Genomic DNA, 115,343 nt, shown 5'->3' with positions numbered 1-115,343 from the left:
AGCTGGAAGTGGCCACTGAGCAAGTGCACAAACTCAAAGAAGGCGTGATGCAAATCAGTGAAGTTACCACAGTGATCAGCGGCATTTCTGAACAAACTAATTTACTTGCGCTAAATGCAGCGATTGAAGCCGCACGTGCTGGAGAACAAGGTAGAGGATTCGCAGTGGTCGCCGACGAGGTCAGAAATTTAGCTAGCCGTACTCATCATTCCACTGACCAAATCCAAACCACCATTAACCGCTTACAGCAACTGGCCGTTAGTACATCAAACGCGATGCAAAAAAGCCAAGATCTCGCTTATAACAGTGTGGAGCGGGCAGAAAATGCAGGCAGCGATCTTTCCTTGATCGTCAGTCATATTCAGCATGTGAGTGATAAAGCAATTCAAATCGCCACTGCGGCAGAAGAACAAAGTGCAGTGGCCGAAGAAATGAACCGTAACGTCAGTGGCATTAACGATTCAGCATTGGAGATGTCACAATCGGCAAACTATTTGGCAGAAGAGAGTGAAACCTTGGCCGCTCTTTCACGCCAATTAGACGAAAGAATGAAAAGCTTTAAACTCTAAGGTGTGATTTTACAAAAATAGGCCTCACCCACTGTATGGTGAGGCCTATTGTCATCAGTTTACCGACCATTGAGATAATGAACGTTTAAAGTCTTCATAGCCAAATTCATTCAGTTTCTGAAGCTCTCCTGTACTGCGTTGACAATACACGGAAGGCATTTTAAGGCCATTAAACCAATTCAATTTCACCATGGTATAGCCCGCGCTATCCATGATATGCAACCGCTGACCAATCGATAATGGCTGTTCAAATGAAGCCACGCAAAATTGATCACCCGCTAAGCAAGAACACGAGCCAATGACATACTCATGTTCACCGTTCGCACTCGCTTCTAAGATAGCCGCTGGCTCTTTGTAAATCAGTGTGTCTAAACGATGCGCTTCAGTTGCCGAATCAACAATCGCTGTTTTCATGCCATTTTCAACGATATCGACGACAGTCACCACTAAATCAGCCGTTTTCGTGATGATCGCCTCACCCGGTTCAAGATAAAGCTGAACCTGATGCTTTTCTGAAAAGGCCTTAAGCGCTAATGCTAATTTTTCTAGCGGATAACCAGGCCAAGTGAAGAACACACCACCGCCTAGGCTGACCCAATCTAACTTATCCAGATATTGGCCAAAACGCTCAGAGATCGAATCTAATAACGCAATGAACGCATCAGCATCTTTGTTCTCACAGTTCATATGGAACATCACGCCATTGATAGTATCGAACACTGAGTTATCAATATGGTCTGTTTGAACACCTAAACGAGAAAACTGACGTGCGGGATTGGCAAGATCTTGCCCAGCGTAACTCACGCCGGGGTTTAAACGTAAACCCAATGACGCCTTGCCTTCAACTAAATGACGGTAAGCGGCCAACTGGGATTGCGAATTAAAAATCATTTTGTCGCAAATATCGGCCACTTCTTTAACATCAGCTTCACTGTAGCCAACGCTATAGGCGTGTGTTTCACCACCAAACGTTTCGTAACCTAATTTTACTTCAAATGGGCCACTGCTGGTGGTGCCATCTAGGTAAGGTTTGATGATGTCAAACACTCCCCAAGTAGAGAAGCATTTTAAAGCCAAGACGAGTTTGACGCCCGACATCTCTTTGAGCTGCTTCGCGATTTCTAGGTTCGCGATCAACTGTGATTCATCAATCATAAAATAGGGCGTTTGGAGTTCGCTTTTTTGCATCTATTTATCACTCTCAAATTGAAGAAAGCCGACACATCTGCATCGGCTTAACTATCGAAAACTCTTATTTTAGAATTTTAATCTCTGGTTGCCCGATATCGAGCTCTTGAACATGCCAATCCAAACCTAATTTCGGCATCGTTTCTAAAAACAGATCAGGGTCAAGCTGCTCTAAGTTAAACACGCCCGCTTGTGCCCAATGCCCTTGGAAATACTGCAATGCCGCAGTAATGGCAGGAACGCCCGTGGTGTAAGCGATGGCTTGGTGCTCTACATCATGGTATGCCACTTCATGGTCTGCATTATTGTAGATAAAGACACTGCGCTGTTTACCATCCTTCCAACCTTGCACCCAAGTACCAATACAAGTCAGGCCTTTGTAGCCAGGAGCCAAAGAGGTTGGGTCTGGCAGCATCGCTTTAAGCACTTGAAGTGGTTGAACCACAGTACCATCTTGCAGCGTCAATGGGTTTGGACTCAATAAACCAATATCACGCATGCAATTGAAATAGTTGAGATAACGATCACCAAAACCCATCCAAAATTCAATACGTTTGGCCGGAATAAACTCTTTCATCGAACGCACTTCATCGTGCGACATGGAGTACACCTTGTGCTGGCCGCACTGAGGAAAATCAAATTCTAGCATTCGTGAATGGCAAGGAACACGCTGCCACTGCCCTTCTTCCCAATAGAAAGAGTCGCCTTGAATCTCTAACATATTGGTTTCTGGATCAAAGTTAGTCGCAAATTTTTTGCCGTGATCGCCTGCATTAATGTCCATCACATCAATACTGTCGATTTCGTCAAAGAGGTGCTTCACCGCATACGCGGCAAACACGCTAACCACGCCCGGATCAAAACCAGCACCGAGAATAGCGGTAATGTCTGCTTGCTTAAATTTTTCACGAAATGCCCATTGAGGATCATACGCTTCAGGCACTTGTTGACCTTCAGAGCAAAGGTCAACAGCAACCGATGTATCTAGATAGGAAACCTTGGCTTGATAACATGCTTCCATGATTGGCACGTTTACCCAAGGAGGGCCAGCGTTGATCACAAGATCAGGCTGGATTTCTTTAATTAATGCAACTAACGAGGCTACGTCATCCGCCTTGACGGTGCGTGCCTCAAGTTTTTTAGTTGGATCTTTAAGGTTATTTTTTCCTTTGATCGATTCAATGATCTTCTCGCACTTTTCAAGAGTACGAGAAGCAAGAACAATATCACCGAGTATGTCGTTGTTTTGGGCCGCCTTATGTGCGACAACCCAGCCAACGCCTCCCGCGCCAATTTGTAAAATAGACATGGTTGTTTGTATTCCTTTATACCTTGGCTAGCTCAGAGGCTAGTACTTCAATCTTATTAAGTAATGCTTTGAAATCTGACAGTTGTAAGCATGGGTTTAAAATGGTGAATTTAAGCGCTGTTTTGCCATCCACAATCGTCTCGCCCAACACCGCGACACCACGTGTCAATGCTTCTAAACGCAACGCTTTGTTCAACTCGTCAAAATCTACCGCTTGTTTATCCACGGAACGGAATAACACGGTGGAGAGAGCAGGCTCAGCCAAGAGTTCAAAAGCATCGTGATGCTGAACTAAATCTGCCACTTGTAGTGTTTGTTCTAGCAGATGATCGTACATCTCACCCAAAGCCTTAGGGCCTACGTTTTGCATTGTCATAAACACTTTCAATGCATCAAAACGCTTGGTCGTAGAAATAGATTTATCCACCAAGTTTGGCAGTTCATCATGTTCACGGTTAAGGTAATCCGCATGATGCAGTAGATACTTGAAGTGACTTTTATCTTTGAGCAACACCGCGCCACAACTGATCGTTTGGAAGAACAATTTATGGAAGTCGACGCTGACCGAGTGCGCACGCTCAACACCGTGCAAACGTGCTTTATGGCTACTTAGAACCAATGCACCGCCGTATGCTCCATCCACATGCATCCATAGATCATGTTGCTGTGCTACATCCGCGATCGTCGACAGATCATCAATCGCACCGTGATCCGTTGTGCCTGCTGTTCCAACAATAGCAAAAGGAATAAGACCTTCCGCTTTCGCTTGTGCAACAACCGCTTCCAGTTTGGTGACATCCATTGTGCCGTTTGGATTCGCATCAACCGCCAAAATGGCTTTCTCGCCCAACCCCATCCAAGAGGCTGATTTTTGCACGGTGAAATGCGACTTTTTCGAGCACACAATACGCAGCTTATCGGCATACTCAGGTAAGCCCAGCTTTTGAATAGAATGACCACTTAATTTATCGGCAATCCAGTCACGAGCTAACATTAAGCCCATTTGGTTACTTTGCGTGCCACCACTGGTGAAAATACCATCCGACTGAGCGCCGAGTTCGTATTTTTCACACATCCAATCAATCACTTTCTGCTCAACATAGGTAGCAGAAGACGATTGATCCCATGAGTCCATAGACTGGTTTAATGCACCAATCATCGCTTCAGCCACTACTGATGGCATCAAGGGTGGCGTGTGCAGGTGAGCAATACAATCTGGGTGTTGAACGATAATGGAATTTTTGGCTACCAGATCTGCCATTTCAGAGATCACATCCTTCAATGGCGCATTTTTGTTATCCAAATCTACTGCGTAAATCGCTTCTTCAAGCTGCTTTGGATCCAAACCTGAATAAGGCGCTTTGGCTTGTTCAAAGACAGCTTTCATCACAGAAGTGGCATGGTTCATCACAGCGGCAAATTCATTGCTACCCATTTCACCGGTTTGGATAAAATGCTTCTTCCACGCTTGATTTTCTGGCTCTGGATCTTTCTCGCCGCCACCTGCAGCTAAAATCGCCGTTTCAAGAGTGCGCAGGGCAAAATCGATCTGCTCGAATGAGATGATAATCGGTGGTAAGAAACGAATAACGGATCCTTCACGGCCACCTTTTTCAACCATCAACCCACGCTCAAGTGCTGCGCGTTGGATAGCGAGTGTTAATTGACCATCGGCCATTGGCTCGCCAAATTTGTTCATTTCACCGTTTGGTTTACGAATTTCAAGGCCAAGCATCAAACCTTTGCCACGAACTTCCGCAATACAATTCACGCGGCGTTGAATCGCTTCAAGGCCTTGGCGTAGGTACTGACCCGCGACATTAGCGTGTTCAACGAGGTTATCACGTAAAATAATTTCTAACGCTTTCGCACCAGAAACCATGGCCAATTGGTTACCACGGAACGTGCCTGTGTGCTCACCCGGTTTCCAAGTATCGATCTCTTTCTTGAACACAAGAATAGACATTGGTAGACCACCACCAATGGCTTTAGATAGGCAAAGAATATCAGGACAAATGCCAGACTCTTCAAATGCAAAGCGGTAACCCGATTTACCTACACCACATTGAATTTCATCGAAAACTAATAAAATACCGTGTTCATCGCAGATACGGCGTAGCTCACGCAGCCAGAATGCTGGAGCGGGAATAACGCCACCCTCACCTTGAACAGGTTCAACAATAATGGCCGCTGGTTTCATGATGCCTGCTTCGTCATCGTTCAGCAGACGTTCGATGTAGCGAATGCTCGCTTTGGCACCTTCATCTCCCCCTAAACCAAACGGGCAGCGCAAGTTGTATGGGAATGGCATAAAATGCACATCCGACATTAATCCTGTGCGACGAGCTTTGGTATTCAGGTTGCCCATCATGCCCATCGTTCCGTTGGTCATACCGTGGTAAGCACCGCGAAACGCAAACATGGTGTTACGACCCGTTGTCTGCTTCACCAGCTTGATAGCCGCTTCAACAGCATCCGCACCAGAAGGTCCACAAAATTGAATCGCGGAATTTTTTGCAAACTCTTCAGGCAAAAATGCTTTTACTTGCTTGATGAATTTGTCTTTAGCGTGCGTTGTCATATCCAATGTCTGATATGGCAGACCTGAATCTAACTGCTCTTTCAGTGCTTGGTTGATCTCTGGATGGTTATACCCAAGCGCCAACGTTCCCGCGCCCGCTAAGCAGTCGAGGAAAATTTGTCCGCGCGTATCTTCTACTAACGCACCATAAGCTTGCTTGATGGCAATCGGTAGACGGCGTGGGTATGAACGAACTTCAGATTCATGCTCAATTTGATCGAGTAGAATTTGGTCCGGTGTGAGATCATAAATACCTTCAACAACAGGTACCTGAGATGAAAAAATGTTTGCGATAGTGTTATCGACTTCAAAGGCTGTGCTCATTTCCCTTCCCCTTGAATGTGAAAATTTCCGCCTATTTCCTTGGTTTGGTTTGAATATAAGGAAATATGACATAGCAATAAGCTCCGTATTAGCCAAAAGGCAAAAACGGAAATTGGTTCATCGTCTTCGATGAAAGATTACTAAATCAGAGAATCAAGGTTCGGTGATAGAACTGTCTTCAAGCACAGGGCATAGAGGAAGTACAAAGCTGATTAACGTCAGTGTGTTAAGTGATGATGAGTTCAATGTTGGGTTTCCCATTCACATGCAGCTCCCGCTGCAAGAGTATCCCGTCTATCAACAAAAGGACTTGCTGATACCTACCCTACGTAATGTCACAATCAGCCTGAATGGTCATTACGCGTGTCCCCCAGAAGCTACTGTCCGAGATTGGTGCGAAAAATATCAAAAAATAATTACGCTGGCAATAATTTTCAATAAATCGATAAAAACTTAAATTTTCTATTGATTAAGAATATTGATAAATCAAATGGTTAGTTTATAAAATGAATCAGCCCTCGTATTACGGAGGGCTGATTATTCTTATGCGTTTTTTGGCAAAGATAAACGAAGCAATATATAGCCTACAATCGCGGCAGTGGTTGAGCCCATTAATATACCGAGCCGTGCAAACGTATCAAATTCAGCATTGGTCGGTCCAAAAGCCAATGACGAGATAAAAATCGACATTGTAAAGCCAATACCACATAGCACTGACACGGCAAAAATATGCTTGAAATTGATCCCTTCAGGCAATTTAGCGACACCGAGTTTCACCGCAGCCCAACTGAAGGTAAAAATACCCAATGGCTTACCAATAAATAGGCCAAGAGCCACGCCCAAAGGCAACATTGACGTGAGGCTAGATACGGAGATCCCTTCCAGTGAAATCCCGGCATTGGCAAATGCGAACAATGGCAGAATACCAAAAGCGACATACGGGTGTAGCGCATGCTCAAGATGCTTTAGCGGAGAATATTCGCCTTTATCACCTTTCAGCGGAATAGCAAAACCAATCACTACACCAGCCAAGGTTGCATGAACACCAGATTTAAGCACGGCAAACCATAAAATCGCACCGACAATTAAGTAAAGGCTGATTTTGGTAACATGCTTGTTGTTTAGTATAAAAAGCACACCAGTCATTAAGAAACCGACGGTTAACGCAATGGTAGAAAGATCACCGCTATAAAATAGCGCAATAATGACCACAACCCCTAAGTCATCAATAATCGCAAGCGCCAGCAAGAACACTTTTAAGCTGATCGGAACACGTTTACCCAATAGCGCCATAATACCTAGCGCAAACGCAATATCAGTGGCCGCTGGGATCGCCCAACCTTGAATCGCTTGTGCATCACCAGCCGTAAACAGCACGTAAATTAATGCTGGAGCAAGCATGCCGCCGACGGCTGCAATGGCTGGGAAAATAGCCGTTTCTTTGGATTTAAGAGCACCTTCCAACAATTCACGTTTGACTTCTAAACCAATCAACAAAAAGAATACGGCCATTAAGCCATCATTGATCCAATGCGACACTGACATTCCAAACACGTAGGAATGTAAAAAAGATTGGTACACATCATTTAGCGGTGAGTTAGCAATCATCATTGCAATTGCAGCAGCAATAACCAGCAAAATACCACCTGCTGATTCCATCTTGAAAAAGTCGCGAATCACATCACTCATGATATCGTCCTTATAGTTATGCATGTTAATAAATCATTAACAAATGAATATGACAGAGTTTATACAGTAGCTGATAGAAGTAAAAATCGCTTGTTCAGATATTAAGAATCGGAATTTCCGAGTCAAGCATAACAATACAACGTATATTCCTTGGTTTTCACTATTTTCCCATTGCTAATTAGTTTTCATACATAACAATTTTACAACAAAATAAAAAAAGATCACAAAAACACAAAAGGTCAAGAACAACTTGACCTTTAGATTCCGTAAATATTTGAACTTAGTTGCTCGTTAGCTGCATGAAACCCGTCACCTTATGACTACCATCGGTGATAATTGGGCCTTCCCAATAAGGGATCAGAAAGGGTGACCACAGATCGCGATTCACCGCTTTCGTCACCAGATGAATATTATATTTAGGGATGTTTACCACCCATTGTAACGGGATGTCACGCTCATTCTCCGACGCGGCAGAAACGACAGGAACTAAATCAATTTCATCAGCAGATAGTGCGATCGTGGTGCCCGAATCTTTCACAATTGCCCCAAACAAATAGGGCTCTTGCTGAAAATAACGATGGCGATTAACCAATAAGGTTGTTTTGCTATCGAGTTTAACGAACAACTTATCCCATCCCTGTTTAGCGTTAGGCAGTAGATTATTACCCCACTCCTTGCTCAGCCATGCATTACCTGTGACTTGAATGGGTTGAGAGTTAACACCTAAGTTGAGCACACCTTTGACCTGCAAAAACGGTGCTTGGAGACTATATGAGGCTAAAGAGAGTGAATCATGCTTTTTTTGGTATCCCTGCTGACCAGGTAATACAAATGGCCCGGAAAGGTTATTTTTTAATGAGAGTGAAAACGTGTCCGTCGCTACGTCTAATACTCCAGGAAATGGAGTCGTCCCCGGTGCGCGCCAGTTCCAATTATCAATCCACATTTTAAACGGCTTTAATTCTAAGCCGGCTTGACCAATTCCGCCCCGCGCAATCCGCTGTTCACGCCAGACTTCATTCTTTGAAGAGATCACCACATAAGCAAGATAAAGCTGAGGACTAAGCCATCCATTGGCATCTCGAGCTTCATTAGCGAGACGAAAATAACTCCACTGGATCCCATATTGCTGCCCATGTTCATCACTGACATTCGCAAAGTAATGCCACCACTCATGTTCAAAACCTTGATGAAAATTGAAATCTTGAGGAAGTCGTACCGGGCGATTAGGAAGCACGAGCTCGAACGGGTGCTCTTTCGATATTGATGATGTATCCATTTGCTTAGAAGCTGTTTCAGAAACAGCATATTCTGAAATCGTTTGCTGCGTCTGCCAATACTGGTGCCACGAATAGAGACCGAACAATACAGCAATCAACAAAGAGCAAAAAAGTACGAGGTATCGTTTCATCATTTATAACGCGTCTCTAAATGAGCTAATCGGTGGCCTTCTGACCAAACGAATAACCGGGATTGCGCCTGCGCACATCAAGGTCACCATCGCCCATGCTGCCGTTTTCAAATACTCCCCGGGGATCAACTGCAGTTGGATTGTCCAACCAAAGGATTGTTTAATCACGATGTCCACCACAAGACGAGCGAGTGCAAGCCCTAACGGCATTGCAATCACGAGCGCTATCGCCCCAAAAACACATAATTGCAAGCTGCCAATCACCACCAGCTCTTTACCAGAAACACCCAAACAACGCAGTAGCGAAACATGTCGCTGGCGGGAAACCTCTCCGGCTAACGTAGCAAAGAAAATACCACACACGGCAATCAACAAAGTAATACGCCCGAGCGTATCGGCGATGGCAAAGGTTCGGTCAAACACCCGCATCGCTTGAGTGTGGATGTGATTGTTATCAAAAATCCGCTCAGGGCCCAACCTAAATACCGATTCTAGTCGCTTCTTTAATCCTTGGTCATTCACACCTTCGTGCAAAACCACTCCTAGCGCCACATTTCCCGTACTGGCAAACGCAAATAACCAATTTTGGTGTGACAATAAGACCTGGTGGTAAGGGTTACCATAATCGTAATACACCCCCACGACTTGCCACTTTTGGCCCAAAGGCTCAGAAAGGTCAATAAAATCACCAGGCTTAATGCCTAATTTAAGCGCCATGGATTCACTGATCATCAAACTCTTTGAATGGTGTAAATCATACCAATAGTTAGGAACAGCGAGTTTAACCGTCAACGAGTCTAACTCACCATCGGAGATACCTGTGCTGACCACTTGCAATGCACCTTTGTCAGTGGCTAAATCTTTTTCCCAACGCCACCAAACATCATTGACCTCAGGCTGCGCTTTCAACCAACTGCTCATTCTTGATGCTGAACTGTTGGTAGGATAGACATAAATATCGGCCGCTAAACGTTGGTTTAACCATTTTTCAGTAGTATCGCGAAAGCTACCGACCATGGTTTCAATGCCAATATTCGCCGCCATAGCAATCATAAATGCCATAGTTGCGACACCGCGATAGCTCATACTGGCGGCTGCATCGGCAAAGAACCAACGCGCTTTTACCCAAGCGAGTGAGTAGGAAAAACTGTTGAACAGCGTCCAAATAAGATAAGGCGTAAACAGCGCAACACTGAGTAACATCAACGCAATAATTGCAAAACCAGAAAGTTGCGTTTGTGGAACTTGATACACGGCAATCGCCGCGACAGTCAATGCGCAAGCAACAAGGGCTTGCAGGCGAAATTCTGTGCCAGCAAATCGAAGCAAAGAGAGACGAGCCGAAAGACGAATAGGCTGCGATTTTAGCAACCGGACGAGGGGCCAAGCGCACGCCGCAAATGCACCAATCAACGCCATGGCTAAACTGTAACTACTCCACTGCCAATTCCAGCTAATCGATAAACCGACATTAGCATCATACAAGTCACCCAAACTGGCTGAAACCGCTGGAATAAGTTGATTGGCCAATAATAACCCCAATCCGTTACCGCATATCCAGCTAAGCAGGACCATGCCAAACAACTCAATCACCAATGCTTGGGTAAGCTGCCAGCCAGAAACGCCCGCTTGCCGTAATAACCCGACTAAAGGTTGACGCTGGATTAAAGATAAAGACATGGCTTGGTAGAATATGAATAGCCCGACCAAAAATGCCAACATACCCATTGCATTGAGATTGAGATGAAAAGCACGCGTGAGTGATTCCAGCTCAGTGCGAGAACTACGGACTAGCGTCAAACCATTAGGTAAATTATCTTTTAGTCTTTTCAGTTTCTCTGGCGGCATATCACCACAAGCAATAACAGATAAGCCCGAACTTTTCTTGAGCATACGCACCAAGGATAGATCCGCAATAACGCGTGTGCCGTTGATGAGATCTTGTTGATCGATCTGAATAGGACCTAACTTTGATTCATCATCAAGCACGATAAAATCACCCGTTTGCCAACCTTGGAGACGAGCGAGATCAACACTCACCAAAATAGGATACGGCGGATTCATCAATGATAATGTCGAAAATTCTGACAACGCTAGACCACTATCAGTTGGTAACATGGCGATAGGGTCAAGCCCAATCAATGAAATATCCGCGCCATTTTTTGTCGTCAAGCGATAGTTTTCAAAAGGAGCACACTGCGAAAATCCATCACGGCGCAACTGAATATAGAAACCTTGGGGGATTTTATTGGCAATATGCTTGGAGCGAATACGATAAGGTAATGGATTAGAAAACAGCTTTTCGCCATGTTCATAACTTTGACGAGCATGCTGGTTGATGGCCGTCACTCCCACCAATAATGAAACGCCAAGCGTTAAACCCAGCCATACTAGAATGATTTGTAAAGGATAACGCCGATAATGACCAAGTAGCGCCTTAACTACGGGCCATAACATGCAACAACCCTCCTTGTAAACGTACGCGACCATCCATATGCTGCGCGACTTTTTCACTGTGCGTCACCAATAATAACGTGCAATCCAGCTGGCGAGTTAAGGTCGTCAATAAACGCATCACCGCCTCGGCATTACGCTCATCAAGACTACCGGTTGGTTCATCTGCTAATAAAATCTTAGGCTCCATGTACAAGGAGCGCGCGATCGCAGCACGCTGCTGCTGCCCACCAGAAACCTCTTCAGGGTATCGGCCTAGCAACGGCATTAAATCAAGCGAAGAAAGAATTTGACGCAGTAAACCTTGGTCTTCCGGCATTCCTTTCAACTGACGACAAAAGCGAATATTATCCGCGAGATTGAGGGTGGGAAGAAGATTAAACTGCTGAAAGATATGACCAATGTTATTTCGGCGATAAGCGGTACGCTTATTTTCTGACGTGTCATGCATGGCAAAACTTGGAAACCAAATTTCGCCAGAATCGACAATATCTAATCCGGCAATAAGGTTGAGTAATGTACTCTTACCCGAACCACTTTCACCCATCAATGCGATTTGGTCGCCTCGGTTTAATGTTAACTCTGCCCCCTGTAGCACGGGATGAAATTCATCGCCATCTAGATAGCCTTTACACAGGTTGGTCAGCTGTAACATCAAATCGCTCGCAATCGACTAAAATTGGATTGTGAATCTACACTAATTCTCCTGCAGTAGAAAGCATTTTGGATACCGGATCACATTATGTGCATCAAATTGCACCACCTAACTGCGTTGTGTCTAATTTTCAATCAAATTTCGCATCCACTTCTTGCTTTTCATTCGATAAAGAGAACCGCCCCATTTAATCAACTCTTCAACGAGAAACAATAAATAGATGGCTTCAGGCTTAGCCCCAAGCACAATCGCACAAAATGCGGCTAACGGAATACCGATCAGCCACTGCGCGACTAAATCTTGATAAAGACAAAACTTTACGTCACCGCCAGCTCGCAACACGCCAACAATCACCGTCATTGGAATGGAACGTAAAATGATGCCAAGGCTCAGTATCACGATAAACTCTTCAGATAAAGCACGGGTTTCATCCGTCAAGGCGGTGAAAGAGTTCAGGATAGGGATCTGCACCACATACAAAGCGGCAGCGACAACCACGCCCACAAGAAGGCTGATGATAGTTAGGCCCAAGGCTTGATAATAAACGGCATCGTACTGCTTAGCGCCAAGTTGGTTACCGACTAAAACCGCAGCCGCATTCGACATCCCAATCAGTAAACTCAATGAAATTGATTCTACTGGCGTCATCACCGATAACGCAGCTAAGCCTTGCACACCACTCTGCCCCATGATGGCATGATAGACAAATAAACCGCCTGCCCATGCTAGGAAATTAAAGGTAGTTGGCAACGAAAGCTTCAAAAAACGAGAAATGGTAGGCCATTCAATGATGGCTCGAATATCGTCAATTCCAAACGCTAACAGATGTTTCTTGGCATAGAGGTAACCGTATAAACACGCGACTTCAATAAAACCACTGAGCACGGTAGTAATCGCCGCACCTTCGATTCCCATCGCGGGAAAACCCAATTTGCCGAAAATCAGCACCCAGTTTAAAAACACGTTTGAAACAATACCAATACCGCTAAAAAACGTACTGAGCCCCGGTTTATGCATCGCTCGCAGCCCTACCGCCATGCTACTGACGCAAGCTACAGCAAACATACTGAGTGAGGTAATAATCAAATATTGGCTACCTAGCGCATTAACGGTCTCGGAATCCGTGGTTAGTGCCATGATTTGACTTGGAAACAGTAAAAATAGTGCCACCGTCATGACAGCAAATAGGTTAGCGACTAACCACGTAAGTGCCGTACTTTCTCGAACGCCCTGTTTGTTTCCTGCGCCCCAATACTGAGCTGTTAAAAGTGCGCCTCCGGTTGTCACGCCCACTAGCATGATGGTGGTGACAAAAGTTGCTCTAGCGGCAACGCCTACCGCAGCAATTTCTGCCTCACCTAATTGCCCTAGCATCAAAACATCCACTAGACCACGGCTAGAAAACATAATACTTTGCAAGGTGATCGGCAGAGCGATAGCCATTAAGCGACGGAAAAAATCGCCTCTTGTATGTAACACGATTTGCGAAAAAACAGACAACCGATCACCTCAAATTCAACACATTGATAGCACAGGAAAAATGAAGTCGCTATTATACGGCTGTGAGCATAATCTAACCATCTTATTTGAAGGGACCGTCATGAAAAAAGTGTTAGTACTCGGCGCATCAGGCTATGTCGGCTCACAATTGTTACCTTTGCTATTAGCGCAAGGTTTTCAAGTAACGGCCGCAGCTAGGCACATTGACTACTTAACCTCACGTGCCATATCTCATCCCAACCTTACCTTGCGTTATTTAGACCTTACCGATAAAGAGGCGACACTTGCGCTTATCCCACAATTTGAACTGGTTTATTTTTTAGTGCACGGTATGGCGCAAGGACATGATTTCGTCGACTATGAATTGTCGTTGGCGGAAAACGTTAAACAAGCCCTTGAGGTTAGCCAGGTCAAACACCTGATCTACTTAAGTGCGATTCAGCCACAAACCGGAAACTCAGAGCACCTCAAAGCACGGAAAATGACAGGCGATCTACTTAGGAAAAGTCCCGTCCCAGTCACCGAATTAAGAGCTGGTGTCATTCTTGGACCGGGATCAGCCGCATTTGAAATCATGCGTGATTTTGTTTACAACTTACCGATGCTCATCACTCCCAAATGGGTTGATTCCAAAGCAAATCCGATAGCGCTGGAAAACCTCAATCATTATCTACTTGAATTAGCCAAGGAACAGCCCGTTGCCCACCAATTGTTTGAAGTCGGTGGGCCTGACACCCTCTCCTACCGAGAACAATTTGCCATTATTTGTCAGGCAACGCAGAAACCTTTTCGGTTATGGTCTACCCCACTATTAACCCCAAAAATGGCGTCTTACTGGCTAGGTCTTGTCACCTCCGTCCCCTCTAATATTGGCAGAGCACTGCTTGCCGGTTTAGATCATGATTACATTGCCGACTCACAAGCCATTGAAGCACGCTATCCTCAAAGACTGATCTCGTATCGTGACGTTGTCACCAAAATAATCGAGCATGAAGGGGAATTTACACGCTCGCAGGTGTGGGGATTTGATCCAAGTGCCCTACAGCGTTGGCAACCCGGTTTTGGCTACTATCCTAAACAGGCAGGAGCAACGATTCAGACCAGCGCTTCTGCTGAGGCTTTATGGGATGTTATCCGAACCATAGGCAGCCGCCAAGAAGGCTATTTTTTTGCCAATGCACTATGGCGTACACGCGAATGGCTCGATCTTTTATTCGGTGGTGGCAAACCTGTGCGCCGCTCCCCTTGTGGCCCGGAACTGCAAGTTGGCGATTTTATTGATTCGTGGAAAGTGATCCGCTGCCAACCTCAACAGTTTTTGTCTCTTCTTTTTGGGATGAAAGGCCCAGGATTAGGGCGATTGGAATTTACCATTAAAGATCTAGGCGAAACGCGAGAACTCAATGTGACCGCATGGTGGCACCCCAAAGGATTCTTAGGGTTACTTTACTGGTTCGCGATGATGCCTGCCCACCTTTTTATTTTTAATGGCATGGTCAAAGCCATCGTCAAAAAGGCACAAAAAAAGAGCTAGCGAAATCGCTAGCTCTGCAACTTATTGGGTTTCAATTTCATACTAATCAATAGGAAAGCCTAATGGAATTTCAGCCAATTGCACGCCATGGTTGCTTGGGTATATCAAATACTCACCATGATATTTCACATTCGACTTATAATCGGTACGTTTATGCACCATAAAGCCAGCACTGCTGGCCTTTTCGACGAAATCAGCATGATGGCCCCGTACAAACCAGTTCATCGGCTTCACGAGCAGTTCACCATCAAAGCATGATTCACACTGATTTGCGCACAAAGCCAATGAGTTTTGCCCATCGGTAAAAAGCTGTAATTTGCCTTCATTCACCAATGGATCACATGTTGTCACTTCCCAGTGAGCCGCTTCCATGAATTCCAAAAACGCGTCAATTTTCTTATCGGTAATGATGTTATCCGCGTCTTGCGCAAAAAACTGACCGTAAAATGCTGAGATGCGTTTGAAGATAAACAGTAATTCAGATTGGTTGCCTTTCGAACGTCCAGCTTTCTGCCAACGATTTAAATCATCCACTACACAGCGATGGAATCGTTGTGCTTTCAATGCCTTACTCACCCAATGCACCAAAAAGTGATTATTAGCTAAAGGCGCATTCACCAGCTTATTCGCTTGGTGTTCTGCTGTTAACTCTTGCAGCGCTGTATTCACTACACGTTGAATTTCGAGGTAATACTCTGACATTACGCCTTTCTTCCTAATGTCCAATAAAAAAGAGATGAAAGTACCGAGCACGCCGTCATGACCACAATCATCGGCCACTCAACATCACTAGGCATCATCGCGACAATCGCCGCAACCACTGAGCCTGTGCCAAAACGCAACGTTCCAGCCAGTGAAGAAGCGGTGCCCGCCATTTTCGGATAACCACTTAACAATAATCCCATTGAATTACTGCCTATCGTTGACAATGTACCAATAAAAAGCACCACAAAAGGCACAATACCCCATAAACCAAGGTTGAGTAACCACGCGATAAATAACCCGATACCTGCGCACAACTGAATCAACAAACCAAAGCGTAGCATGGCGTGGGAACCGACTCGTTTCACCATTCGACCATTCAAGCTGGTCATGATAATCATCGCGACGATATTGAGGCCAAACAGGTAACCAAATTGATCAGGATCGACTCCATAAATATCAATATAGACAAAAGAGCCTGCGGTCAAAAAGGCAAACATACCAGCGAACGAGAAAGCACCAGAAAAAACAAGCCCCATCGCGACTGGGTTACGGCTTAACTGCACATAGTTGCGAATGGTATTTCGAAAGCGCAGCGGTTGACGATTTTCTGCACTGAGTGTTTCTGGAATTTTCCAAACCACGAGAGCAATCACCACCGCGGCAAAAATAGCCAACACCCAAAATATCGAACGCCAACCAAACCAAATGGCCAAGTGTCCGCCAATCATCGGCGCAGCTAACGGGGCAACGGTCATCACTAAGGTGACAAAAGACATGGCGCGAGCAAAATCTTCGCGATCAAACATATCACGCACCACCGCTTGAATAACCACAGCCGCCGCTGCTCCAGCAAAACCTTGCGCAGCGCGAACATACGTTAACGCTTCAATACCTTGCGTAGTCGCACTCACAGTGGCAGCAATACCAAACAGTAATACGCCGATCAGCAGCACTGGGCGACGGCCATAACTGTCGGCCAGCGGGCCATGCAATAGTTGGCCTATCGCAAAACCAGCGGTATAAGCAGTCAGCGTCATTTGTACCGCTCCAGCACTCACACCGAGATCTTTAGCAATCGCTGGCATAGCTGGCAGATACATATCAATCGCCAGCGGCGTTAATGCGCCAATCGCACCTAATACTAAGAAGAGTAAAAAACTAATGTGCGGCGTATTATTCGCTGTAACAGGTTGAGATGAAGTCATAGTTCTCCAGATAAATAAGGAATGAAGTTGCAGTAAAGCTAGGCCTTTCAAGCCCCAATAGAAGCCACTTCTTGGTCAGTCAAATAACGGTATTCACCGGGCTCTAGTGCCTCATCTAGCACAATATGACCAATGCGCTCACGGTGAAGGCCAACCACTTTATTGCCTAAAGCAGCAAACATGCGTTTAACTTGATGGTATTTGCCTTCATGAATGGTCAGTAAACATTCATTCTCACCGACGACTTCCAATTGCGCAGGCAAGGTTGGCTCACGCTCATTACGCAGTTCAATACCCGTTAAGAATTGTTCGACATAATTCGCTTCAATAGGGTCTGCAAGCCAGACACGGTAGGTTTTGTCGCATTTGTGTTTTGGCGAGGTAATGCGATGAGACCATTGACCGTCATCGGTGATCAGAACCAAACCTGTGGTATCGACATCCAAACGTCCTGCAAAATGCAAGTCTTGAACATTCACTTCATCGAGCAAAATAAATGCCGTATGATTGAAGCCGTCTTCATGTGAGCAAACGTAGCCAGCGGGTTTGTGTAACATGATATAGCGCGGGCCATGCAAGATTAACTCACGACCTTGCCACTCCACCTCACACTCCTGCGTCACCTGCAATGAACCACTTTTTTGCGTCTTACCATTTACTGTGACATCACCACTTTTGATGATCTTGGTGGCTTCTTTACGTGTCGCACCTAACGCATCACACAAAAATTTATCTAACCGCATGATTACCTCATCTAAATCAAGTCAGGTATTATACGCAGCTAAAATGAAATAGTTGATCTATTTCACTGTTTTTATCCAGCGTTCAACAAGAGACAACGCGAGTTATGTACACACTTCGCCCTTATCAATCGGACTCGGTCAAAGCCGTGATCCACTATTTTCGTCATCACACTACGCCCGCCGTAATTGTACTACCGACGGGTGCAGGAAAAAGCTTGATCATTGCTGAGCTGGCAAGGCTTGCCAAAGGACGAGTCTTAGTACTAGCGCACGTGAAAGAACTGGTAGAGCAAAACCATGCCAAATACGAGGGCTACGGTTTGCAAGGCGCGGTATTTGCGGCAGGTTTAGGACGAAAAGAGACCGATCAACAGGTCGTCTTTGCTTCGGTACAATCCGTGGTGCGCAACCTCGATGCTTTTAAAAATCAATTTTCATTACTGGTGATTGATGAATGCCACCGCGTACCGGATGAGAAAAGTAGTAGCTATCAAAAGGTGATCACCCATTTAAGCGAGCTCAACCCGGGGATTAAAGTGTTGGGGTTAACCGCTACGCCTTATCGTTTAGGCATGGGCTGGATTTATCAATACCATACTCGCGGCCAAGTGCGCAGTGAGGAGCCTCGCTTCTTCCGTGACTGTATTTTTGAGCTACCGATCCGTTATCTGCTCGATGAAGCTTTTTTAACGCCAGCGCGAATGGTTGATGCCCCCGTGCTCAGTTACGATTTTTCGCAGCTAAAACCCGCCAATACCGGGCGCTACAAAGAAGCCGAACTCGACATGGTGATTGAGCAATCGAAACGTGCCACACCACAGATTGTTCAACAAATCATCCAACTAGCACAGCAAAAACAGGGAGTAATGATCTTTGCAGCCACCGTTCGCCACGCTCAAGAAATTGTGCAATTACTGCCCAACAACGAAACTGCCATCGTCATTGGTGACACGCCGACCCCTGAACGCGACACCATCATCAAGCAGTTTAAACAGCGCCAAATCAAATTCTTAGTTAACGTGTCGGTATTAACCACAGGTTTTGATGCTCCGCATGTTGACCTGATTGCGATTTTACGCCCCACCGAGTCCATCAGTTTATATCAGCAAATTGTCGGACGTGGGCTACGCTTATCCGCAGGAAAAACCGAATGTTTGGTATTGGATTATGCGGGCAATAACTATGATCTTTATCAACCAGAAGTCGGTGAGCCAAAGCCCGATCCCAACAGTGAAATTATTACCATTCCCTGTCCGGCCTGCGGTTTTAATAACAACTTTTGGGGTAAACTCGATGCCGCTGGTTTTTTGCTTGAACACTATGGTCGACGTTGCCAAGGCTATTTTACAGACGAAGAAAGTGGCGAACGAGAACACTGTGGTTACCGTTTTAGAGCAAAATATTGCGGTGAGTGCGGGGCTGACAACGATATCGCCGCACGTATCTGCCATGAATGTGACGCAACACTGGTTGACCCTGATAAAAAGCTCAAAGAAGCACTCAACCTCAAAGATGCATTGGTTTTTGAATGTATCGAAATGGATTTGAATGTACATAAAGATGCAAGTGGAAAAGCGCAACTGCGTGTTACCTATCGTGGTGAGAACGATGCGCAAGTCCACGAATTTTGGCCACTAACCACCAAGAAACAGAAACAGGTGTTCCACGACCAATTTGTGCGACCACACCTAGCCGATAAGCATCGCCCTTTTGATCAATCTTCACCAAGCAAAGTGGTGGCTCATCAACACCGTTTTCGTCCACCACAATTTGTCATTGCGCGAAAAGTGGGACGATTTTGGAAAATGCGCGATAAGATCTTTGAAGATGAGCTACAAAACCGATGATTCACTTTCTATTCATGTAAGGTCATTTATACTCTGTTCATCTTATTACAGGGGGGCGCAACATGTTGTTCAAAAAGGGTAAAGCTTTCGCACGCTTACTGCTGCTCTCATCATTATCCTTACCCACTTTAGCTGCAAGCAGTGATGTACACGATTGGGTTCAAGACACTTATAAGCCAGGAACCAAGGTAGAGATTGATGAGGATCAAGACGAGGTCTACGCGGCAGTTCAAAAAGGTTTAATTCATCCATTGTCTGAGCTTTATGCCACGATAGATAAAGAACTCAATGGCCGAGTTATCAAAGTAGAGTTAGATGAAGATGATGGTGAATGGGTCTACGAATTAAAACTGATGCATGACAACCGAGTTATCCGCGTAGAATATAATGCAAGCACATTAGAACTAATGGCTATTCGTGGCAGGAACCTACGCGACATCATCAAAAAATAGAGAATAACAATGAAAATATTGGTAGTCGAAGACGATCCTCGTCTTGGGGAACAAATTGTAGAAGCGCTTGAACAGACCGGCTGGGTGCCTGAATTATCACAAGATGGCATTGATGCACTCTATCGCGCCACATCAGAAGAGTGGGATGTGATTGTGCTCGACCTCGGTTTACCCAAGCTCGATGGGCTCACCGTATTGAAAGGCATTCGAGATGAAAACATTAATACGCCCATTGTGATCCTCAGTGCAAGAGACGGTTTGACTCAACGAGTCGAGGGCTTAAATGCAGGAGCGGATGATTACCTCACCAAACCATTTGAGATGGTGGAATTAACCGCTCGTATCCGCGCACAACTGCGCCGAGCATCAGGTAACGCTTCCCCTGTGATGCAAATCGGTGACTTAAGCCTTGATACTCGAACCTCTAAAGTGATGTGGCAAGGTCAAGCGGTGAGCTTGACGGCACTGGAATACAAAGTGGTTGCCTACTTCATGCACAATGCCGACAAAGTCATTTCACGGACTGAACTGGTGGAACACATCTACAAACAAGATTTCGATAGAGACTCCAACACCATCGAAGTGTTTATTGGCCGCATCCGTAAAAAAATCAATAACAACATTATCAAAACCGTGAGAGGACTGGGATACCAGCTTAATGCAAAATAAAACCTCGGCCTTAAAGCGCCTCAGTTTAAAAAGTCGTTTACTGCTCGCGGCAACGTTTTGGTTAGGTACCATGATTTTAGCGGCGGGAATTGGCATTCCCACACTGATCAAAGACTACCTAGTCAATGATGTGCAAAGTCAGCTACGCTTAGCGATGGATGAAATCACGGCGAACTTGGAAGCGACACCGCAAGGGAATCTAGTGCTGTCGTCGCGCCTTTCCGACCCTCGTTTTAGCCAACCCTACAGCGGCCTTTATTGGACGGCCTCAAGCCATGATCAATCGCTTCGTTCTCGCTCATTGTGGGATAAGCGCCTTACCAGCGAAAAACATGGCTTGAAAAGCATCGTCAAAGGCGCAAGAGATGAAAAACTGATCGTCATTGAACAAATCATCTACTTACCAGACTTCCCTTCTCCTATCACCATTACCATCGGTCTTGATGAAGCGCCATTACAAGACACTTTAAACAGCGTAATTAGCCAATTGTGGATGATACTAGGTCTGCTCTTCAGTGGTGTATTGGTGCTGATTGGCTTGCAAGTCAGTTGGTCATTACGGCCGTTAGGGAAAATGCAAAAAGAGCTGGCCGCATTGCGCAAAGGTCAACAAGCCAGTCTCAGTGACGAGTACCCAAAAGAAGTCTTTCCGTTAGTCAATGATTTGAATGCACTGTTATTCCACTATCAAGAATTGCTTGAACGTGCACGTAATCATGCAGGCAATCTCTCTCACGCTTTAAAAACGCCGATTTCTGTACTGCGCAATGAGATCGATCATCTTGATTTCGCACAACAGCAGAAACTCAGAACACCGATTGAACAGTTACAAAAGCAGATTGACTACCATCTAGGGCGCGCGCGCATGGCTGGCTCAATGAATATTCTTGCGGTAAAAGCCAATCCAAGCGAACGGGTAGATGCTATTTCTATGGCATTTGACAAAATTTACGCACAGCGTGAAATCACGTTAGTTAATGAGTTGGATTCTGATCTAGAGGTTGCCGTTGACCCAACCGATCTCGACGAGATGCTCGGCAACCTACTGGAAAATAGCTACAAATGGGCAGCTTCTTTGGTTCGAGTTCACGCAAAAAATCGAGAAGAAGGTTGGGTAGAAATCCACATCGAAGACGATGGCCCAGGTATTGCTGAGCAAGATCTGGCTAAAGCGGTACAGCGTGGCGTGCGCTTAGACGAAACAACCTCTGGATCTGGGCTTGGGTTGAATATTGTCAGTGAAATGGCGCACAGTTATCGCGGTACGCTAACCCTATCGACTAGCACCATGGGGGGGTTAAAAGCGGTGCTGACTTTTCGTTCGGTTTAATGGACGAAATCGAACTCGACATTAAGCAATAAAGACTGTCACGGTCCTTCGTAACACTGCAATAAATCGATGCTGCAAGGGATTTTCTATTGCCCCATCTTAGATAGAGTGCTAGTATCCGCGCTCGTTTTGTTAGTAATCATTAATTCACTATCAAAGCTATACCACATCAGCAAGGTCGCATTGCAGATGTGAAGTTTATTTTTACTAATTTGAGTGTAAAAACTATGAAATTCGAAGCAGTAGTACGTACTGAACTAGGTAAAGGTGCGAGCCGCCGCCTACGTCACGCGGGCCAATTCCCAGCAGTTGTTTACGGTGGTGAAGCAGCGCCAGTTGCTATCGCACTGGATCATTCTGACGTGATCAACCAAATGGACAAACCAGAATTCTACGAAGCAATTACTCTAGTAATTGATGGCGCAGAAGTAAAAGTTAAGCCACAAGACGTTCAACGTCACGTGTTCAAGCCAAAAGTTGAGCACATGGACTTCATCCGCATCTAATTTCCTACCAAGGAATTAGTTGGATAAAATCCAACCTTTTGCATAAAGACTATCGGCCTTACCATCCGAGAAATCTAAAAATTCGAAACCCCGATAGCTACCAACTATCGGGGTTTCACCGTTTTATAAGACCGTGTTATAACGGAAAGTCATTCAAACAAGAACATGGCTATTATGATCATCACGATTTCCCTCCCCTCATTGATTCATCGGCTTGGTGGAGAAAATGCGAAAAAAGCCAAAATGCTGGCGAGAGAATATCAGTGCGACCTGAAACGAATACGACGTTCCAGAAATTGGCAAATCAGTGGTGAGATAACGCAACTTGAATTATTGGCAAATCGGCTCAGAGAGCTTGATTCACTGGCCATGCAATTTTTAATAACGAGACTCAAAGACAAACTGGCAGAATATCAGGAACAGCTTGAACCCAAATCAGCCAAGTTGGTAAGGCTTGTTAAACAAAACCCATCAATCACTCTCGCCGAACTTATGCACATCACACACTGCACAATCGCAGAAGCACGCACCGCTCGTTTCAACGCAGACAGTTTTTGATTTAAGCAGAACGTAAAGACGAGAAGTAAGACGGGTATCTTTGGCGAATATAACGCTGTTCTTCAACCATGTGCTTAAAAGCAGGACCATTGGATAGTTGAACCACGACTTCATCTTGTTGAAAGCGCAGTACTTGACCTGCAATTTTGACTGTATTATTGCTGCGTAGCTGCACCGTACCAGACATCGATAGACCACAATATAAGGTAGTCACTCTCGGCATTGAAATACGAATGCCTTGCTCTGATATTTCACAGACATGGAATAGCTGATCATCAATTTTTACGGTAGGTCTTGCCCGCTTTGGATACTTTAAGCGGTAATATTGCCGTTTCTGTACAAAATCTGCATTGTCCATGGCGTCTATGCATCCTTTATCAAGGTTAATTACTTCTGCGTCATCATGATGCTACGCAAGTGTTGAGAGTCTACCATTTATTATCGGCTTCTGAAGTAAAAACATAATAGAAAGATAGGCAACCGCTATGAATCACCAATTCATCTCATTTGTGAACTCAAATACAATTGGTCAATAATGTAGGAAATTTATCACTGATCACGATAAACGTGAGATAAATCACTCTAAATCCTATATAGTGCACGGCTAAAATTAAGAACTGTAGGCTGTCTGCTTAAGGAACCCGTTAAATGTCATTTTCATCTCAAGGTTTTGCACCTGAACTTGTTAAAGCGCTTACTGAATGCGGCTATGAAAAACTTACCCCCATTCAGCGACAAGCCATTCCCGAGGCTCGTAAAGGGCATGATATTTTTGCAACGGCGCAAACTGGCACAGGCAAAACCGCAGCATTCGCACTGCCCGTTATTCAACATCTGTTAGATAGCGGCAAGCAACCTTCGCCTAAAACAGCGCGAGGCTTAATTTTGGCACCCACGCGTGAATTAGTGGCACAAATTGCCCAGAACATTAAAGACTACGTCAAGTACACCAAACTCAGTGTCGCTGCTGTTTACGGTGGAAATAAAATGTCTTCTCAAGTTCGTCAGCTTGAAATGGGTGTGGACATTTTGGTCGCGACCCCTGGCCGATTAGAAGAACATTTAAGTGAAGGTAATGTTTCACTCGCCAACCTTGAGTTTTTGGTTTTCGACGAAGCAGATCGAATTTTAGATATGGGATTCATCAATCCCGTGCGTAAAATCATGCTGGAAGTGGAAACCTCACCACAAATCATGATGTTCTCGGCCACTACATCCACTCAGCTTAACCAACTGGCGGGCGATATTTTACGCAAACCCAAGCGCATTAATGCCGATCGTGCCAATACCACGGCCGCAACAGTGGCGCATGTGGTTTACCCTGTCGATCAAGAGCGTAAAACGGAACTGCTGTCTGAACTGATTGGCCGCAAAAATTGGCAACAAGTCTTAGTGTTTGTGAACTATAAAGAGACGGCTAATGAAGTGGTGAAAGAGCTGAAACTGGATGGCATCAAGGCCGTGCTATGTCATGGCGATAAAGCACAAAGTGCACGTCGACGCGCTCTTGAAGAATTTAAAGAAGGCAAAGTGCGTGTCATGGTTGCGACCGATGTGGCTGCACGTGGTTTAGATATCGTCGACCTGCCACACGTGGTTAACTATGACATGCCATTTCTCGCCGAAGATTATGTACACCGCATAGGTCGTACTGGTCGTGCTGGCAAACAGGGACATGCTGTCTCATTTGTCAGCCGCGAAGAAGAGTTGACTGTTGTTCAGGTTGAAAACCTTATCCAGCAACGCATCCGCCGTGTTGAGCAGCCAGGTTATGAACCTAAACAGCGTGATGCCTACATTGAAAAACTTCACACAAAAGCGGCGTACAAAGATCGCCAAGGCCGTCGTAACAACCCAAATGACGAAAAGCCGGATCAAGCCTCAGCAGAACGTCGTTTGAACATGATGAATCGACTAAAAAATCGTAAGAAGTAAGCCATCACAACGAAAGAGCTGCAGCAATGCGGCTTTTTTCATCTCTGTGCATCCTATCTATGCTTCATCATCCCAAACGGTCATCTTTATTGGTTTCAATCCGTAAGTAGCACTGTCGTCAATTGCACAGCAAAGTGAAATAGTGAAGATTGTAATTAATGTGTATGCTAGAGCTCTTGTCTCTCAACACGGATTGATTAATGAGCAGTACTTTACTTCTGGCATTTATACCAACATTCTTTTTTGTTTCGATTACTCCAGGTATGTGCATGACATTGGCACTGAGTCTTGGGATGAGTATTGGTTATCGCCGAACTTTATGGATGATGATGGGAGAGATCGTCGGTGTGGCGTTCGTTTCCATCGCAGCCGTTTTGGGGATGGCTTCGATTATGCTCAATTACCCTTGGCTCTTTACCGGATTCAAAACCATCGGTGCCATCTACCTTGGCTATATAGGCATTCAGATGTGGCGCTCAAAAGGCAAGCTTGCCCTCAGTAGCGACTCACAAGTCACTCCCCATAACAAAGACTGGGATCTTGTCATGCAAGGTTTTGTGACCGCGATTGCTAACCCTAAAGGCTGGGCGTTTATGATCTCCCTACTTCCGCCTTTTATTAATAGTGAAGCACCACTTGCACCTCAACTATTACTGCTGGTGTCCATTATTATGGTCTCAGAATTTGTCTGTATGACACTTTACGCAACAGGTGGCAAGGGGTTAAAACGAGCTCTAGGGCATTCAAAAAATGTGCGTCTAATGAACCGAATTTCCGGCTCGTTGATGATAGGCGTTGGATTCTGGTTATTGATGAGTTAGTCGTTAAAGTAGTAGGCTCTGACTTTTGGTCAGAGCCTTAACCGTTAATTTAAAACTTTAGCTAATCTAAAACATTAGCATTCAATGCCTTGAGCAATACAATCTCTCGATTGATACGCTGTTTTTCAGCATCAGAAGCTTGGCTACTTTGCAAAATACGCGCATTGATCGCCTCTTCAGCCGCGGCCTTATTGGTAAAGAGCAGTGCTTTAACATTGATCGAGGCGATATTGCTATAACGCCCATCATCACTACTTGGTACATCAATTTGGCCACTATTAATTAGAGCTTTCACGATGGCACGTTCCGATTCATACCCTTGCAAACCTTCCAGCTTCCAACGTTGCATTAGTTTCCCTTCGTAGCGGCCTTGCTTCTCTTGGGTGAGATAGCGGATCGTTAGGTTTCTAATAGTTCCTTCCTCTTCGCCATATTCCGCTTCCGAGTCAAAAATAATCGGGAATGACCGCCCTTCAAGGCTACCCCCTTTCTGCGTCAAATGCCCCATTCGGTAACTATTCATACCCAACCGAATATCACTAGTATCATCAATCGGTTGTCCACCAGCAAAACGCAGATCTTTAATTCGCTTACCCGCAGGTTGAGTAAGATCAATGGTGTAAGTGACACCCGAAAAAAAATCATTGGTTGAGTATTTCGATGCGCGCCGCTTTGGATCAAAGCTATAAGTCACATCGCCTAGCGAGACGGAATTGAAATACCCAGCGGCCCACTCCATGTAGGTGCGCAGCTCTTTGCCGGTCATTTGGTAAACCGTAATTTCACCACCAGCATATTGATAGTTAAACGCGATATCTTTTGCTTTGATGGGGCCAGTATCAAGTTGAGCTTGGTCATTATCAATTTGCAGTGCGATCACGTTTGCTTTTGGCGCGTAGAAAAAACTGGCTTCCTGAAACAGCGCACTGATGCCGGTATCTTGAATATGCACTTGAGGGATACCGCGTATTTCATCATCAGGAACCAAGTCGACTCCGTCAAGTATCGCAATTTCGCGATTGGCATTTTCTCGTAAGCGTTGATGATAAGGTGCGTATAGCGTTTCCATTTTCGAATCAGAATCAACACCTTTCATAGGGTAGGTGAAGCTGTCTTTATGAACGAGCGTGTATTTGCCATCCTTTTCTTCAAATTGGAAATCGATTCGAGATAAAACGCGTCCATATTTGTCAGGCTCGGTAATGATGACACCGTTTACCGTCGCTTTATCAATTTTAGTGTGCATGTGGCCAGCAACAATGGCATCGATTTCTGGGTTAGCATTGGCAATATCAGATACGCCCGTATCTTTGATGTCGTTTTCGTTATCCAGCCCCATGTGCGCAACCAAAACGATCGCATCGACATCATTTTTTATCTGCCCAATCACTTTTTTTACTTCAAGTGTTGGGTTAGTGAAGCTCATGCCTTCAAGGCGATTAGTGCCTTCAGCAAACACTTGTGTCATCGGAGTATCCATTCCAATAATACCGATCTTGACGCCATTTTTTTCAATAATTGTTGCGGCGGGTAAGAATGGATTGCCATCGGGCCTCTGAATATTCCCGGCTAACGCTCGGCCTTTAAATTGTGTCAGGGAGCGATTTAATACCGATAAACCAAAATCAAACTCATGGTTACCCAGCACCCAAACATCGTAGTTCATCTCATTAAAACCGAGCATCATAGGGTCTACGGCTTCATGCTTAAACGTTTCAACAAAGTTTCCCTGAATCGTATCTCCCGCATCCACTAAAATAACGTTTTTATCTTGCTCTCGTATCTGTTTAACCTTGGTGGCGATTTGACTTAGGCTCCCCTGCATATTCAGTTTGTCAGCAGCATAATCCCATGGCATAAAATGCCCGTGAATATCGGAAGTACCAAGAATGGTAACCTGATGAATATCGCCATCAGCAGCGAAAGAAGAAGCGGCAATAGAAGCAAGTATTGCGCTAGTAACAATTTTTAGTTTCATAACATACTCATACGTATAAACAGGCTTTCATTAAAACAGAGTGGATATTATTGATTTTATAAATATGTTTATGTGATGGGGCCGCTCATTTGGTTGCAACACTAAAAAGCAATCACAAAATTTCGAGATCGATCTCTCTTTAAATAGATTCTATGGCTTAAAGAGCTTTAATCGAGCCAAATCAGGCGGTTAATTTTTAATCATAAAATTGAGCGAATTTTAAGCAGATCTTTGATTGACGCTGTACTGGATCGCTTCTATTTTTTCTATTGGTTACCACAACAATGGAGGTTATAGAAATGAAACGCGCAAGTTCCACTTATCGATTACAACTGATAAAAGATGTTGTAACGCGGCACCAACGTACGGATCCAATGGCGAACTATATTCAACAGCTTCTGACAGAAAAACCCAACATGGAACAACCCGATGTGAATAAACGTTTTCACGGTAATCATTTTGATGAACATGCTGGTGGTTGGGTCAGTGATTTTTGGGGAATGAAGTAATTGATTAAAACAGATCGCGCTGCGGGTTCGTTTCTGGCTCGGAATCTGCTTTGTTTTGCGCTTGTTGTTTCTGTTTTTTCCGCTTATAGCGCTGTTGGCATAATTTTATGACATGCAGTTGCTGCGCAGCAGTCATTGAGAGCCAGTTAAAACGCTCTTCCCTTTTACGCATACAGCCTTGGCAATAACCTTTGTCATCAACTGAACATACACCGATACAAGGGCTCAGCACTTTAAAAAATTCGAGTTGCTCCATGGTTACTCAATTATTTTTCCAATTTAATGTCCGCCACATAAGAGTAACGTGTGTCACTTCCTGATTGCAAACTGTGACGCATATAAAACAATCACCTTATACTGACAAAAACAGTACTCAATTTTATATACTGTGCGCGTTTTCCAAATTCTGGGGTCTAATACGATGAAGTTTAGTTCAAAAAAATGGCTAGCCGCAATTTCTCTACCTGTATTGGTGAGTGCCTGTGCAAGTAATGGTGATGTAGAAAGCATCACCGCTCAAGATTTGCAGCATCACAATTGGCAACTAGTGCAAATTGATGGCAAGGACGTGGTCAATAATGACAAACAAAAAGCACCGCGATTAGAAATCGGCGAAAAGATGATGGCTAGCGGTAACGCAGGTTGCAATAACTTTTTTGGGCAAGCTGAGCTAAAAGACAACCAATTCCGCATCGAAAAAATGGGCATGACCATGATGATGTGTATCGGTGATGTCATGGATACCGAGCAGGCGTTTTCTCAAACATTGTCAGATTGGAGCGAGATCAACCTGACTAAAGATAGCCTAACGCTTAAAAATGAGGTTCACACGCTCACCTTTACTTTACGTGATTGGGTAAATTAATTTCAGTCATTCTTCTCATGGCAGTCTTTTCCATCAGGCTGCCATTTCCGTAGACCACCTCACACATCATTCACCTATCTGCGACTTCTGCTTTTTCTTACCAATTCAGATCTTTTGTTTTTTTTCGTTCATAATGAATGAACATGGAAATATCTCCGGTCTATTCACTAAGTCACTGAATAAAGCGATCTTTAAGGATAATTATGAAAAAGCTCATCACCTTACTCTGCACGTGTGCCTTCGCATTTTCCGCGTCAGCGCAAACTTGGCAACAAACCACAGATGCAGCTAAAGGACAAACCGTTTACTTTCACGCGTGGGGAGGCAGCCAAGAGATTAATGAGTACATCCGCTGGGCAGGCAACGAGCTTCAAGATCGCTACGGTATCGAGTTAAAACAGGTGAAAGTGACCGATATTGCCGAGACAACAACACGGCTTATTGCAGAAAAGGCGGCCGCTAAAAATAATAATGGCAGTGTCGATCTAGTATGGATTAATGGTGAAAACTTTAAGTCCATGAAAAATAATGGTTTACTGTATGATCCATTTACGGAGCGTTTACCTAACTGGCAATATGTTGATTCCTCACTGCCGATCGATCAAGATTTTTCAGAGCCGACTCTTGGCCTTGAAGCGCCTTGGGGTGTAGGACAACTGGTGTTTATTTACGATCAGGAAAAGCTCAATAACCCACCCCGTTCATTTTCAGAAATGTTGAGCTACGCAAAGGCGTTTCCGAATCGTGTTAGTTACCCTCGTCCTCCAGAGTTTCATGGCACCAGTTTCCTTAAAGCCTTATTGATTGAACTAACAGAGAACGATGTTGCACTGTCTAAGCCTGTGGATGAACAAAATTTTGCCATAGTGACAGCACCTCTTTGGCGCTATCTTGATGAATTTCATCCTGTGGCCTGGCGTCAAGGCAAGCAGTTTCCCAGCGGCTCTGCTCAAATGCTGCAATTACTTGATGATGGTCAGCTTGATCTTTCCATCAACTTTAACCCCAATGCTGTTTTTTCCGCTCAAGCAAATGGAACGCTAGCGGCCTCTACCCGCTCCTACGCGTTTGAAACAGGGGCTCTTTCTAACATTCATTTTCTCGCCATTCCTTGGAATGCGAGCGCCAAAGAAGGCGCATTGGTTGCGATCAATTTCTTACTCAGTCCGGAAGCACAATCTCGTAAAGGTGATCTTTCCATTTGGGGAGATCCATCGGTATTACAAAATGAGTTCTTAAGTGGCAGCGCCAAGAAAACTCAGCTGTTTAAATCAATCGCCGAGCCACATCCAAGCTGGCAAACGGCGCTTGAAGCCGAATGGCAACAACGCTACGGCCACTAAAGAGACTGAGATAAAGCCCGATGTTTAGAGCAAGCTATTTGCTGATTATTGTCATCTGTATTGCCCCAGTTGTTCCCGGCCTACTTGGGGTCATACTCTCCTCATTGGGCTATATTCCTCCCGTTGGCTTGCACCACTTTTCTCTAGATGGCTACATCGCCATCTTACAATGGTCGGGAGTCGGGCAATCTCTACTACTTAGCATAGGTTCTGCGTTAATCAGTACCTATCTCGCCGCGGCGATCTGCTTTGTGATATTGCAATCATTGTGGCACAGCCGTCACTGGTCAAAAGTAGAGAACGCTTTATCACCGTTACTGGCTATGCCTCACGTCGCTTTTGCCATTGGTTTTGCTTTTTTATTCTCACCAAGCGGCATGACGGATCGCCTTTTGTATCATCTGTTTGGAACCTCATTCATGGGAGATGGCGCTTCACTTTTAGTACGCAACCCTTACGCAGTCGGATTAACCTTAGCGTTAGCACTTAAAGAAGTTCCTTTTTTACTGCTGATGAGCATCCCCATTTTGCAGCAATTAAACATTGATAAACTGCAACAAGCAGCAGCTTCGCTGGGTTATTCTCAACCCCAACTATGGCTAAAAGTGATCTTCCCACAGTGGTTAAATAAACTGCGGTTTGCCCTCTTTGCCGTGATTGCCTACGGCGTATCCGTTGTCGATTTGGCACTCATTTTAGGCCCCAATAATCCACCAACGTTTGCAGTATTGGTATGGCAGTGGTTTAGTGACCCTAACTTAGCCTTAATTCCTCGCGCCGCCGCTGGCGCCGTTCTGTTGTTTATACTTGCCAGCGCCATGTTATTGATCGTTCTCTTCATCGAAAAGTGTTCCACGCAACACTACAAACGCTGGCAATACTCAGGCCGCTATGCGCTTTCCTTGCCAGGAAAATCACTGTTTTTATTCATCATTACCTTATCTCTGCTGATGTTGCCTTTAATGGTGATCTGGAGTTTTGCACAACGTTGGCGCTTTCCAGATTTATGGCCCAGCCAGTTCAGTACCCGTTTTTGGGACAACGAATGGTTGAATATCGCACCAACCATTTATCAAAGCGTACAATTAGCGCTATTCAGCACTGTGATTGCGCTGGTGTTATCTCTACTCGCTCATGAGTATAAGCTCAAATATCAGCGACATTTACCCAGTTATTTGATCGCCTTGCCAATGCTCATTCCTCAGCTTTCACTGTTATTTGGCATGCAGATCGCCACACTCTTTTTAGCCAGCGATCAGTATTGGCTTTGGGTTACATGGTCACATGTATTTTTCGCCTTTCCTTTTGTCTATCTTGCTTTGGATGGCCCGTGGAAAAGCTACAATCAAAACCTGACTAAAGCAGCGTTAAGTTTAAGAAAAACGCCGTGGCAAGTATTTTGGCAAATTAAAACGCCGCAACTCTTACCAGCCATCGTTTACGCGGCAGCGGTTGGAATGAGTGTGAGCTTAGCGCAATATTTGCCGACTTTGATGCTCGGCGCAGGAAGGATCGCTACTATTACTACCGAAGCCGTTGCACTCTCGAGTGGCTTTGACCGCAGAGTCACCGCCATCTATGCCATTTGGCAAGCCCTACTGCCTTTAATTTTTTTCACCTTGGCGATTGTGATCAGCCGCCTGCAAACTCATCGCCGTACCATGAACCCTATCGTTAAAAAAACTGCCCGTAAGGAAGCCATTACTCATGACGTTCTGCCTCGAAAACCTCGCCATCCATAAACAAAATGGTGAAGCTCTCTTATCGGATTTAAATATCACCATCTCCCCTGGTGAAATTGTTAGCTTAATGGGGCCGAGCGGCTGCGGAAAATCAACGCTACTTAATGTAATTGCGGGTCATTTGGGGAGGGATTTTAGCTTCCAAGGCAGAGTCATACTGGACGATGTCGACATCACTTTGCGGCCTGCACATCAGCGGCAAGTCGGTATTTTATTTCAAGATGATCTGCTCTTCCCACATCTAACGGTTTGGCAAAATTTGGCTTTTGCCTTACCCAACTCGGTAAAAGGCCATGAACGGCAGTCTCAAGCAGAAAAAGCATTACAGAAAATTTCTCTCGAACATCTTGCCAATGCTTACCCAGAACAGATATCTGGGGGGCAGCGAGCACGTATTAGCTTGGCTCGCATGCTACTGGCTCAACCTAAACTGGCACTATTGGATGAACCATTTAGTAAGTTAGATAAAGCACTGCGGATCCAATTTAGGGATTGGGTCTTCAATCAACTGGTCGCCGAAGGCATTCCGACCTTGATGGTCACGCACGATAAAGACGATGTTCCGCCTAACAGCCGCATTTTAACCTGCTCATGGGAGAGCGCACATGCTTGATCGATTTAGTGTCAAAATCATTCGTTGGCCACTAGAGAAAACAGCTCAAGAGCTTCATCGCTTAGGCATTACAGCGAACCAAACGACACTCTGGGGTTTTGCTTTAGGTTGCTGTGCACTTCCTGCACTTGCTTTCTCGCAGTACACGCTGGCATTAATTTTCATCATACTAAACCGGATAGCAGATGGCCTTGATGGTGCGTTGGCAAGAATTCAAGGGGTCAGCGATGCGGGAGGATTTCTCGATATCAGTTTAGATTTTCTGTTTTACTCGCTCATCCCGTTTGGTTTTGTGCTGGCTTCACCTGAGCACAATGCGGTAGCTGGCGCCTTTTTGATCTTTTCTTTTATCGGTACGGGAAGCAGCTTTCTTGCCTTCGCCGTGATGGCCAGCAAGCGAAACATCCACAGCCCTATCTACAAGAATAAATCACTGTATTACATGTCAGGCTTGACTGAGGGTACGGAAACGATTGCTTGTTTCGTCCTGTTTTGTCTTTTTCCTCAACATTTTGCATTGATAGCTTATCTATTCGGCTGCGCATGCTGGTTCACCACCATTACCCGCATTTATTCTGGATTTCAAACACTCTCTAACACTCACTCACGTCAAGAATACAACCATGATTAGCGCTATCACTTTTGGCTTCGAACTACGGCTTCAAATCCAGATAATGTAATACATTGGGTAATCGTATAACTCTTCGAAATTTTCATCAATTGAACCAGTGGCATGCTAAACTGCGCACTTACTAGCGCAGTGGCATAACGATGCCTAAGGTTGCATTGATGACTTTGACCAGACCCGTTAAAATAGCGATCTTACTCTTTCTGATCCCGACTCTTATTTTTTCGTTAGCCATCCCGATATTAATCAATCCGTTGACACGCTATGTGCTGGAAAGCAAACTCGATACCGTCAATCTTTACTTGGCCAATAGAGCTCAGAGCTTAAATGATATGATTTTAGATCAAGTCGCTCAGATAAATTATGAATGCCAAGCAAGCGATATGTCATTAATTCGTGATTCCAAGTACTACAACCGATTTATCAGAATGATCGCGGTTGTCAACAAAGACGGGCGTAGCTGCTCGACTGTCGGTTTCCCATTACAACTTTCGGATGAGTTAAAAGCCTATGACCTCTCTTCAGGGTTTTACATGTCCACCACTCCCGCACTTTTTAATACGGAAAAAGAGTTACTTATTTATTATCAAAAAGAAGGTAATCGAATTTTTTGGATATTAGACAGTAGCTGGCAAGAAGAGATATTAAAAGGTGATTGTATAAATTGCTTTTTATTAAATTTTCATTATTTATCGCCTAGTTTAAATGGATTGAGAATGAGTCGAGGCAATAAAGAGATCGCTTACCAAGACCACATCACAACCATTAGTTACACCATAAAAGAGTTTGATATTCAAGAAACACTCTCTGCTGGTAAAGAATTCAAGCAATATCTTTACTACCAATTAATACATTGGGGTTATCCCATTGCGCTAGCAATTGGCATCTTATTATCTGTTTTTTATTTAAAGTTCAGAAATTATAGAAACTCAATTCAAGGATTAATTCTTAAAGGCATCAAAGATAAACAATTCATCCCTTACTACCAAGCCATTCTTGATAGCCGAGAAGAGAGAGTTATTGGCTATGAGATCTTAGTTCGTTGGTGCAAAGGCAAGGAGATGGTTCCACCAAATGAGTTCGTTGGTCCGGCGGAAACATCCGTTTTAATCATGCAGATAACGAATCAAATCATAAGAAAAGTAATTGATGATTTAGAACAATTCGATGTGCAGCAATGGGTGAGTATCAATATCGTGCCTGCCCATATTGAAAGTGGTGGCTTAGCAGAAACACTAGAAGAACTCAATTGGCCGACCACCAAACAGATTCATTTTGAAATAACAGAAAGAACGCCATTTATTAATATTGAAAATGCAGGTAGGGCACTATCTCATCTTATGGCAAAAGGCTATAAATTCAAAATTGATGATTTTGGTACAGGCTACGGTGGTTACTCATATATACAAAATCTTGGTATTTCTTGTATTAAAATAGACAAAATGTTTATTGATACGATTGGAACTGACGACTTAAAAATAAAGGTACTCAATTCCATTATTCTCTCAGCGCAAGAAGCTAATATTGAAATTATTGCTGAAGGCGTTGAACGCGGAGACCAAGTTGATTATCTTGCTACTCGTGCTGTGTATCTTATCCAAGGATTCATCTATTCTAAACCCTCACCGATTGAACATATTTTGCAAAATTAATAATTCCTGAAGTCGGGAGAAATCACACCATAACCAACTTTATTATGGCGTGATCTTACCTAGTCTCCATTCTACTTAGGAGAAAATCAGTGCTTTCAGGCTGGCTTGCGGATCAATATCTTCAAACTCTGGTGGGTTTTCTAGGCGAGCTTGAAAAGTAAGTGATGGCGCTTCCACCTTCATCCCTTCGATTAAAAAGTCGCAGGTTACGGCTGGTGAATTAACGCATGCAAGCACTTCGCCGCCTTGTTCTAACAACTCTGGTAAACGGCGTAAGATACGTTGATAATCTTTAGTCAGCGCAAAGCTGCCTTTTTGAAACGAAGGAGGATCAATAATAATCAGATCATATGGCCCTGATTTTTTGATTTTTCCCCAAGACTTGAAAATATCATGTCCAAGAAACTTCACTGAATTGAGATTGTGGCCATTTAATTGATGGTTTTCACGGCCTTTAGCCAGTGATGCTTTGGCCATATCGACATTCACAACTTGGTCAGCACCACCAGCAATAGCCGCTACTGAAAAACCGCAAGTATAGGCAAATAGATTCAGTACATTTTTATGTTTAGCGTGAGATGAAACCCACTCACGGCCGTAGCGCATATCCAAAAACAGACCAAAATTCTGGTTACGCCCAATGCTCAATTGGTACTTTAAGCCATTTTCGACCACCACAGGGAAAGGCTCTAATTCTCCCCATACTGTTTCTGAAGGCGCGCCATCGGCATATCGATGCTGAAGTAAAACACAACGACCTTGCTTTTCTAGCCATAACGGACGGGTTGTTAGGTGCGACAAACCCGCTTTTAACTCCGCGAGAAAGTCCTCTTCGACACTTTTAAATAAGTTGACGACCAACTGCCCTTGCAACCAGTCACAAGTGAGCTGTTCTAGACCTGGCCACTGACGACCTCGGCCATGAAATAAGCGGCGAATTTCACCTGTATTGCAGGAGAGCTGCTGCTCAATATGGGTAAAAAAGTGAGGAAGCGCTGAGCGTTGCATTGTTTGTTCTGTCATTTGTTTACTTTCGGCCAAACTAGATTCCAAGGTGTTAACCAAGATTCAATCCCTTGGCTAACAATGTCTGAGTTCCATTTCTGCCCCATCGCTACTTGATTGCGTGGGTCGCAGATAAATTGATACCACAGATCCTGATAGCAAAAACGTAACGCAAAAGCGTGTAGATAGCCTCTATCAGAATCATCATGAGAATGATAAATCGGGTCACCGACAATCGCAGAGCCTAGTGATTTCAAAGCAACCCTAATTTGGTGGGTTTTCCCGGTAAAAGGTTTACATAAAAAGAGACGTTCACCCGGCTCAGCAGAGCAGGAAAAAAACTGCGTTACTGCAGGGTTATTTTGTGTCGCTACTAACTTCCATGACGAACGTCGAGAGCGTTCCATATCACCGCTTATCAAACCCTGTTTCTTTTTAGGCTTTTTACTGCCAATGGCAAGATAGAATTTCTCGACTTCCCTTGCTGCAAAGTTTTTAGACAACTCACTGGCCGCAGCTTGGTGGCGGGCAAGCAATAAAATGCCGGACGTCATTTTATCCAACCGATGAACTAAGTAGAGCTGGCCATCACCTGAAACCTTACCCACTTCTTGCAGCAGCATTGTATCCCCGTCATCTTTGTGCACAGAAACATTGGGATGCTTGTTGATGATGAGAAAATCGTTGTGAGTATAAAGAATATCAAACATGTGAATCACTAACTGCAGAATAGGCGGCTGAGTATAGCGTTAAACAACGCAGATACCAATAAATGCAAGGTTCAAGGCCGTAGGATGATAAAAAGGCTCTCGGATGAGAGCCTTAGGAATGCGCTAAATTAATGAATAAGCAAAGACCATTAAAATCGCCACGGGGCAAACAAAACGCACGTACCATGGCCAAATTTTCCAGAATAGGCTTTGTGCAATGTCTGGGTTACCTTGTTTGATCTCATCAAGCAATTTATTACGATGCCAAACCCAACCCACCACAATAGCCCAAACCACACCTAATAAAGGTTGCATATAGACGGTCGAGACGTTAGCCACTAGGTTAAATAACGCCCCAAAGTTAAGGGAAATGATGATGCTCAGCAGCGCAATGGCTCCACCGATCATCCATGTTGCTTGGCTACGAGTCATTTTTAGTTCATCTTGCGCGCAAGATACTGGTACTTCTAGCATAGAAATTGAAGAAGTTAGCGCTGCGATAACCATCAAAATGAAGAAACCAAAGCCGAGCAACACCCCCGCACTGCCCATATTATCAAACATCGCAGGCAGCACGGTGAAGACTAAATCGCCCGAACTCATCAAGTTGCCTGCATCATCAAAAATTTCGACACCATGATTTTTAGCCACAAACATTGCTGGGAGAATCAAAAGGCCTGCTGCAAACGCCACTCCTGTATCAATCGCCGCGACTTGCGCCGCTGTTTTTGGCAAATTAACATCTTTCTTAAGATATGAGCCATAAACGATCATCGCTCCAACGCCTAAAGAGAGAGAAAAGAAAGCTTGCCCCATTGCGTCTACTAATAAACTGGGAGTGATGTGCGCAATATCAGGGATCAAATACATCTTCAATCCTTCCATTGCCCCATCTTGGGTAAAGATATAAGCAATCATGGCGCCGAATAGAATAAAAAGCACTGGCATCAAACGGGTAGACCATTTTTCAATGCCGTCCGCGACACCTTTTCGCACAACATAAATAGTGAGCAAAGAAAATGCGAGAGCCAGTAAAACATTGCGTAAGCCGCTAAAATTCACTAACCAATCGGCCGCCGTCTGTAAACCCAACAGGCCTAATATAGGGGATGCCGCAAAACCCATAAGCCATCCGGCAAGAATGGAGTAAAAACTGAGGATCATCGATGAGGCAATCATCGCGATAATGCCAAACAGTGCCGCCGCCGCACGATTTTTGGTCCAGATACTTCTTAAAGAAGCGATGGGGTTAGATTGTCCATGTCGCCCGATCGTCAATTCCGCAACCAGCATTGGAAACGCCAGCAAGAATACCATCGCCAAATAAATCACTAAAAATGCCGCGCCACCATTACTTGCCGCTTTGGTCGGAAAACCCCACACATTCCCTAGGCCAACCGCAGAACCTGCAGCCGCCATAATAAAACCAAGTCTCGATGAGAAATGACCTCTTGAACTACTCGCCATAAACTATTTACCAATGTTGTGTTTGTTAGGCAGTGCTAAAAGTGAGTGTAAACTTTTAATTACACAAGTTATAATTTTTAGTCGCACTGAGATGGTGGCAAGTAAAACAGTTTGAGATTAAAATTGGAAGTCCGAACGATATAAATCGTGGATCAGACCGTAGTTTTATAGTTCAATTGTTGCTTTTTTATCCTCAGATCATTTTTTTAAACTGCTATGATCACTTTAGTAACACGATTCATCTGTTACTATTTTCATATTATTCACGCGATAAACTTCCTTACTTTTCCCTTTCCCTTTACTATCGTGACTTATTCTATCGACAAGATTAATGGCATGGACAAGGTTTACCACGTTCTTACTTTAGCAGGCATCGCACTCTATTGGTTTTTGGTCGCCGCAGTCACGCTACGCGTTGTATTGAAACGCCGAGCGGTGAGTGTTTCTCTGGCTTGGCTGATGGTGATTTATATCATTCCGATTGTGGGAGTGATCTGCTATTTTCTTTTTGGTGAGCTAAATTTAGGGCGCAAGCGTGCAGAGCGTGCCAAGGAAATGTTTGCTCCATTTGGTGATTGGTTTAGACAGCTTAACGATTGCCAGGCTCATGCCCCTGAGGGAATGGGTGCTCAAATTTATAAAATTGATGAACTGTGTAACCACCGTATGGGGATTCCGGCCTTAAGTGGTAATACGTTATCACTGCAAACCTCCCCTAACGAAATTCTGCATTCCATCATTGCCGACATTGAACAAGCTCACACCAGTATTCAAATGGTATTTTATATTTGGCACCCAGGTGGATTGGCGGATTCGGTTGCGTCGGCTCTGATCCAAGCGGCCAAACGGGATGTGCACGTTAAGCTGCTGCTTGATTCCGCAGGGAGCCCCCGCTTCTTCAAAAGTCATTGGTATACCATGATGAAAGACGCAGGAGTTGAAGTCGTCCAAGCGTTAGAAGTGAGCCCGTGGCGGATGTTCTTACGCCGCTTAGACCTACGCCAACATCGTAAAATCATTGTTATCGACGATAAAATTGCCTACACAGGCTCGATGAATTTGGTTGACCCGGCCTATTTCAAACAAAACTCCGGTGTGGGTCAATGGGTCGATATCATGGTGCGGATCACTGGTCCTGCGGTCAATGTGCTGTCCGCAGTACATTGCTGGGATTGGGAGGTGGAAACGGGAACACGTATGTTACCAGCACAACCAGAATGTACAATTGGCCCGGATCAACCCCATCATCCAGTACAGGTTGTCCCCTCAGGCCCTGGTATGCCAGAAAACTTAATCTCCCAAGTGTTAACACTGGCTATTAATCAGTCAAACCAATCCGTTAGGATCACTACCCCTTACTTTGTACCTAGTGCAGACCTATTAGCAACGCTAAAAATGACCGCTCAGCGCGGTATCAATGTTGAGATCATTATTCCACATAAAAATGACTCATTGATGGTCAAATGGGCATCTCGCGCATTCTATGGTGAGCTACTGGAAGCAGGGGTGAAAATATACGAATTCTACGGTGGTTTGCTGCACACTAAATCCGTCGTGATCGATAACCAGTTCTGTCTTGTCGGTACAGTGAATATCGATATGCGCAGCCTATGGCTCAATTTTGAAGTCACGCTCGCGATTGAAGACCAATCCTTCACTCAGGAAATGAACTGGCTACAGCAACACTATATAGAACAATCTCACTTGGTTGAGCTACCAATATGGGAGCAACGCCCACTGTATCATAGGTTTTTTGAACGATTGTTCTATCTGTTTAACCCTCTGCTATAAACTTTTTATCTGACTGGGGTTGCCAAGCTAGGCAACTCCATGTTTTAAATAACGAACTCTCTCCCAGACAAGGATTTCGGATGTCAGAAGGTAAAAAAACACTGTTGGTCAATGCGGGTCGTAGTAAAAAGTGGACCAATGGCGTTGTCAACCCACCTATTCAGCGCGCCTCTACCGTTGTATTTGATAGTGTGGCTGAAAAAAATCAGGCCACTGTCAATCGGGCTAATAAAACACTCTTTTATGGACGCCGTGGTACTCATACGCACTTTGCGTTCCAAGAAGCAATGGTGGAAATTGAAGGTGGCGTCGGTTGCGCGCTTTTCCCTTGCGGTGCGGCCGCCATTGCCAATAGTATTCTTTCCTTTGTGCAAACGGGTGACCATATTCTGATGGTCGACACTTGCTATGAACCTACTCGTGATTTTTGTGAAAAAATCATGAAAAAAATGGGCATAGAAACGACCTACTACCCACCGACCATAGGTGAAGGGATCCGTACTTTGATCCAACCCAATACCAAAGTGTTGTTCACTGAATCACCCGGTTCGATCACGATGGAAGTGCAAGATATCCCAACCTTAGCGCAGGTTGCACATGAACATGACATCATTGTCATGCTGGATAACACTTGGGCGGCGGGCGTGAACTTTTCACCTTTTGAACATGGTGTTGATATTTCGATCCAAGCGGCGACAAAATACATTGTTGGCCACTCAGACGTGATGTTAGGAACAGCGATTGCCAATGAAAAATGCTGGGATCAATTGCGAGAGCAAAGCTATTTAATGGGGCAATGTGTCTCACCTGATGACGCTTATTTAGGGCTACGAGGGCTAAGAACGTTAGATGTTCGCTTACGTCAGCATGCTCAAAATAGCTTAACCATTGCGCACTGGTTAGCAGAACAACCTGAAGTGGATCATGTTCGCCATCCTGCGCTAGAGACTTGTCCTGGACATGAGTTTTATCAGCGTGATTTCACTGGTGGTAACGGGCTGTTTTCATTTGTATTAAAGAGCAGTGATACAAAAGCTACGACGGCTTTGCTCGATGGCATGCAACATTTTAGTATGGGCTTTTCATGGGGTGGATTTGAAAGCTTGATTTTAGCTAATGAACCCAAAAGCTTTGATAATTTAAGAACCGTCGCACACCCGCACTTTGCAGGTACACTGATTCGAGTACATATTGGTCTTGAAGATGTAGACGATCTGATCGCTGATCTAAAAGCGGGATTAGAACGCTACAGTGCACAGCTTGCTCTGCGTGCATAATATGAGCGGAAGACCAAAAGGCCGCTGAATCTTAAGCGGCCTTTTGCATATTAGGTTACCCTGAAAAATTAACGCTTGGGGCAATCAGCCAAATGATCGTTCACCATACCCACCGCCTGCATAAAAGCATAACAAATCGTTTCGCCAATAAACTTGAAGCCTTTTTTCTTTAGAAATTGGCTCATCGCCTTAGACGTGGGCGTCGATGTAGGGATATCACTCATCTGCTGCCAATGATTGAGCACTGGTTGACCATCCACAAACTGCCACAATGCTTTGGATAAGGAACCATACTCTTGCTGCAACAGTAAAGCCGCTCGTGCATTGGAATAGACAGAGGCAATTTTTCCTTTGTGCTTCACCACATCGAAATGTTCGATAATGTAAGGTGCCCGCGTTTCGTCGTACTGAGCCAGTTTTTCAAGATCATAACCGTCAAAGGCTAAGCGATAACCTTCGCGCTTTTTCAAAATCGTAATCCAGCTCAGCCCAGCTTGCGCACCTTCTAACGTCAAAAATTCGAACAACTTGACATCATCGTAAACGGGAATGCCCCACTCATTATCGTGATAATCGCGCTCTAAAGGGTGATTCATCGCCCATGCACAAGTCATTTCTGTATGATGCTTCATTTTTTGTTTCCTTACCCTTACCTTCATTTGCGGTGTCAGTTGAACAATGACACTGCAAACCTACGTGCCCTAGCTTTGCTTTTTAAAGCTGATTAAACTCACGATTGACTTTAAATGCTTCAGAGGTGACATAAGCCTCCATTTTCCGGATTTTCTGATCCACTTGAGTTAAATCTTGATCCAATGTCGCCAGCAAAGCTTCGGCGGTTTGTCCTTGCTCCCAAGGCTTATTCTTCAATGTATGTTCGCGTTGGGCTTTTAGCGTTTCAACATACTGAGTAGGCTGCTTTTCTAACATCAGCATCAAAGCCATATAAGCTAAAAGCACTAAAAAACCGCCACCGAGTAGTGCCGCCGAGATGACCAATATACGCACCAACCAAACTTCTAACCCAAGATAATTAGCAAGCCCAGCGCATACGCCAGCTATTTTACCGTTGACCGGATCTTTATAGAGCTCGCGGCTAGCCATGATTTTGTCTCCAAGTCGGTGATTCAGCATCTAAGATGCGTTCAAGGGTTTCAACACGGCTTTGCAGTTTTTCCGCTTTTTCAGATAACGCTTTAATCCGCTCTAAATCCTCTTGTGACAATGAGTTGCTGCTATGTCGTTTACCTCTGTAATGCAGAAAAAGCCATATCGGTGCAACAAAAATCAAAAAGACAATCAGTGGACCTGCGATAAAAAATGATGACATATATGCCACTCCTCGTTATTAGTTTTTGTCCATTTGCTGTTTCAGTTTTGCTAGCTCTTGTTCAATTTCATCTTGCGCTTGAAGTTCAGCAAATTCTTGGTCGAGTGACTTAGCGTTACCGGACATAGCGTAGAGATCGGCTTCAGCTTCAAGTTCATCGACTTTACGCGAGTACTGTTCAAACTTCGCCATCGCTTCATCAGTACGGCTAGTATGCAAATGACGTTGCACATCACGACGGTTGTGCGCAGTTTGGCTACGAAGTGCCAAAGCTTGTTGCTTCACCCGTGTTTCGGCAATTTTGGCCTCTAACTTACCGATTTCCCCAGTCAATTTATCGATAGTTTCTTCTACCAAGGTTTGTTCAGTGTGCAAGCCTTTCTGCATTTCTTGCAATTTCTTTTTTTCAATTAAAGCAGCGCGAGCGAGATCTTCACGCTGTTTAGCAAGCGCCAAGGTCGCTTTTTGTTGCCAATCTTCAATATGAGAGGCCATAGAATCCACTTTACGCGCGAGCTCTTTCTTATCCGCAATAGCTTTGGCCGAATTGGTGCGTACTTCCACCAAGGTGTCTTCCATCTCTTGGATGATTAAGCGGATCATCTTTTCAGGATCTTCCGCTTTATCTAACAGTGCACTGATATTCGAGTTTACGATATCGGCAAAACGAGAAAAAATACCCATGTTCAATCTCCTGATTAGTTGTTCATGACGATGTAGTTATTGGTGAGCCATTTTGAATCGCTCAAAACGTTTAAGACGAGAAGAGATAACCAAGTTTCATGCCATATATAAATTCATTGATAATCAATAGATTAGGCAATATCTCATAGAATGATGATTACTGTGCTATGATGATTTTCGCCAAGATTTGGTGAATTTAACCACCCTTTCAATCACAGTGTGGAGAGTGAACATGCAACAAAACTTACTGGGTGAAGCGCCTCAATTTTTATCGGTACTGGATAAAGTCTCTAAGCTTGCACCGATTGATAGGCCGGTATTAATTATTGGCGAGCGGGGAACGGGCAAAGAGTTAATCGCTCAGCGCTTACACTATCTTTCCAAACGTTGGGACCAACCACTGGTTTCGTTAAACTGTTCAACCTTGAGTGAAGGGTTAATTGACTCTGAGCTCTTTGGTCATGAATCAGGCTCGTTTACCGGAGCCAAAGGACGTCACCAAGGACGATTTGAACGGGCGGAAGGTGGAACTCTTTTTTTGGACGAGCTCGCCACCGCGCCGCTTGCTGTGCAAGAGAAACTACTCCGAGTGATTGAATATGGACATTACGAACGTGTCGGCGGTAGCCAACGGCTTAATGCGAATGTCCGTATCGTCTGTGCAACCAATGCTAATCTTCCACAATTAGCTGAAATTGGAAAGTTTCGAGCTGACTTACTCGACCGACTGGCCTTTGATGTGATCCAGCTTCCACCGCTAAGAGAGCGAAAAGAAGATATTATGCCACTTGCTGAGTATTACGCGATTAAGATGTGCCGTGAACTGAACTTAGCGCTCTTTGTCGGGTTTAGTGCAGAAGCGGCAGATCAGCTTCAACACTACTTGTGGCCGGGAAATGTGCGTGAACTTAAAAATGTCGTGGAGCGTGCTGTCTATCAACATGGAACGGCCTCCCATCCGATTGAAAACTTGGTTTTTAACCCTTTTGCTAATGAGTGGCACAAACCAGATGACCTTACTGGCAATCTCTCCACAGAGCGCCATACTTACACCACTGGCTTTGAATTTCCGATGGATTACAAAATGTGGCAGGAGGATCAGGATAGACAACTACTGAGTGCCGCGCTCAATGCCAGTAAGTTTAATCAAAGACAAGCTGCAGAATTACTCGGCTTGAGCTACCACCAATTGAGAGGTATGGTGAGAAAATATCAACTCGTCGGCAGCAATGATGATTAACCCTAGGTTTAGATCAACAAAAAATGGTAGATTATCAGGATTTTGAGGCATAATGATTAGCTTTGTTTGCCCTACTTCTCACAGTTATTTCTCTTTATGAAAACATTGATACGATTCGCACTAGGAATATGCAGCTTTAGCCTACTGATAGGCTGTAGCGAACAAATTGACCATAGTAAAATTCGCCAGAGCGGATTCGTATATTGTGGTCACGGCAATCCCACCACTTTTAACCCACAATTGGTTGAGAGCGGCATTACGTCTGAAGCTCTCAGCCCACAGATTTACGACACGCTGTTGCAATTGGATTCAGAAACCTTACAACCGATACCAAGTCTGGCCACGAGTTGGACAGTGAATCCACAGGGTACAGAGTATACATTCAAGCTAAACGATGGAGTTCAATTTCAATCAACCGCTTGGTTTACACCGACTCGCGCTCTTAATGCCGATGATGTGGTCTTCAGCTTTCGTCGAATCATTGACCCAACCAACCCGTTTCATTACGTTAATAGTGGCGTCTACCCATGGTTTGCGGGTATTGATTTCAAAAACTTGCTGATCGATGTTCACGCTCTGGATGATCTCACGGTTAAATTTACCCTTAGTCGTCCCGACAACTCTTTTTTATCCAATATCGCCACCAGTCACGCTGTCATACTCTCTTATGAGTATGCTAATCAATTAGTGATTGAAGATGAAAAAAGCATGATCGACAGTCATCCTGTTGGCTCAGGACCTTTTTATCTAGACGAATTTAAAGTGAATGACCTTATCCGCCTCCGTCGTCATGGTGCTTATTGGAATGGCGTGGCGAAGATGGAGCAAGTCGTATTCGATGTGTCAAACAGAGGGACTGGTACACTCGCCAAACTACTACGCTATGAGTGTGACGTACTTAGCTCGCCGATTTCAAGCCAGATCCCGATCATCAAACAGCAAGCAGAAATCAAACTGAATGCCAAACCAGCAATGAACGTCTCGTTTATTGCTGTAAACACATCTCATCCTGCACTCAGTGATGTTCGCGTGCGTAAAGCGCTTAATTTCGCGATCAACCGCCAAAATATTTTGGACTCGGTCTATTACGGTACAGGGAGTATTGCTTATAACCTACTGCCGCCGTCATCTTGGGCTTACCAAAAAGACAACGTTCACATTCGCTATGATCGTAATTACGCGATCGCATTACTTAAAGAGGCCGGCTATTACGCCAATTTGGAATTGACGATGTCAGTCCCTTCAGAGCCTCATGCCTATAACCCAAGTCCACGTAAAACTGCTGAGCTAATTAATGCGAACTTGGCTGACATTGGTATTACATTGCATATCATCACCCAAGACCGTCTCGATCGCTCAAATTTGATCCAGCACGCTAACGCTGATCTGATTTTAACCGGTTGGAATGGCGATACCGCAGACCCAGATAACTTTTTGCGTCCACTGCTCTCTTGTAATTCAGAACGTTCGGGGCTCAATACCTCGATGTGGTGTAATAGTGATTTCGATTTTCTACTCGATTTGGCCTTGGAAGTAGACAAGCCGCGCTATCGCCTCAACTTATACAAACAGGCGCAAAATATTTTAAACGAAGAGTTCCCAGTTATCCCACTGGCACACGGCATGCAATTTAAAGCGTACAATAAGACGCTAACAGGCTTTAAACTCAGTCCGTTTAATGTACAGCCATTCAATACGGTTGAGAGGATCGAATAGTGTTTTTATATACGGTACGTAGGCTCAACTTATTTATTATCACGTTACTCATTTTGACTATGGTCGGGTTTGCGCTGCTGCGCTTAGATCCCCACTCGCCTCTAATGGACCATGGTTTCTGGTCAGGTTGGTCAACCTATTTAGGGCAACTACTGCAACTCAATTTTGGCGTCAATCACAGTGGTGTCCCGATTGTGGACGAACTGGCGATGGTCTTTCCAGCAACGCTGGAGTTATGCCTCATCGCATTTACTCTCTCTTTGTTAATTGGTCTCCCTATTGGTACGCTCGCAGGAATGAAGCAAGGTAAATGGATTGATACCGTCATCTCCTTCACGTCAATGTCCGGCTATTCAGCCCCGCTATTTTGGGTGGCTCTACTGATGATCATGGTCTTTTCTCTTCACTATGAATGGCTTCCCGTGTCAGGACGTTATGATCTACTCTATCAAGTAGAACACGTAACTGGTTTTGCGTTAATCGATGCTTTTTTCGCTGAAGGCACCTACCGTGCCCATGCTTTGCAAAGTGTTATTGAACATATGATTTTGCCCTGTTTGGTGCTGGCTCTAGCACCGACGACACAAGTGGTAAGCCTGATGCGCTCTTCGGTAGCCGATGTGATGGCTCAAAACTATATACGCGCCGCTCGAATTAAGGGCTTAAGTCACTACGAAATTGTGACTGCTCATGTGCTGAGAAATGCAATTCCACCTATTATTCCTAAATTCGGGGTTCAGCTATCAAGTATGTTAACGCTCGCCATTATTACTGAGTCCATCTTCAACTGGCCAGGAATTGGCCGTTGGCTGCTCGATGCCTTATCTAACCAAGATTATGTCTCCATTCAAGCCGGCGTGATCGTAGTTGGTACGCTCGTTCTCACAGCAAACATTCTGTCTGATTTGATTGGCGCTATGGTTAACCCGCTGGTAAGAAAGGAATGGTATGCTAACAAATAACATTTATCAGGAAGAGCATATTCCGACTCAGTTTGAGCGGTTTTGGCGCAGCTACCGCAATAACAGTTTGGCAATGTTTGGCTTGTGGTGCTTAGGACTCATTGTGTTGATTACCCTCACCTCTCCTTGGATAGCCCCTCATGATCCACAGTTGCAAACGAGCAACCTGTTAATACCGCCTTCTTGGGATCCTGCAGGTACTGTCGAATTTTTCTTAGGTACCGACGATTTAGGCCGAGACATCTTGTCACGGTTGATTGATGGTACCCAATACACCTTCGCTGCCGCTATTTTAATCACCGCTATCGCAGCTGTGATCGGCTGTTTTATCGGTATCATGGCAGGCATGACCAAAGGATTATTGTCCAGTACATTGAACCACTTACTCGACACCGTCATGTCGATTCCATCATTGCTGCTTGCCATTATTTTTGTGGCACTGCTCGGTTTTGGCGAGTTCAATATTTTGCTTGCGATTGGTTTGGCACTCATCCCTCGCTTTGTTCGTTCGGTGTATATTGCCGTACACAACGAAGTAGAAAAAGACTATATCCTCGCCGCACGTTTAGATGGTGCCAATGACTTTTATCTGTTGTGGAACTCCATTTTACCCAATGTACTTGCTGTCATCGCCAACGAAATAACACTCGCGTTATCCATTGCCATCTTAGACATCACCGCTTTGGGCTTTCTTGGTTTGGGTGCTCAAGCACCAAGCACCGAATGGGGCACCATCTTAGGTGATTCAGTTGAGCTGATTTACCTCGCACCGTGGACAGTCACTCTCCCCGGTTTAGCGATTATGTTTACGGTGATCATCATCAACTTAGTCGGTGAAGGTGTACGACAAGCTCTGAATGCAGGGGTGGAATAATGCCATTATTAGATATTCGCCATCTCACCATCGAAATTGATACGCCACAAGGCATGGTAAAAGCCGTCGATCGCATGAGCTTAACCATGAACGAAGGCGAAATTCGCGGATTGGTGGGAGAATCTGGATCAGGAAAAAGCTTGGTGGCTAAAGCCATCGTAGGAATATGCAAAGATAATTGGACCATCACCGCCGACCGCATGCGCTTAGGTAACATTGATCTACTTCAGCTGACGCCGCGCGAACGCCGGCGAGTGATTGCCCGCGACATCGCGATGATTTTTCAAGAACCGTCAACCTGCTTAGACCCTTCAGATGAAGTGGGAAAACAACTGATTGAATCTATTCCATCGCGCACATTTGAAGGCAAATGGTGGCAGCGTTTTACATGGCGTAAAAAACAAGCAATTGCCCTTTTACATAAAGTAGGAATCAAAGAGCACGCTCGCATCATGAGTAGCTACCCCTATGAGCTAACTGATGGTGAGTGTCAGAAAGTGATGATTGCGATGGCTATCGCAACCAAACCAAAAATTTTGATTGCTGATGAACCAACGAACGATTTGGACCCCATTACCCAATCACAGATATTGCGCCTGCTCAGCCGGATGAATCAGGTCAATAACACCACGATTCTATTGATTGGCCACGACTTAACCACCATTACCCAATGGGCTAACCGTATTACAGTGATGTACTGCGGTCAGTCTGTTGAGTCAGCCGATACCCAGAAAATATTGAGTGAACCCAAACACCCTTATACGGCCGCACTACTGAAAGCGATGCCTGATTTTAGTGATTGGATCCCGCATAAAGAAAAATTGCAATCCTTACCGGGTTCCATTCCACCCTTGCAACATTTACCGATTGGTTGCAGATTGGGGCCTCGCTGTCCCTATGCTCAGCGCCAATGCGTTGAAATACCGTATCCACAACGTATTAAAAATCATAAGTTTGCCTGTCATTTCCCACTCAATATGGAGCAACAGTCATGAGTGCATCATTATTAGAAGTGAACGGGTTAACTAAAGATTTCATTACTCGTTCAGGTCTATTTCGCAAGAAAATTCAGCATGCGGTCAAACCGGTCAGCTTTACGTTAGAAGCGGGGCAAACTATTGGTTTTATTGGCCAAAATGGTTCTGGTAAATCGACATTGGCACGAATGCTTGCGGGGATGGTTGAACCCTCTGCTGGCGAGATACGCGTTAATGGAGAGTTATTGGAACACAAGGATTACTCCACGCGCTGTAAGCTGATTCGAATGATTTTTCAAGATCCGAACACATCGCTCAACCCAAGAATTCAAATTGGTCGTATTCTAGAAGGGCCGCTCAAAAGAAACACCAATATGCCACCTGAAGCTCGCATGAAGCGCGTGAAAGATACGCTATTGCGCGTTGGGTTATTGCCAGAGCACGCCTACTTCTACCCGCAAATGCTCGCCACCGGGCAAAAACAGCGGATTTGCTTGGCACGAGCACTGATTCTACAACCGTCGATCATTGTGGCTGATGAAGCATTAAACGGGTTAGACATGGCAATGCGATCACAGATGATTAACTTGTTTCTAGAACTGCAAGAAGAGATGGGTGTCTCGTTTGTGTATGTATCTCAACACCTTGGTATTGTAAAACACATTACTGACAAAATTATGGTGATGCACGAGGGTGAAGTAGTCGAATCGGGTGACACACAAGAAGTATTGTCTAATCCAACTCATCCCATCACTCAAAGAATGATTGAGAGCCACTTCAACAAAGCGCCCAGCTTTAAATAGCCGCTCTGTATTTAATGTCGGAAGACAATATCGTGTGAACGATTCAGATACAGTACTGTTCCTCCTCCTTTTAGGGGGAGGTTAGGAGGGGGTGTTCAGACCCTAGCCCTCCTGTTGAAGGGGAGGATTGACAGTGTTCACCCCACCCTAACCCTCCCCTAAAAGGGGAGGGAATTAGTTTCGTTAGCGTTGAGAGTATTTCATTTATGATGATAGATGCGTGTTGCTAAAATAGTTTTTCTCCAAAATCGTTTAGTACAAATGCTCTTTTAAATTTTGAAGGCATATGTTTCCATACTAAAAGTTATACGAAGCCTGAATATAGAAAAGTATTGCGTAGTAGGCTGCCACCTCATTTCTGACATAACTATTGACTGATTTTGTATTGAAAATCAGAGTGAAAAAACTGTATTTTTTAGATCAAAAAGTGATTTTTTACTAAAGAGAAATCATAAGCTCTGACTAACGAACCTTTGTATCGAGTAACTTAAATTAGGATATGATATTTTGAATACTGCCCCAATACGACGCCTAAGACGCCTCCGAAGTTCCGAAGCTATGCGAGACTTATTAAGAGAAAATCATGTGCAGCTAGGTGATTTAATTCATCCTATATTTGTCGAGGAGCATATAGAGCAACCTGTGCCAATTTCTACTCTACCTGGCATAAGCAGAATCCCAGAGTTTCATTTAGCGGATGAGGTCCGAGAACTTCATGCTTTAGGTATACGCTATGTGATGCCTTTTGGAATATCTCATACTAAAGATGCGCAAGGAAGCGACACATGGAATGATCATGGTTTACTTGCACGTATGATTAAAATAATAAAGTCTGCTGTGCCTGATATGATGGTTATTCCAGATATTTGTTTCTGTGAATATACTGATCATGGGCATTGTGGAGTAATAAAGAGTAGTAAAGTGTGTAACGACCTTACGGTTGAAAACTTGGTCAAGCAAGCTTTAACAGCAGCTCAAGCGGGTGCAGACATGTTAGCTCCTTCAGCAATGATGGATGGTCAAGTAAAAGCGATTCGTCTGGGTCTTGATGCCGCCGGTTATCGTGACGTGGCAATTTTGGCACATTCAGCAAAGTTTGCTTCTTCCTTTTACGGGCCATTTAGAACGGCAGTAGATTGTGAACTCAATGGTGATAGGAAAGGCTATCAACTTGACTATGCCAACGGTCGACAAGCTTTACTCGAAGCTTCTCTTGATGAAGCTGAAGGTGCTGATATCCTTATGGTCAAACCAGGCACACCTTATTTAGATGTGCTTTCCCGCTTAAGGCAAGAGACTCATTTACCGTTAGCCGCTTATCAAGTAGGTGGAGAGTATGCGAGTATTAAATTTGCGGCTCTAGCTGGTGCTCTCGATGAAAAGTTAGTGGTGAACGAAACTTTTATTGGGCTAAAACGAGCTGGAGCAGATTTAATTGTCAGCTACTACACTAAGCAGTATGCGACATGGTTAAGTGAAGAAATTTAGCTGAGTATTTGGCTATGAATTTCAATAATTAACATAAGTTCTCTGCTGTACCAAGACTGTGGACTAAAGGAATGCTCTTTGTCCACATTATTCAATTTTCAGAGTTGGCATATTCGCGTTCAAGTGTTTAAAGCTTTAAGGTTTCAGCCCGTTCTGGCTGAAACACTTCTGCCCCATTTCGTGCTGGTGAAAGTAAACCACCTTGTTCTCATACTAATAGCTTTCCATAGGTTACCTAATACAAAACGTGAGGTGGAGACAGCATAGGGGACAGTCAGAAAAAGAGAAGTACTGTTAGCAGTCCCAGCCTGCCACTGACGTCTTCTATTCAGGTAAAAGACAGTGAGTACCTTGCGCTGCACTTCATTGTCAAACTAAGCCAGTAATGCCACTTTTGGGTACACATCAAAACTGTCTGAAAATACATTCACCCATCCCACTGTGTCATGCGGTTTGTAACGGCAAAACGAGCGTTACAAACTGGAATTCAGGGTTATTTGGAAAGCGTTGAGGCCTAGACTGGAGTAAGGCCTATGGCAGGGCTGTCAAGAGCATTGTGAAGTACTTTGTCTGACAGCCGGAGAGTGCCATCTAACATTTAATCGTGTTAGTAAAAGAGCTTCTATCAGAAGCTCTTTGAGTTAGCGCGTTTTACTGGCTTGCTTTTTCAATTCAAAATCAAATTCGTCGGGAAATAACACAACGCCTTCTTCATTCTCATTGGGGAACACCACGACCGACAATTTATCTTCTTCCAAGCCTGAAGTCCAACGGCTGTGCCATTTGTTCAAAGAGATCGCTTCCGCTTCACACGCTTGCCACTCGCCTGTTGCCCATGCCTTGGCAAACTCTTGGTTAGGCCACACAGGAACACAATCATCTTCTTCTGTGTTGAGCATGACACAACCGTGCTCATCTTTTAGTATCCAAACTTCACGGTTTGCAACAATGGCTTTAATGCAGTATTTAAAACGTTCTTCTTCATTATAGCGATTGATTGTTTCTATCTGTTCTGTGGTTAATGCGTCTGCCATAGCCCGGCTCCATGCGAAAGTTGGGGAATATAAAAACGCCTACAGTGTAGCACTGCAGGCGTTACATTTAGAATCTTAAACAATAAGATGATAAAAAGGATTAAGCCAATTCAGCTTGCAGCCAAGGCCAACCTTGTTTCTTACGGCTTAAGGTATTTTCCATCATCAACATGCCATCTTGTTCGTGTTTAGTCAGTTTTTCAGCCCATTCACCGGTGTATAGAAGACGAGTCTGCGCGGTGGTAATGTCGGTCAACATCACGGCGGCAAACGCAAGGCCTTCCTCTTCACAGCGACGAACTAGATCTGCTTGAATGGCGTCAATCATGCCATCGACTTGTTCAAGCGTTGCCAATTCCACTTGACCAACCACCACATCACGGCCGTTGAATGGGTAAGCTTTCAAATCTTTCTCAACAAGTTGAGCGGCAGATAAACCTTCAATGTCTGTTTTCGCAATCAAAAGCGCTTTAATAAAGGCATCAAGGTCTTCAACCTCAGCAATTTCAGCCAGTGCCAGCACCGCTTCTTTATCTTTTGGTGTGCACGTTGGAGACGCAAAACCGACCGTGTCAGACAAAATCGCAGACATCATCAATATGGCTAAAGGACGTGTGATTGGCGCATTTTCCATCTTGAATAGGTTGAACAAGATAGTACAGGTACAGCCGACTGGCCAAATCCACGCTTCTAGTGGATTCACTGTCATTACGTCGCCTAGGCGATGATGGTCAACAATACCGAGAATTTCCGCTTGGTTGATATCATCAGGTGCTTGCGCAAGATCGGTATAGTCCACAAGCCATACTTTTTCGCCCGCGACGCTAGTACGAAGTTCAGGTTGATCAACACCGGCTGTTGCAAGAATGTGTTGAGTTTCACGGTTAATTTCACCCTGACGAACAGGCGTTGCTTCTAGACCACGTGCTTTAAGTAATTCAGCAGCAACTAATGCACCACAAATGCTATCACTATCTGGGTTTTTATGACCGACAACGAAAATCATCTTTCTTCCTATTTTAATGCTATTTGATGGCCTATCGAAGGTGATAGGCGAGATTGCTCACAAAGGCCGATACTTTACCTGATTTTCAGAATTTGTCATGGCTTGTGGTTAAGAAATTATGGCTAATTTAGCGCAGCATTCCGCTACCCCGAATCATTCAGTTAACCTGAGCACTCTTAACAAGAGCACTCTGTTAACAAGGGCACTCCACTAACAAGAGGTAATCACTGCTCGGCTGGTTAAGCCACTTGCCAAGGAGACTTCAAATACTTTGACTGGCTCTGGCGAGAGCTTATCTCCTGTCCAGTAGTCATACCAATCCACTGGCTGGCTCGCTGTTAAGGTATAGTCACACGCCTCACCTTGGTAATTGAATAAGCAGTGCAGATCATTGCGTTCTGTTAACTTTAAAAATAGGTGATTGAGAGCCAATGAAGTTGGCTTAGCCGCATCTTGGTTGTGTTTGCGCCTAATCATTAACTTATTTAGGCTCTGCTTAGCAAAAGAGGTCAATTCTGGGAGTGGATCACCTGAAAGCAATAAACCACCACACGCAAGCAATACATTGCGATGAAATTCATAGCTGACGCGATCGGTCGATTGATTCGCAAGCGACGTCAGTGTTGCGCAATCAGGATCAATTTGCCATAACTTGCGGTGCTGCCAACTGCGATAAAAAGTCTCTTTAGCGATTTGTTCAAAGCGCTGTGGCGAACGCTCGACATCGTCCGAAACACGCATGGCATCCACCAGCCCCAGTGACGGCCACATCGGCGCGTTACATCCAAGTAACCATGCCTCTCCCGCGCCTTCTGCTATCGCCTGCATCCCTAAACGGTACGCTTCAACACCCGTCACTCCCGACTGATAACGCCGCCCTTTAAGTGTTCCCCAATAGTTCGCATCCAATTTAAACAGCTCAACCCCCCACTCTTCTTTCATGGTTTTGATCACATGGGTTAAGTATTCCTGCACGTCAGGATGAGATCCATCCAGCACATACCAAGGTGTACAGCGCCAGCCACCGTAGGTTACTTCTTCAGCTTTCAGTGGTTGTCTTTGAGCATTTTGTACAAACCAATCTGGATGTTGCTTAAACAATTGAGATTCAGCTTGTGCAATGAAGGGCGCGAGCCAAATTGCAGGTTTTTTGCCCGCTTGTTTGATCTCTTGGATCAGCGCTTTAACACCACGAGAAAACTTATCGGACGGCGTCAACCAATCGCCCATAAACGCCTGATAGCCATCATCCAGCAACACCCATTCTAGCCCCGAAAGTTCTCCTTGCATTGCCGCAAGGTTGGTTAGGATGTGCTGTTCATTAACATCGGCATAATAGGCATACCATGAACACCATCCAACGGGCGCAGGTTGTGCCACACCAGCACGCGGCGTATGGTGACAACTAATATATTGCGCATACTGTTGATACAAACCTGATAATGAATCACCTTGCAAAATAACGACGGATTCTAAACTGTTATTTGTCCAATCTTGTGGATGGGTCTGCTCGCCGTCAATGGAAGCGACTAAATAGGTGCCCGTCCTTTCCTCAAGAATTTCAAAATAGCCAGCAAAACGGTGGCAAGAGGTAAAACCAAACAGTTGGTATCCGGTGGATTGTTCAATCACCAGCGTGTTGTAATAACGTTGGCTGTCTTGCAGCGGGTATATCCGGTAGCTCAAGCTATTGTCAGGGCAACGCCCCACATCCACCGGATGATGCGGCGAACCTGCAGTTTGCGCTAGCATTTGAAAACCGTCACCAATCACTCGTGCGTCCGATTCAATGTCAAATAGAGTGCGAAACAGCGAGTAGTGATCGGAAATGGGCGAGTTATGTATTCCTGAATAGGAAAAACTGATCTCATCGCCTTGCAATTGGGCAATCAAATCCGGTTGAAGTAACTCAATTTCTCGATGACATGGCAGAGTGATCGTTGTCATAACACCTCAGTACAAAGTACAAATTGTTGTTCTGGCAGTGTCTAATGAATTCGCGTTACATGTAAGTTGTTTTGATCACGTTTTCTCTTTGACGTGGCTCCGTATGCTGTTTTATTCAACAATGAGAACGCCCAAGGTACAAGTTTGGATGTGACAAGTAAAACGCCAGCATGTTTGCTGGCGTTTCGTTGAGCTAATGACGGAATTACGCCACTTCGATTGGTCCACCGAATGACGTCACTGGTGGTACTTTACCAGTAAACTTCTCGAAATCGACAATGCAAGTATTGGCTGAAGTGGCTTGCGCCAGCTCAGATGAGCCGACATCGAGTGTGAGTGTATTTGGATCGCCATAAGTGCAAATAGCTCCCTCTTTTTCATTCAACGGGCCATACCACGCCCCCTCTTCGATACGGATCACGCCGCGCGGGTAGCCATCGCTTAAGACGGCACCAGCTAATAGCTGGCCGCGATCATTAAATACGCGAACTAAATCCCCTGCTTTAATGCCTTTTTGTTTCGCATCGATTGGGTTGATATACACGGGCTCACGGCCATTGACAGCATAGGTCGCGCGATACTCTTCTGACTCACACATTTGTGAGTGCAAACGCTTATCTGGGTGACAAGATTGTAACCAATATGGATGCTTATCTGAACCCGGACCGCCGTGCGAACGCTCGGTTTTTTCAAACCACATCGGGTGATCTTGGCAATGTTCATAGCCATAACGCCCAATCTTACGTGACGTAATCTCGATAAAGCCAGACGGTGTACCCAATGCGTTTATCTCAGGGTCTTTACGGAAATCGGCGTGGCGAACCCAAGGTTGGCCTTCACCAAAATCCAGTACGCTCTGCTGCCAAAACTGTTCAAATTCTGGTAAATCAAACTTACCCGCGTTGGCTTTTTTACACTCGTCATAGAGCGAACGGACCCACTCCATCTCATCCATGCCGCGTGTGAACTCTTCATGGCGACCAAAGCGACGCGTCAATTCAGTGAAAATCTCAAAGTCAGTACGCGATTGGAACAGAGGGTCAACCAAGCGGTGCATGGCAATCAAACCCTTGCCCGAATAAGAACCGTATACATCGATATCATTGCGCTCAAACTGAGTACAGGCAGGAAGAACGATGTCGGAGAAACGACAAGTCGCCGTCCAAGCAAAATCGATCGTGACGACGGTTTGAAGCTTGCGAAACGCCTTCTTCATTCGGTTACGATCTTGGTGATGATGCCACGGGTTGTTGCCTGAAATTACCATCATTTTGTAATCAGGTAGTTTTACGCTCGAACCGTTGTAGCGGATCTCTTTACCCGGCTCTAGCAAGCAATCGACCCAACGGGCAACAGGAATCGTTTTACTGTAGCCGTTGTAGTTTTCGTTGTCCCATTTCGGTTTTGAACCCGTATCTAGGTTACGTGGAAAACCGCCGGGCGAGGCAAAACCGGTTGATGGGACCCCAATACCAGAATAGTGATGTCCGTAGGAGATCCCCCCGCCTGGCAGGCCAATTTGACCAACCATTGCAGCCACAACCGCACCAGCCCAGTAAGGCTGTTCGCCATGCTCTTGACGCTGAATACACCAACCAAACAGTAACTGAGTTCGGCCATTAACGAGCATACGTGCAAATTCGCGGATCTTATCGGCTGTTACGCCACAAATCTCGGCGGCCCATTCTGGCGACTTAACAATCTTATCTTTCGTTTCGCCTTGAACGTACTGAATAAAAGGTTCAAATCCTAAGCAATAGGTTTTGATGAACGCCTTGTCATACAGATCTTCGTTATACAACACATGCGCCACCGCCAACATAAACGCCACATCGGTCTGTGGGTTAATGTACCAATGGTCACTGTTTAAGAAGCGCTGGGTTTTATTCTTGACTGGATCAACCGAAATAACGTTGATCTCTCCTTTTGCCACTTTTTCTTTCAACTGATCAAGATAAGGAAAGGATTGGTGCGTTTCACAGTTCCAGCCAACTTGCAGGTTTTTTACCGGGTCGGTCGCCCACAAAACAATGTTGTCTGAATGCTCAAGAATTTCCGACCAAGAGGTTCCTTGGGCATACACTTCTGTCGAACCTAACACGTAAGGAAGAATGGTTTGGCCTGCACCTGTTGAGTAATCACCCACTTTAGTGATGAAGTTACCGTGCATACCTACAGCGCGTTGCATCATCGCTGTACAGTTGTGAAATGACCCCGTTTGGTTCCAACCCGTTTGTCCTGCATGCAGCGCCCAAGGGCCGTACTCTTTTTGTACGCGCTCAAGTTCACGATAAAACAGATCCAACGCTTCATCCCAAGTGACGCGGATAAAACGGTTGTTGCCACGTGTTTCGCCGCTGTATTTATGTTTTTTGAGCCAATCAAGGCGAACCATTGGGTAACGCACTCGTGATGGACTATAGATAATGCCTTTGATTCCGTTGAGCATATCAGTGGGGTGCGTGTCTGACTCTAGCGGCTTGACCGATTGTACTTTTCCGCCATACACATGTGCGCGAAATGCCCCCCAATGAGAGCCTGATACTTTCCAACTGCCTGTTGTTTCTGCCGCGTTAGCCGATGTCGAGACCAATAAACTTGGCCCAATAACCGACGCCGCACTGGTGGTTGCTACACCTTTAAGAAAACTTCTTCGTGTAATCGCCATATTTAAAACTCCGTTTGACGTGGATTAATGGTGACCTTCAGCAAAATCTGAAGAGTGTTTTTGTAGATACTTCAAGACTAACGCTTCGCTGTCTGTGTCGAAGTTGACGAATGCCATCATGCCGTTAAACATGCCCGGCCAAGTATTCGCATCAAAATGCGCTTCATCCGGTTGGCTATGACAGACAGAGCAGTTCGTTTTATAGGCCTCACCCGCTTTTTCCCAAATTGGATCCACGCTATCGAGCATGGCTTGTTTTTTCATCCACACTTTCGCGTTTACTTTTTCCCAAGGTAGACCGGTGAGATCATCGACACGCTTTTCACCAACAGTGACGATTGCATCATTTTGTGCCGCTTCTTTCATCAAGGAGCCCACAGCGATGTTCATACCAAAATCTTCTTGGATCACACGACCAAAGCCTTTTGCTTTACGCCAACCATCAATTTCGATTTGAATCATCTCTCCTTTCTCATCCAATACCGTGACTGCCGATGCTGGGTTTAGAAGGCCTGCTTCCACTTGAGCTTGCGCATCTTCATAAATAGGTAAGAAGCGAACGCTCACCACTTGCTTGCCGACCGAGTAATCGGTTTTAGATGCCAACTGCTCTAGCTCGCCAATCAGTCCACCTGAGCTATCCATATTTTTAGGCAGGTTGTGGGCGATCCCTTTATGGCAATCTAGGCAACTTTGATCTTTTTCCGCTGCTTGTTTCATCTGAATACGCGCGGTTGCCGACATCTGTTCGAAATCCATCGAATCGTAATTGTGGCAATTTTTACATTCCAATGAGTTGTTGGCTGAAAAGCGCTCCCACTCATGCTTGGCCAATTCAATACGGCGCTCTTCGAATTTTTCAGGGGTACCTAAATCACCAAAAACTTGCGCAAATACCTCCTTAGAGGCTTGCATCTTACGCGCAATTTTAGCGGTCCATTCGTGTGGTACGTGGCAGTCTGGGCAAGTGGCACGTACGCCTGAATGGTTTTTCCAGTGCACGGTTTCTTGCAGCTCAACATAAACGTTGTCGCGCATTGTGTGGCAGCTGATACAGAATGCTTCTGTGTTGGTGGCTTCCAGTGCAGTATTAAAACCGCCCCAGAAAATCACACCGGCGATAAAACCGCCCATCGTGAGCACACCAAGGCTGATGTGCACGGCTGGACGAGTCATAGTGCGCCAAATTTTGACTAACAATGATTTCATGATTCGCTCTCTTAAATTTTCGATCAAAAGGATTACGGGTGAACCGTGGAATTAACCGTGCGCACCAGGAGGACCAAAGAGGAACACTTGCAGCATCCAAACAATGAATCCATAACCGCCGACAAAGGCGATACTTAAGATCGGAAAGAGAACCACTGTGATTAAGAGGAAAGACTTCCACTCAAGCGAACGTTTCTCATTACTCTCTATTTTATTAACATCACTCATACATTTGCCTGTTTTGTATTTCAGTCATTTTGAGCAGCTCGACGACAGAGCTCAGCTTATTACTATTTCTGATACGAAATGTTAGACCATACTCTTTGTAGGGTTCAATCGATTCCTACCTTATATAGCAAGGAATCCACTACTTTTTTGAGCTCGCACGGAGTTGTGTTTGATTAAGAATTTATGTATAGAAATGTGAGTAGTTGTGTCAATTTAATTTCTTTTCATAAACGTTAAACAAGAAACAAAAAAGAAACAAAATGAATTGCAAGATAGGATTGAGGTGCGAATTTCTTCCCGCAAAACGCTCAAATGGCAACCAAAATGTAACGCTATTGTTAATAAGATGAGGAATGGTTAGATGTCGATCACCGCTCAGGAATCGGTGCTATATTCGCCCCACTTCAGTGCATAATGCACTGCCCACTGCTGGGTTTTTGTGCACTTCTTGATAGAATTCATCTTACACACTGGCTTTAAAACAGCTTATCCACAGAAAATGTGGATAAGCTGTTTTAAAGGTATAAATAGTGAACAAACACTAGCAGAAGCAGTCAACACCACCTAAGGCGATGGTTTAGAGATGACAACAAAAAGCGGCCCTTAAAGCCGCTTCTAAAATCATCTCTTCAATAAGGAGTTATTCGTGAGATCCATCTCGAAGGTAAATTAACCAGTACCAAATGCCAACAAAAACACCCCCACCGATGATATTGCCAATCGTCACGGGTAATAGGTTATTGATCAAAAAACCCATTAAGTTAAGGTCTGCGTAGTCGGCAATATTGGCACCCGTCATCTGCCAAAACTCAGCGGGTGCAAAATATTTGATACCAATTGCCATCGGAACTTGGAACATATTAGCGATGCAGTGCTCAAAACCCGCGGCGACAAACATGGCGACAGGTAAAATCATCACCATAATTTTGTCAGTCAAGGTACGACCACTGAAAGTCATCCAGACCGCCACACACACCAACACATTACACATAATGCCAAGCGCTACTGCCTGCATAAACTCGTGGTGCAACTTATGCTGAGAAATGGCCATCGCATTGAGGCCAACTTGTCCACCATCAAACATATATTGTTTGGAAACGAGCATACAGGCGACAAGCATCAGCGCACCAGCAAGGTTGCCAAAATAGACGATGACCCAGTTTTTAATCAGCATGCTCCAAGAAATTTTGCCACTCGCACGTGCAACCAAAGTCAGCACTGAACTAGTGAATAACTCACCACCGGTGACCACCACCAGAATAAGACCTAAGCTAAACGCAAAGCCGCCGATAAAACGGCTCAGACCCCAAGCCATATCGCCCGTGCCTGTCGTCACTGTAGTGTAAAAAACGAAAGCAATACCGATATGAATGCCAGCAGAAATGGCAAGAAGGAAAGACTTCATCGGATCTTTCGTCGCTTTTCCAACGCCAGTTTCTGCGGCGCGCTCTGCCATTTGCGGTGGCAATAGGGAATCAAATTGGTTTAAGTTCATGGCAAGTAACATTTTGAAACAAGTTATATAAGGCGCGGATAATCGCTCCATTCCTATGACAATTCAAGAGCTATTTTCCATGTTTACAAAAAATGTGTTTAGCGTGATGAAAATCATAAAAATTTATTGATAGCCCATATCCAGCGTCTATGGATAGCCACTCTCTTGCAAGCCAATGATGAATATAACTGTGTGAAATATCCCCAATTTGGTTGCAGATAACATTTCTTACAACAACTGATTGCAGCCAACAGCGCCGCCATCTATGGTGACAAAAAATCATTCACTATATAGGTGTCGAGATGAAATTTACTCAACAAAATATCGCCGAGCTCAATCTACTCCTCCAATTTGATTTAAGCAGCGCTGCGACTGGCATTAAAGTCCGCAATGATGCGTCTGACGACATGCAATCCGCCGTTCAACGTCTTTACGAAAAAGGTCTATGTACATTACCTGATGGTGGCTATTTGACGGATGAAGGCATCGAAGTGGCCGAGCATGCAGAGCGCGTGCTGCGCGTTTTGAACTCTTAATCTAGCCTGCAAAGGCAGCCGAGACTCTGCTGGCTGCCTTGCCCCTTTAAAAAACCGCCCTTCTTTATTTGGCCATTCGCTCAATCCAACGTTGATAGGGCTGAATTCGATCATATCCCCAGTTAAACAGTGTGGTGTAGATAAAGAAAAAGGTCAGAAACCCAGCTTCCAAAATCAATGCATCCCACATCGATACGTCTAAAACCCAAGCGATCACCGGAATAGAAATAAAGACGAGCCCACCTTCAAAACCGGTCGTGTGTAACAAACGTAAGCTAACCGTACGCGCTAATCGGTTGGTACCAAACACTCGGTCGAACAAAACGTTGTATAGATAGTTCCACGCTACGGCAAATAGGCTCAAACCAATACCTATCATGGCTAAATCCCCCGTTCCCTGCCCTGTCACCAATGCGGAGATTGGAATAATTAACGCTAATGCGGTCACTTCAAACGTTATTGCATGGAAAAGGCGCTCTTTCATCGACAGCTCTCTCATTGACATCATTTTTCTCCTCTTTATTCTTCGTCTGAGGTGTTGAATGGACTCATTTTCATCTATATTGAAGATACTAAAAAGTTAGATAGTATCGGTAAATGAGATATGTTGAGTATTGATCAGTTGCAAGCCTTCACCGCAACCGTTGAGAGTGGCTCTTTCTCCGGCGCGGCAAGACAGTTGGGTAAAGTTCAATCGGCCGTTAGCCAACACATCATCAATTTAGAAATTGATTGCGGTGTAGAACTGTTTGATCGCTCCGGCCGTTATCCACGATTAACCGCGCAAGGCGAACGACTTCTACCGTATGCGCAAGCGACGTTGCAGCAACATCAACGCTTAGCGCAACAAGCACAACTGCTTGCTTCATCACCCAATCAACAGCTTTCGCTCGCGATGGATGAAGGGATCCCGTTACAAGGGTTAACCCATTTATTCAAACAGTTAGCCACACAGTTTCCACACATTGAAATTGAATGTTTAAGTGCATCAAGTACCGATGTGATTGAGATGGTGGAACAAGGTCGCGCTAGCTGTGGGATCATCTTCAGTGAATTGGCCTTACCGAATAACCTTGATTTTGAAAATGTCGGTTCAATCCGTTTTGATGTTTATGTGGCCGCAGAGCATGAATTGGCTCAGCATCAAGCGCCCCATATCGATATGCTAAGATTGCATCGCCAACTCGTTATCCGCTCACGCAGCCATAAAACCAGCAGTTTCCATCAAGCCTTTAGCCCCGAGATATGGTACGCCGATAACTACTATCTATTATTAGAGATGGCGTTAAGCGGTTTAGGATGGTGTTTGCTGCCAAGCTATTTAGCCGAAAGTGAACAAGCGATGGGGAAATTAGTGCGTGTCCCTGTTGAGTTTGAACAGCTGGCTTGGTATACCAACATTGATGTCATTCAGCATCAGCGCATGAGCGCCGATCCTATCCATAAAATGGTCAGGCAGTTGTTGCGCCAGCTTAGTCCACTCACCGATGCCTGATCGGCATACAATCAATACAGGATGTACATTTTATGAGCACCATTACCCTCATTGGCGCAGGTTGGCTAGGCCTTCCTCTAGCGCAAGCTCTTACCGAAAACCACCAAGTCTACGCCAGCCGCACCCAAACGGCAGGAATGCTTGAGTTAACGCAACATGGCATCACAGGCTTTGTGTGCGATCTTTCTCTGCGCGACCAAAGCTTATCGCAGCACTTTATTGCTCAAAAAAGTGAGATTGTGATAGGCAGCTTTCCACCTGGTTTTCGCAAGGGAAGAGGGCAAGAGTATGCGCAGCAGTGGCAGCATTTAGTCGCACAAGCAAAGCTGGCTAATGTGCGTAAAATCATCATGGTTAGCTCAACCAGCGTCTATCCTGACATTGCACAACCAATGAGTGAACAGGATGCCTCCTTGTCACTGGCGCAAAATGACTCAAACTTCAGTGAAGGAGCACGAATCATGTTGCAAGCCGAGCAACACGTTATCGATTCAGGGCTGGATTATGTCATTGTACGCTGTAGTGGCTTGATCGGACCAAAGCGTCATCCCTCACGATTTGCAGCGCGTTTGGCGCAAGTCAGCCGGCTTGCACCAGCTAATATGTTGCATCAAAAAGACGCCATTGGTGCACTGATTTTTGCCAGCGAAAAACTCTCCAACCAGGTCGTTAACGCCACCACACCACAAACCGTGAGTAAAGCTGAGTTTTATCAAGCCGCGTTGGCGGCCGCCGAGCTAGACTCACCATTGCCGCCAATTGTCGATATTGCAGACAAACGCATCTTAAGCGACAAGCTGAGCCAATTGGGCTATCAATTTCATTATTCACACACGTTAGAGGCACTGGCACTGAATGAGTAAACATCTCTACCAACACATTGAAACCTTGTGGCAGTACATGCAGATGAAGCATGAGCTCGTCGCGGCCGATATCATTATGGTGTTTTGCAGCAATGATTTGCGCGTGGCTGAGTATGCTGCACATTTGTACCAACAAAATCTGGCTCCCTACCTTCTTTTCTCTGGCGGACAAGGGCGTTTTACTGAGGGTAAATTTGCTAAAAGCGAAGCAGAAACCTTTGCTGACATAGCCAAAGATTGTGGCGTCCCAACCCACGCGATTTTACTGGAAAAAAAGGCGACTCACTCTGGAGAAAATGTACGATTTAGTCACCATCTATTGGCAGAAAAATCGATCACTGCGCAACGTATTATTGTGGTTCAAAAACCCTTCATGGAACGTCGTGCCTACGCCACATTTGTTAAGCAGTGGCCCGCCCCATTTGAGTCATTGATGGTGACCTCTAGCGGAGAGACATTTTTCGATTATCTTGATGAGGATTTCACCGTTGATGTTGTACTGAGTGCGCTATTAGACGATTTTGTGCGAGTCCGCGACTACCCAGCACAAGGATTTCAGATTGAGCAACCGATCCCAGACGATGTGACACTTGCTTACCAAGTTCTGAGTCAATTTGAGTGGTAACACAAGTTGTGGGGCATACAAAGTTGTGGAGCATACAAAATAGATAGGGAGGCTTAAACCTCCCTATCGAATAATTTGTTCAAGGCGCAGAAGTAATGAATTTACTTACCCAAGGCTTCTTTATAGTGCTGACGACATACCGACACGTATTTATCGTTACCACCAATAGAGACTTGATCACCTTCGGCAATCGCCACTCCATGTTCATCGGTGCGAATGACCATGTTCGCTTTACGGCCACAATGACAAATTGTTTTCAATTCCACCAGCTTATCGGCCCAAGAAAGTAGATATTTACTCCCTTCAAATAGCTCACCTAAGAAATCGGTACGCAAGCCATAGCACAGTACCGGAATGCCGATTTTATCGACCACTTCAGTCAATTGGTAGACTTGATCTTTGGTTAAGAATTGGCACTCATCAACCAAAATGCAGTGACGCTTTTGTTGCTCGTGCAGTGCGTTGATCTCATCATACAAATTCGTTTCAGCGGTAAAAAGCTGGGCGTCTGATTCCAATCCTATTCTTGAACTTACTTTACCAACACCATAGCGGTCGTCGATGGCAGCGGTATAGATCACGGGCGTCATACCACGCTCTTGATAGTTGAAAGAAGATTGTAGAAGAGTGGTTGATTTACCTGCATTCATCGCAGAGTAATAGAAATACATTTGAGCCAAAAGAGAGATTCCTGTCACTAAGTCAATTGGCGAGAGAACAAGGTTCACTCAAATAAAAAAGGATAACCCTACGCGGGGGCAAAAAAGAGGGTGACTTGCGCCACCCTGTTACCGTTGCGTTTATTGCGCTTTTTCTTTTGCGACCGTCACCGCAATCGCCAACTCTTCGAGCGACGCTGGGTTAGCCAGACTCGGTGCATCCGTTAGCAAACAAGCGGCTGCGGTTGTTTTAGGGAAGGCAATCACATCGCGAATATTTTCCGTACCACACAACAGCATCACCAAACGGTCAAGACCGAATGCAAGGCCTGCGTGTGGTGGCGTACCAAATTTCAGCGCATCCAATAGGAAGCCAAATTTCAGTTGTTGCTCTTGCGCATCGATACCTAAAATATCAAACACCACAGATTGCATTTCAGCATTGTGAATACGCACCGAGCCACCGCCCACTTCATAGCCGTTTAGTACCATGTCGTAAGCATTTGAATTTGCAACCGCTGGGTTGGCTTGCAGCTCTTGCGCGGTTAAGTTAAGTGGCGCGGTAAATGGGTGATGCATAGCATGCAAGTTACCTTCGTCATCTTCCTCAAACATCGGGAAATCAACAACCCATAGTGGAGCCCATGAATTTTCATTGGTGATCGCCAGATCTTTACCCAATTTCAAACGCAGCGCACCCAAGGCTTCAGTCACCACTTTCATTTTATCGGCACCAAACAAAATGATGTCGCCAGACTCAGCGTGAGTGCGTTGTAAAATACCTTCCACAATGTCAGCCGAAAGGAATTTCGCGACCGGAGATTGAACGCCCTCTAAGCCAGCAGCGCGGTCATTGACTTTCATCCACGCCAAACCTTTCGCGCCATAAATACCAACAAACTCAGCGTAGCTATCAATTTGCTTACGAGTTAATGCCGCGCCACCCGGTACACGAATAACCGCAACTCGTCCTTTAGCATCATTAGCTGGGCCAGAGAAAACATTGAAATCCACATCTTTTACAAGGTCTGCAACATCAACCAATTCCAGTGGGTTACGCAGATCCGGCTTGTCGCTACCATAGCGACGCATCGCTTCGCTGTATGGCATCACTGGGAAATCGCCTAGATCAACGTTTAGTAGTTCTAGCCACATGTTGCGAACCATTTTTTCGGTCACTTCACGCACTTGATCGGCCGTCATAAATGACGTTTCAATATCGATTTGAGTAAATTCTGGTTGACGGTCAGCACGTAAATCTTCATCACGGAAACATTTTACGATTTGGTAGTAACGGTCAAAACCTGACATCATCAGCAACTGTTTAAACAGTTGTGGCGATTGAGGAAGTGCATAGAAACTGCCTTTGTGCACACGACTTGGTACTAAGTAATCACGCGCACCTTCTGGCGTTGCTTTCGTCAAAACTGGCGTTTCAATATCGAGGAAACCGTGTTCATCAAGGAAGCGGCGTACAAAGCTAGACGCCTTAGCGCGCAGCTTAATACGATCACTCATTTCTGGACGGCGTAGATCTAAGTAACGATATTTTAGACGTTGCTCTTCTGAGTTCTTTTGGTTGAAATCCAGTGGTAAAACATCACTGCGGTTGATAATCGAAATCCCACTCGCGAGAATTTCTACTTCGCCAGTCGCCATCTCTTTATTTATTTGACTTTCTGGACGCGCGCGTACTTCACCAGTTAACTTAATGCAGAATTCATTACGCAGTTGGTTAGCTACTGCAAATACATCCGCCATATCTGGATCAACCACCACCTGAACGATGCCTTCACGATCTCGCATATCAATAAAGATAAGACCGCCTAAATCACGACGGCGATTAACCCAGCCGCACAACTCCACAGTTTGTCCTGCGAGGGACTTGTTCAGGTGACCACAATAATGGCTACGCATAATGAATTTCCCAATCTCTAATTAGTTATCAATTCTAAGCCGCTCAGCGTCATTATCTGAGCAGCGCAAAGTTCCATTTATACGCTGAAAGATGTGCAAAATCGACCTTTCAGAATACAATTTGTTGTGTTTTATCAAGGGTTGCTGCTTTTTAAATCAATAATCAACCAAAATAGCAACACCGCTGAGAAATTGCGGCTGATTATAGCGTTAAAATACCAAAATCATCAAAACTCTCGTAGAGTATTTATTTTTAGTAATGGATGAAAGGTCAGTATGATGAATTTACCACTGCGACTCGGCCTTACCATGTGGTCACACGCGGGCTGGCAAAGTACGTTTTACGGCGCGGGAACGCCTGCTGCGCAGCGTCTTGAAAAGTATGCGAGGGTTTTTCATACCGTAGAAGGCAACACTACTTTCTATGCGTCACCTTCCATGAACACAGTGCAGAACTGGCGCGCCGCCACTCATGATGATTTTCGGTTTACGTTCAAACTGCCCAAAGCTATTACCCACGAACATAAGCTCACTGGCTGCCAAGATCAGTTAAAAGATTTTATGATGCTCATGGAGCCTCTGCACTCTCGTGTTGGATTATGGACCATCCAGCTGCCAGCTACTTTTAGCCCACAGCACTTAGAACAGTTGAAAAAATTCTGCGCCTATTTCCCCGCGGGTTTTCCACTAAGCGTTGAAGTACGGCACCTTGAGTTTTTTGCTAAGGGAGAAGCTGAAAAAGCGCTCAATCAATGGTTAGTTGAATCGTCGATTGATCGAATCATTATGGATAGTCGTCCTATCTTTTCAGCCAAACCGACGACCGACGTCATCATTGATGCTCAGAAAAAGAAACCTAAAGTCCCTGTTCACGCCATTGCCACGGCACAAACGCCGATGATCCGTTTTATCGGCCACCCAGAATTAGAGGCCAATTACCCCTTTTTTGAAGCGTGGATGACCAAACTGCCACATTGGATCGAACAAGGAAAACAACCTTATCTTATGGTCCACACGCCAGACAATATTGAAGCCCCATTATTAGCCGCCGAGCTATACCAACAGCTGCAACAACGACTCACATTACCTACATTGACAACATTTCCAGCCCAAGATGACCAACACCAAATCACCCTATTTTGATGATCGCGTGCGAGGTTAATGACACGCGCACACTTTTCTCTTAGAATGTGCGCCTTTTTTAAGGTAGTGCAGCCGTCAGCACTACTTGTTGCGCGCCGCTATGAGGTACATTATGAGCCATCATAAAGACATCATTTTTTCTGCTCCAATCGATAGAATTGGTGATTTCACCTTTGATGAACGAGTTGCTGAAGTCTTCCCTGATATGATTCAGCGCTCTGTGCCGGGGTACAGCAATATTATCTCTGCAATCGGCATGTTAGCTGAGCGCTTTGTTAAGCCACACTCTACTATTTATGATCTGGGTTGCTCTTTAGGGGCGGCTACGCTTTCGATGCGTCGTCATATTCACCAAGAAGGTTGTAAAATTGTAGCGGTTGATAATTCGCCTGCTATGGTTGAGCGTTGTAAATTGCACATTAACGCCTATCGTTCGGATACGCCTGTCGAGGTGATTGAAGCCGACATCCGTGAGATTGAAATTCATGATGCCTCTGTGGTGGTGCTCAATTTTACGCTGCAATTTCTATCGCCAGAAGATAGGCTCGCACTGCTTGAAAAAATCTACGTGGGTCTTCGCCCCGGTGGCATACTGATTTTATCTGAAAAGTACATTTTTGAAGATGAAACGGCGCATGATCTGCTAATTGACCTTCACCATGATTTCAAGCGAGCCAATGGTTACAGCGAATTAGAGATCAGTCAAAAACGCAGTGCGATTGAAAATGTGATGCGCCCAGACTCCATCACAACACATAAAGCTCGCTTTAAACAAATTGGCTTTTCAAGTTATGAAGTGTGGTTCCAGTGTTTCAACTTTGGTTCGATGTTCGCTATCAAATAATAGAATGGCATTTTAGCTTTTTTCCCTAGAAGGCCCAAAACCTGACCAGCCATTTATCTAGGATCTTTTTACCTAATCTAGGAATACGCTTTGCATGTTTAACTTTGCCAATTTTTATCAACTGATCGCTCAAGATACCCGTCTTCAACCTTGGCTAAACGTTTTGCCACAGCAGTTGACGGACTGGCAAAATGCAGAGCATGGCGACTTTGACCGCTGGGTTCGTGCGTTAAATAAAATCCCCTCGGGTACACCTGAGCTGATCGAGCTCAAACAGTCAGTCACTCTCTCAAATAGCACACCGCTGACGTTAGGCGAACAGAAGAAATTAGAAAGTTTGCTTAAAACTTTTCATCCTTGGCGCAAAGGCCCTTATCACTTACATGGTATCCATATCGACACTGAGTGGCGATCCGATTGGAAATGGGACCGCGTATTGCCCCACATTTCACCGCTGAAAGACCGTTCCGTGCTGGATGTCGGCTGTGGTAATGGTTATCACATGTGGCGTATGCTTGGCGAAGGTGCTCGCCTGTGTGTGGGTATCGACCCTTCGCACCTGTTTTTAGTGCAGTTTGAAGCGGTGCGTAAACTATTGGGTGATGACCAACGTGCTCATCTTCTGCCACTAGGCATTGAACAGTTACCCGAATTGAACGCCTTTGATACCGTATTTAGCATGGGTGTCCTATACCATCGCCGCTCACCGCTAGATCATCTGATCCAATTGAAAAATCAGTTGGTCACAGGGGGCGAATTGATTCTTGAGACGCTGGTGATTGAAGGCGATGAAAATGCGGTGTTGGTCCCTGTCGACCGCTACGCACAAATGCGTAACGTCTATTTTTTCCCTTCCGCCAAAGCGCTCAAAGTGTGGCTTGAGAAATGTGGTTTTGGTGACGTGCGTATCGTTGATGAAAGCGTCACCTCTGTTGATGAACAACGAACAACTCAATGGATGACGCACAACTCATTGCCCGACTATCTTGACCCAAACGACCCAAGCAAAACCGTAGAAGGGTATCCCGCACCACGACGCGCTATTTTGGTAGCAAAAAAACTATAATTGACACAGTTTTAACGCTTGGCTATGCGTATAATACTACCCTTGTCAAAGGATGCCGTACGCATCCTTTTTTATCAGCTAAATTTTGTTAGCTAAACTTCGGTTTATCCGTATTCATTACAAACACATAAGGTCGCAAATGTTTAAGTCTGTAGCCCCCGTCATTGCCATTGCCTTACTGTCAGGTTGCACTCTAACCAATGGTGAACAATACCACCAAGCTACCCTCGCAGCGATTCAAGCTTCCGAATCGAACCTCAGCAACACAATGACCAACCTTGAGCTTCAGCTAAGTAACCAGAATGATTACATTGAAAGCCTTGAAAACCAAATATCAAAGCTCGATCGAAAACTGACCAAACTTAAGCAGATCACGACCAATAACCAACAAAAACGTGTAGAAGCAACCAGTAATGATGATGTAATTATTCCAGTCGCTACACCCTCTATTCAAAAATCACGCTATGACGTCATTTTAGGTGAAGTCGAAAAAGTCACGATTGATTCGATCAAACAAACCTTTGATGCTCGAGTTGATACAGGGGCCGCCACCTCTTCACTCAATGCGATTGATATTGAAGAGTTTGAACGTAATGGGAAAAACTGGGTGCGCTTTCATCTTTCCGATGGTGATAGAGCAACAGACGAGAGTAACTGGATTGAATCACCCATTATTCGCTACGTTAAAATTCGCCAATCGACCAACGATGAGATGGAACGCAGAGCCGTTGTTGAGCTGTGGGTAAAATTAGGCAGTATTCACGAAAAAGCACAGTTCACCTTGGCTGATCGCTCTCAAATGAGCCATCCTATTCTTCTAGGCCGCGAGTTTATTCGTGATATCGCGTTAGTCGATGTCAGTCGCAAGTATATCCAAACCGAAACTAAATAGTAGCAAGGACATTTATGACGTCACGAGTTCCATTTTATCTATCCGTTTTATTGCTGATAGTGGCAGGAATCACACTGAGTGTAGTTCGCCACCAAACTTACGGGGTGCCATGGACACCCGGGGAAACTCGCCAAATTTGGGATATTGAAGCACGTGTTGAATTCAATGCGTTAGGCAAAGAAGCCAAAGTCTCTTTAGCTGCGCCTCATACTCAAGATGGATATACTTTGATCAATGAATCGTCATCATCACCAGGTTATGGCGTAGCTTACGTGACTACTGATACGGGCAAACGTGTTGAGTGGTCAATCCGCAAAGCAACTGGCCCACAAACTATTTACTACAAAAGCCAATTTTTAGTCGATCCTCAAGCGAAAGCGGCCCCTATCCCCCCCATCGGTGATGTGGTCAAGCCAACCTTTGACGGCCCAGAAGAAGCAGCGGCTATCGCATTAATTGAACGAGCGAATCAACGCTCGGCGGATAACATCACTTTTACCCGCGAACTGATTAAAAACCTCAATGACGCCGATAGCCAAAACGCCTCTTTGCTGCTTAATAAAATGAGCAAAGTGGACGCCACACAAAAACTGCTGTCATACTCTCAAATTCCCAATAAAGTCGTTGGTGTTATTCAGCTCGAAGATGGTCGCCGCCGTCAAACGATTCAACACATGAACGAAATATGGAATGGCGATCAGTGGGTACTTTTTAACCCTGAAACGGGTACGCAGCCCAACCACCCTAACCTACTGGTTTGGGATGAATCCAACGTTTCACTGCTGGATGTCACGGGTGGGCAAAACAGCCAAGTTCACTTCACTATGCTGTCTCAAGATGTTTCACCTCAAACGGCAACCAATAATAAAATTGAGGCCGACAAACTCTTAAACTTCTCTATTCACAGTTTGCCGCTTGAAGAGCAAGCGATGTTCAAGACCATCATGTTGATTCCTATCGGCGCATTAATTGTGGTGTTCTTGCGGGTGATTATTGGGCTAAAAACCTCAGGTACTTTCATGCCGGTACTGATCGCCGTAGCCTTTGTTCAAACTCAATTACTGACTGGTATCGTGGGCTTTCTGCTTATCGTCGGAACGGGTTTAATCATTCGTAGCTATTTATCGAAATTAAACCTGCTGCTGGTGGCACGAATATCGGCGGTGATCATCACTGTAATACTCATTATCTCTGTCTTCACGGTTGTTGCCTTTAAGATCGGCCTCACCGAAGGGTTATCCATTACTTTCTTCCCGATGATCATTCTCTCTTGGACCATCGAACGTATGTCGATTCTGTGGGAAGAAGAAGGAGCAAAAGAGGTGATTTTACAAGGTGGCGGCTCACTGTTTACCTCAGTATTGATCTACTTAGGTATGACTAACTCTTATGTGCAACACCTAACCTTTAATTTTATTGGCTTACAGCTGATCGTATTAGCTGCCATTCTGCTATTGGGAACCTATACGGGCTACCGTTTAACTGAACTTCGCCGCTTTAAACCGTTAGCCGAGGAGTAAAGATGTTTTCATTATCCGAATACACTTCTCCATTTAAGCTACGCCGTAAAGGCATTATGGGCATGAACAAGCGTAACCATAGCTACATTGGTCGCTATAACGATCGCTCAAAATACCCATTGGTTGATGATAAGTTACAAACCAAATTGATTGCGCAACGTGCGGGTTGTACTGTGCCAAAACTGATTGGTGTGATCAGTAATCAAGCGGATGTGAAGTCGATCCATGCCATGGTTAAAGAGTGGCCGGGCTTTGTGATAAAGCCTGCGCGCGGAAGCGGTGGTAAAGGCATTTTAGTGATTATGTCGCACAAGGATGGTGTGTACACTAAACCTTCTGGTGCGACCATCAACCAGCAAGATGTTGAGCGCCATATTAGTAATGCCTTGGCAGGACTATTTTCACTAGGCGGTAAAAATGATGTGGCTGTGGTTGAAAACCTGATTAAATTTGACGATTGTTTCGAAGGCTTTAGCTATGAAGGTGTGCCTGATGTACGCATTATTGTCTTCAAGGGCTACCCCGTCATGGCGATGATGCGCCTTTCGACTTCGGCTTCTGATGGTAAAGCCAACTTACACCAAGGCGCTGTTGGTGTAGGTCTTGATATTGCCACAGGAAAAGCCGTACGAGCCGTGCAGTTTAATTTACCCATCACTGAGCACCCAGATACCGGCAAAGATCTCTCAACGTTGCAAGTACCACATTGGAAAAAGCTACTCACCTTAGCCTCTAGTGCTTGGGAAATGACCGGCCTTGGTTATATGGGAACCGACATGGTACTGGATAAAGAAGAAGGACCAATGGTACTTGAGCTTAACGCTCGCCCTGGACTTGCTATCCAGATAGCCAATGGCGCAGGGCTGCTGCCACGTTTGCAGCATATCGAAAGTTTAGGATCGCAACTTATCTACCCTAGCCCAGAAGAACGTGTCGCTTATGCCGCTAAGCAATTCGGCTCTGGTGAGTTAAGTGAGTAACTCTCACCAAATTTAATCACTAAAAAGCCCAATCTCTATCAGGAGTATTGGGCTTTTTTATTAGCGATGGAGGCGATGCTTACAGCATTTCGGCCATCTGCTGTGCTTCTGATTTTGGTTTTTCAGTTTGACCAAAACCCCGTAGACCGACCACATGAACGTGTTCGTGATCTTTAAACACTTTGCGCACTAATTTATAAGTCGTGCCTTTCTCAGGGCTAATGTTCTCTGGCGCAGCAATTAAAAGTTGCATATCCAGACGCTCGCACAGTTCAAACAAGGTTGAGATGGATTTGGCATCCAAACGCGCCGCTTCATCTAAAAACAGTAAACGACATGGGACGATGTCTTTGCTGCGTAGACGACGAGATTCCTCTTCCCAGCTTTGAATCACCATCAATAAAATAGATTGCCCGGTACCAATCGCTTCACCAGTCGATAATGCGCCAGATTCCGCTTGCAACCAGCCATCAGATCCGCGATTTACTTCAACACTCAGCTCTAAGTAGTTGCGGTAATCCAATAGCTCTTCACCCAATACTTGCGGTGAACGTTGCCCCATATCGATATGCGGGTTAACACGCTGGAACAATTTCGCCATCGCTTCGGAGAAGGTATAACGAGTGCTCTCAAACAGATCTTTATGCTGACTCTGCTTTTCAGATAATCCCGCGAGTAGGATTTCATGGCTCTCGCGTACTTTCACGTTAAGGCGAACGCCTTTCACCTGACCAAAGTTAATGTTAGACAAACCTTGGTTAAGCATCCGAATGCGATTTTGCTCACGTTGAATGGTCTTTTTGATGATGCTGGCCACCGATTCAGAGCTGATCGCTAATCGGTTTTCACGTTGAGTCAGCTCTTCTGTTAAGCGCGCAAGCTCCACTTCCATCTCTTCAATCGCTTCAACAGGATCATCGGTGCGAATGATGTCTTGGCGAATACGCTCACGCAGATGTTGATACACGGCGATGTAGAACAAAACTTTGCGTTCTGGATGTGCGTTATCTTCCGACAAACGCAGTGCATCACGCAGGTCGTCATTACTTGCGACCGCTAAACGCAGCGCGCCCAGTGATTTATCCGACATGGAACGCAGTTCATCGGCCGATAAATACGCCAGCTCACGTTTATGCAAGCGGCGCTCAACATCGTGATCACGCGCCAAACGTAATACAGAGCACCACCCTGCTTTTGCATTCACCACAAATGTGCGCAGATCTTGATAATCTTTTTGCACCTTTTTCAACCGTTTAACTAATGCTTTCATTTCAAGATCAGTTGCGGTTAGTGTACGTTCATACTCGCTCTTACGGGTACGTGAGGCATGCAGACGCTGTTGCAATTCATCACGACGACGTTCAGCACGCTCTTGTGCACCTTCATCGGCATGCACACCAAACTCTTGTAGCTCCTGCTTGAACTCTTGAACCGTTTCCAACTTAGCTTGATGCGAGCTTTTTAAGGCCGCTAACACTTGGTTATATTGGTTCATTTGGCTTTGAGCCTGTTTGAGCTCATCACGAGTACGGGTACGGGCGCTTTCTGCCTCGACCAATTTGTTTTTGAGCTGCTCACTTAGCTCGCTGCTTTTACTGAGCAAAGCAACCGAATCGGAATAGCTAAAATAGTGGCGGCGTTCAATCACGTCTGAGAGTGCAAAGATCTGCACTTTCAATGTCTGAAGAGCTTGATCCGCTTGCTGATATTGTGCAGTGAGTGCATCAAATTGCTGCGGGTCAACCTCAAGCGCTGAAGCAAGCTGTTCTAACTCCGCGATGGCTTTACCGTGCGAGCTTAAAAACGCTTTCGCTTCCGCCAGTTGATTAATGTTCAGCTCAGCTTCATCGAAACGTGCTTGCAATGCCTCATCTTCAATGAGCAACATGTTAGGAGCCAGCTTATCGAGCATCGTTAACGCGTGTTTGCTCAGCTGTAACTGGCTGCGCTGCTGCTGCTCTTTTGCATCCAATTCAGCCAATACACGGACCAGTTGATTGCGTTGCTCACGTGCCGCTTGCAACGCTTGTTCTGGATCGGCTTCAAAAGCAACTTGGATGTGTGAAGCAACAAATTGGTTAAAGCTGTGGTATAGACGTTGCAGTTTTTGTGAATCAAACGCCGCTTTTGCGTGCTCTTCCACCACTTCTTCGCGCTCGTTACGCAGTAACTCTAAACGTTGTTCGCGCGCAGCTCGGCCAAAGAGTGGGATCTCAGGTAAACGAGAATAACGCATTTGGCGGTTATTGAGCTGAACACATACCGCTCCTTCCAATTCGTCAGCATTGAACGAGCTATCATCAAAGGCATCGACATCACCTTCAATGATGTACAGATCTTCTGGGCAGTCATCAAGCTCGACCAGCTTCTCTTTGATGCCAGATAAATCCGAAACCACAATCGCATGGCGAGCCGGGCCGTACATGGCACTGAAATAAGGTGCGTCGTCAATCGTGATGTCATCGTAAATTTCAGACAGTAAAACGCCACCTAAGCTATCCGCTAATCCTTTCAAGCGAGGATCATTTGAACCACCAGGAGACGCCAAGCGCTCGATTTCGTTTTCAAGCTGCGCGCGACGTTCTGCCAGCTTATCTTTAGCGATTGATTGTGCTTTTTCTTGCTCAAGCACTTGCTGCATCTGCGCCATCACAGCTTGGCTATTTTCTAATGTTGCACCACTTTGTTCACGTAAAGTATGCAATGCATCATTGGCAGCAATCCAAGTCGGAGCGATCGATTCCAGTCGTTGAATTTCAGCCTGTTTATCTTGTTCGGTACGGCGCTGCTCACTGCGCTGTTCACGCAGCACTTCTTGTTCATATTCCAGCGATTCAATCAGAGCGGCGTGGCGCTCGCGCTCTTGCTCTAGTGTTAGCTCATCGTGCAAGTCAATATGGTGTTGCTTTTGGTATTCAACCACGGACTGACGCGCCACTTGCTGCTGATTTAAGCGACGTTCCAGATCTCGCTGCTGTGCATACCACTGTGCTTCATTTTGGCTGATTTGCTGGGCGTTACGCGCTTGCTGCATGATGGCTTTTGCATGCTGAGCCGCATCGTGACGAGGCACTTCACCCACCACACTGCGCACCAATTTCAGTGCCTGCTCAAACTGTTCGACCGCGGCCGAAGACATGTCCAATTTATGCTTTAACGCTAATAACGTGGTCGTATTAGCGTCTTGCTGATGCTTGAGATCAGAAACCTGTGCTTGGGCACGCTCTGGTGTTAACTGATCATCATTTAGCAACTGTTTGGCTTTATCGAGCGCCTGTACGGCTTGTTGATATTGCAAGGCTCGCGTTTGTTGAACATCTAATGCTTGTTGGTAATCGGCCAGTTGACTCTTTAAGCTATCGACCTCATCTTCAGAGATAATCGCTTGCTCTTCAGCCATCATGACGCGCTCTTGCGCCTCTTCGACCACCATCATTTGCTCTTCAAGGCGAATAGTGAGCTCTTGCAAATCCTCTTGATAGCGTTCAATTTTCTCTTGCTGACGCAGTGCGTTTTGCACCAGTTGCAAATGATCAGAAGCGGCTTGGTGATCTTGCTCTAAGGTAGATTCTTGCTCTAACAGAAGTTCAAGCTCTTCTTGAACTTGATTGAGTAATCGATTTTGCTCAATCAATGTATGGCGAGAGCCGAACAACTCGTTACGCAACGCGAGCGTTTGCTCTAGCTTATTGTGGCGATCGTTGGCGTGGCGCATGTAATCCGCGGCCACGTAATTTGTCGATTCGGTAATCAGGTGCTTGAAGAGATCGCGATCCGCTTGCGTGGTTTTGATCGCTTCTAATGTCATGCGGTTTTCACGTAACGCCGATTCCATATCTTGGAATGCTTTCTTCACACCACCATTTTGTGGCAACAGATAATCACGCAACGAGCGAGTAATGGCACTGGAAATACCGCCGTATAAAGAAGCCTCAATCAAGCGATAGAATTTTGAACGGTCACTGCTGTTACGCAGTTTTTTCGGCACCACGCCAAATTCAAACATTTGCGCGTGATAATCGACAATGGAGCTAAATGCTTTAAAATGCGCCCCTTCAATTTTCGCGACAATCTCTTTCACTTCATTGAGTTGACGCACGCGCGCGTGGTTGTCTGAGACGTTTTCAATCAGCACATCGGTTGGTTTGACATGGCTTGGCAAGCCTTGAATCACAAACGGTTTGATATCAACTTTTTTATCGCGCCCCGCCACCTGTTGTAGCTTAACGCCAAACAGTAAACGCTGTTTGCGTGAATTCACTACATCCAACGCGGCGTAACATGCGCCCGCTTGCAGTTTACCGTATAAGCCTTTATCGCGAGACGCTTGTGAGCTGCCCGCTTCGGTGGTGTTTCTAAAATGGAGCAAACTTTGATCTGGGATCAAGGTGGTGATAAATGCCGCCATGGTGGTCGATTTGCCCGCACCGTTACCGCCTGACAAGGTGGTAACTAATCCATCAATATCAAAAGTACGAGCAAAAAAGCCGTTCCAATTGATCATGGTTAGCGATTGATATTTACCTCTCTCAATCATGCTTCACCTTCCCATTCTGTTTGCTCGTTAACATTTTGTTCTTCAATCTCGTCTTCGTTATCCAGCAAGCTGCCTTGATTCGGCTCTTGGGCGTGGACAACCGCTTCACCATCGCGGATCAAACGCAGTTGCGCTTCACGCATGTCGTCACCAATACGCACATCGGCACCAAAACGAAATACGGCTTCGCTAATGCGGAATTTATTGGTATCACCTAAATGGATGATCATCCCCAAACGACGTAAACGACGCAGTGAGGTACGCACTTTTTCAAACAGCTTTTCTTTATCTAAGTCTGAACCGCTGGCTCGGTTGGTAACGAGCTTCATCAGTTTTTTTTCATCGGCCAGAGACAGTAGCTCTTCGTACAATTCTTGATTAGTAAAGATGCCTTCGTGCGCAAGGCGTTCCGGACTCAAATAAAGAAAACAGAGCACTTTGCCGACCAGCATATCCAACTCAGACAGCACGCTACGATTGATTAAAGCAGTAGAGCGAGGACGCAGGTAAAAAAAGCCTTCCGGCGCTTTGACTAATTCGGTGTTATAGCGTTGGTAAAACAGCGCTAAATCGGGCTCAAAATCCAATAAAAAGGTGTGATTATCCAAATCATCACTAGAAACATGACGCCCAGCTCGAAGCTGGCTATCTAGCGCAGGAAATAAAGGATTTGAAATCGCTTTAGCCAGATTTTCTGGCATGTATTCATTAATATCTGTCGATGACATTTGCTTGTACCTTTGCACCAAAATCGTTGATCGCTTGCCAGTCAGGTTGGATGGCTTGGTAATCTTGCTCTGAGTAGCCAAGCCTCACCGCTTGATCAACAATAATTCGGGCTAAATCAAAATGATGTGTATGGAGATGAGTGGCGAGGTAGTCTCTCAGTACTCGTCCTAAATCAATTGGCATCCCTTGATCTTTATGACCTTTGAGCATACTGCCGATACGCAAGGAGAGCTCATCATTAACTTGCTGGAACTCTTCGTACTCCACTTCTGGAGGCACTTGCCCCATCACCTCATCATCTCTTAACACGAGAGCTTCATCACGAAGGTCGGTTAAACGCTCAGCATCGGCATAAGTGAGATACCAAGGCGCGTCAAAATAGTCGCTGAGTGATTGACGTAAGCGCTGGCTAAACGCTCGGTTTTGGTCCATATCAATGGCAGTACGAATGAATTTATGGACATGGCGGTCGTAGCCAATCCAGAGATCGATCGCCTGTTGTCCCCAACTGGTGATGCGATCAAGTTTCATCTGTAATCCAAACAGGATTTCTTCAATAAATTCGAGTTCAGCTTCGCCATAAACCAATTCTTGGATATCCAAAATTTGCGTTTGCAGCTCATCCCCCGCCGCTTGTAAAGTGTCTTGCAGTTCACGCAGCGTTGAAGAGGTTTCAGACAATAACGATTCACAGTTGTTGATCGCTTCACGCCAATCTTTATTCAGCAGCTCAGCAATTTGCAGTTTGACCGATTGCTGCTGCTCATCCATCACACGTTGGTTTAAATCGATACGATCAAAAATTTCCCCTACCGAGTATTTTAATACGCCGTAGACGTTCTTTTTCCAATGCCCTGGGGTACCGCCTTTATTCGCGGCTTCAATCGCCTTGGCCATTTCATCGGCAACCATAGAAAGCTGAATTGAGAGCTTCAGCTTGGAAAACTCTCTATGACGGACGTAATAGTCCGTAATACCAATAGCCAACGGTGACAAACGGTAAATACTAACGCCATCAGTCATCTCGCTGGTGAAGCGGCTCATTAAGCGCTGTTTTACCAACTCATTGATCGCATTATTGGCACGAAACGCGGAGGCTTCACCGGTTTCTTCAAATAAGCGAGTTACGATGGCAAACGCATCGTGTAACTCACCTTCACCTAATTCTTCATCAAACCTTTCGTTACTCAATACTGCGATAGCAATAAGGAACGCCAGTCGTTCTGTCGTCAGGTTCAATGAGAAATCATGCTGCTTTACCCAACTAACCAATTCATCAATAGGTTGCTGTGCAGCGTTCTGAGTCATCTCACTCATTGTTATTCCTGCTCTATTTTCTTTTTCGCCCATACATGAATGTATCGACCTAGTGAGAGGTACGGCTCTTGCCTACATAATTGTTGTTCGAGTGCCAGTACATCTTCATATTGGTAGTCACCCATATTTTTCACATTCCCAATATAGTCACTGAATGATCGGATGCCCGATTTTCCACAAATCTCAAATCCTGATTCTTCGATCCATTGATACACTTCTTCAGGTTTTAGCCCTTGCTGAGGCTGGAGCTTAAACCGCTTGCGATGCGGCATGCCTTCCAATACATGGGGAATGTTGCCACAGACAACATTTTTGTACACCAAGCCATGATGGTTATAGAACATGATTGATGCCATACCACCTGGCCTAACTTGCTCTAACAAATTCTGCAATGCGGGTTTTGGCTCGGCTAACCATTCCATCACCGCGTGAAACAACAACACATCCACTGGCGCACTAAGGTGCGATTGGATGGATTGCACGGGGGAATGTACCAACCGATACTGCTCAAGCAGACCATTTTTGCGGATCTCTTGTTCCGCAAGTTGAAGCATTTCAGAGGATAAATCACACAGCGTGATTTGGTGTCCAAGCTTGGCTATTTTTTGTGACATTTGTGCCAAACCGCCGCCAGCATCAAGCACTTGCAAAGGTTTTGGGTGGTTGCTCAACAAAGCGAGCAGTTGCTCAAGATCTTGCCAAACAATGACTTGACGAATTTCACCTTTGTCAGAGCCGTATATGTTTTTTGCAAATTTGTGGGCAATATCGTCGAAATTCCGGTCTTCAGTCACAGTGGCTTGAGTTATGATAGCGAATCGTGCTGCTATTCTGTCATAGGAATGGCAGGAATAAAGGGGCTTTGTTCCTTTTTATTATCAAGTGGTGTTTTTTCGGACTATTTTGTATATGTTTGAGCTGAAAAAAGTTATTTCCTCATTATTAATGCCTCTTCCGGCAATGCTAATCCTCGGTTTTGTCGGATTAATGCTCATAATGTTCACCGTCAGACGTAAGACTGGCTGTATGTTTGTCCTATTCTCTTTAGTGGGGATATTTCTTATCTCTTTCCAACCCTTTGCAACGCGCATGTTAATGCCTTTGGAAAGACAATACTCGGCTTTTCTCCCCGTTGATGGCACCATCGATTATGTGATGGTTTTAGGTAGCGGCCACGTAGTGGATGACCAAATCCCGCCGACCTCGGAACTCAGCCGCACTGCGTTGGTACGCTTAAACGAAGGCATACGTGTCATGCGTATGTACCCCGGCTCAAAGTTGATTTTATCAGGCTACTCTGGCGGGTCGGAATTTAGCCATGCGCGCATGCTAGCCGTGGTGGCACTCGCGCTTGGAGTGAATAAATCCGATATTATTTTGCTAGAAACAGCTAAAGATACTTGGGAAGAAGCACGACAAGCCGCCGCCTTTGTTCAACAGCGTAGGCTGGTTTTGGTAACGTCAGCCAGTCATATGGAAAGAGCGTTAAAAGAGTTTAATTCTGCAGGTATTGACCCAATACCTGCGCCAACCAATTTCTTAGCGCAAACGAATATTGAGCAACCTTGGGAAAAATACGCTCCTCGAGCACGTTATTTAGAACAAACCGAGCGTTACTGGTATGAAACGTTAGGGCTGCTGTGGCAAGACTTACGTGATTGGGCCTCCGGGCATGGCGATACAGAATTGGACATCAATAGCAATTAGCAATTGTATTCAACCCAAAACGGAGCCACTTATGTGCTCCGTTTTTCTTGATAATCGCGGCTACAAAAAATCATGGGAATAAAAAGGCACGGCCCAACGCCAATTTTACACACGCGACCACTCAGCTAATCACCAGCGAACATATAACCTTCACCGTGCACAGTCACAAAGATTTGCGGATTCTTGGGATCAAACTCCATCTTCGACCTCATGCGTCGAATCAGTACATCAATCGTTCGATCGTTAGGTGCATCCACACGATGGCTGATCATATTTAAAATACGTTCACGGCTAAGGACTTGATTCGGATATGACGACAAGGCAACTAATAGCTCATATTCCGCTTTGGTCAGTTTTACGGGCTCACCATTACGGCTCAGCGCTCGGCGCTGGATATCAAAGGTCCACTCGCTAAAGCGCACTAAATTCGCATTGTGAGATACACCGCTCTCTTCGTTCAGTTTGTTTTTTGCGGTCGAGATCCGCCACAGCAAGTTTTTCACTCTCACCAGCAACTCGCGCAATTCAAAAGGTTTCGTTACGTAATCATCGGCCCCCATTTCAAGACCAACAATCTTATCAATGCTATCCGTGCGCCCTGTCACTAATATGATGCCAATATCAGATTGGCTGCGTAGCTCACGCGTTAACATTAAACCATCTTCACCGGGTAAATTAATGTCTAGCATAATCAGATCTATCGCGCTGTTTTTCAAAGCATCTCTCATCTGAGTACCGCTTTCCGCTTGCGTTACCATATAACCTTCGCTTTGAAAGTATCCAGCTAGCTTGCTGCGAGTGACTGCATCATCTTCAACTACTAATACGTGATAGCTCATTTACACCACTTTACTCTATAGAAATGTTCAAACCTCGGCTCGAGATTCTGTACAAAGCCATTCTATTCATAAATAGTCATAATTCTAGTCGTATCACTTTTAAAATTAAGAAAGATGAGAGTTTATTGATTCAAAACAACCTTCCAGACATCCATTAACTTAATGAAAAAATCACTCATATTTTTTCATTTTCTTAGCGACTGCTATTCATTTTTATTAGTTACACTTAGATCAATTACTTTTTAAAAACGATTTTCGCAACCCCACCCCCCTTGGAGAGCCAATACCATGCAAGACATCAAAGCTTTTAATGAACAGCGTGCCGAGATTTATTGGTGGCTTTCGAGCTTATTTGTGAAAGAACTTTCGGAGCATGAATTAGAGCAATACTATACGCCCGCTATTCGCACATTTCTTTCAGGATTAGCAGAAAACGCGACACTTAAACCTGCCATTGATAAATTAGTTGATGCACTGAACCGATTGCAAGACAAAGAAGACGCACAGCTTGAGCTCGCAGCCGATTTCTGTGATCTTTTTTTAAAATCCAATAAGGAGTCCGCGCTACCCTATGCCTCAATTTACATTGGAAAATCAGGGTTGCTCAATGACGAACCAGCCAGAGCAATGTCGGATTTGATGGCAGCCCATCACATTGCAGTCAACGATACACTCAACGAACCCGCCGACCACATTGCGATTGAACTGGATTTCTTAGGTAACTTGATCATTCGCTCCAATGAGCTTGAACAAGCCTTTACGCAGCAGTGTGATTTTATTGAACAACATTTGCTCTCTTGGATCCCACAATTCCATCTTCGCTGCCAACAAATTGATCAATTTGGTTTTTACGGTGCCGCAAGCGAATTGTTGGTCGCGTTTCTTCACTTAGACCGCGACTATTTATCAAACTAGTAAGATAACTTGGTTAATACCAATTACTAAATCGGTCAATTGTGACTGTTGACCGATTTATTCGGTGGATTTTTCGTTGCTTGATGGACATTTGCGGACTAGAATCTTGACCGCAAACGATAAAAAATGAATTTAAGATGCAACCGCTGATTAGAGGCGGTTTTTGTGTTTTTACTACTTTTAGGCTTCAATATAACACCGATAGGCCTAATACCGCTGAATTGCTCTTCGTGACTATCACTTTCAGCAGTTATCGACAGGACAGAGAATTTATGGCTACGATTAAAGACGTTGCACGCTTAGCGGGCGTATCAACCACCACGGTATCGCATGTAATCAATAAAACTCGCTTTGTGGCTGAAGCAACCCAAGAACGAGTGATGGAAGCGGTATCAGAGCTTAACTATGCACCAAGTGCAGTCGCTCGCAGCTTAAAATGCAACACCACCCGTACCATTGGTATGTTAGTGACCCAATCGACAAACTTATTTTTTTCTGAGGTTATCGATGGTGTTGAAAGTTACTGCTACCGCCAAGGCTACACACTTATTTTGTGCAATACCGGCGGTATTTACGAGAAGCAACGCGACTACATCCGCATGCTAGCGGAAAAACGTGTCGATGGTATGTTGGTCATGTGCTCGGACCTCACCCAAGAACTGCTTGAGATGCTTGATCGTCATTCAGACATTCCGAAAGTTATCATGGACTGGGGCCCTGAAAGTTCTCAAGCCGATAAAATTATTGATAACTCAGAGGAAGGCGGATATCTCGCCACCAAATACCTTATTGATCATGGCCATACTGACATTGCTTGCTTAAGTGGGCACTTCGAAAAAGCGGCGTGCCAAGAGCGTATTCAAGGGTTTAAGCGTGCTCTTGCCGAAGCAAGCCTAACCGTTCATGAAGATTGGATTTTGGAAGGTAACTTCGAGTGTGATACTGCGTTGCTCGCCGCCGACAAGATCGCCGCCATGGACAAGCGCCCAACGGCTGTTTTTTGCTTTAACGATACAATGGCTCTAGGCTTAATGAGTCGCTTGCAACAAAAAGGCATCCGTATTCCTGATGACATGTCTGTTATTGGTTATGACAATATTGAACTTGCTGAATATTTCTCGCCACCGTTAACCACGGTTCACCAGCCAAAACGACGAGTAGGGAAAAACGCCTTTGAAATCCTATTGGAACGCATTAAAGACAAAGAGCATGAACGTCGTGTGTTTGAGATGCATCCCGAGATTGTTGAACGCAACACAGTAAAAAACATAACGAAATAGTGTCATTATTTAAAGCAAGCGACAAATGTCAATTTTAGGGATTTTCCTATATTCGAGACAGAACGCCGTATTAAATAATAGTAAATTTGGAATGAGCATCACGCAAATAATAAATAAACGTGATGCTCATCCAAAAATTTATATATTCTTACTATTAGAAGTCACGCACAGGGCAAACCATTTGAAAAGATGGGACGCAAAGCCTCCGGCCTAAACCGACTATTCGGTAGGTAGCGGGGTTGCCGATGGCAAATATGCAAACGTTAAGTTTACCCCTTACTGACACTCTTTCTGCATAAGTTTGCTAATCTCTCGGACCTGATTTTGGTGGCGTTTTTCCCATACACCGAGAATTTACAGCATGGATAAACCAGTACTTAAAGATTCAATGCGACTCTTCGAACAACTTGGACGCGTTAAGTCTCGTTCAATGTTTGGCGGCTTCGGCATTTTTGTCGATGACACCATGTTTGCTTTGGTCGTAAACGATAAACTTCATATTCGCGCAGACGATCTATCAACCTCTCGCTTTAAAGAGCAAGGCTATGAGCCCTATATCTATAAAAAACGTGGGTTCCCTGTCGTCACAAAATACTTCGCATTACCTGACAATTGTTGGGAAAACCCTTCGCTCATTTTACGAGATGCTGCTGTCGCACTCGAAATCGCCAAACAAGAACGAGAAGTTCAAGCCCAAACGAAGCCAGAACGTCTAAAAGATCTCCCGAACCTTCGACTCGCCACCGAACGTATGCTTAAGAAAGCAGGGATAGAATCTGTAACGGATTTACATACAAAGGGGGCTTTGGAAGCCTATAAAGCGATTCAGCAAACCCATTCTTCTTCAATCAGTCTTGAATTGCTATGGGCCCTTGAAGGTGCTATTGAAGGCAAGCATTGGTCGGTTATCCCACAATCTCGACGCGATGAATTAGCTAAAAGCCTTTAACTTCCGAGTAAATAAATATCTCGATTAAATAATCAAATACGCTCGCATCACCATGCGGGCGTTTTTTTAATCCCGTTTTGAAATATAAATTCGACTTCCTCTGTCTTCTTCACTATATCTAGTAAAATATGTCGTTTTGAGGAATACCATGAATAAAAAACTTCTCTTAGGCTTGGTTTTATTTGCCTTTATTGTCTTTTTGATTGTAAATTTTGGCCACTATCTAACGTTAGTTAATGCCAAAGCACAGCAAATGCTATTAAACGAATACATTAGCCAAAACGTGATCAGCGCTGCTTTGATCTATTTCTCACTCTATATTGTGCTCACGGCTTTCTCTATCCCAGGAGCGGCGGTCGTCACGTTACTGGGTGCTGCGCTGTTTGGTTTTTGGACTAGCTTACTGCTTGTCTCCTTTGCCAGCACCATAGGCGCAACTATCGCCTTTTTGAGTAGCCGTTTCTTACTGCGTGAATGGATTCAAACAAAATTTGGCCAAAAGCTGCAAACGATTAATCAAGGCGTTGCAAAAGATGGGGCATTTTATCTATTCTCACTGCGCTTAATTCCGGTTTTCCCTTTTTTCTTGATTAATTTATTAATGGGCCTAACACCCATATCAACCGCTCGCTTTTACCTGATTAGCCAACTCGGTATGCTGCCCGGCACTGCCGTTTATCTGAATGCTGGTACTCAACTAGCTGAAATTGAAAGCTTATCCGGTATTGTATCTCCTTCGGTTTTGCTTTCATTTGCTCTATTAGGTCTTTTCCCTATTCTCACCAAGTGGATTATGGCCAGATTGAACAAAAACCCAACTTCCGCCTGAAGTGAATAATGATGAAAATTTGTGTTTCAAACCACCCGATAGAGGCATATATAGTTTGTCAGTATTTACAGCAATTCAATATTCGCTGTGAAGTGAGAGGCGATAACTTATACGGCTTAGGTGGAGAGATCCCTTTTTCAGAAGAAACCTTGCCTTATATATGGCTGTTGGATGAAGCTCAAATCGCCGAGGCTCAAGCACAATTATTGGCCTATCAGATAGAAGAGATAAACGAAGAACCTAACTGGGTTTGTGGACAGTGCAACGAGGAAAATGGGCCGCAGTTTGCAGCCTGCTGGTACTGCGGTTGTTTAGATTCAGACTAACGAGTCTGATGCTGGCGGATGAACTCAATTGAGTGGTGGTTAAACATCTCAGATTGTTCAACATTACACACGTGGCCGCAATCTGGGATCTCCAATAACACACTTTGTCTATGCATTGCCACCATGTCTTTAACGGGTTGAATGAACATATAGTCTCTCTCTCCCATAAGATAAAGAGTGGGAATGGGCAGCTCTTTCTCTTTGAAGCATTTCATCAGAGGATTGACTTCGGAAGTCAGCATAAACCAGCGTTTAAACTCTTTTTGGCACAGCTTCTTCGCTTCTCGAATAAAAAGATGGCGTGACTCTTTTTGGTTACGTTGTGGCATTACAATGTAAGCAAACAGACGATAAAGCCACATGTAAGGAATGATGTGTTTACTCAAATTACCCAACTTTACGAGCACTTGAGAGCGCACATTCAAACGGGTTATCGCTCCCCCCAAAACCATAGAGCAAACTCGCCCAGTCGCCATTTCAGCAAGATTACGCACAATAATGGTGCCGAGTGACATTCCAACAAAATGAGCAGACTGAATTTTCAAATGATCGAGCACTTTGAGAATATCAAGAGTGACGGATTTAAACGTGTAACGATTTGCCATCAACTCTTTAAACAGTTGGTTTGACTTGCCATGACCTCGTAAATCAACTAATAACAGGTTGAAATGCTCACGGTACGCTTTGATTTGCTTAAACCAGATGGATGAACTTCCACCTGCACCATGCACAAAAACAACCCATTCATCACTGGTGGGATGCAGGTAGGTCTTATGGAAAAGTAGGCTATGAGACATACAAAACCGTTAATCAGCTTCAATTTGAGAAACGCAAGACTACCACAAAACGGGGGCTGAATAGCAAAAAATCATGCGGGCTCGTTCGGCTAAACAAGTAAGGCGCCAAAGCGCCTTACTTGTTATAAAAACATCAGTCATGAAACGTGAGATGATACATCTTGATGTACTCTTTCGCTGAATCCTGCCAGCTAAAATTTTGTCGCATCGCCCTCTGCTGAACCTCCAACATAGTTTCGGGATGTTGAAGATAAAACAGCATCGCTCGCTGCATTGCAATAAGCAGTGCTTCTGGAGAAGGATCATGAAAACCAAAGCCGGTCGCTTCTTCAGGAAACTTATCATAATCACGCACGGTGTCTTTTAAACCACCAACTTCACGAACGATGGGCAGCGTGCCATAAGCCATGCTGTAGATCTGATTCAAACCGCAAGCTTCAAATTCTGAAGGCATTAAGAAGAAATCAGAACCGGCTTCAACCAAATGTGCAAAACGATTGCTATAAGCTTCAACAAACACAAATTTATCAGCATGCTTCGCCGCCATTTTATGTAGCTGAACAGCAACTTCAGGCTCTCCTGTGCCAACAATAATGAGCTGAGCATCATTGCGTAAGAACGACTCTAGTATAGGTAAAATATAGTGGAAACCTTTTTGGTGGGTGAGTCGACAAACCATCCCAAACAAAGGCAAGTCACGCTGAGGTAATTGCAGCTCCTCTTGCAACATACGCTTACTCGCCCGTTTTCCCGCTTGAAGTGATTCAGCTTCATCACAGTAGCCAAGAGGAAGAAATTCATCGTTTTGTGGATCCCACTCGCTATAATCACACCCATTAACGATGCCGTGTAAATCTCTAGCTCGGTGAACAAAATCATCTACTAACCCATGAGAGCCAAGCGGTGTTAGCAGCTCGGAAGCATAATTAGGGCTAACAGCATTGATTTTGTCAGCAAAGGCAATCCCTGCTCTTAGCATACTGACGTGATCGTGTCCGTAGCGTAAAAATTCCATGCCAGATAAGTTCAATTCTGGGATGATCTCTAATTGATGATAAGAAAAAATACCTTTAAAAATCGCGTTGTGAACGGTCAATACGCTTTTCATATCAGAAAAATAAGCGTCATGCTGGTAACGCGTTTTCAACAAAAATGGAACCAACCCTGTATGCCAATCATTTGCATGGATAATCTGTGGTTTTTTACCGAGCTTAGGCAAAACATCTAGGCTAGCCGCTGAAAAGAAACCAAAACGCTCACCATTATCAGCGTACGCTTGGTTATTTTCACCATACATTTGTGCTCGGCCAAAATATTGTTCACATTCAATTAAGTACACGGCCACTCCATCTAGCTCCATCTGGCGGACCAGATATGAAGTATGAGGCCAATGGGTAAGCTCAGTTTCTAGCACAACAGGAGCATCTGAAATGCCCAATATAGAACGATAAGCAGGTAGCACAATAGCTACCTGATGACCTAACTCTTGCAGTGCTTTAGGCAGTGCTTTGGCCACATCGGCCAAACCACCACTTTTGATCAAACCTTGAGCTTCTGAAACGGTAAACCAAACATCGATTTTTTCCATTCTAGAATCCAACTTTTGTTCCTTTTGCGATAACAACGATGCCCTCATCAGAAACATGGAAACGTTGTCTATCGAGTTCTAAATCTTCACCAATGATAGTGCCTGGCGCTATTTCGACATTTTTATCAATAATCGTACGCTTAATTGTACATCCTTCGCCAATTTTAACATCACCGAGGATCACGGATTCACTCACTAAAGTGTTGGCTCCAATGTTACTGCGGTAGCCTAGTACCGATTTATAAATCTTCGCACCTTGAATGTAGCTTCCGCCGGAGATCAAGCTGTCGGTGATCTGTACTTTACGATCGTGTGAATCAACAAAGGTTGCAGGTGGTAACGGTGGATAATAAGTGTGGAGAGGCCAGCTACGGTTATACAACGAAAAATCGGCATCATGCTCTAATAGATCCATGTGCGCTGCCCAGTAGGCCTCAATCGTACCAACATCACGCCAGTAAGTTGTGTCTTTTTCGCCTTTGATTTTATTGGTTGAAAAATCATAGACATAAACCTCTCCTTCTGGGAAAAGGTTAGGAATAATATCTTTACCAAAATCATGGCTGGAGTGATTATCTTCAGCATCACGACGCAGTTCTGCACAGAGCTTATCTGTATCGAATATGTAGTTACCCATAGAAACAAGTGCAAGGTCTGGGTGCCCAGGGATCGCTTTAGGGTTGCAAGGTTTTTCTTCAAAACCGACCATTTTTCCGGCTTCATCAACTTCAATCACACCAAACTGAGACGCTTCTTTCAGCGGCATTCTCAGCGCAGAAACGGTCAGTTTTGCGTCTACACGTTTATGGAAATCGAGCATCTGGCGGATATCCATTTTATAGATATGATCAGAGCCAAAAATACATACTTGGTCGGGGGTAGAGAGTTCAATAAAACGAATGTTCTGGTAGATAGCATCCGCAGTACCTTCGTACCAGCGCTTGCCATCACGCATCTGTGCGGGGATTGAATCGATAAACCGATCAGTGATGCCCGAAAGGTTCCAGCCTTTCTTCATATGTAAATACAACGATTGTGATTTAAATTGTGTAAGCACGTAGATACGCATCAAATCCGCGTTTACAAAATTATTCAAAGCAAAATCGATTAAACGATAACTGCCACCAAATGGCACTGCAGGTTTACTACGAGATTCCGTTAAAGGCATCAAGCGCGAGCCTTCGCCACCAGCAAGGATCATTCCTAAAACACCAGCCATTTTAATTCTCCTTATTTCATTCTTATATTTGCATTCCATACCTTAATTTACAGGGGATGTATGGATGCTATCCTTATTGACCACTTGCAGTGGGCTGTATGAAACTCCCTCACCACCCTAAATGCAATCGGTTGTTTATACGTTATCGAATTAAAGAAATAATACAATTTTAAATACGCTGTTCTGACTTGTCTGAACCCTTTAGTTTGCTAACTCCTAACCTAGCTCACATTTACAGCTCGGTGTAACATATAAACATAACAATGTATTAACTAATCATTTTTATTCACTTTATTGATGCATTCTTAATTTTATATACACTCTCTTTTTATTAAAAATACAACGAATTTATGACGCTATGTTTACTAGGTTAAAGACATAAATATTAATTACATCAAATAGCTCCATTTTAGTTGTTGAACCGACTGAACAATTCACAACATGCTGGTGCAATAAGGCTATCTCCTGTGTACAAGACTCTGAACATCCGACACCCCGCCCGCTCACGGATAGTTCATCATTACGGTCTTACTCGACAAGTGTCAAAATATTGGCGATAGATTCACTATGAATTGTATGAATAGTTGAACTTGCTCAAACTCCAGCCAAAAAAAAGGTAGCCCGAAGGCTACCTTTTCGCATTGATCACATTAAAGGCTATTTTTTAGCGTTTTTACGCTTATCGGTAATTTCCCACCGCCCATTATCGTACAACGCCGTCCAACCTGAGGGTTTACCCTCTATCTCAGTGCGTACATAGTGTTCTTTTGACTTACGACTAAAGCGTACAACCGCCGCCACACCATCAGGATCATGTGCAGGCGCATCAGCTAAGTATTGATACTTTGGTGCTAGGCGCTCTTTGAAACGAGCCAATTCTTCAACCAATGGCGCACGTGTCTCACGAGATTTCGGGAAATTGCTCGCCGCAAGAAACAGACCTGAAGCGCCATCACGCAGTACAAAATACGCATCCGAGTTTTCACAAGGCAATTCTGGGAAATGGATAGGATCTTCTTTTGGTGGAGCAACTTCGCCGCTTCTTAAGATCTTACGCGTATTTTTACAGTCATCGCTGGTGCAATCCATGTACTTACCAAAACGGCCATTTTTCAGCACCATGTTTGACCCACACTTGTCACACTCGACAACTGGACCATCATAGCCTTTAACTTTAAACTCACCGAATTCTACAACGTAACCTTCGCAGTTCGGATTGTTCCCGCACACATGCATTTTACGTGTGTCATCGATTAGGTACGCATCCATCGCCGTTTCACAGATAGGACAACGTTTTTTAGCGCGCAGTGCAGCTGTTTCAACATCTTCTTCCAAGACATTGATGACGCCTTCTTCGTCACCTAGGTTAATGGTGGTTTTACAACGCTCTTTAGGCGGCAGTGCATAACCAGAACAACCGAGGAACACCCCTGTAGAGGCTGTACGAATTCCCATTGGACGTGAACATGTCGGACATTGAATGTCGGTCATCACGATGTGGTTGGGTTTCATACCACCTTGTTCTTCATCCAGTTCAGCCGTTTCTAAATCTGCAGTGAAATCTTTAAAGAAATCGTCCAAGACTCCTTTCCAATTTGCAGATCCTGCTGCAATTTGGTCCAGCTTTTCTTCCATTCGCGCGGTGAAGTCATAGTTCATCAAGTCATTGAAACTGTCATCCAGACGATCGGTGACGATTTCACCCATTTTCTCAGCATAAAAACGTCGCTGATCCACTTTCACATAGCCGCGATCTTGAATGGTAGAGATGATAGAAGCATACGTCGATGGTCGGCCTATACCACGCTTTTCAAGCTCTTTTACCAGCGCAGCTTCCGTATAACGTGCCGGTGGCTTAGTGAAATGTTGTTTTGGATCTAACGTTTGCAATAACAACGTTTCGCCCACTTTCACTGGTGGTAAAATTTGGTCTTCATTCTTACCCATTGGACGTTGAACTCGTGTCCAACCATCAAATTTAAGGATGCGACCTTTCGCCTTAAGGGTAAATTCTGCCGCTTTCACGCTCACAGTGGTCGAATCGTATTGAGCTGGCGTCATTTGGCAAGCAACAAACTGATTCCAGATTAGCGCGTATAGCTTATGAGCATCCGCTTCCATACCTTGTAAATCATCGGCTTTTACATCCACGCTGGATGGACGAATCGCTTCGTGCGCTTCTTGAGCGCCCTGCTTACTTCCATAAGCTAACGGATTCTCAGGTAAGTAGGCTTGTCCAAACTCACTACCAATATAGCTGCGAACCGCTTCAACCGCTTCAGCACTTAAGTTGGTTGAATCGGTACGCATATAAGTGATGTAACCCGCCTCATACAAGCGCTGAGCTAGCATCATCGTTTTCTTCACTCCGTAACCCAAGCGAGTACTGGCTGCTTGCTGTAACGTCGAGGTGATAAAAGGAGCGGAAGGTTTACTGCTGGTTGGGCGGTCTTCACGTTTACACACTTCGTAAGAAGCTTTTTCTAAAATCGAAACCGCTGATTTAGCTTCCGCTTCGTTGACAGGCTTAAACGCTACATCATTTTTTTGCGCGACCAACAGACGGAAATCCGTTTTATCTTGCGTTTTCGTATCAGCATGGATATCCCAGAACTCTTCAGGGACAAACGCGTTAATTTCACGCTCACGCTCAACAAGTAATTTCACCGCCACCGATTGGACGCGACCCGCAGACAGGCCACGCGCCACTTTTTTCCAAAGTAATGGAGAGACCATAAAACCCACCACACGGTCCATGAAACGACGCGCTTGTTGGGCGTTTACACCGTCGATATTCAATTCACCCGGTGTTTGGAAGGCTTGTTGGATTGCATTTTTAGTAATTTCGTTAAATACAACTCGTTTGTATCGCTGTTCATCGCCACCGATGATCTCACGAAGGTGCCAAGCGATGGCCTCTCCTTCGCGGTCCAAATCGGTTGCGAGATAAATGCAGTCGGCATCCTTGGCAAGCTTTTGCAATTCCGCCACTACTTTTTCTTTACCCGGCAAAATTTGGTAATTCGCTTCCCAGCCGTGATAAGGGTCGATGCCCATCTTCTTAATTAACGAACTGCGGTCTTTCTCGCTTTTCAAGCGTGCTTTCTCTTCAGCGCTAAGGTTCTTTGAAGAAGAACTAGGCGTTGCTTTTTTAGAGGTACTTTGACCTGCGGTTGGAAGATCACGAACATGCCCTACGCTCGACTTAACAATAAAATCTTTACCAAGATATTTATTGATCGTTTTAGCCTTGGCTGGCGATTCCACTATAACGAGTGATTTACCCATAATTGACTCAAATGCCCTTAATCATTACGCGAAAGTAAATCGCATGACGTTCTAAATTATTGCTTCTTTTTTTACTATCGAGCCAGTTAACAAGAAGATCAACATGTTTTTTAAAAATAAAATTCAACCACTCAATAATTGGTCAAAATGCAACCAGAGCTCAGTGGCCTATTCTCCGCCAGCCTTCCAACCTAAATTGAGAAGTTTAAAATCGAATCCTGTGGTACTTGTGAGCTTGACTTTCATTGCTGCAGCACTCTACTAAACCTGCTTTGGCGCTCATACTAAAGTGAGTATTATTAGTTCGCGAAATAAATCCAATGAAATATGCCGTAAGTCACACATTCTCATTGCATAAAAAATCGGCTTTCTTGATTAAGCTTAGACGTGACTTCTCTCTTTGGCCAAAGCTTGAGAATCCACTCCATCGAATTTTGCGCCGAATTCTATTTGAAATCATTGAAATTACCTACCCTTTTACGGCACTATCCTCGCACATTTACTCATAGGACCGTAAAAGATGAGCGAAAAACAATCTATTACTGAATTTGATTTACTACTTATTGCAAACCAAATCATTCAAGAACATGACGCTTATATCGTTGGCATGCGCGCCGATAGCGTTGAAGAAAAAGAGGATGTATTAGTTTTTAAAGGCAACTACTTTTTAGACGACAAGGGGCTGCCAACACCTAATACCACTGCGGTATTTAACATGTTCAAGTACCTTGCCTTGCATTTATCAAAGCAATTTACTCTCGTTCAATCGTAATTCTTGATGAAAAAAGCCTCATTCGAGGCTTTTCATTATTGGGTTTAAAGGCTCAATGCCTAGTGGCTTAGTTGCGCAAGCTGTTCAAAATAATCAGGAAACGTTTTCGAAGTACATTTAGGATCATTAATCGTCACTGCGGTATCGCTCAGTGCAACCAGCGAAAAACACATCGCCATTCGATGATCGTCATAAGTGTCGATTGCCGCATGCTGTAATGACGTTGGTGGTGTAATGATAATGTAATCATCCCCTTCCTCAACCTCTGCACCCACTTTACGCAGCTCCGTCGCCATTGCGGCTAAACGATCGGTTTCTTTAACACGCCAATTATATACGTTGCGAATGGCTGTGGTGCCTTTGGCAAATAATGCGGTCGTCGCAATGGTCATAGCCGCATCAGGAATGTGATTAAAATCGAGATCAACCGCATTAAGCTCTCCACGACGAGCGATGACATAATCATTCCCCCATTCGATGACTGCGCCCATTTTTTCTAGCGCATCGGCAAATTGAATATCTCCTTGGATACTGTTTTTACCAATACCAGTAACTTTTACTTCGCCACCTTTGATAGCCGCCGCCGCGAGGAAGTAAGAAGCAGAGGATGCATCTCCTTCCACCAAAAACTGCCCAGGAGAAACATACGATTGCCCAGCTGGGATCACAAATTGAGTGTAGTTATGGTTGATCACTTTTACACCAAACTGCGCCATGATGTGTAACGTGATGTCAATGTAGGGCTTTGAGACCAAGTCACCGACGATGTTGATCGTCATTTCACCATCAGACAGTGGCGCAGCCATTAAAAAGGCGGTCAAAAATTGACTCGAGATTGAACCGTCAATCGCCACGGTTCCAGCTTTAAGGCCGGTTGCCGTAATTTTTAACGGCGGGAAGTCTTCGTTTTCAAGGTACTCAATATCAGCGCCCGCTTCACGTAACGCCGTAACGAGATGACCGATTGGACGCTCTTTCATCCTCGGCTCACCAGTCAAAATGAACTCACCCTGTCCAAGGACTAATGCTGCCGCAAGTGGACGCATTGCCGTCCCTGCATTACCTAAAAACAGCTCAACGGATTGCTCGATGCTAAAAGGCCGACCCAAACCTTTTATCTCACACATCGTTTTGTCGTCTGACAAACGATACTCCACACCAAGTTTTGCTAGTGCGTTGAGCATGTGGCGAATATCGTCACTATCTAACAAGTTCGTTAGCTTAGTCGTACCACTTGCCAGAGCGGCAAGCAGTAGCGCTCGGTTTGAGACACTTTTGGAACCGGGTAAATTGACTTGCCCATTAATTTTTTTTATTGGTTGTAACGTGAGGCTTTCCATTCGAGTTGTGTTTCCTTGCATCTTCCAAAGAGCTCCTGTTTGCTCTGGGAAAATGAAAATTCTTCGTACTTGCAGCCTATCTAAAAATAAAAGCGAACTCCAGTACAAATATGGCCTGATAGTAATGATTGGCAAACTATTGAAAAATCCCTACTATCCTCATTCCGTGGCCTTATCTTGATGGTTAACCCAGATCGGATCGAACATGACTATTTACCTTCCTCAACTTGCGCTTGATGATTTCTCTTTTCCTTCCGCTGATGAGGCGCTAGAAGAGCCAAATGGACTGCTCGCGTTTGGTGGAGACTTACAACCAAAACGTATTTATAATGCTTATCGACACGGAATTTTTCCTTGGTATGGCCCACAAGAGCCTATTCTTTGGTGGAGCCCCGCTCCACGAGCTGTGTTTAACCCACAAACTTTTTCTCCAGCTAAAAGCGTTAAAAAATTCCAGCGAAAACATCAATATAAAATAAGCCTTAACCATGCAACTAAAGAGGTAATTACAAGTTGCGCCAACGTAAGACCCGCAGATCAAACTTGGCTAAATGAAGAGATGCGTAGCGCCTACCTCGCCCTTGCGGCTTCTGGCCGTTGTCATTCGGTTGAGGTGTGGCAAGAAGATAAATTGATCGGCGGGCTCTATGGCATACAAATGGGCCAAATGTTTTGCGGTGAGTCGATGTTTAGTATCAAAGCCAATGCATCAAAAATTGCGCTTTGGTATTTTTGCCAGCATTTTCAATCACACGGTGGACAGTTGATTGATTGTCAGGTGATGAATCCGCATCTGGCATCATTGGGAGCTTTCGAATTAGAGCGCGACGATTTTCTCAAATCCTTGCTATCTTTTAGAGATAGCTCTGTCGATGAGCGCTGCTTTACACCCCAGTGGATCGCCTTGCCTAATGAAGGATAACCATGAGCTCAGATTTACAGCAAATACGCATCGGTTTAACCAATAACCACCCTTGTAGCTATTTAAAAGATAGGCAAGAACGTGTCGCTGTGACTTTAGACTCCGCCATGCAATCGCCTGAGAATTATGAAATTCTACTCGCAAATGGTTTTCGGCGCAGTGGGGATACCATTTACAAACCTCACTGTGACAATTGCAACTCCTGCCAAGCATTGCGTGTTTTTGTTGACCAAGTCAAGCTATCAACCAGCCAAAAGCGGTTACTCAAAAAGGCACACGCTTTTCAGTGGCAGTTGAAACCAACCATGGATTCGGGTTGGTTTGCACTCTATGCCCGCTATATTGAAGCGCGACATAAAGAGGGCAGCATGTACCCTCCCAACGAGCAGGAGTTTGCAACCTTTTCCGCTTGTCGTTGGCTAGATACTCAATACCTGCATATTTATCAAAACGGACAACTGGTCGCGATTGCGGTGACGGATATTTTACAAAACAGTGCCAGCGCCTTTTATACCTTTTATGATCCAGAGTCAGATCTGTCACTCGGGACACTGGGCGTTTTATTTCAACTGCAATATTGCCAAGCCACACAGAAACAATGGTTATATTTGGGTTATCAAATTGATGAATGCCCAGCAATGAACTACAAAGTACGCTTTGAGCGCCATCAAAAGCTAGTAAATCAACGTTGGCAAGGGTAGAATACGCCCCAACTTTACATATTTATCTTTTAGCGGCAGAATGCGTCCGTTAAAAATCGCCAAGTTTCTAAAGAGGATTAAATGGCTAAAGAAGACGTAATTGAGATGCAAGGCACTGTCCTTGATACTCTTCCAAACACAATGTTCCGTGTTGAGCTAGAAAACGGCCACGTAGTAACAGCTCACATCTCTGGTAAAATGCGTAAGAACTACATTCGTATTCTTACTGGTGACAAAGTAACTGTAGAGATGACTCCATACGACCTAACTAAAGGCCGCATCGTCTTCCGTGCTCGTTAATCTCTGATTTTCGAACGCAACAAAAAACGGAGCTAAATGCTCCGTTTTTTGTTGCTTATAGAACTGGATTAAATGCAATGCATAGAACAAAGCACGCCTCAGCGTGCTTTTGTTATTAGGTGATAAGCATCGGGATTACCGATTAGTGAACCGCTTCTTCACGAGAACCAATATACTTAAACTTAAGCTCTTCGCCATCTAAATCCACTTTCACTGTGCCACCATCGACCAACGAGCCAAACAACAACTCATTCGCTAATGGCTTTTTCAGCTTATCCTGAATCACGCGGCCCATCGGACGAGCGCCCATCTCAATATCGTAGCCTTTCACAGCAAGCCAATGACGAGCATCCTCAGAAACCTCTAACGATACACCCCTCGCATCGAGTTGAGCTTGTAGTTCAACAATAAACTTATCAACCACTTGATGGATTACACGCTCATCCAAACGATTAAACCAGATGATGTTATCTAAACGGTTACGAAATTCGGGTGTGAATACTTTCTTAATCTCTGACATCGCATCAAAACTATTGTCTTGTTGGATAAGACCAATCGATTTTTTCACTGTCTCTGCAACACCTGCGTTGGTTGTCATCACCAAAATGATGTTACGGAAATCCGCTTTTCGTCCATTGTTATCCGTTAAAGTGCCGTTATCCATGACTTGAAGTAGCAAGTTGAAAATATCAGGGTGCGCTTTCTCAATCTCATCAAGTAGCACCACTGAATGTGGATGTTTAATCACAGCATCAGTTAGCAAGCCACCTTGGTCATACCCAACATAACCAGGAGGAGCACCAATTAAACGACTCACTGAGTGGCGTTCACCATACTCAGACATATCAAAACGCAGCAGCTCAATGCCAAGTAGCTTCGATAACTGCACTGTCACTTCTGTTTTACCCACGCCTGTTGGCCCTGCAAACAAGAATGAACCCACCGGTTTATTGTCAGCACCTAAGCCAGCGCGTGAGAGTTTGATCGCCTCACTCAATACATCGATAGCGTCATCTTGTCCAAATACCAACATTTTCATTTTTCTATCAAGGTGCTGCAAAATGTCTTTATCGGAAGAAGAGACCGATTTTTCTGGAATACGCGCCATTTTAGCAACCATCGCTTCAATATCGGCCACTCCAACGGTTTTCTTGCGGCGACTTGCAGGTGCCAACCTTGAACGTGCTCCCGCTTCATCAATCACATCAATCGCTTTATCTGGCAAATGACGTTCATTGATGTATTTTGCAGAAAGCTCTACGGCCGCACGTAACGCTTTATTGGTGTAACGTACATCATGGTGCGCCTCGTATTTTGTTTTCAGACCCATAAGTATTTTAGTGGTGTCATCCAACGATGGCTCGACCACATCGATTTTTTGAAAACGACGAGCCAGCGCGCGCTCTTTTTCAAAGATGTTGTTGTACTCTTGATAAGTCGTTGAGCCGATGCAGCGCAATTTACCGCTGCTAAGCAGAGGTTTGATTAAGTTAGCCGCATCCACCTGACCACCAGAAGCGGCACCCGCACCGATGATGGTATGAATTTCATCAATAAATAGAATCGCATCCTGCTCTTTTTCAAGCTGTTTCAAAATGGTTTTAAAACGCTTTTCAAAATCGCCACGATACTTAGTTCCAGCGAGCAATGAGCCAATATCCAGTGAATAAATAACACTATTTTGAATGATTTCAGGCACTTGGCCTTCCACAATGCGCCACGCCAGCCCTTCCGCAATCGCCGTTTTACCGACTCCCGCTTCTCCCACTAACAGCGGATTATTTTTACGGCGACGACACAACACTTGAATGGTTCGTTCTAGCTCTTTATCACGCCCAATTAGCGGGTCAATCAACCCTTGCTTTGCCAATTGATTGAGGTTGCTGGCAAAGCTTTCCAAACGTTCATCAGAACTGACTTCATCAGCTGATTCGCTGCTAAAAGAGTCGGAAGAGGCTGAATTATCACTTGCGCTGGAAGCTTTAGTGATGCCGTGCGAAATGTAGTTGACGATATCTAAGCGACTGATGTCATTTTTTTTCAGTAGGTAAGCCGCATGTGATTCCTGCTCACTAAAGATTGCAACCAGTACATTCGCTCCTGTGACTTCATTGCGGCCAGAGGATTGCACATGAAATACAGCACGTTGCAGCACACGTTGAAAACTCAATGTAGGTTGCGTTTCACGTGTTTCGTCACTTTCAGGAATAAGAGGTGTGGTTTGATCAATAAAAATATCAAGCTCTTGGCGTAAGGCATCCAAATCCGCTTGGCAGGCTAATAAGGCCTCTCTGGCTGCATCATTTTCTAATAACGCAAGTAGGAGGTGCTCGACGGTCATGAATTCATGTCTTTTGTCTCGCGCTCGAGCGAACGCGCCGTTTAGACTCGACTCTAGTTCTTTATTAAGCATAAGTACCTCCTTAAGGAACCACTTTGTTGCTCCAGCAAGCGACTACGCTTGCTCCATAGTACAAAGCAGTGGATGCTCATTTTCCCTTGAGTACAAAGTAACTTGAGCTACTTTGGTCTCTGCAATCTCGGCACTGAACGTGCCACAAATTGCTTTCCCTTCATAATGCACCTTGAGCATTATCTGTGTTGCTTTGTCGATATCCATCGAGAAAAATCGCTCAAGGATTTCAATCACAAACTCCATCGGCGTGTAGTCATCGTTATTGAGAACTACGTTGTACATCGCTGGTGGTTTAATTGCTGTCTTCTCTTTCTCCAGAAGATCTGAGTCTGGAGTCACCCATTCAAAATGTTTACTCATGATGACCGTATTTAGAGTGCTTCTCTACCTAGTGGAACCGTGTGCCTCTCAGTAACCATTGTGTCGTTGGAATCTATTAATGTTATTAGTGCTACCGACACAGTTGAAAAACAACCCTTACTTAGAGACTAATGCAGCAATTGTATCGCTGCAAATAAAACATTGCTATTCCGAACTATCAACGGCGTAGTTGATTAAAAAGAAAACAAAAGCAACTGCTTTCTTTAACTATTTCATTCTTAACGCCCTATTTAATCGTTACAACAATGTAAACCTGAAAAGTGATTTATTTGCAAATATGTCGAGTATCATACCTTTTGCCTATTGACTGCGCCGAATCATTGACTACATTGGTCAATTAGTGACTAAAAATTTGGCAGCGGCTGAATTGATATTCACATTCGGGTAACGTTTTTAGGATAAGTTTCTCGATAACAACATCAGTAACTAAAATGCAATGAGGGATGTAAAGCATGGCTACAGGTACAGTAAAATGGTTTAACAACGCCAAAGGATTTGGGTTTATTTGTCCAGAAGGTGAGGATACCGATATTTTTGCTCACTATTCAACCATTCAAATGGAAGGCTACCGCACACTCAAAGCGGGCCAACAAGTTTCCTACGAGATTGAACAGGGGCCGAAAGGTTATCACGCTAGCGCTGTTGTTCCAATCGAAGGTCAACTTGCAAAATAATCGCTGCCAAACGTGTATTTGATGAAAAACCCGCCGAACTGGCGGGTTTTTTTATTGCTTAGAGGTGAATAACTGAAGGTTAAGCGCCAATGATCGCGTTCAAGGTTTGGCTTGGACGCATTAGTGCTGATGCTTTTTCAAACACTGGCGCATAGTAACCACCCAAATCACCCGGGGTACCTTGTGCCTGATTCAGCTCAGAGACGATAACCTGTTCATTTTCTTGCAGCTGCTTCGCAATCGGTGCGAATTCCGCCGCTAAATCAGCATCCGCCGTCTGCTCTGCTAAGGCCTCAGCCCAATAGGTTGCAAGATAGTAGTGACTGCCACGGTTATCAAGCTCACCAACTCTGCGCGATGGTGATTTATTGAGATCAAGGAACTTACCAGTGGCTTTATCAAGCGCATCGGCTAGTACTTTCGCTTTCGCATTTCCAGTGACAACACTCAAATGTTCCAAAGACGCCGCCAGCGCCAAAAACTCGCCTAACGAATCCCAACGCAAGTGGTTTTCTTTCTCAACCTGCTGAACGTGTTTTGGCGCAGAGCCACCAGCACCTGTTTCAAACAAGCCACCGCCATTCATCAAGGGAACAATCGACAACATTTTAGCCGAAGTACCGAGCTCAAGAATGGGGAATAGATCCGTGAGGTAATCACGCAGTACGTTACCCGTAACTGAGATGGTATCTTTACCCGCTTTGAGACGCTCAAGTGTGAACTGAGTCGCTTCAACGGGTGATAGGATCTGAATATCTAAGCCGGCCGTATCATGATCAGCAAGGTAGACGTTGACTTTTTTGATCAATTCACGGTCATGCGCACGCTGATCGTCTAACCAGAAAATCGCAGGAACACCAGTAGCTCTGGCACGAGTCACGGCCAGTTTCACCCAGTCTTGGATCGGTGCATCTTTCACTTGGCACATGCGGAAAATATCACCAGCTTCAACAGCTTGCTCTAGCAATACTTTGCCGGAGGTATCCACAACACGTACCGAACCCGCGGCATCGAGGATAAAGGTTTTATCGTGCGATCCATATTCTTCAGCTTTTTGCGCCATAAGGCCCACGTTTGGCACACTGCCCATCGTTGTTGGGTCAAATGCGCCATGCTTTTTACAAAAATCAATCACCGCTTGATAAACGCCAGCGTAGCAGCGATCTGGGATCAGTGCTTTGGTGTCTTGTTGCTTGCCATCTGGCCCCCACATTTGACCAGAAGCGCGCAGCATTGCTGGCATTGACGCATCAACAATGATATCGCTCGGGACATGTAGGTTAGTAATACCTCGGTCAGAATCGACCATAGCAAGCGGTGGTTGCGTGTTATAAACCGCTTGAATCGCGGCTTCAATTTCTTCTTTTTGTGCTTGTGGCAATGCTTGAATTTTCGCGTAAACATCGCCTAGGCCATTGTTGACATCAACACCTAATGAGTCAAACAACGCGCCATACTTCGCAAATACGTCTTTGTAGTACACTTTAACGGCATGGCCGAAAATGACTGGGTCAGACACTTTCATCATGGTTGCTTTCATGTGCAAGGAAAGCAGCACATCTTGCTGTTTCGCTGCTGCGATTTGTTGCTCGAAAAACTCAACTAACGCTTTTTTGCTTAAAACTGAAGCATCGATAATTTCTTTATCAAGCAGCGCAAACTCTTTCTTTAAGACTTTAGTCGAGCCATCATGGCCGACAAACTCAATTTTGACCTTAGTGTCACCTTCAATGGTGACTGACTTTTCTGTTCCATAGAAATCTTTGTCTTGCATGCTGGCAACATGTGAACGGGATTGCGGTGACCATGCGCCCATTGAATGTGGGTTTTTCTTCGCATAATTCTTGACTGATAATGGTGCGCGGCGATCGGAGTTTCCTTCACGCAACACTGGGTTAACCGCACTGCCTTTGATTTTATCGTAAGTCGCTTTAATCGCTTTTTCTTCGTAGGTACTTGGTTCTTCAGGATAATTTGGTAGGTCGTAACCTTTTTCCTGCAACTCTTTAATCGCGGCTTTCAACTGTGGGACCGATGCCGAAACGTTAGGCAGTTTAATAATATTCGCTTCTGGTTTGGTCGCCAGTTCACCTAATTCGGCAAGCGCATCACTTACACGTTGATTTTCTTTTAAATGTTCTGGGAAGCTGGCAAGGATACGCGCAGCCAGTGAAATATCGCGGGTTTCAACGCTAATGCCTGACGAGGCGGTAAAGGATTGGATAATCGGCAATAAAGAATAAGTGGCCAGTGCTGGTGCTTCGTCTGTGATGGTATAAATAATTGTAGGTTTTTCTGTAGGCATGAAAAATTTCCCTATTTGTTCTAGCAGCACCATTGGATGAAACAGCGCTGTGTGATTGTCCGTGTCAAGTGGGTTAGCATCCTCGCGACTTGAACACGATAGCGTCACTCTTTCAAAAACTGAATCGAATGTCGTTGAGCGTTATCCGATTTTAGTCATTGAGTGAAAATACGTATACACCCAAACCCTTTATTGATACTGAATCCAAATAGCATGGGTTGAGTATAATTAAACAAAACTAGGATAATAGTCTATTATCTTGTGCGTCAATCCTGTTTCTGGGCGCGCAAATTATAGCTTAAATCCAAAGTTCAGAAAACTTTCAAACACACTTCATTTACATTTTTGCAAGGTAGTTAACATGTCATCCCGCTTGCGTCGTGATTCTTCATCAGTATCAAAACCCTCAGGCTCTTCTCATTTTAAACGGCGCGATCCACATCAGCGTTCAACCACCCGCACCTCTTCATCTGCAGAAGAGGTAAAAAAACGAGTATCGCTTGCTGATCGAAAAGTCATCATCTTTAATAAGCCTTTTGATACGCTAAGCCAGTTTACCGATGGTGATGGGCGCAAAACTCTCGCTGATTTTATTCCCGTAAAAGAGGTGTATGCCGCAGGTCGCTTGGACAGAGACAGCGAAGGTTTGATGGTGCTCACCAATGACGGCATCTTGCAAGCGAGACTAACGCAGCCGCAGTCAAAATTACCAAAAACGTATTGGGTGCAAGTAGAAGGAGAACCCGCTCAAAACGATTTAGATAAATTGCGCCAAGGTGTAGCGCTAAAAGATGGCATGACGCTGCCTGCCAAGGTTGAGATTTTGCAACCGCCTACCTTGTGGGAACGTAATCCACCGGTTCGTTTTCGCGCACAAATCCCAACCACATGGCTTGCGATTACCATTACTGAAGGTAAAAACCGGCAAGTACGACGTATGACAGCGCATATTGGCTTTCCAACACTGCGCTTAGTGCGCTACGCGATGGGCGACATTGTTTTAGGCGATCTACAACCCGGTGAGTGGAAAGAAATTACCCTATAACACCGTTCTCAAAAAACGGAAGCCTCTTTATTTAAGAGGCTTCACTGTGTTTATTTATGGCGTTCTTTAAGCTTATCAATCACATCACTCAACGCTAATCCTTGGTCTTGCAATAGCACCAATAAGTGATAAATCAAATCAGCAGACTCACACACTAACTCCGCCTTATCGCCCGACGTCGCCGCAAGCGCAACTTCAACGCCCTCTTCGCCCACTTTCTGCGAAATACGCTTTGTTCCACGGGCATAAAGGCTAGCGGTGTAAGAGGAATCAGGGTCGGCACTCTTGCGGGCAGCCAATAGCTGCTCAAGCTGATGAAGCCACACCATTTGAGACTCTTCTTGTGCATCGTTATCCCAACAGGTTGTGGTTCCAGTATGGCACGTTGGCCCAATGGGATTCACTTTGACCAATAAAGTGTCGTTATCACAATCGAGCGCCATGTTTTTCAACTGTAACACATGACCAGAGGTCTCTCCTTTGGTCCAAAGGCGCTGCTTGCTGCGAGAAAAGAACGTCACTTGGCCTGTTTGCGCGGTTTTTTGCAACGCATCTTGGTTCATGTAACCCATCATAAGCACTTGACTTGATTGAAAATCTTGCACTATCGCCGGAACAAGGCCATCAACTTTGTTCCAATCGATACGCTCAGAAAGTGCAACCGCACTCGATACTTGAAAACTCATCGTCTTACCTCTACACCTTCTGCTTGTAAATATTGTTTTAATTCGCCGATATTGATGATCTGCTTGTGAAAAACCGATGCCGCCAACGCGCCATCGACATGAGCTTGTTGGTAAGCTTGCGCAAAGTGCTCCATCGTCCCCGCCCCACCAGAAGCGATAAGTGGCACGCGACACACAGCACGTACCTTCTGGAGTTGCTGTAGATCATAACCATTACGCACGCCGTCTTGGTTCATCATATTCAATACGATTTCACCCGCACCACGTTTTTGTACCTCTTGTACCCAATCGCAAGTTTGCCACTGTGTTGCTTTGGTGCGCGTCTCATCGCCAGTAAATTGATAGACTTGATACTGACCCGTTTCTTGATCAAAGTAAGAGTCGATGCCGACCACAATACACTGCACACCAAATTTATCCGCCAAGTCAGTAATCAACTGTGGGTTAGCGAGTGCTGGAGAGTTAATGGAGACTTTATCTGCACCAAATTCTAAAATTCGCGCAGCATCTTCGGCAGATTTAATACCGCCCGCGACGCAAAATGGAATATCAATCACTGCCGCGACACGCGCCACCCAACTTTTATCAACCACTCGCCCATCACTCGACGCGGTAATGTCATAAAATACCAACTCATCAGCGCCCTCTTCGGCGTAGCGTTTTGCAAGCGGTACGATATCACCAATGATTTCGTGATTGCGAAACTGCACCCCTTTCACTACTTGTCCATCGCGGACATCCAAACAAGGAATTATGCGTTTTGCCAACATTCGAATGCCTCCTGAGCGGTGAACTTACCATCTAATAAGGCACGACCGACGATCACGCCAGCAACACCACTGCCTGTTAAGGCTTTGATGTCCGCTAAGCTACCGATACCACCTGAGGATTGAAACTGCACTTGTGGGTACTGCTTGCATAAATCGATATACAACTCAACGTTAGAACCGGCTAGTGTGCCATCGCGGGAAATATCAGTGCACAATACGTGCGTCAAACCGACCGTTAGGTAATCATCAATCAAGGCTTCTATCGTTACACCTGAATCTTCTTGCCAACCTGAAATGGCCACTTTACGTGTGCCGTCTTGATCAATGTTGATGTCGAGCGCTAGCACAATTTTTTCTGCGCCATATTTTTCCATCCATCCTTTGACTAATTCAGGCTGTTTTACGGCCGTAGAACCGACAACCACGCGCTGCGCACCCGCATTTAATAAATCCACCACATCTTGCTCACTGCGCACACCGCCACCAATTTGAATCTTGGCAGGGGTACTGGCAAGCAGTTTGGCAATCAGATCAAGCTGTCGGGCTGAGGTATCTTTTGCCCCCGTTAAATCAACAAGGTGCAGCCAGTTGGCTCCAGATTGGTGATAAAGGTTGAACTGCTCTGCAGGGTCAACTTTGTATTCGGTAACTTGACCATAATCGCCTTGAAATAAGCGAACCACTTGGCCATCAATTAAATCTAATGCTGGAATAATCATTACTAATTCCCTTTTATAATTCCAAGAAGTTCTTAATCAGTGCTGAGCCGGCTTTGGATGAGCGCTCTGGGTGAAATTGCACACCATAGTAATTACCGCTTTGCAGCGCCGCGGTGAAAAGCTTGCCGTATTCACATTCAGCAATCGTGTATTTACCGACCGGCATGGCGTAGCTATGGACAAAATAGAAATATTCACCCTGCTCAATGCCTTTAAACAGAGGATGGCCTCTTTCGGCATTGACCGTGTTCCAACCCATATGTGGCAGTGGTAAATCGCCTGTATCCATCAGGCGAACCTCTCCATCACATAAGCCTAAACACTCAACAATGTCATTAGCTTGCTGTCCTTTTTCTTCTGACAGTTGACCTAACAGTTGCATGCCTAAGCAGATGCCGAGCAGTGGCTTTTCAACCTGTTTCACCAAGGTGATTAAATCGCGCTGTTGCAGATTTTTCATCGCCTCACTTGCCGTACCGACACCGGGTAAAAACAGCTTATCTGCCGTCAACACCACATCAGGATCTTTTGAAATAGTGACTGGGTAACCCAAGCGTTCGATGGCAAATTTCACGGAAGAAACATTAGCGCAACCTGTATCAATGATGACGACCTTTTGCGGCTGGCGGCTGTTATCACTCATCGCTTCGCGGACTGACGACATTACAGTACTCCTTTGCTGCTAGGTAGTTCATTGCCTTCCACTTTAATGGCTTGGCGCAATGTGCGGCCAAAAGCCTTAAACAAACTTTCAATAATATGGTGATCATTCTCGCCACTGGATGAGAGATGTAGCGTACAGGCCAAAGTGTCGGTTAATGAACGGAAGAAGTGATATACCATTTCAGTGGAGAGATCGCCCACTTGCTCACGTGTAAAGGTGGCCTCAAATTTCAGATAAGGGCGACCCGATAGATCGAGCGCACATTGTGCTAAACACTCATCCATCGGCAACGAAAAACCAAAACGACCAATGCCGCGCTTATCGCCTAATGCCTCTTTTAAGGCTTGCCCGAGTGCTAATGCGGTATCTTCAATGGTGTGGTGATCATCAATGTGCAGATCCCCATTAACGCTCAACTTCAATTGAAAACCGCCATGGGTTGCGATTTGGTCAAGCATGTGGTCAAAAAAACCTAACCCAGTAGCAATTTGATTGCCGCCCGCTTCATCCAAATTGACCGCAACTTTAATGTCGGTCTCTTTAGTGGTTCTCACCACTTCGGCGCTGCGCGCTTTCACGGTCAAGTCTTTAACTATTTCACGCCATCCCATACTTTTCGGATGATACTGAATGCCACGGATCGCCATATTTTCAGCCAGTTGCAGGTCGGTCATTCGATCGCCAATCACCACTGATTGCTGAAAATCGACTTTGCCTCCTTGCAGATACTCTTTAACCATCCCCAGTTTGGGTTTGCGGCAAGAGCAATTATCTTTTTCAAAGTGCGGGCAAATCAGCACATCATCAAAGATCACTCCTTGGGACTGAAAAATGTCCATCATCATCGCATGAGGGGCATCGAAATCCGCTTGAGGATAGCTATCCGTCCCCAGTCCATCTTGGTTGGTGACCATCACCAGCCGATAACCCGCAGCCTGCAAAGCCAGTAGGCTTGGGATCACATACGGCTCTAGTTTCAGTTTGTCTAAACGATCAACTTGGAAATCAACCGGAGGCTCAACAATTAAGGTACCGTCACGATCAATAAAGAGAATTTTTTGCTGTTTGCTCACTGGAATATCCTTTTCTATTGGCCAGTAACGTTACTTAAACGACTGGCTCTTTATTCATTTTGGGCTATTTATGGTGCTCGATTACTGATAATAATTGCGAATAAAAGCGAGTGTTTTTTCACACTCTTCGCGATTACCGATACTGATCCTCACGCAATTTTCAATCGGAGAATTGCGTAAAATAATGCCGTGATCCCAAGCGGCTTTAAACAGCGCATCACCATCGGGGAATTTCACTAATAGGTAGTTTCCCCACCCTTCAAACACGGTTAAATGGGGCACCATATACAACCCTGCTTGTAAGTAAGCACGGTTTGCATTGAGATCCAACACTTGGAATTTGGTACGAGCCAGCCCAGCTTCCGATAATGCTTGCACGGCAATGTCTGCTACCGGAATTGGCACGGGATAAGGTGCAATTACCTTCTGCAGCACATCAATCAGCTCTTTATTGGCCAAGGTAAAACCGCAGCGCAAACCTGCAAGCGCAAACGCTTTGGATAAGGTGCGTAAAATCGCCAAATTCGGGTATTGCGCTAATAAATCAACGGTTGAGGCTTCTGGACAGAAATCAATGTAGGCTTCATCCATCACAACAATAGCGCGGTCTTTAGTCATTTCCAGCAAAGCAATAATATCTTGGCGCTTAACCAAATTGCCGGTTGGATTATTAGGACTACAAACGAAGATCAACTTCACGCAGTCCAAATTGGCACGAATGGCTGACAGGTCGAGCTGCCAATCCGCCGTTAATGGCACAACCTTACGCTCGACACCGAACGTTTCAGCGCTAATCGCGTACATACCATAAGTCGGCGGACAGTATAAAATAGCGTCTTGATTGGGCTCACAAAATGCGCGGATCAAAAGTTCAATCCCTTCATCAGCACCGCGTGAGGTCAACACCTGCTCTGGCTGTACCTTGGCATAAGCCGCATACGCATCGATCATAGCTGTGGGTTGGCAATCACTGTAACGGTTCAAACGCACAAAATCGGTTTTGTACTCATTATTGAATGGCGATTCGTTGGCATTGAGCCACACATCACCACTGCCGCCAATACGGCGAGCCGATAAGTAAGGTTTTAGTGCTTGAATTTGCTTACGAGCCAGTTTTTCCATTATTTTTTCGCCTTTTGCAATTTTTCGACTCGAATGGTGACCGCACGTTTGTGTGCATCCAATCCTTCAGCTTCTGCCATTGTGACCACGGTTGGCGCTAACCCTTGTAAGCCCTCTGCGCTGAGTTCTTGCACCGTCATGCGCTTACTAAAATCAGCTAAACCAAGGCTAGAATAAGTACGCGTGTAACCGTATGTTGGCAAAACGTGGTTGGTACCCGAAGCGTAGTCACCGGCTGATTCTGGTGACCAATCACCTAAGAAAATTGAGCCGGCGTTATCAAGTAATGGCAACAGTTCACGAGGGTTCCGCGTTTGCACAATTAAGTGCTCAGGACCGTAGTAGTTGGAGATAGAAACCGCTTGGGTCAAAGACTCAGCGATGATAATCAAACTAGAAGCCAAGGCTTTTTCTGCAATGGCGGCGCGAGATAAGCTTTTTAGCTGCTTTTGCACTGCATCTGTTACTTGATCGGCAATCACCGCTGAAGGGGTCACTAACACAACTTGTGAATCAGGCCCGTGCTCAGCTTGGCTAAGCAGATCAGCCGCGATGAAATCGGCATCAGCCGTATCATCAGCAATCACCAACACTTCCGAAGGACCCGCTGGCATATCAATCGCTGCACCGCGAAAGTCATTGCTCACTTGACGTTTTGCTTCTGTCACGTAGGCATTACCGGGGCCGAAGATTTTGTCCACTTTAGCAACGGATTTAGTCCCATAAGCCATTGCTGCAATCGCTTGACCACCACCAATGTTATACACCTCATCAATGTTACACAGCTTGGCCACGTAGAGGATTTCGTCCGCAATCGGTGGCGGTGAGCAAAGCACCACTTTACGGCACCCTGCAATTTGTGCAGGAACACCCAACATTAATACGGTAGAAGGTAAAGGTGCACTGCCTCCGGGAATGTACAGGCCCACCGTATTAATTGGACGCGTCACTTGTTCACACAACACTCCCGGCTGCGTTTCCACTTTGATCGGTTGCAGCTTTTGTGCTTTATGGAACTTAGTAATGTTCTCATAAGCTTGTTGAAGTGCTTGTTTCATCTTGTCAGAAAGACGCTCGCACGCCGCATCAATCTCACCACTTGAGACGCGAATTGAATCCGGTTTCACGCGATCAAATTTTTCAGTTAACTCAATTAACGCTTGGTCACCTTGCGCTTTCACCTGCGCAATCACGGCGCTCACAGCAGCAGTGACATTGGCTCCTTCAGTAATGGCCGGGCGTTCTAAAATTGAATCTTGCTGAGTTTCACTCAACGATTGCCAAACGACAGTTCTCATCGCCGTTACTCCATCATTTTATCGATAGGTAAAACCAAAATAGAACTCGCCCCTAATGCTTTTAGGCGCTCCATGGTTTCCCAAAATAGGTTCTCGGTACTGACCACGTGTACTGCAACACGATTTTTCTCCGCCGATAAAGGCAGCACTGTTGGGTCTTCCGCTCCCGGAAGTAAGTCTTTAATCGCTTCTAATTGATCAACCGGAGCATGCAGCATGATGTATTTGGACTCTTTGGCTTGAATCACGCCTTGCATACGCGTCAATAAACGAGCAATCAATGCTTGCTTATCTTCACTGAATTCACCTTGACGCTGAATGAGTGTTGCTTTGGATTGGAAGATAACTTCAGCCTCTTTGAGGCCATTCGCTTCTAATGTTGCGCCGGTAGAAACAAGGTCAGCAATCGCATCAGCTAGGCCAGCTCGTGGCGCAACCTCAACAGAACCTGTGAGCACACAAGTGCTAAAATCAATGCCCTTTTCATCCATGTACGCTTTGAGTAACTGCGGATAAGTTGTGGCGATGCGTTTACCCGCCAAATCTTGAGGACCGTTGTATTGCTGATCTTTATTGATCGCGATGGATAAGCGGCAGCCACCAAAATCAAGACGGCGCAGTGAAACAAACTCACTTTTCTTATTTTGCGACAAGCGTTCTAAACGCACCTCTTCCAGTTCATTCTCACCAATGAAACCGAGATCAACCACACCGTCCATCACCAGCCCGGGTATGTCGTCATCACGCACTAGCAGTAGGTCGATCGGCATATTGAGAGAGTGAACGACAAGACGCTCACCCATTATATTGAATTTCACGCCGCATTTTTTAAGTAAGTCTTGGCACTCTGAGCTCAAGCGGCCTTTCTTCTGGATGGCAATTCTTAGGCGTTGTGTTTGCATGACAATTTCCCTGTGCAATGTATTGAATGTATTTGGAATTGAGTTAAAGCAAAATGAAAAAACCCTCGGAAGATTTGCGTTCTCCCGAGGGTTTTAATCTAAATGCTTTGACTTAACCACCGGGAGTTTCCTGCCTCCCGGGTATGCGTACATCTCCCCGAAAGATTATTTAGGGTGATGGTGATGATGAATGTTCATTACAAAATTACGCATACTTATCAGCTCTTATTGGTTTGCTGTCTTGACTCCACACTAACCAAGCTGATGTTCTTTTTCAACTAAAAATTTGGCTTTTTTAAAATCTTTTTTCGCCGTCGTGCACCAGTAATAAAAAAGGGAAACTTTCGTTTCCCTTTTATCAACTCTATTTAACCAAAATACGGCTACAACGTCTCGCAATGTGTCATTTTTGATTTCGCCATAGCGGCCATAATCATGCACACAATGATAAATGCAACAGAAGCACAAGCCAACGAGATCAGCACTGACGCTGTCATTCCTAAAACAACAAAACCGACACTCGAAACCAAGGCCGTAGCCAGTGCATACGGCAATTGTGTCGCAACGTGATCGATATGGTTACAACGTGCGCCTGTCGACGATAAAATGGTGGTGTCAGAAATAGGAGAACAGTGGTCACCAAAAACGGAACCAGCGAGCACCGCGCTCAGCATAGGGAGTATTAGAGCGATATCGGTCGCCGCAGCCATATCTCCAGCAATGGGCAACATGATGCCAAACGTTCCCCAAGAAGTGCCGGTTGAAAACGCCATCACGCCCGATAGTAAGAATAAGATGACCGGTAGCCAATGCGGATCAATATTACCTTGAACCAAAGATGACATGTACGCACCGGTTTTCATGTCCCCAATAACAGAGCCAATTGTCCACGCAAAAATCAGGATCAAAATCGCACCAAACATCGATTTAGCACCGATCCACAATGTATTACTGATGTCATTCATTGGCAGATTTTGCTTAAATACAGTAAACAGAGCCATCGCCAAGCCAACTAGCCCGCCGTAAATCAATGAAGCGCCGACATTGGTGTTTTCAAACGCACCCAGTAGATCAAATGCTTTACCGTCTGCGGCTAAAGATTGACCACCCGTAAATAACATGGCTGAAACCGTTGCAATGATGAGTAATACGATAGGCAGAACCAGATCCAACACTTTGCCATGTTCGCTCTCTTTGATATCAAGCTCTTCATTTAACTCATGTGCGTCTTGGCTATCGTTTTCATTTGCGTCGTCAAATCCACGGCCTTGGGAGGCATTAATTTCATGCTGGCGCATTTGACCAATATCTAATTGGAACCACACCACCGCAAACACCATCAGTAATGCAAAAATGGCATAAAAATTCATTGGTACTAAACGCATGTACGCGCCCAATGCCGAATATTCGGTAATCCCGTGAGAAACGAGAATACCGCCAATAATCGTCATAATGTACGCGCCCCAACTAGAAGCTGGCATCACAACGCACATTGGTGCTGCAGTTGAATCAAGGATATAGGCAAGTTTAGCGCGAGATACATAAAAGCGGTCAGTCACAGGACGAGAAATAGAACCTACGGCTAAACTGTTAAAATAATCATCAACGAAAATAAACACACCCAAAAATGCCGCCAGCAGTTTTGAGCCACGTTTACTTTTTACGCGGACTTGTGCCCATTCGGCAAAAGCACGAGTACCGCCAGACAAAGTTAATAGCGCGGTCATCATACCTAATAAAAGCAAAAACCCGACGATACTCATATTCCAAGTGTTAATGCCGCCATCAGCAACAAAGACGCTTGATACCTTAGTAGCAACATAACTGAATGCACTACCAAAAGAATAATCCGCGAGTAATACCGCGCCTAATACAATACCGACACCTAATGAAACAAGTACTCTGCGTGTAAGAACAGCCAAACTTAATGCTACCAGAGGCGGTAACAGCGACAGAGGAGATGATGCAAAATCGATTAAATTCATGATCTTCAAAAACCAGTAAGTAAATGGTTAGAGATCTACTGCAGACAAATTACGAGCTAAGATAACCACGTAATTCATGTTGAACTAAGCGAAAGGGAAGCGAACACTTCACCCAACCCTACAGTAGCGCTCCATAGTTTAAAAAAAGAATAGACTATGGCAGTGTTGTTCCTATTCGAATACAACCCCAGCAAGCTGCTTTAATGTGCATACTTACTTCGGCGATAAAACCTTTCACTTTTGTTCATTGGCATTACCCCAACAGAAGTTACTATTTTTTACCGCACCTCTACGTCAAAGAAAGTACAATAAATCACCGTTATTAAGTCATTTTAACAATGATAAATGTCTTACTTCGCTTTAGGTAAATGACATTGTACTTAACAACGAATGCATTGCAACCGATCATGTCATCAAAGTGCATCAATTATTGGTCACATTCATTAAGAAACATTGAGACTTCTTTCATAATGTGGTGCAATGAATATCACGAAGATTATAATAAAAAACATTAATTATAAGTCTATCTAAAAATCATTGATGATCTTCTTGATACTACTACTTATGTATGAAATTAGCTCATCACTAACAAGTTCATATTTTTTTGATTTTTATTTATCTATAAATTTTCATTAATATTTGAATCTAATATTGTAAGTACCAATTCAGCAGTTTATTATTGCTGTGTCGACTAAATTAAATCAAATAGGAATAGTCATGTCTGAATTAACAAAAACTCTACTTAATATTCGTAGCCTACGCGCTTTTTCTCGTGAACTCACTCTAGAGCAGCTTGAAGAAGCACTAGATAAATTAACGATCGTTGTGCAAGAACGCAGAGAAGCGGAAGAAGAAGAACGCTCTGCTCGCGCAGAACAAGAAGCGAAGCTGGCTGCGATTGCAGAACAGATTGCCAAAGACGGTATTGATGTAAGCGCATTAATTTCTGCACTTTCTGGTGAAACTAAGAACAAAGTTAAAGTTCAAGGCAAACGCGCACCTCGTCCAGCAAAATACAAATATCTTGATGCCAATGGCCAAGAAAAAACATGGACAGGTCAAGGTCGCACACCTTCTGCAATTCAAGAGCAACTTGATGCAGGTAAATCTCTAGAAGAATTCGAGATTTAATAACTCTTTAGCAAATAAAAAGGCTCCTAACGGAGCCTTTTTATTATTTTA

Annotated in this window: 102 protein-coding genes, 2 riboswitches and 1 other annotated feature (1 of these 105 running past the window's edge); of the genes, 49 read left to right on the top strand and 53 right to left on the bottom strand. The window is 44.8% G+C overall.

Annotated features, from left to right (window positions below; genetic code table 11):
- On the top strand, nt 1-569 hold the 3' end of the coding sequence (locus tag AACT42_RS04905) for a methyl-accepting chemotaxis protein (protein WP_026027718.1). The gene continues 1,042 nt to the left of window position 1, outside the view; 569 of the gene's 1,611 nt are visible here — the last part of the coding sequence; its start codon lies beyond the left edge, outside the window; it ends in the stop codon at nt 567-569.
- Nucleotides 570-623: 54 nt separating this feature from the next.
- On the opposite strand, the gene nspC is transcribed toward AACT42_RS04905, so the two are convergent.
- The 8 genes from nspC to AACT42_RS04865 form a co-directional block, all read right to left on the bottom strand.
- Complete coding sequence (gene nspC, locus AACT42_RS04900; RefSeq protein ID WP_017046172.1) at nt 624-1,757, bottom strand: carboxynorspermidine decarboxylase; 1,134 nt, start codon at nt 1,755-1,757, stop codon at nt 624-626.
- Nucleotides 1,758-1,821: 64 nt separating this feature from the next.
- Nucleotides 1,822-3,066 carry a carboxynorspermidine synthase gene (locus AACT42_RS04895; protein ID WP_094133952.1) on the bottom strand — a complete coding sequence of 415 codons (1,245 nt, stop codon included), beginning with the start codon at nt 3,064-3,066 and terminating at the stop codon, nt 1,822-1,824.
- A 16-nt stretch (nt 3,067-3,082) separates the two neighbouring features.
- A complete protein-coding gene (locus AACT42_RS04890; protein WP_094146909.1) occupies nt 3,083-5,971 on the bottom strand; it encodes a pyridoxal phosphate-dependent class III aminotransferase in 2,889 nt (962 codons plus the stop codon).
- A gap of 543 nt (nt 5,972-6,514) precedes the next feature.
- Nucleotides 6,515-7,660 (bottom strand): Na+/H+ antiporter NhaA, encoded by a 1,146-nt coding sequence (gene nhaA, locus AACT42_RS04885; protein ID WP_026027720.1) that lies wholly within the window; start codon nt 7,658-7,660, stop codon nt 6,515-6,517.
- A 280-nt stretch (nt 7,661-7,940) separates the two neighbouring features.
- On the bottom strand, nt 7,941-9,074 hold the full coding sequence (locus AACT42_RS04880; RefSeq protein WP_064625093.1) for a lipocalin-like domain-containing protein: 1,134 nt from the start codon (nt 9,072-9,074) through the stop codon (nt 7,941-7,943).
- Nucleotides 9,075-11,528 carry an FtsX-like permease family protein gene (locus tag AACT42_RS04875; RefSeq protein WP_094133184.1) on the bottom strand — a complete coding sequence of 818 codons (2,454 nt, stop codon included), beginning with the start codon at nt 11,526-11,528 and terminating at the stop codon, nt 9,075-9,077.
- Complete coding sequence (locus AACT42_RS04870) at nt 11,509-12,180, bottom strand: ABC transporter ATP-binding protein (RefSeq protein WP_013857013.1); 672 nt, start codon at nt 12,178-12,180, stop codon at nt 11,509-11,511. Before AACT42_RS04870 ends, AACT42_RS04875 begins: the two co-directional genes overlap by 20 nt.
- A 123-nt stretch (nt 12,181-12,303) precedes the next feature.
- Nucleotides 12,304-13,680: an MATE family efflux transporter gene (locus AACT42_RS04865; protein ID WP_094133185.1), complete on the bottom strand. Its 1,377-nt coding sequence runs from the start codon at nt 13,678-13,680 to the stop codon at nt 12,304-12,306.
- 40 nt (nt 13,681-13,720) lie between these two features.
- On the opposite strand from AACT42_RS04865, the gene AACT42_RS04860 reads away from it, so the two are divergent.
- Nucleotides 13,721-15,214 carry a DUF2867 domain-containing protein gene (locus AACT42_RS04860; protein WP_094133186.1) on the top strand — a complete coding sequence of 498 codons (1,494 nt, stop codon included), beginning with the start codon at nt 13,721-13,723 and terminating at the stop codon, nt 15,212-15,214.
- A 42-nt stretch (nt 15,215-15,256) separates the two neighbouring features.
- On the opposite strand, the gene AACT42_RS04855 is transcribed toward AACT42_RS04860, so the two are convergent.
- The 3 genes from AACT42_RS04855 to rsuA are packed head-to-tail and all read right to left on the bottom strand — an operon-like array spanning nt 15,257 to nt 17,867.
- Nucleotides 15,257-15,916 (bottom strand): DUF2913 family protein, encoded by a 660-nt coding sequence (locus AACT42_RS04855; RefSeq protein WP_017046180.1) that lies wholly within the window; start codon nt 15,914-15,916, stop codon nt 15,257-15,259.
- Nucleotides 15,916-17,124 carry a Bcr/CflA family multidrug efflux MFS transporter gene (locus AACT42_RS04850; protein ID WP_013857017.1) on the bottom strand — a complete coding sequence of 403 codons (1,209 nt, stop codon included), beginning with the start codon at nt 17,122-17,124 and terminating at the stop codon, nt 15,916-15,918. The genes AACT42_RS04855 and AACT42_RS04850 overlap by 1 nt, the downstream gene beginning before the upstream one ends.
- A 47-nt stretch (nt 17,125-17,171) precedes the next feature.
- Nucleotides 17,172-17,867: a 16S rRNA pseudouridine(516) synthase RsuA gene (gene rsuA / locus AACT42_RS04845; RefSeq protein WP_017044313.1), complete on the bottom strand. Its 696-nt coding sequence runs from the start codon at nt 17,865-17,867 to the stop codon at nt 17,172-17,174.
- 104 nt (nt 17,868-17,971) lie between these two features.
- Here rsuA and AACT42_RS04840 point away from each other — a divergent pair, with 104 nt between their 5' ends.
- From AACT42_RS04840 to AACT42_RS04815, 6 genes are all read left to right on the top strand, one after another.
- The gene (locus AACT42_RS04840) at nt 17,972-19,714 is read left to right on the top strand and encodes a DEAD/DEAH box helicase (protein WP_094133187.1); all 1,743 of its coding nucleotides are present in this window, start codon (nt 17,972-17,974) and stop codon (nt 19,712-19,714) included.
- Nucleotides 19,715-19,776: 62 nt separating this feature from the next.
- A complete protein-coding gene (locus AACT42_RS04835) occupies nt 19,777-20,166 on the top strand; it encodes a PepSY domain-containing protein (RefSeq protein WP_010318383.1) in 390 nt (129 codons plus the stop codon).
- A gap of 9 nt (nt 20,167-20,175) precedes the next feature.
- A complete protein-coding gene (locus tag AACT42_RS04830; RefSeq protein WP_010318384.1) occupies nt 20,176-20,835 on the top strand; it encodes a response regulator transcription factor in 660 nt (219 codons plus the stop codon).
- A complete protein-coding gene (locus AACT42_RS04825) occupies nt 20,825-22,165 on the top strand; it encodes an ATP-binding protein (protein ID WP_094133188.1) in 1,341 nt (446 codons plus the stop codon). The genes AACT42_RS04830 and AACT42_RS04825 overlap by 11 nt, the downstream gene beginning before the upstream one ends.
- A gap of 227 nt (nt 22,166-22,392) precedes the next feature.
- Nucleotides 22,393-22,671 carry a 50S ribosomal protein L25 gene (gene rplY / locus AACT42_RS04820; RefSeq protein WP_010318386.1) on the top strand — a complete coding sequence of 93 codons (279 nt, stop codon included), beginning with the start codon at nt 22,393-22,395 and terminating at the stop codon, nt 22,669-22,671.
- A 165-nt stretch (nt 22,672-22,836) separates the two neighbouring features.
- Complete coding sequence (locus AACT42_RS04815; RefSeq protein WP_017046183.1) at nt 22,837-23,229, top strand: ribosome recycling factor family protein; 393 nt, start codon at nt 22,837-22,839, stop codon at nt 23,227-23,229.
- Between the two features lies 1 nt (nt 23,230).
- Here the strand turns inward: AACT42_RS04815 and AACT42_RS04810 are convergent, their stop codons facing one another.
- Nucleotides 23,231-23,587 carry a PilZ domain-containing protein gene (locus AACT42_RS04810; protein ID WP_017046184.1) on the bottom strand — a complete coding sequence of 119 codons (357 nt, stop codon included), beginning with the start codon at nt 23,585-23,587 and terminating at the stop codon, nt 23,231-23,233.
- Between the two features lie 290 nt (nt 23,588-23,877).
- Between AACT42_RS04810 and AACT42_RS04805 the strand changes: the two genes are divergently transcribed.
- On the top strand, nt 23,878-25,164 hold the full coding sequence (locus AACT42_RS04805) for a DEAD/DEAH box helicase (protein ID WP_026027722.1): 1,287 nt from the start codon (nt 23,878-23,880) through the stop codon (nt 25,162-25,164).
- 200 nt (nt 25,165-25,364) lie between these two features.
- The gene (locus tag AACT42_RS04800; protein WP_013857026.1) at nt 25,365-25,985 is read left to right on the top strand and encodes a LysE family translocator; all 621 of its coding nucleotides are present in this window, start codon (nt 25,365-25,367) and stop codon (nt 25,983-25,985) included.
- Nucleotides 25,986-26,046: 61 nt separating this feature from the next.
- Here the strand turns inward: AACT42_RS04800 and AACT42_RS04795 are convergent, their stop codons facing one another.
- Nucleotides 26,047-27,963, bottom strand: coding sequence for a bifunctional metallophosphatase/5'-nucleotidase (locus AACT42_RS04795; RefSeq protein WP_094167989.1), 1,917 nt, complete (start codon nt 27,961-27,963; stop codon nt 26,047-26,049).
- 299 nt (nt 27,964-28,262) lie between these two features.
- Between AACT42_RS04795 and AACT42_RS04790 the strand changes: the two genes are divergently transcribed.
- Entirely contained in the window at nt 28,263-28,472 is a 210-nt protein-coding gene (locus AACT42_RS04790) for a hypothetical protein (protein WP_026027723.1), read from the top strand.
- Between the two features lie 4 nt (nt 28,473-28,476).
- Here AACT42_RS04790 and AACT42_RS04785 read toward each other — a convergent pair whose 3' ends face one another.
- Nucleotides 28,477-28,728, bottom strand: a complete 252-nt coding sequence (locus AACT42_RS04785) for a DUF1289 domain-containing protein (RefSeq protein ID WP_013857474.1) — start codon at nt 28,726-28,728, stop codon at nt 28,477-28,479.
- A 165-nt stretch (nt 28,729-28,893) separates the two neighbouring features.
- On the opposite strand from AACT42_RS04785, the gene AACT42_RS04780 reads away from it, so the two are divergent.
- The 6 genes from AACT42_RS04780 to AACT42_RS04755 all read left to right on the top strand — a co-directional run bounded on the left by AACT42_RS04780 (nt 28,894) and on the right by AACT42_RS04755 (nt 35,315).
- Nucleotides 28,894-29,337: an META domain-containing protein gene (locus AACT42_RS04780; RefSeq protein WP_026028018.1), complete on the top strand. Its 444-nt coding sequence runs from the start codon at nt 28,894-28,896 to the stop codon at nt 29,335-29,337.
- Nucleotides 29,338-29,540: 203 nt separating this feature from the next.
- Nucleotides 29,541-30,680 carry an ABC transporter substrate-binding protein gene (locus AACT42_RS04775; RefSeq protein ID WP_094133763.1) on the top strand — a complete coding sequence of 380 codons (1,140 nt, stop codon included), beginning with the start codon at nt 29,541-29,543 and terminating at the stop codon, nt 30,678-30,680.
- 20 nt (nt 30,681-30,700) lie between these two features.
- A complete protein-coding gene (locus AACT42_RS04770; RefSeq protein WP_094133764.1) occupies nt 30,701-32,422 on the top strand; it encodes an ABC transporter permease in 1,722 nt (573 codons plus the stop codon).
- On the top strand, nt 32,388-33,035 hold the full coding sequence (locus AACT42_RS04765; protein WP_094133765.1) for an ATP-binding cassette domain-containing protein: 648 nt from the start codon (nt 32,388-32,390) through the stop codon (nt 33,033-33,035). Before AACT42_RS04770 ends, AACT42_RS04765 begins: the two co-directional genes overlap by 35 nt.
- Nucleotides 33,028-33,666: a CDP-alcohol phosphatidyltransferase family protein gene (locus AACT42_RS04760; protein ID WP_094133766.1), complete on the top strand. Its 639-nt coding sequence runs from the start codon at nt 33,028-33,030 to the stop codon at nt 33,664-33,666. Before AACT42_RS04765 ends, AACT42_RS04760 begins: the two co-directional genes overlap by 8 nt.
- A 263-nt stretch (nt 33,667-33,929) precedes the next feature.
- A complete protein-coding gene (locus AACT42_RS04755) occupies nt 33,930-35,315 on the top strand; it encodes an EAL domain-containing protein (RefSeq protein WP_254918703.1) in 1,386 nt (461 codons plus the stop codon).
- Nucleotides 35,316-35,390: 75 nt separating this feature from the next.
- On the opposite strand, the gene AACT42_RS04750 is transcribed toward AACT42_RS04755, so the two are convergent.
- The 3 genes from AACT42_RS04750 to AACT42_RS04740 form a co-directional block, all read right to left on the bottom strand.
- Nucleotides 35,391-36,323 carry a class I SAM-dependent methyltransferase gene (locus AACT42_RS04750; protein WP_094168029.1) on the bottom strand — a complete coding sequence of 311 codons (933 nt, stop codon included), beginning with the start codon at nt 36,321-36,323 and terminating at the stop codon, nt 35,391-35,393.
- 11 nt (nt 36,324-36,334) lie between these two features.
- A complete protein-coding gene (locus AACT42_RS04745) occupies nt 36,335-37,030 on the bottom strand; it encodes a TIGR01621 family pseudouridine synthase (RefSeq protein ID WP_013857031.1) in 696 nt (231 codons plus the stop codon).
- 123 nt (nt 37,031-37,153) lie between these two features.
- The gene (locus AACT42_RS04740) at nt 37,154-38,497 is read right to left on the bottom strand and encodes a sodium-dependent transporter (protein WP_013857032.1); all 1,344 of its coding nucleotides are present in this window, start codon (nt 38,495-38,497) and stop codon (nt 37,154-37,156) included.
- A gap of 336 nt (nt 38,498-38,833) precedes the next feature.
- On the opposite strand from AACT42_RS04740, the gene cls reads away from it, so the two are divergent.
- On the top strand, nt 38,834-40,288 hold the full coding sequence (gene cls, locus AACT42_RS04735) for a cardiolipin synthase (RefSeq protein WP_026028020.1): 1,455 nt from the start codon (nt 38,834-38,836) through the stop codon (nt 40,286-40,288).
- Between the two features lie 80 nt (nt 40,289-40,368).
- Nucleotides 40,369-41,565, top strand: a complete 1,197-nt coding sequence (locus AACT42_RS04730; protein WP_094133856.1) for a cystathionine beta-lyase — start codon at nt 40,369-40,371, stop codon at nt 41,563-41,565.
- 68 nt (nt 41,566-41,633) lie between these two features.
- On the opposite strand, the gene AACT42_RS04725 is transcribed toward AACT42_RS04730, so the two are convergent.
- The 4 genes from AACT42_RS04725 to pspA are packed head-to-tail and all read right to left on the bottom strand — an operon-like array spanning nt 41,634 to nt 43,579.
- Nucleotides 41,634-42,224, bottom strand: a complete 591-nt coding sequence (locus tag AACT42_RS04725; RefSeq protein WP_013857035.1) for a DNA-3-methyladenine glycosylase I — start codon at nt 42,222-42,224, stop codon at nt 41,634-41,636.
- Between the two features lie 55 nt (nt 42,225-42,279).
- Entirely contained in the window at nt 42,280-42,669 is a 390-nt protein-coding gene (gene pspC / locus AACT42_RS04720; protein WP_017043965.1) for an envelope stress response membrane protein PspC, read from the bottom strand.
- On the bottom strand, nt 42,662-42,895 hold the full coding sequence (pspB, locus tag AACT42_RS04715) for an envelope stress response membrane protein PspB (protein WP_026027627.1): 234 nt from the start codon (nt 42,893-42,895) through the stop codon (nt 42,662-42,664). Before pspB ends, pspC begins: the two co-directional genes overlap by 8 nt.
- Nucleotides 42,896-42,913: 18 nt before the next feature.
- Nucleotides 42,914-43,579: a phage shock protein PspA gene (gene pspA / locus AACT42_RS04710; RefSeq protein WP_094133855.1), complete on the bottom strand. Its 666-nt coding sequence runs from the start codon at nt 43,577-43,579 to the stop codon at nt 42,914-42,916.
- A gap of 232 nt (nt 43,580-43,811) precedes the next feature.
- On the opposite strand from pspA, the gene pspF reads away from it, so the two are divergent.
- From pspF to hemB, 7 genes are all read left to right on the top strand, one after another.
- On the top strand, nt 43,812-44,819 hold the full coding sequence (pspF, locus tag AACT42_RS04705; protein WP_094133854.1) for a phage shock protein operon transcriptional activator: 1,008 nt from the start codon (nt 43,812-43,814) through the stop codon (nt 44,817-44,819).
- A gap of 96 nt (nt 44,820-44,915) precedes the next feature.
- Nucleotides 44,916-46,535 (top strand): ABC transporter substrate-binding protein SapA, encoded by a 1,620-nt coding sequence (sapA, locus tag AACT42_RS04700; protein WP_094168028.1) that lies wholly within the window; start codon nt 44,916-44,918, stop codon nt 46,533-46,535.
- Nucleotides 46,535-47,497 carry an ABC transporter permease gene (locus tag AACT42_RS04695; RefSeq protein ID WP_094134201.1) on the top strand — a complete coding sequence of 321 codons (963 nt, stop codon included), beginning with the start codon at nt 46,535-46,537 and terminating at the stop codon, nt 47,495-47,497. Before sapA ends, AACT42_RS04695 begins: the two co-directional genes overlap by 1 nt.
- Nucleotides 47,484-48,371, top strand: coding sequence for an ABC transporter permease subunit (locus AACT42_RS04690; protein WP_013857042.1), 888 nt, complete (start codon nt 47,484-47,486; stop codon nt 48,369-48,371). The genes AACT42_RS04695 and AACT42_RS04690 overlap by 14 nt, the downstream gene beginning before the upstream one ends.
- Nucleotides 48,371-49,366 (top strand): peptide ABC transporter ATP-binding protein, encoded by a 996-nt coding sequence (locus AACT42_RS04685; RefSeq protein ID WP_010320232.1) that lies wholly within the window; start codon nt 48,371-48,373, stop codon nt 49,364-49,366. Before AACT42_RS04690 ends, AACT42_RS04685 begins: the two co-directional genes overlap by 1 nt.
- Nucleotides 49,363-50,151, top strand: a complete 789-nt coding sequence (locus AACT42_RS04680; protein WP_013857043.1) for a peptide ABC transporter ATP-binding protein — start codon at nt 49,363-49,365, stop codon at nt 50,149-50,151. The genes AACT42_RS04685 and AACT42_RS04680 overlap by 4 nt, the downstream gene beginning before the upstream one ends.
- Before the next feature lie 507 nt (nt 50,152-50,658).
- Entirely contained in the window at nt 50,659-51,639 is a 981-nt protein-coding gene (hemB, locus tag AACT42_RS04675) for a porphobilinogen synthase (protein WP_202599528.1), read from the top strand.
- Nucleotides 51,640-52,280: 641 nt separating this feature from the next.
- Here hemB and AACT42_RS04670 read toward each other — a convergent pair.
- From AACT42_RS04670 to focA, 7 genes are all read right to left on the bottom strand, one after another.
- Nucleotides 52,281-52,673 carry a DUF2750 domain-containing protein gene (locus AACT42_RS04670; protein ID WP_094133462.1) on the bottom strand — a complete coding sequence of 131 codons (393 nt, stop codon included), beginning with the start codon at nt 52,671-52,673 and terminating at the stop codon, nt 52,281-52,283.
- Nucleotides 52,674-52,773: 100 nt separating this feature from the next.
- Nucleotides 52,774-53,679 carry a manganese-dependent inorganic pyrophosphatase gene (locus AACT42_RS04665; protein WP_010320151.1) on the bottom strand — a complete coding sequence of 302 codons (906 nt, stop codon included), beginning with the start codon at nt 53,677-53,679 and terminating at the stop codon, nt 52,774-52,776.
- Between the two features lie 210 nt (nt 53,680-53,889).
- Entirely contained in the window at nt 53,890-55,626 is a 1,737-nt protein-coding gene (locus AACT42_RS04660; protein ID WP_094133463.1) for a glycoside hydrolase family 36 protein, read from the bottom strand.
- Nucleotides 55,627-55,831: 205 nt separating this feature from the next.
- Nucleotides 55,832-58,294, bottom strand: coding sequence for a trimethylamine-N-oxide reductase TorA (gene torA, locus AACT42_RS04655; protein ID WP_017044673.1), 2,463 nt, complete (start codon nt 58,292-58,294; stop codon nt 55,832-55,834).
- Nucleotides 58,295-58,318: 24 nt separating this feature from the next.
- Nucleotides 58,319-59,503, bottom strand: a complete 1,185-nt coding sequence (torC, locus tag AACT42_RS04650) for a pentaheme c-type cytochrome TorC (protein WP_026028833.1) — start codon at nt 59,501-59,503, stop codon at nt 58,319-58,321.
- Between the two features lie 51 nt (nt 59,504-59,554).
- Nucleotides 59,555-59,731, bottom strand: coding sequence for a trimethylamine N-oxide reductase system protein TorE (gene torE, locus AACT42_RS04645; RefSeq protein ID WP_010318622.1), 177 nt, complete (start codon nt 59,729-59,731; stop codon nt 59,555-59,557).
- Between the two features lie 640 nt (nt 59,732-60,371).
- Complete coding sequence (gene focA / locus AACT42_RS04640; protein ID WP_026028023.1) at nt 60,372-61,226, bottom strand: formate transporter FocA; 855 nt, start codon at nt 61,224-61,226, stop codon at nt 60,372-60,374.
- Nucleotides 61,227-61,528: 302 nt separating this feature from the next.
- Between focA and AACT42_RS04635 the strand changes: the two genes are divergently transcribed.
- Entirely contained in the window at nt 61,529-61,762 is a 234-nt protein-coding gene (locus tag AACT42_RS04635) for a TIGR02647 family protein (RefSeq protein ID WP_010318620.1), read from the top strand.
- 64 nt (nt 61,763-61,826) lie between these two features.
- Here the strand turns inward: AACT42_RS04635 and AACT42_RS04630 are convergent, their stop codons facing one another.
- Nucleotides 61,827-62,270, bottom strand: a complete 444-nt coding sequence (locus AACT42_RS04630; RefSeq protein WP_013857051.1) for a PACE efflux transporter — start codon at nt 62,268-62,270, stop codon at nt 61,827-61,829.
- Nucleotides 62,271-62,366: 96 nt separating this feature from the next.
- Between AACT42_RS04630 and AACT42_RS04625 the strand changes: the two genes are divergently transcribed.
- The 3 genes from AACT42_RS04625 to AACT42_RS04615 are packed head-to-tail and all read left to right on the top strand — an operon-like array spanning nt 62,367 to nt 64,745.
- Nucleotides 62,367-63,257, top strand: coding sequence for a LysR family transcriptional regulator (locus AACT42_RS04625; protein ID WP_010318618.1), 891 nt, complete (start codon nt 62,367-62,369; stop codon nt 63,255-63,257).
- Between the two features lie 32 nt (nt 63,258-63,289).
- Nucleotides 63,290-64,120 carry an NAD(P)H-binding protein gene (locus tag AACT42_RS04620; protein WP_094133464.1) on the top strand — a complete coding sequence of 277 codons (831 nt, stop codon included), beginning with the start codon at nt 63,290-63,292 and terminating at the stop codon, nt 64,118-64,120.
- Complete coding sequence (locus AACT42_RS04615; RefSeq protein WP_094123464.1) at nt 64,113-64,745, top strand: YdcF family protein; 633 nt, start codon at nt 64,113-64,115, stop codon at nt 64,743-64,745. The genes AACT42_RS04620 and AACT42_RS04615 overlap by 8 nt, the downstream gene beginning before the upstream one ends.
- Before the next feature lie 101 nt (nt 64,746-64,846).
- Here the strand turns inward: AACT42_RS04615 and AACT42_RS04610 are convergent, their stop codons facing one another.
- Nucleotides 64,847-65,425, bottom strand: a complete 579-nt coding sequence (locus tag AACT42_RS04610; protein ID WP_026028832.1) for a thymidine kinase — start codon at nt 65,423-65,425, stop codon at nt 64,847-64,849.
- A 120-nt stretch (nt 65,426-65,545) separates the two neighbouring features.
- Nucleotides 65,546-67,321, bottom strand: coding sequence for an aspartate--tRNA ligase (gene aspS, locus AACT42_RS04605; RefSeq protein ID WP_094168007.1), 1,776 nt, complete (start codon nt 67,319-67,321; stop codon nt 65,546-65,548).
- A gap of 276 nt (nt 67,322-67,597) precedes the next feature.
- Here aspS and AACT42_RS04600 point away from each other — a divergent pair, with 276 nt between their 5' ends.
- The 6 genes from AACT42_RS04600 (at nt 67,598) to AACT42_RS04575 (ending at nt 73,766) form a co-directional block, all read left to right on the top strand.
- Nucleotides 67,598-68,464 carry a DUF72 domain-containing protein gene (locus tag AACT42_RS04600; RefSeq protein WP_094131941.1) on the top strand — a complete coding sequence of 289 codons (867 nt, stop codon included), beginning with the start codon at nt 67,598-67,600 and terminating at the stop codon, nt 68,462-68,464.
- 100 nt (nt 68,465-68,564) lie between these two features.
- A complete protein-coding gene (cmoA, locus tag AACT42_RS04595) occupies nt 68,565-69,308 on the top strand; it encodes a carboxy-S-adenosyl-L-methionine synthase CmoA (protein WP_094131942.1) in 744 nt (247 codons plus the stop codon).
- Between the two features lie 94 nt (nt 69,309-69,402).
- Nucleotides 69,403-70,374, top strand: coding sequence for a tRNA 5-methoxyuridine(34)/uridine 5-oxyacetic acid(34) synthase CmoB (gene cmoB / locus AACT42_RS04590; protein ID WP_017043928.1), 972 nt, complete (start codon nt 69,403-69,405; stop codon nt 70,372-70,374).
- A gap of 139 nt (nt 70,375-70,513) precedes the next feature.
- Entirely contained in the window at nt 70,514-71,266 is a 753-nt protein-coding gene (locus AACT42_RS04585; RefSeq protein WP_094131943.1) for an ATP-dependent zinc protease family protein, read from the top strand.
- Between the two features lie 14 nt (nt 71,267-71,280).
- Nucleotides 71,281-72,786 (top strand): inactive transglutaminase family protein, encoded by a 1,506-nt coding sequence (locus tag AACT42_RS04580; protein WP_094131944.1) that lies wholly within the window; start codon nt 71,281-71,283, stop codon nt 72,784-72,786.
- A gap of 2 nt (nt 72,787-72,788) precedes the next feature.
- Nucleotides 72,789-73,766: an alpha-L-glutamate ligase-like protein gene (locus AACT42_RS04575; RefSeq protein WP_019282191.1), complete on the top strand. Its 978-nt coding sequence runs from the start codon at nt 72,789-72,791 to the stop codon at nt 73,764-73,766.
- Nucleotides 73,767-73,845: 79 nt separating this feature from the next.
- On the opposite strand, the gene mukB is transcribed toward AACT42_RS04575, so the two are convergent.
- Genes mukB through cmoM form a run of 4 tightly spaced genes read right to left on the bottom strand, consistent with a single transcriptional unit; the run spans nt 73,846 to nt 81,143 of the window.
- On the bottom strand, nt 73,846-78,303 hold the full coding sequence (gene mukB / locus AACT42_RS04570) for a chromosome partition protein MukB (RefSeq protein ID WP_094131945.1): 4,458 nt from the start codon (nt 78,301-78,303) through the stop codon (nt 73,846-73,848).
- Nucleotides 78,300-79,031 carry a chromosome partition protein MukE gene (gene mukE, locus AACT42_RS04565; protein ID WP_017044662.1) on the bottom strand — a complete coding sequence of 244 codons (732 nt, stop codon included), beginning with the start codon at nt 79,029-79,031 and terminating at the stop codon, nt 78,300-78,302. The genes mukB and mukE overlap by 4 nt, the downstream gene beginning before the upstream one ends.
- Nucleotides 79,012-80,349 (bottom strand): chromosome partition protein MukF, encoded by a 1,338-nt coding sequence (gene mukF / locus AACT42_RS04560; RefSeq protein ID WP_088732267.1) that lies wholly within the window; start codon nt 80,347-80,349, stop codon nt 79,012-79,014. Before mukF ends, mukE begins: the two co-directional genes overlap by 20 nt.
- A 2-nt stretch (nt 80,350-80,351) precedes the next feature.
- On the bottom strand, nt 80,352-81,143 hold the full coding sequence (cmoM, locus tag AACT42_RS04555; RefSeq protein WP_017044660.1) for a tRNA uridine 5-oxyacetic acid(34) methyltransferase CmoM: 792 nt from the start codon (nt 81,141-81,143) through the stop codon (nt 80,352-80,354).
- Nucleotides 81,144-81,231: 88 nt separating this feature from the next.
- Here cmoM and elyC point away from each other — a divergent pair, with 88 nt between their 5' ends.
- Nucleotides 81,232-82,056 carry an envelope biogenesis factor ElyC gene (gene elyC, locus AACT42_RS04550; RefSeq protein WP_013857069.1) on the top strand — a complete coding sequence of 275 codons (825 nt, stop codon included), beginning with the start codon at nt 81,232-81,234 and terminating at the stop codon, nt 82,054-82,056.
- Between the two features lie 125 nt (nt 82,057-82,181).
- On the opposite strand, the gene torR is transcribed toward elyC, so the two are convergent.
- Complete coding sequence (gene torR / locus AACT42_RS04545; protein WP_094131946.1) at nt 82,182-82,895, bottom strand: two-component system response regulator TorR; 714 nt, start codon at nt 82,893-82,895, stop codon at nt 82,182-82,184.
- Nucleotides 82,896-83,183: 288 nt separating this feature from the next.
- Here torR and torD point away from each other — a divergent pair, with 288 nt between their 5' ends.
- The 5 genes from torD (at nt 83,184) to AACT42_RS04520 (ending at nt 87,194) form a co-directional block, all read left to right on the top strand.
- The gene (torD, locus tag AACT42_RS04540) at nt 83,184-83,810 is read left to right on the top strand and encodes a molecular chaperone TorD (protein WP_094133454.1); all 627 of its coding nucleotides are present in this window, start codon (nt 83,184-83,186) and stop codon (nt 83,808-83,810) included.
- Between the two features lie 272 nt (nt 83,811-84,082).
- Entirely contained in the window at nt 84,083-85,090 is a 1,008-nt protein-coding gene (purR, locus tag AACT42_RS04535) for an HTH-type transcriptional repressor PurR (RefSeq protein WP_094133453.1), read from the top strand.
- Between the two features lie 161 nt (nt 85,091-85,251).
- Nucleotides 85,252-85,337: riboswitch (cyclic di-GMP riboswitch) on the top strand.
- A gap of 114 nt (nt 85,338-85,451) precedes the next feature.
- Nucleotides 85,452-86,039, top strand: a complete 588-nt coding sequence (locus AACT42_RS04530) for a TfoX/Sxy family DNA transformation protein (protein WP_013857073.1) — start codon at nt 85,452-85,454, stop codon at nt 86,037-86,039.
- A gap of 148 nt (nt 86,040-86,187) precedes the next feature.
- Nucleotides 86,188-86,868, top strand: coding sequence for a TVP38/TMEM64 family protein (locus tag AACT42_RS04525; protein WP_094133863.1), 681 nt, complete (start codon nt 86,188-86,190; stop codon nt 86,866-86,868).
- Nucleotides 86,869-86,876: 8 nt separating this feature from the next.
- Nucleotides 86,877-87,194 carry a putative signal transducing protein gene (locus AACT42_RS04520; RefSeq protein WP_017043919.1) on the top strand — a complete coding sequence of 106 codons (318 nt, stop codon included), beginning with the start codon at nt 86,877-86,879 and terminating at the stop codon, nt 87,192-87,194.
- Here the strand turns inward: AACT42_RS04520 and AACT42_RS04515 are convergent.
- From AACT42_RS04515 to topA, 4 genes are all read right to left on the bottom strand, one after another.
- Nucleotides 87,191-87,991, bottom strand: coding sequence for an alpha/beta fold hydrolase (locus tag AACT42_RS04515; RefSeq protein ID WP_017049877.1), 801 nt, complete (start codon nt 87,989-87,991; stop codon nt 87,191-87,193). The two genes, AACT42_RS04520 and AACT42_RS04515, sit on opposite strands and share 4 nt — an antisense overlap.
- Before the next feature lie 133 nt (nt 87,992-88,124).
- Complete coding sequence (gene glgA / locus AACT42_RS04510) at nt 88,125-89,579, bottom strand: glycogen synthase GlgA (RefSeq protein WP_094133864.1); 1,455 nt, start codon at nt 89,577-89,579, stop codon at nt 88,125-88,127.
- A 1-nt stretch (nt 89,580) separates the two neighbouring features.
- Entirely contained in the window at nt 89,581-90,798 is a 1,218-nt protein-coding gene (gene glgC / locus AACT42_RS04505) for a glucose-1-phosphate adenylyltransferase (RefSeq protein ID WP_094133865.1), read from the bottom strand.
- 657 nt (nt 90,799-91,455) lie between these two features.
- Nucleotides 91,456-94,086 (bottom strand): type I DNA topoisomerase, encoded by a 2,631-nt coding sequence (gene topA / locus AACT42_RS04500; RefSeq protein ID WP_094131886.1) that lies wholly within the window; start codon nt 94,084-94,086, stop codon nt 91,456-91,458.
- Between the two features lie 520 nt (nt 94,087-94,606).
- Here topA and AACT42_RS04495 point away from each other — a divergent pair.
- The gene (locus tag AACT42_RS04495) at nt 94,607-94,858 is read left to right on the top strand and encodes a YciN family protein (protein ID WP_013857082.1); all 252 of its coding nucleotides are present in this window, start codon (nt 94,607-94,609) and stop codon (nt 94,856-94,858) included.
- Between the two features lie 59 nt (nt 94,859-94,917).
- Here AACT42_RS04495 and aroA read toward each other — a convergent pair whose 3' ends face one another.
- On the bottom strand, nt 94,918-96,198 hold the full coding sequence (aroA, locus tag AACT42_RS04490; protein WP_094131887.1) for a 3-phosphoshikimate 1-carboxyvinyltransferase: 1,281 nt from the start codon (nt 96,196-96,198) through the stop codon (nt 94,918-94,920).
- A 205-nt stretch (nt 96,199-96,403) separates the two neighbouring features.
- Here aroA and aat point away from each other — a divergent pair, with 205 nt between their 5' ends.
- From aat to infA, 3 genes are all read left to right on the top strand, one after another.
- Nucleotides 96,404-97,120, top strand: coding sequence for a leucyl/phenylalanyl-tRNA--protein transferase (aat, locus tag AACT42_RS04485; protein ID WP_094131888.1), 717 nt, complete (start codon nt 96,404-96,406; stop codon nt 97,118-97,120).
- A gap of 2 nt (nt 97,121-97,122) precedes the next feature.
- Nucleotides 97,123-97,821 carry an arginyltransferase gene (locus tag AACT42_RS04480; RefSeq protein ID WP_017049881.1) on the top strand — a complete coding sequence of 233 codons (699 nt, stop codon included), beginning with the start codon at nt 97,123-97,125 and terminating at the stop codon, nt 97,819-97,821.
- Between the two features lie 81 nt (nt 97,822-97,902).
- Complete coding sequence (gene infA, locus AACT42_RS04475) at nt 97,903-98,121, top strand: translation initiation factor IF-1 (RefSeq protein ID WP_006075347.1); 219 nt, start codon at nt 97,903-97,905, stop codon at nt 98,119-98,121.
- Nucleotides 98,122-98,263: 142 nt separating this feature from the next.
- Here infA and clpA read toward each other — a convergent pair whose 3' ends face one another.
- Together clpA and clpS are read right to left on the bottom strand one after the other, a co-directional pair.
- Nucleotides 98,264-100,534, bottom strand: a complete 2,271-nt coding sequence (clpA, locus tag AACT42_RS04470; protein ID WP_013857086.1) for an ATP-dependent Clp protease ATP-binding subunit ClpA — start codon at nt 100,532-100,534, stop codon at nt 98,264-98,266.
- A 42-nt stretch (nt 100,535-100,576) separates the two neighbouring features.
- Complete coding sequence (gene clpS, locus AACT42_RS04465) at nt 100,577-100,897, bottom strand: ATP-dependent Clp protease adapter ClpS (protein ID WP_010319243.1); 321 nt, start codon at nt 100,895-100,897, stop codon at nt 100,577-100,579.
- Between the two features lie 473 nt (nt 100,898-101,370).
- On the opposite strand from clpS, the gene cspD reads away from it, so the two are divergent.
- The gene (gene cspD / locus AACT42_RS04460) at nt 101,371-101,592 is read left to right on the top strand and encodes a cold shock domain-containing protein CspD (protein WP_013857087.1); all 222 of its coding nucleotides are present in this window, start codon (nt 101,371-101,373) and stop codon (nt 101,590-101,592) included.
- A 79-nt stretch (nt 101,593-101,671) separates the two neighbouring features.
- Here the strand turns inward: cspD and AACT42_RS04455 are convergent, their stop codons facing one another.
- Nucleotides 101,672-103,897: an NADP-dependent isocitrate dehydrogenase gene (locus tag AACT42_RS04455; protein WP_094131889.1), complete on the bottom strand. Its 2,226-nt coding sequence runs from the start codon at nt 103,895-103,897 to the stop codon at nt 101,672-101,674.
- 361 nt (nt 103,898-104,258) lie between these two features.
- Between AACT42_RS04455 and AACT42_RS04450 the strand changes: the two genes are divergently transcribed.
- A complete protein-coding gene (locus tag AACT42_RS04450; RefSeq protein WP_214649117.1) occupies nt 104,259-104,942 on the top strand; it encodes a pseudouridine synthase in 684 nt (227 codons plus the stop codon).
- A 50-nt stretch (nt 104,943-104,992) separates the two neighbouring features.
- Here the strand turns inward: AACT42_RS04450 and hisIE are convergent, their stop codons facing one another.
- From hisIE to AACT42_RS04405, 9 genes are all read right to left on the bottom strand, one after another.
- Nucleotides 104,993-105,628: a bifunctional phosphoribosyl-AMP cyclohydrolase/phosphoribosyl-ATP diphosphatase HisIE gene (gene hisIE, locus AACT42_RS04445; protein WP_017043909.1), complete on the bottom strand. Its 636-nt coding sequence runs from the start codon at nt 105,626-105,628 to the stop codon at nt 104,993-104,995.
- On the bottom strand, nt 105,625-106,398 hold the full coding sequence (gene hisF / locus AACT42_RS04440; RefSeq protein WP_017044649.1) for an imidazole glycerol phosphate synthase subunit HisF: 774 nt from the start codon (nt 106,396-106,398) through the stop codon (nt 105,625-105,627). The genes hisIE and hisF overlap by 4 nt, the downstream gene beginning before the upstream one ends.
- On the bottom strand, nt 106,380-107,117 hold the full coding sequence (gene hisA, locus AACT42_RS04435) for a 1-(5-phosphoribosyl)-5-[(5-phosphoribosylamino)methylideneamino]imidazole-4-carboxamide isomerase (RefSeq protein WP_094131891.1): 738 nt from the start codon (nt 107,115-107,117) through the stop codon (nt 106,380-106,382). The genes hisF and hisA overlap by 19 nt, the downstream gene beginning before the upstream one ends.
- Before the next feature lie 13 nt (nt 107,118-107,130).
- Nucleotides 107,131-107,781, bottom strand: a complete 651-nt coding sequence (gene hisH, locus AACT42_RS04430) for an imidazole glycerol phosphate synthase subunit HisH (RefSeq protein ID WP_094131892.1) — start codon at nt 107,779-107,781, stop codon at nt 107,131-107,133.
- Nucleotides 107,781-108,854: a bifunctional histidinol-phosphatase/imidazoleglycerol-phosphate dehydratase HisB gene (hisB, locus tag AACT42_RS04425; protein WP_094131893.1), complete on the bottom strand. Its 1,074-nt coding sequence runs from the start codon at nt 108,852-108,854 to the stop codon at nt 107,781-107,783. The genes hisH and hisB overlap by 1 nt, the downstream gene beginning before the upstream one ends.
- Nucleotides 108,855-108,935: 81 nt before the next feature.
- Nucleotides 108,936-109,976: a histidinol-phosphate transaminase gene (gene hisC / locus AACT42_RS04420; protein ID WP_094131894.1), complete on the bottom strand. Its 1,041-nt coding sequence runs from the start codon at nt 109,974-109,976 to the stop codon at nt 108,936-108,938.
- Nucleotides 109,976-111,274, bottom strand: coding sequence for a histidinol dehydrogenase (hisD, locus tag AACT42_RS04415; protein WP_094131895.1), 1,299 nt, complete (start codon nt 111,272-111,274; stop codon nt 109,976-109,978). Before hisD ends, hisC begins: the two co-directional genes overlap by 1 nt.
- Before the next feature lie 5 nt (nt 111,275-111,279).
- Nucleotides 111,280-112,176, bottom strand: coding sequence for an ATP phosphoribosyltransferase (gene hisG, locus AACT42_RS04410; RefSeq protein WP_026027608.1), 897 nt, complete (start codon nt 112,174-112,176; stop codon nt 111,280-111,282).
- Nucleotides 112,177-112,229: 53 nt separating this feature from the next.
- Nucleotides 112,230-112,366 (bottom strand) — a sequence feature (His leader region).
- Nucleotides 112,367-112,559: 193 nt separating this feature from the next.
- Nucleotides 112,560-114,161: a Na+/H+ antiporter NhaC family protein gene (locus AACT42_RS04405; protein WP_094131896.1), complete on the bottom strand. Its 1,602-nt coding sequence runs from the start codon at nt 114,159-114,161 to the stop codon at nt 112,560-112,562.
- A 116-nt stretch (nt 114,162-114,277) separates the two neighbouring features.
- A riboswitch (Lysine riboswitch) is annotated at nt 114,278-114,461 on the bottom strand.
- A gap of 417 nt (nt 114,462-114,878) precedes the next feature.
- Here AACT42_RS04405 and AACT42_RS04400 point away from each other — a divergent pair.
- Nucleotides 114,879-115,292, top strand: a complete 414-nt coding sequence (locus AACT42_RS04400) for an H-NS histone family protein (protein ID WP_017043902.1) — start codon at nt 114,879-114,881, stop codon at nt 115,290-115,292.
- Nucleotides 115,293-115,343 lie beyond the last annotated feature (51 nt).

This window comes from Vibrio sp. V15_P4S5T153 (assembly GCF_963874485.1).
In the GTDB taxonomy this organism is placed as follows: Bacteria; Pseudomonadota; Gammaproteobacteria; order Enterobacterales; family Vibrionaceae; genus Vibrio; species Vibrio anguillarum.
The sequence above is the reverse complement of the archived record's forward strand: the minus strand, read 5'-3'. Positions and strand labels throughout refer to the sequence as shown.

Bases quoted from the DNA above. Each gene is read 5' to 3' on its own strand.
- nspC (WP_017046172.1), bottom strand. From the start codon at position 1,757: ATGCAAAAAAGCGAACTCCAAACGCCCTATTTTATGATTGATGAATCA.
- AACT42_RS04895 (WP_094133952.1), bottom strand. From the start codon at position 3,066: ATGTCTATTTTACAAATTGGCGCGGGAGGCGTTGGCTGGGTTGTCGCA.
- AACT42_RS04890 (WP_094146909.1), bottom strand. From the start codon at position 5,971: ATGAGCACAGCCTTTGAAGTCGATAACACTATCGCAAACATTTTTTCA.
- nhaA (WP_026027720.1), bottom strand. From the start codon at position 7,660: ATGAGTGATGTGATTCGCGACTTTTTCAAGATGGAATCAGCAGGTGGT.
- AACT42_RS04880 (WP_064625093.1), bottom strand. From the start codon at position 9,074: ATGATGAAACGATACCTCGTACTTTTTTGCTCTTTGTTGATTGCTGTA.
- AACT42_RS04875 (WP_094133184.1), bottom strand. From the start codon at position 11,528: ATGTTATGGCCCGTAGTTAAGGCGCTACTTGGTCATTATCGGCGTTAT.
- AACT42_RS04870 (WP_013857013.1), bottom strand. From the start codon at position 12,180: ATGTTACAGCTGACCAACCTGTGTAAAGGCTATCTAGATGGCGATGAA.
- AACT42_RS04860 (WP_094133186.1), top strand. From the start codon at position 13,721: ATGAAGTCGCTATTATACGGCTGTGAGCATAATCTAACCATCTTATTT.
- AACT42_RS04855 (WP_017046180.1), bottom strand. From the start codon at position 15,916: ATGTCAGAGTATTACCTCGAAATTCAACGTGTAGTGAATACAGCGCTG.
- AACT42_RS04850 (WP_013857017.1), bottom strand. From the start codon at position 17,124: ATGACTTCATCTCAACCTGTTACAGCGAATAATACGCCGCACATTAGT.
- rsuA (WP_017044313.1), bottom strand. From the start codon at position 17,867: ATGCGGTTAGATAAATTTTTGTGTGATGCGTTAGGTGCGACACGTAAA.
- AACT42_RS04840 (WP_094133187.1), top strand. From the start codon at position 17,972: ATGTACACACTTCGCCCTTATCAATCGGACTCGGTCAAAGCCGTGATC.
- AACT42_RS04835 (WP_010318383.1), top strand. From the start codon at position 19,777: ATGTTGTTCAAAAAGGGTAAAGCTTTCGCACGCTTACTGCTGCTCTCA.
- AACT42_RS04830 (WP_010318384.1), top strand. From the start codon at position 20,176: ATGAAAATATTGGTAGTCGAAGACGATCCTCGTCTTGGGGAACAAATT.
- AACT42_RS04825 (WP_094133188.1), top strand. From the start codon at position 20,825: ATGCAAAATAAAACCTCGGCCTTAAAGCGCCTCAGTTTAAAAAGTCGT.
- rplY (WP_010318386.1), top strand. From the start codon at position 22,393: ATGAAATTCGAAGCAGTAGTACGTACTGAACTAGGTAAAGGTGCGAGC.
- AACT42_RS04815 (WP_017046183.1), top strand. From the start codon at position 22,837: ATGGCTATTATGATCATCACGATTTCCCTCCCCTCATTGATTCATCGG.
- AACT42_RS04810 (WP_017046184.1), bottom strand. From the start codon at position 23,587: ATGGACAATGCAGATTTTGTACAGAAACGGCAATATTACCGCTTAAAG.
- AACT42_RS04805 (WP_026027722.1), top strand. From the start codon at position 23,878: ATGTCATTTTCATCTCAAGGTTTTGCACCTGAACTTGTTAAAGCGCTT.
- AACT42_RS04800 (WP_013857026.1), top strand. From the start codon at position 25,365: ATGAGCAGTACTTTACTTCTGGCATTTATACCAACATTCTTTTTTGTT.
- AACT42_RS04795 (WP_094167989.1), bottom strand. From the start codon at position 27,963: ATGAAACTAAAAATTGTTACTAGCGCAATACTTGCTTCTATTGCCGCT.
- AACT42_RS04790 (WP_026027723.1), top strand. From the start codon at position 28,263: ATGAAACGCGCAAGTTCCACTTATCGATTACAACTGATAAAAGATGTT.
- AACT42_RS04785 (WP_013857474.1), bottom strand. From the start codon at position 28,728: ATGGAGCAACTCGAATTTTTTAAAGTGCTGAGCCCTTGTATCGGTGTA.
- AACT42_RS04780 (WP_026028018.1), top strand. From the start codon at position 28,894: ATGAAGTTTAGTTCAAAAAAATGGCTAGCCGCAATTTCTCTACCTGTA.
- AACT42_RS04775 (WP_094133763.1), top strand. From the start codon at position 29,541: ATGAAAAAGCTCATCACCTTACTCTGCACGTGTGCCTTCGCATTTTCC.
- AACT42_RS04770 (WP_094133764.1), top strand. From the start codon at position 30,701: ATGTTTAGAGCAAGCTATTTGCTGATTATTGTCATCTGTATTGCCCCA.
- AACT42_RS04765 (WP_094133765.1), top strand. From the start codon at position 32,388: ATGACGTTCTGCCTCGAAAACCTCGCCATCCATAAACAAAATGGTGAA.
- AACT42_RS04760 (WP_094133766.1), top strand. From the start codon at position 33,028: ATGCTTGATCGATTTAGTGTCAAAATCATTCGTTGGCCACTAGAGAAA.
- AACT42_RS04750 (WP_094168029.1), bottom strand. From the start codon at position 36,323: ATGCAACGCTCAGCGCTTCCTCACTTTTTTACCCATATTGAGCAGCAG.
- AACT42_RS04745 (WP_013857031.1), bottom strand. From the start codon at position 37,030: ATGTTTGATATTCTTTATACTCACAACGATTTTCTCATCATCAACAAG.
- AACT42_RS04740 (WP_013857032.1), bottom strand. From the start codon at position 38,497: ATGGCGAGTAGTTCAAGAGGTCATTTCTCATCGAGACTTGGTTTTATT.
- cls (WP_026028020.1), top strand. From the start codon at position 38,834: ATGGACAAGGTTTACCACGTTCTTACTTTAGCAGGCATCGCACTCTAT.
- AACT42_RS04730 (WP_094133856.1), top strand. From the start codon at position 40,369: ATGTCAGAAGGTAAAAAAACACTGTTGGTCAATGCGGGTCGTAGTAAA.
- AACT42_RS04725 (WP_013857035.1), bottom strand. From the start codon at position 42,224: ATGAAGGTAAGGGTAAGGAAACAAAAAATGAAGCATCATACAGAAATG.
- pspC (WP_017043965.1), bottom strand. From the start codon at position 42,669: ATGGCTAGCCGCGAGCTCTATAAAGATCCGGTCAACGGTAAAATAGCT.
- pspB (WP_026027627.1), bottom strand. From the start codon at position 42,895: ATGTCATCATTTTTTATCGCAGGTCCACTGATTGTCTTTTTGATTTTT.
- pspA (WP_094133855.1), bottom strand. From the start codon at position 43,579: ATGGGTATTTTTTCTCGTTTTGCCGATATCGTAAACTCGAATATCAGT.
- pspF (WP_094133854.1), top strand. From the start codon at position 43,812: ATGCAACAAAACTTACTGGGTGAAGCGCCTCAATTTTTATCGGTACTG.
- sapA (WP_094168028.1), top strand. From the start codon at position 44,916: ATGAAAACATTGATACGATTCGCACTAGGAATATGCAGCTTTAGCCTA.
- AACT42_RS04690 (WP_013857042.1), top strand. From the start codon at position 47,484: ATGCTAACAAATAACATTTATCAGGAAGAGCATATTCCGACTCAGTTT.
- AACT42_RS04685 (WP_010320232.1), top strand. From the start codon at position 48,371: ATGCCATTATTAGATATTCGCCATCTCACCATCGAAATTGATACGCCA.
- AACT42_RS04680 (WP_013857043.1), top strand. From the start codon at position 49,363: ATGAGTGCATCATTATTAGAAGTGAACGGGTTAACTAAAGATTTCATT.
- AACT42_RS04670 (WP_094133462.1), bottom strand. From the start codon at position 52,673: ATGGCAGACGCATTAACCACAGAACAGATAGAAACAATCAATCGCTAT.
- AACT42_RS04665 (WP_010320151.1), bottom strand. From the start codon at position 53,679: ATGATTTTCGTTGTCGGTCATAAAAACCCAGATAGTGATAGCATTTGT.
- AACT42_RS04660 (WP_094133463.1), bottom strand. From the start codon at position 55,626: ATGACAACGATCACTCTGCCATGTCATCGAGAAATTGAGTTACTTCAA.
- torA (WP_017044673.1), bottom strand. From the start codon at position 58,294: ATGGCGATTACACGAAGAAGTTTTCTTAAAGGTGTAGCAACCACCAGT.
- torC (WP_026028833.1), bottom strand. From the start codon at position 59,503: ATGAAATCATTGTTAGTCAAAATTTGGCGCACTATGACTCGTCCAGCC.
- torE (WP_010318622.1), bottom strand. From the start codon at position 59,731: ATGAGTGATGTTAATAAAATAGAGAGTAATGAGAAACGTTCGCTTGAG.
- focA (WP_026028023.1), bottom strand. From the start codon at position 61,226: ATGAACTTAAACCAATTTGATTCCCTATTGCCACCGCAAATGGCAGAG.
- AACT42_RS04635 (WP_010318620.1), top strand. From the start codon at position 61,529: ATGAAATTTACTCAACAAAATATCGCCGAGCTCAATCTACTCCTCCAA.
- AACT42_RS04630 (WP_013857051.1), bottom strand. From the start codon at position 62,270: ATGATGTCAATGAGAGAGCTGTCGATGAAAGAGCGCCTTTTCCATGCA.
- AACT42_RS04625 (WP_010318618.1), top strand. From the start codon at position 62,367: ATGTTGAGTATTGATCAGTTGCAAGCCTTCACCGCAACCGTTGAGAGT.
- AACT42_RS04620 (WP_094133464.1), top strand. From the start codon at position 63,290: ATGAGCACCATTACCCTCATTGGCGCAGGTTGGCTAGGCCTTCCTCTA.
- AACT42_RS04615 (WP_094123464.1), top strand. From the start codon at position 64,113: ATGAGTAAACATCTCTACCAACACATTGAAACCTTGTGGCAGTACATG.
- aspS (WP_094168007.1), bottom strand. From the start codon at position 67,321: ATGCGTAGCCATTATTGTGGTCACCTGAACAAGTCCCTCGCAGGACAA.
- AACT42_RS04600 (WP_094131941.1), top strand. From the start codon at position 67,598: ATGATGAATTTACCACTGCGACTCGGCCTTACCATGTGGTCACACGCG.
- cmoA (WP_094131942.1), top strand. From the start codon at position 68,565: ATGAGGTACATTATGAGCCATCATAAAGACATCATTTTTTCTGCTCCA.
- cmoB (WP_017043928.1), top strand. From the start codon at position 69,403: ATGTTTAACTTTGCCAATTTTTATCAACTGATCGCTCAAGATACCCGT.
- AACT42_RS04585 (WP_094131943.1), top strand. From the start codon at position 70,514: ATGTTTAAGTCTGTAGCCCCCGTCATTGCCATTGCCTTACTGTCAGGT.
- AACT42_RS04580 (WP_094131944.1), top strand. From the start codon at position 71,281: ATGACGTCACGAGTTCCATTTTATCTATCCGTTTTATTGCTGATAGTG.
- AACT42_RS04575 (WP_019282191.1), top strand. From the start codon at position 72,789: ATGTTTTCATTATCCGAATACACTTCTCCATTTAAGCTACGCCGTAAA.
- mukB (WP_094131945.1), bottom strand. From the start codon at position 78,303: ATGATTGAGAGAGGTAAATATCAATCGCTAACCATGATCAATTGGAAC.
- mukE (WP_017044662.1), bottom strand. From the start codon at position 79,031: ATGTCATCGACAGATATTAATGAATACATGCCAGAAAATCTGGCTAAA.
- mukF (WP_088732267.1), bottom strand. From the start codon at position 80,349: ATGAGTGAGATGACTCAGAACGCTGCACAGCAACCTATTGATGAATTG.
- torR (WP_094131946.1), bottom strand. From the start codon at position 82,895: ATGAGCTATCACGTATTAGTAGTTGAAGATGATGCAGTCACTCGCAGC.
- torD (WP_094133454.1), top strand. From the start codon at position 83,184: ATGCAAGACATCAAAGCTTTTAATGAACAGCGTGCCGAGATTTATTGG.
- purR (WP_094133453.1), top strand. From the start codon at position 84,083: ATGGCTACGATTAAAGACGTTGCACGCTTAGCGGGCGTATCAACCACC.
- AACT42_RS04530 (WP_013857073.1), top strand. From the start codon at position 85,452: ATGGATAAACCAGTACTTAAAGATTCAATGCGACTCTTCGAACAACTT.
- AACT42_RS04525 (WP_094133863.1), top strand. From the start codon at position 86,188: ATGAATAAAAAACTTCTCTTAGGCTTGGTTTTATTTGCCTTTATTGTC.
- AACT42_RS04520 (WP_017043919.1), top strand. From the start codon at position 86,877: ATGATGAAAATTTGTGTTTCAAACCACCCGATAGAGGCATATATAGTT.
- AACT42_RS04515 (WP_017049877.1), bottom strand. From the start codon at position 87,991: ATGTCTCATAGCCTACTTTTCCATAAGACCTACCTGCATCCCACCAGT.
- glgA (WP_094133864.1), bottom strand. From the start codon at position 89,579: ATGGAAAAAATCGATGTTTGGTTTACCGTTTCAGAAGCTCAAGGTTTG.
- glgC (WP_094133865.1), bottom strand. From the start codon at position 90,798: ATGGCTGGTGTTTTAGGAATGATCCTTGCTGGTGGCGAAGGCTCGCGC.
- topA (WP_094131886.1), bottom strand. From the start codon at position 94,086: ATGGGTAAATCACTCGTTATAGTGGAATCGCCAGCCAAGGCTAAAACG.
- AACT42_RS04495 (WP_013857082.1), top strand. From the start codon at position 94,607: ATGAGCGAAAAACAATCTATTACTGAATTTGATTTACTACTTATTGCA.
- aroA (WP_094131887.1), bottom strand. From the start codon at position 96,198: ATGGAAAGCCTCACGTTACAACCAATAAAAAAAATTAATGGGCAAGTC.
- aat (WP_094131888.1), top strand. From the start codon at position 96,404: ATGACTATTTACCTTCCTCAACTTGCGCTTGATGATTTCTCTTTTCCT.
- AACT42_RS04480 (WP_017049881.1), top strand. From the start codon at position 97,123: ATGAGCTCAGATTTACAGCAAATACGCATCGGTTTAACCAATAACCAC.
- infA (WP_006075347.1), top strand. From the start codon at position 97,903: ATGGCTAAAGAAGACGTAATTGAGATGCAAGGCACTGTCCTTGATACT.
- clpA (WP_013857086.1), bottom strand. From the start codon at position 100,534: ATGCTTAATAAAGAACTAGAGTCGAGTCTAAACGGCGCGTTCGCTCGA.
- clpS (WP_010319243.1), bottom strand. From the start codon at position 100,897: ATGAGTAAACATTTTGAATGGGTGACTCCAGACTCAGATCTTCTGGAG.
- cspD (WP_013857087.1), top strand. From the start codon at position 101,371: ATGGCTACAGGTACAGTAAAATGGTTTAACAACGCCAAAGGATTTGGG.
- AACT42_RS04455 (WP_094131889.1), bottom strand. From the start codon at position 103,897: ATGCCTACAGAAAAACCTACAATTATTTATACCATCACAGACGAAGCA.
- AACT42_RS04450 (WP_214649117.1), top strand. From the start codon at position 104,259: ATGTCATCCCGCTTGCGTCGTGATTCTTCATCAGTATCAAAACCCTCA.
- hisIE (WP_017043909.1), bottom strand. From the start codon at position 105,628: ATGAGTTTTCAAGTATCGAGTGCGGTTGCACTTTCTGAGCGTATCGAT.
- hisF (WP_017044649.1), bottom strand. From the start codon at position 106,398: ATGTTGGCAAAACGCATAATTCCTTGTTTGGATGTCCGCGATGGACAA.
- hisA (WP_094131891.1), bottom strand. From the start codon at position 107,117: ATGATTATTCCAGCATTAGATTTAATTGATGGCCAAGTGGTTCGCTTA.
- hisH (WP_094131892.1), bottom strand. From the start codon at position 107,781: ATGTCGTCAGTCCGCGAAGCGATGAGTGATAACAGCCGCCAGCCGCAA.
- hisC (WP_094131894.1), bottom strand. From the start codon at position 109,976: ATGGAAAAACTGGCTCGTAAGCAAATTCAAGCACTAAAACCTTACTTA.
- hisD (WP_094131895.1), bottom strand. From the start codon at position 111,274: ATGAGAACTGTCGTTTGGCAATCGTTGAGTGAAACTCAGCAAGATTCA.
- hisG (WP_026027608.1), bottom strand. From the start codon at position 112,176: ATGCAAACACAACGCCTAAGAATTGCCATCCAGAAGAAAGGCCGCTTG.
- AACT42_RS04405 (WP_094131896.1), bottom strand. From the start codon at position 114,161: ATGAATTTAATCGATTTTGCATCATCTCCTCTGTCGCTGTTACCGCCT.
- AACT42_RS04400 (WP_017043902.1), top strand. From the start codon at position 114,879: ATGTCTGAATTAACAAAAACTCTACTTAATATTCGTAGCCTACGCGCT.